The organism is Sphingomonas sp., from assembly GCF_965200135.1.
GTDB lineage: Bacteria > Pseudomonadota > Alphaproteobacteria > Sphingomonadales > Sphingomonadaceae > Sphingomonas.
Genome location: NZ_CBDATK010000006.1, coordinates 54,369 through 165,918 on the forward strand (window position 1 = coordinate 54,369; position 111,550 = coordinate 165,918).

The 111,550-nt window shown below is 68.8% G+C and carries 108 protein-coding genes, 1 tRNA gene and 2 pseudogenes (2 of these 111 only partly in view); 65 read left to right on the forward strand and 46 right to left on the reverse strand.

Translation table 11 applies throughout. The features are described 5' to 3' along the window. The 4 genes in view from zwf to ACOFKS_RS04905 are tightly spaced (at most 9 nt apart) and all read right to left on the reverse strand, a layout consistent with a single transcriptional unit that may run on beyond the window. A protein-coding gene (gene zwf / locus ACOFKS_RS04890; RefSeq protein WP_419808126.1) for a glucose-6-phosphate dehydrogenase crosses the window boundary here: on the reverse strand, nt 1-626 show its start. It extends 838 nt beyond the left edge of the window; 626 of the gene's 1,464 nt are visible here — the first part of the coding sequence; its start codon is at nt 624-626; the stop codon falls past the left edge of the window. Nucleotides 627-635: 9 nt separating this feature from the next. Continuing rightward, the gene (gene argC, locus ACOFKS_RS04895; RefSeq protein WP_419808127.1) at nt 636-1,550 is read right to left on the reverse strand and encodes an N-acetyl-gamma-glutamyl-phosphate reductase; all 915 of its coding nucleotides are present in this window, start codon (nt 1,548-1,550) and stop codon (nt 636-638) included. Further along, nucleotides 1,547-1,927, reverse strand: a complete 381-nt coding sequence (locus ACOFKS_RS04900) for an SH3 domain-containing protein (protein WP_419808128.1) — start codon at nt 1,925-1,927, stop codon at nt 1,547-1,549. The genes argC and ACOFKS_RS04900 overlap by 4 nt, the downstream gene beginning before the upstream one ends. Next, a complete protein-coding gene (locus ACOFKS_RS04905) occupies nt 1,866-2,207 on the reverse strand; it encodes a MarR family transcriptional regulator (protein ID WP_419808129.1) in 342 nt (113 codons plus the stop codon). The genes ACOFKS_RS04900 and ACOFKS_RS04905 overlap by 62 nt, the downstream gene beginning before the upstream one ends. 194 nt (nt 2,208-2,401) lie before the next feature. Between ACOFKS_RS04905 and secG the strand changes: the two genes are divergently transcribed. Together secG and ACOFKS_RS04915 are read left to right on the forward strand one after the other, a co-directional pair. Then, the gene (gene secG / locus ACOFKS_RS04910; protein WP_419808130.1) at nt 2,402-2,791 is read left to right on the forward strand and encodes a preprotein translocase subunit SecG; all 390 of its coding nucleotides are present in this window, start codon (nt 2,402-2,404) and stop codon (nt 2,789-2,791) included. A gap of 85 nt (nt 2,792-2,876) precedes the next feature. Beyond that, entirely contained in the window at nt 2,877-4,511 is a 1,635-nt protein-coding gene (locus ACOFKS_RS04915) for a CTP synthase (RefSeq protein WP_419808131.1), read from the forward strand. Between the two features lie 3 nt (nt 4,512-4,514). Here ACOFKS_RS04915 and ACOFKS_RS04920 read toward each other — a convergent pair whose 3' ends face one another. Beyond that, a complete protein-coding gene (locus ACOFKS_RS04920) occupies nt 4,515-5,090 on the reverse strand; it encodes a hypothetical protein (protein WP_419808132.1) in 576 nt (191 codons plus the stop codon). Nucleotides 5,091-5,152: 62 nt separating this feature from the next. Next, nucleotides 5,153-5,425, reverse strand: coding sequence for an Hsp20 family protein (locus ACOFKS_RS04925; protein ID WP_419808133.1), 273 nt, complete (start codon nt 5,423-5,425; stop codon nt 5,153-5,155). 752 nt (nt 5,426-6,177) lie between these two features. On the opposite strand from ACOFKS_RS04925, the gene ACOFKS_RS04930 reads away from it, so the two are divergent. The 6 genes from ACOFKS_RS04930 to ACOFKS_RS04955 all read left to right on the forward strand — a co-directional run bounded on the left by ACOFKS_RS04930 (nt 6,178) and on the right by ACOFKS_RS04955 (nt 14,502). After that, nucleotides 6,178-7,428 (forward strand): lipoprotein-releasing ABC transporter permease subunit, encoded by a 1,251-nt coding sequence (locus ACOFKS_RS04930; RefSeq protein ID WP_419808134.1) that lies wholly within the window; start codon nt 6,178-6,180, stop codon nt 7,426-7,428. Further along, nucleotides 7,421-8,095 (forward strand): ABC transporter ATP-binding protein, encoded by a 675-nt coding sequence (locus ACOFKS_RS04935; protein ID WP_419808135.1) that lies wholly within the window; start codon nt 7,421-7,423, stop codon nt 8,093-8,095. Before ACOFKS_RS04930 ends, ACOFKS_RS04935 begins: the two co-directional genes overlap by 8 nt. Before the next feature lie 148 nt (nt 8,096-8,243). After that, nucleotides 8,244-8,771, forward strand: coding sequence for a hypothetical protein (locus ACOFKS_RS04940; RefSeq protein WP_419808136.1), 528 nt, complete (start codon nt 8,244-8,246; stop codon nt 8,769-8,771). 84 nt (nt 8,772-8,855) lie between these two features. Next, entirely contained in the window at nt 8,856-9,335 is a 480-nt protein-coding gene (locus ACOFKS_RS04945) for a glutathione peroxidase (RefSeq protein ID WP_419808137.1), read from the forward strand. A gap of 66 nt (nt 9,336-9,401) precedes the next feature. Further along, on the forward strand, nt 9,402-12,893 hold the full coding sequence (gene dnaE / locus ACOFKS_RS04950) for a DNA polymerase III subunit alpha (RefSeq protein ID WP_419808709.1): 3,492 nt from the start codon (nt 9,402-9,404) through the stop codon (nt 12,891-12,893). 16 nt (nt 12,894-12,909) lie between these two features. Continuing rightward, nucleotides 12,910-14,502: a long-chain fatty acid--CoA ligase gene (locus ACOFKS_RS04955; protein WP_419808138.1), complete on the forward strand. Its 1,593-nt coding sequence runs from the start codon at nt 12,910-12,912 to the stop codon at nt 14,500-14,502. A 48-nt stretch (nt 14,503-14,550) separates the two neighbouring features. Here the strand turns inward: ACOFKS_RS04955 and ACOFKS_RS04960 are convergent, their stop codons facing one another. Both ACOFKS_RS04960 and ACOFKS_RS04965 read right to left on the reverse strand, forming a co-directional pair. Further along, entirely contained in the window at nt 14,551-14,709 is a 159-nt protein-coding gene (locus ACOFKS_RS04960; RefSeq protein WP_419808139.1) for a hypothetical protein, read from the reverse strand. Between the two features lie 49 nt (nt 14,710-14,758). Then, entirely contained in the window at nt 14,759-15,844 is a 1,086-nt protein-coding gene (locus ACOFKS_RS04965) for a PA0069 family radical SAM protein (RefSeq protein WP_419808140.1), read from the reverse strand. 48 nt (nt 15,845-15,892) lie between these two features. On the opposite strand from ACOFKS_RS04965, the gene ACOFKS_RS04970 reads away from it, so the two are divergent. After that, nucleotides 15,893-16,240: a VOC family protein gene (locus ACOFKS_RS04970; protein ID WP_419808141.1), complete on the forward strand. Its 348-nt coding sequence runs from the start codon at nt 15,893-15,895 to the stop codon at nt 16,238-16,240. On the opposite strand, the gene ACOFKS_RS04975 is transcribed toward ACOFKS_RS04970, so the two are convergent. The 4 genes from ACOFKS_RS04975 to ACOFKS_RS04990 all read right to left on the reverse strand — a co-directional run bounded on the left by ACOFKS_RS04975 (nt 16,237) and on the right by ACOFKS_RS04990 (nt 19,795). Then, complete coding sequence (locus ACOFKS_RS04975; RefSeq protein ID WP_419808142.1) at nt 16,237-16,566, reverse strand: PilZ domain-containing protein; 330 nt, start codon at nt 16,564-16,566, stop codon at nt 16,237-16,239. The two genes, ACOFKS_RS04970 and ACOFKS_RS04975, sit on opposite strands and share 4 nt — an antisense overlap. Nucleotides 16,567-16,736: 170 nt before the next feature. Then, nucleotides 16,737-17,264, reverse strand: a complete 528-nt coding sequence (gene moaB / locus ACOFKS_RS04980) for a molybdenum cofactor biosynthesis protein B (protein WP_419808143.1) — start codon at nt 17,262-17,264, stop codon at nt 16,737-16,739. A gap of 57 nt (nt 17,265-17,321) precedes the next feature. Further along, nucleotides 17,322-19,094: a transglycosylase SLT domain-containing protein gene (locus ACOFKS_RS04985; protein ID WP_419808144.1), complete on the reverse strand. Its 1,773-nt coding sequence runs from the start codon at nt 19,092-19,094 to the stop codon at nt 17,322-17,324. Further along, nucleotides 19,091-19,795, reverse strand: coding sequence for a uracil-DNA glycosylase family protein (locus tag ACOFKS_RS04990; protein ID WP_419808145.1), 705 nt, complete (start codon nt 19,793-19,795; stop codon nt 19,091-19,093). The genes ACOFKS_RS04985 and ACOFKS_RS04990 overlap by 4 nt, the downstream gene beginning before the upstream one ends. 110 nt (nt 19,796-19,905) lie before the next feature. Between ACOFKS_RS04990 and ACOFKS_RS04995 the strand changes: the two genes are divergently transcribed. From ACOFKS_RS04995 to ACOFKS_RS05015, 5 genes are all read left to right on the forward strand, one after another. Beyond that, entirely contained in the window at nt 19,906-21,567 is a 1,662-nt protein-coding gene (locus tag ACOFKS_RS04995) for an electron transfer flavoprotein-ubiquinone oxidoreductase (protein WP_419808146.1), read from the forward strand. A gap of 224 nt (nt 21,568-21,791) precedes the next feature. Then, nucleotides 21,792-22,670: a 4-(cytidine 5'-diphospho)-2-C-methyl-D-erythritol kinase gene (locus ACOFKS_RS05000; RefSeq protein WP_419808147.1), complete on the forward strand. Its 879-nt coding sequence runs from the start codon at nt 21,792-21,794 to the stop codon at nt 22,668-22,670. A 147-nt stretch (nt 22,671-22,817) separates the two neighbouring features. After that, a complete protein-coding gene (gene recA, locus ACOFKS_RS05005) occupies nt 22,818-23,891 on the forward strand; it encodes a recombinase RecA (protein WP_419808148.1) in 1,074 nt (357 codons plus the stop codon). 153 nt (nt 23,892-24,044) lie between these two features. Continuing rightward, nucleotides 24,045-24,869, forward strand: coding sequence for a class I SAM-dependent methyltransferase (locus ACOFKS_RS05010; protein WP_419808149.1), 825 nt, complete (start codon nt 24,045-24,047; stop codon nt 24,867-24,869). 97 nt (nt 24,870-24,966) lie between these two features. Then, nucleotides 24,967-25,590 (forward strand): glutathione S-transferase family protein, encoded by a 624-nt coding sequence (locus ACOFKS_RS05015; RefSeq protein WP_419808150.1) that lies wholly within the window; start codon nt 24,967-24,969, stop codon nt 25,588-25,590. Between the two features lie 6 nt (nt 25,591-25,596). On the opposite strand, the gene ACOFKS_RS05020 is transcribed toward ACOFKS_RS05015, so the two are convergent. Further along, nucleotides 25,597-26,919, reverse strand: a complete 1,323-nt coding sequence (locus ACOFKS_RS05020; protein WP_419808151.1) for a dicarboxylate/amino acid:cation symporter — start codon at nt 26,917-26,919, stop codon at nt 25,597-25,599. Nucleotides 26,920-26,994: 75 nt separating this feature from the next. On the opposite strand from ACOFKS_RS05020, the gene ACOFKS_RS05025 reads away from it, so the two are divergent. From ACOFKS_RS05025 to alaS, 3 genes are read left to right on the forward strand one after another with little or no spacing between them, the layout of a single operon-like run. Further along, on the forward strand, nt 26,995-28,239 hold the full coding sequence (locus tag ACOFKS_RS05025) for a M24 family metallopeptidase (protein WP_419808152.1): 1,245 nt from the start codon (nt 26,995-26,997) through the stop codon (nt 28,237-28,239). Then, nucleotides 28,236-29,153, forward strand: a complete 918-nt coding sequence (locus tag ACOFKS_RS05030; protein ID WP_419808153.1) for a diacylglycerol/lipid kinase family protein — start codon at nt 28,236-28,238, stop codon at nt 29,151-29,153. Before ACOFKS_RS05025 ends, ACOFKS_RS05030 begins: the two co-directional genes overlap by 4 nt. A 9-nt stretch (nt 29,154-29,162) precedes the next feature. Further along, the gene (gene alaS / locus ACOFKS_RS05035; protein WP_419808154.1) at nt 29,163-31,814 is read left to right on the forward strand and encodes an alanine--tRNA ligase; all 2,652 of its coding nucleotides are present in this window, start codon (nt 29,163-29,165) and stop codon (nt 31,812-31,814) included. Between the two features lie 2 nt (nt 31,815-31,816). Here the strand turns inward: alaS and ACOFKS_RS05040 are convergent, their stop codons facing one another. The 4 genes from ACOFKS_RS05040 to ACOFKS_RS05055 all read right to left on the reverse strand — a co-directional run bounded on the left by ACOFKS_RS05040 (nt 31,817) and on the right by ACOFKS_RS05055 (nt 36,169). Beyond that, nucleotides 31,817-32,428, reverse strand: coding sequence for a hypothetical protein (locus ACOFKS_RS05040; RefSeq protein WP_419808155.1), 612 nt, complete (start codon nt 32,426-32,428; stop codon nt 31,817-31,819). Then, nucleotides 32,428-34,194 (reverse strand): cation:proton antiporter, encoded by a 1,767-nt coding sequence (locus ACOFKS_RS05045; protein ID WP_419808156.1) that lies wholly within the window; start codon nt 34,192-34,194, stop codon nt 32,428-32,430. Before ACOFKS_RS05045 ends, ACOFKS_RS05040 begins: the two co-directional genes overlap by 1 nt. 167 nt (nt 34,195-34,361) lie before the next feature. Then, entirely contained in the window at nt 34,362-34,868 is a 507-nt protein-coding gene (locus ACOFKS_RS05050; protein WP_419808157.1) for a hypothetical protein, read from the reverse strand. Between the two features lie 80 nt (nt 34,869-34,948). Continuing rightward, complete coding sequence (locus ACOFKS_RS05055; RefSeq protein WP_419808158.1) at nt 34,949-36,169, reverse strand: NADP-dependent isocitrate dehydrogenase; 1,221 nt, start codon at nt 36,167-36,169, stop codon at nt 34,949-34,951. A gap of 256 nt (nt 36,170-36,425) precedes the next feature. Here ACOFKS_RS05055 and ACOFKS_RS05060 point away from each other — a divergent pair, with 256 nt between their 5' ends. Next, the gene (locus tag ACOFKS_RS05060; protein WP_419808159.1) at nt 36,426-37,154 is read left to right on the forward strand and encodes a phosphatidylserine decarboxylase; all 729 of its coding nucleotides are present in this window, start codon (nt 36,426-36,428) and stop codon (nt 37,152-37,154) included. Between the two features lie 129 nt (nt 37,155-37,283). Then, nucleotides 37,284-38,084, forward strand: coding sequence for a CDP-alcohol phosphatidyltransferase family protein (locus ACOFKS_RS05065; protein ID WP_419808160.1), 801 nt, complete (start codon nt 37,284-37,286; stop codon nt 38,082-38,084). On the opposite strand, the gene ACOFKS_RS05070 is transcribed toward ACOFKS_RS05065, so the two are convergent. Continuing rightward, nucleotides 38,029-38,259 (reverse strand): hypothetical protein, encoded by a 231-nt coding sequence (locus ACOFKS_RS05070; RefSeq protein ID WP_419808161.1) that lies wholly within the window; start codon nt 38,257-38,259, stop codon nt 38,029-38,031. The two genes, ACOFKS_RS05065 and ACOFKS_RS05070, sit on opposite strands and share 56 nt — an antisense overlap. Before the next feature lie 311 nt (nt 38,260-38,570). Here ACOFKS_RS05070 and rpsB point away from each other — a divergent pair, with 311 nt between their 5' ends. The 12 genes and pseudogenes from rpsB (at nt 38,571) to fabZ (ending at nt 52,363) form a co-directional block, all read left to right on the forward strand. Continuing rightward, complete coding sequence (rpsB, locus tag ACOFKS_RS05075) at nt 38,571-39,428, forward strand: 30S ribosomal protein S2 (RefSeq protein ID WP_419808162.1); 858 nt, start codon at nt 38,571-38,573, stop codon at nt 39,426-39,428. Nucleotides 39,429-39,520: 92 nt separating this feature from the next. Further along, nucleotides 39,521-40,471 carry a translation elongation factor Ts gene (gene tsf, locus ACOFKS_RS05080; RefSeq protein ID WP_419808163.1) on the forward strand — a complete coding sequence of 317 codons (951 nt, stop codon included), beginning with the start codon at nt 39,521-39,523 and terminating at the stop codon, nt 40,469-40,471. A 165-nt stretch (nt 40,472-40,636) separates the two neighbouring features. After that, nucleotides 40,637-43,018: pseudogene (locus ACOFKS_RS05085) on the forward strand (TonB-dependent receptor). An 81-nt stretch (nt 43,019-43,099) separates the two neighbouring features. Further along, nucleotides 43,100-43,876 (forward strand): UMP kinase, encoded by a 777-nt coding sequence (gene pyrH, locus ACOFKS_RS05090; RefSeq protein WP_419808164.1) that lies wholly within the window; start codon nt 43,100-43,102, stop codon nt 43,874-43,876. Beyond that, a complete protein-coding gene (frr, locus tag ACOFKS_RS05095; protein WP_419808165.1) occupies nt 43,876-44,433 on the forward strand; it encodes a ribosome recycling factor in 558 nt (185 codons plus the stop codon). The genes pyrH and frr overlap by 1 nt, the downstream gene beginning before the upstream one ends. Before the next feature lie 29 nt (nt 44,434-44,462). Next, nucleotides 44,463-45,179 carry an isoprenyl transferase gene (locus tag ACOFKS_RS05100; protein WP_419808166.1) on the forward strand — a complete coding sequence of 239 codons (717 nt, stop codon included), beginning with the start codon at nt 44,463-44,465 and terminating at the stop codon, nt 45,177-45,179. Beyond that, the gene (locus ACOFKS_RS05105; protein WP_419808167.1) at nt 45,176-46,018 is read left to right on the forward strand and encodes a phosphatidate cytidylyltransferase; all 843 of its coding nucleotides are present in this window, start codon (nt 45,176-45,178) and stop codon (nt 46,016-46,018) included. The genes ACOFKS_RS05100 and ACOFKS_RS05105 overlap by 4 nt, the downstream gene beginning before the upstream one ends. Then, complete coding sequence (locus ACOFKS_RS05110) at nt 46,015-47,169, forward strand: 1-deoxy-D-xylulose-5-phosphate reductoisomerase (protein WP_419808168.1); 1,155 nt, start codon at nt 46,015-46,017, stop codon at nt 47,167-47,169. The genes ACOFKS_RS05105 and ACOFKS_RS05110 overlap by 4 nt, the downstream gene beginning before the upstream one ends. Then, entirely contained in the window at nt 47,166-48,290 is a 1,125-nt protein-coding gene (locus tag ACOFKS_RS05115) for a M50 family metallopeptidase (RefSeq protein ID WP_419808169.1), read from the forward strand. The genes ACOFKS_RS05110 and ACOFKS_RS05115 overlap by 4 nt, the downstream gene beginning before the upstream one ends. A gap of 148 nt (nt 48,291-48,438) precedes the next feature. Then, nucleotides 48,439-51,177, forward strand: a complete 2,739-nt coding sequence (gene bamA, locus ACOFKS_RS05120; protein ID WP_419808710.1) for an outer membrane protein assembly factor BamA — start codon at nt 48,439-48,441, stop codon at nt 51,175-51,177. Then, entirely contained in the window at nt 51,177-51,845 is a 669-nt protein-coding gene (locus ACOFKS_RS05125) for an OmpH family outer membrane protein (protein ID WP_419808170.1), read from the forward strand. The genes bamA and ACOFKS_RS05125 overlap by 1 nt, the downstream gene beginning before the upstream one ends. 29 nt (nt 51,846-51,874) lie before the next feature. Continuing rightward, nucleotides 51,875-52,363, forward strand: a complete 489-nt coding sequence (fabZ, locus tag ACOFKS_RS05130) for a 3-hydroxyacyl-ACP dehydratase FabZ (RefSeq protein WP_419808711.1) — start codon at nt 51,875-51,877, stop codon at nt 52,361-52,363. On the opposite strand, the gene ACOFKS_RS05135 is transcribed toward fabZ, so the two are convergent. Further along, the gene (locus ACOFKS_RS05135) at nt 52,329-52,751 is read right to left on the reverse strand and encodes a hypothetical protein (protein WP_419808171.1); all 423 of its coding nucleotides are present in this window, start codon (nt 52,749-52,751) and stop codon (nt 52,329-52,331) included. The two genes, fabZ and ACOFKS_RS05135, sit on opposite strands and share 35 nt — an antisense overlap. A 134-nt stretch (nt 52,752-52,885) precedes the next feature. Between ACOFKS_RS05135 and rpmE the strand changes: the two genes are divergently transcribed. Together rpmE and ACOFKS_RS05145 are read left to right on the forward strand one after the other, a co-directional pair. Further along, nucleotides 52,886-53,119: a 50S ribosomal protein L31 gene (rpmE, locus tag ACOFKS_RS05140; protein ID WP_419808172.1), complete on the forward strand. Its 234-nt coding sequence runs from the start codon at nt 52,886-52,888 to the stop codon at nt 53,117-53,119. A gap of 83 nt (nt 53,120-53,202) precedes the next feature. Then, on the forward strand, nt 53,203-53,514 hold the full coding sequence (locus ACOFKS_RS05145) for a PilZ domain-containing protein (RefSeq protein WP_419808173.1): 312 nt from the start codon (nt 53,203-53,205) through the stop codon (nt 53,512-53,514). Between the two features lie 407 nt (nt 53,515-53,921). On the opposite strand, the gene ACOFKS_RS05150 is transcribed toward ACOFKS_RS05145, so the two are convergent. The 5 genes from ACOFKS_RS05150 to ACOFKS_RS05170 all read right to left on the reverse strand — a co-directional run bounded on the left by ACOFKS_RS05150 (nt 53,922) and on the right by ACOFKS_RS05170 (nt 59,293). Further along, the gene (locus ACOFKS_RS05150; protein WP_419808174.1) at nt 53,922-54,476 is read right to left on the reverse strand and encodes a DUF4337 family protein; all 555 of its coding nucleotides are present in this window, start codon (nt 54,474-54,476) and stop codon (nt 53,922-53,924) included. 4 nt (nt 54,477-54,480) lie between these two features. Then, on the reverse strand, nt 54,481-55,212 hold the full coding sequence (locus tag ACOFKS_RS05155) for an AcvB/VirJ family lysyl-phosphatidylglycerol hydrolase (protein WP_419808175.1): 732 nt from the start codon (nt 55,210-55,212) through the stop codon (nt 54,481-54,483). 166 nt (nt 55,213-55,378) lie between these two features. Then, nucleotides 55,379-58,021 (reverse strand): bifunctional lysylphosphatidylglycerol flippase/synthetase MprF, encoded by a 2,643-nt coding sequence (gene mprF, locus ACOFKS_RS05160; protein WP_419808176.1) that lies wholly within the window; start codon nt 58,019-58,021, stop codon nt 55,379-55,381. Then, on the reverse strand, nt 58,014-58,439 hold the full coding sequence (locus ACOFKS_RS05165) for a DUF2147 domain-containing protein (RefSeq protein ID WP_419808177.1): 426 nt from the start codon (nt 58,437-58,439) through the stop codon (nt 58,014-58,016). Before ACOFKS_RS05165 ends, mprF begins: the two co-directional genes overlap by 8 nt. Nucleotides 58,440-58,516: 77 nt before the next feature. After that, complete coding sequence (locus ACOFKS_RS05170; RefSeq protein WP_419808178.1) at nt 58,517-59,293, reverse strand: AcvB/VirJ family lysyl-phosphatidylglycerol hydrolase; 777 nt, start codon at nt 59,291-59,293, stop codon at nt 58,517-58,519. A gap of 122 nt (nt 59,294-59,415) precedes the next feature. On the opposite strand from ACOFKS_RS05170, the gene ACOFKS_RS05175 reads away from it, so the two are divergent. Genes ACOFKS_RS05175 through ACOFKS_RS05185 form a run of 3 tightly spaced genes read left to right on the forward strand, consistent with a single transcriptional unit; the run spans nt 59,416 to nt 62,030 of the window. Next, nucleotides 59,416-59,949 carry a DUF1003 domain-containing protein gene (locus ACOFKS_RS05175; protein WP_419808179.1) on the forward strand — a complete coding sequence of 178 codons (534 nt, stop codon included), beginning with the start codon at nt 59,416-59,418 and terminating at the stop codon, nt 59,947-59,949. Nucleotides 59,950-59,959: 10 nt separating this feature from the next. Further along, on the forward strand, nt 59,960-60,646 hold the full coding sequence (locus ACOFKS_RS05180; protein WP_419808180.1) for a winged helix-turn-helix domain-containing protein: 687 nt from the start codon (nt 59,960-59,962) through the stop codon (nt 60,644-60,646). Nucleotides 60,647-60,656: 10 nt separating this feature from the next. Next, a complete protein-coding gene (locus tag ACOFKS_RS05185) occupies nt 60,657-62,030 on the forward strand; it encodes an ATP-binding protein (protein WP_419808181.1) in 1,374 nt (457 codons plus the stop codon). A 157-nt stretch (nt 62,031-62,187) separates the two neighbouring features. Here ACOFKS_RS05185 and ACOFKS_RS05190 read toward each other — a convergent pair. Continuing rightward, a pseudogene (locus ACOFKS_RS05190) lies at nt 62,188-62,493 on the reverse strand (efflux RND transporter permease subunit); the annotation flags it as partial. 248 nt (nt 62,494-62,741) lie between these two features. Here ACOFKS_RS05190 and ACOFKS_RS05195 point away from each other — a divergent pair. Both ACOFKS_RS05195 and ACOFKS_RS05200 read left to right on the forward strand, forming a co-directional pair. Next, the gene (locus ACOFKS_RS05195; RefSeq protein ID WP_419808182.1) at nt 62,742-63,173 is read left to right on the forward strand and encodes a hypothetical protein; all 432 of its coding nucleotides are present in this window, start codon (nt 62,742-62,744) and stop codon (nt 63,171-63,173) included. A gap of 210 nt (nt 63,174-63,383) precedes the next feature. Beyond that, the gene (locus tag ACOFKS_RS05200; RefSeq protein WP_419808183.1) at nt 63,384-64,580 is read left to right on the forward strand and encodes an FAD-dependent oxidoreductase; all 1,197 of its coding nucleotides are present in this window, start codon (nt 63,384-63,386) and stop codon (nt 64,578-64,580) included. A gap of 133 nt (nt 64,581-64,713) precedes the next feature. Here ACOFKS_RS05200 and ACOFKS_RS05205 read toward each other — a convergent pair whose 3' ends face one another. Further along, nucleotides 64,714-65,160 carry an SDR family NAD(P)-dependent oxidoreductase gene (locus tag ACOFKS_RS05205; protein WP_419808184.1) on the reverse strand — a complete coding sequence of 149 codons (447 nt, stop codon included), beginning with the start codon at nt 65,158-65,160 and terminating at the stop codon, nt 64,714-64,716. Between the two features lie 13 nt (nt 65,161-65,173). Here ACOFKS_RS05205 and ACOFKS_RS05210 point away from each other — a divergent pair, with 13 nt between their 5' ends. After that, nucleotides 65,174-66,331 carry a TolC family protein gene (locus ACOFKS_RS05210; RefSeq protein ID WP_419808185.1) on the forward strand — a complete coding sequence of 386 codons (1,158 nt, stop codon included), beginning with the start codon at nt 65,174-65,176 and terminating at the stop codon, nt 66,329-66,331. Between the two features lie 5 nt (nt 66,332-66,336). Beyond that, the gene (locus ACOFKS_RS05215) at nt 66,337-67,128 is read left to right on the forward strand and encodes a TetR/AcrR family transcriptional regulator (protein WP_419808186.1); all 792 of its coding nucleotides are present in this window, start codon (nt 66,337-66,339) and stop codon (nt 67,126-67,128) included. A 166-nt stretch (nt 67,129-67,294) separates the two neighbouring features. On the opposite strand, the gene ACOFKS_RS05220 is transcribed toward ACOFKS_RS05215, so the two are convergent. Further along, nucleotides 67,295-67,384, reverse strand: a tRNA-Ser gene (locus ACOFKS_RS05220). A gap of 97 nt (nt 67,385-67,481) precedes the next feature. On the opposite strand from ACOFKS_RS05220, the gene ACOFKS_RS05225 reads away from it, so the two are divergent. The 9 genes from ACOFKS_RS05225 (at nt 67,482) to mazG (ending at nt 75,597) form a co-directional block, all read left to right on the forward strand. Beyond that, entirely contained in the window at nt 67,482-68,504 is a 1,023-nt protein-coding gene (locus ACOFKS_RS05225) for a lytic murein transglycosylase (protein WP_419808187.1), read from the forward strand. After that, complete coding sequence (locus tag ACOFKS_RS05230) at nt 68,488-68,934, forward strand: septal ring lytic transglycosylase RlpA family protein (RefSeq protein ID WP_419808188.1); 447 nt, start codon at nt 68,488-68,490, stop codon at nt 68,932-68,934. The genes ACOFKS_RS05225 and ACOFKS_RS05230 overlap by 17 nt, the downstream gene beginning before the upstream one ends. Beyond that, entirely contained in the window at nt 68,931-70,097 is a 1,167-nt protein-coding gene (locus tag ACOFKS_RS05235) for a D-alanyl-D-alanine carboxypeptidase family protein (protein ID WP_419808189.1), read from the forward strand. The genes ACOFKS_RS05230 and ACOFKS_RS05235 overlap by 4 nt, the downstream gene beginning before the upstream one ends. Before the next feature lie 4 nt (nt 70,098-70,101). After that, nucleotides 70,102-71,061 carry a DNA polymerase III subunit delta' gene (locus ACOFKS_RS05240; RefSeq protein WP_419808190.1) on the forward strand — a complete coding sequence of 320 codons (960 nt, stop codon included), beginning with the start codon at nt 70,102-70,104 and terminating at the stop codon, nt 71,059-71,061. Between the two features lie 53 nt (nt 71,062-71,114). Beyond that, a complete protein-coding gene (gene metG, locus ACOFKS_RS05245; protein WP_419808191.1) occupies nt 71,115-72,662 on the forward strand; it encodes a methionine--tRNA ligase in 1,548 nt (515 codons plus the stop codon). Further along, on the forward strand, nt 72,662-73,441 hold the full coding sequence (locus ACOFKS_RS05250; RefSeq protein WP_419808192.1) for a TatD family hydrolase: 780 nt from the start codon (nt 72,662-72,664) through the stop codon (nt 73,439-73,441). Before metG ends, ACOFKS_RS05250 begins: the two co-directional genes overlap by 1 nt. Continuing rightward, nucleotides 73,438-74,202: an MBL fold metallo-hydrolase gene (locus ACOFKS_RS05255; RefSeq protein ID WP_419808193.1), complete on the forward strand. Its 765-nt coding sequence runs from the start codon at nt 73,438-73,440 to the stop codon at nt 74,200-74,202. Before ACOFKS_RS05250 ends, ACOFKS_RS05255 begins: the two co-directional genes overlap by 4 nt. Then, on the forward strand, nt 74,199-74,810 hold the full coding sequence (locus tag ACOFKS_RS05260; RefSeq protein ID WP_419808194.1) for a retropepsin-like aspartic protease family protein: 612 nt from the start codon (nt 74,199-74,201) through the stop codon (nt 74,808-74,810). Before ACOFKS_RS05255 ends, ACOFKS_RS05260 begins: the two co-directional genes overlap by 4 nt. 79 nt (nt 74,811-74,889) lie before the next feature. After that, the gene (gene mazG / locus ACOFKS_RS05265) at nt 74,890-75,597 is read left to right on the forward strand and encodes a nucleoside triphosphate pyrophosphohydrolase (RefSeq protein ID WP_419808195.1); all 708 of its coding nucleotides are present in this window, start codon (nt 74,890-74,892) and stop codon (nt 75,595-75,597) included. Here the strand turns inward: mazG and hflX are convergent. The 7 genes from hflX to dusB all read right to left on the reverse strand — a co-directional run bounded on the left by hflX (nt 75,578) and on the right by dusB (nt 84,606). After that, a complete protein-coding gene (gene hflX / locus ACOFKS_RS05270; RefSeq protein ID WP_419808196.1) occupies nt 75,578-76,885 on the reverse strand; it encodes a GTPase HflX in 1,308 nt (435 codons plus the stop codon). The genes mazG and hflX overlap by 20 nt on opposite strands. After that, nucleotides 76,882-77,376: an RNA chaperone Hfq gene (gene hfq / locus ACOFKS_RS05275; RefSeq protein ID WP_419808197.1), complete on the reverse strand. Its 495-nt coding sequence runs from the start codon at nt 77,374-77,376 to the stop codon at nt 76,882-76,884. Before hfq ends, hflX begins: the two co-directional genes overlap by 4 nt. A gap of 116 nt (nt 77,377-77,492) precedes the next feature. Then, nucleotides 77,493-78,863: a sigma-54-dependent transcriptional regulator gene (locus tag ACOFKS_RS05280; protein WP_419808198.1), complete on the reverse strand. Its 1,371-nt coding sequence runs from the start codon at nt 78,861-78,863 to the stop codon at nt 77,493-77,495. Nucleotides 78,864-78,867: 4 nt separating this feature from the next. Further along, the gene (locus ACOFKS_RS05285; protein ID WP_419808199.1) at nt 78,868-81,051 is read right to left on the reverse strand and encodes an ATP-binding protein; all 2,184 of its coding nucleotides are present in this window, start codon (nt 81,049-81,051) and stop codon (nt 78,868-78,870) included. Nucleotides 81,052-81,117: 66 nt separating this feature from the next. After that, nucleotides 81,118-82,539, reverse strand: a complete 1,422-nt coding sequence (ntrC, locus tag ACOFKS_RS05290) for a nitrogen regulation protein NR(I) (RefSeq protein WP_419808200.1) — start codon at nt 82,537-82,539, stop codon at nt 81,118-81,120. After that, entirely contained in the window at nt 82,536-83,600 is a 1,065-nt protein-coding gene (locus tag ACOFKS_RS05295) for a two-component system sensor histidine kinase NtrB (RefSeq protein WP_419808201.1), read from the reverse strand. The genes ntrC and ACOFKS_RS05295 overlap by 4 nt, the downstream gene beginning before the upstream one ends. Continuing rightward, a complete protein-coding gene (gene dusB / locus ACOFKS_RS05300; RefSeq protein ID WP_419808202.1) occupies nt 83,590-84,606 on the reverse strand; it encodes a tRNA dihydrouridine synthase DusB in 1,017 nt (338 codons plus the stop codon). Before dusB ends, ACOFKS_RS05295 begins: the two co-directional genes overlap by 11 nt. Nucleotides 84,607-84,689: 83 nt before the next feature. On the opposite strand from dusB, the gene ACOFKS_RS05305 reads away from it, so the two are divergent. Genes ACOFKS_RS05305 through ACOFKS_RS05320 form a run of 4 tightly spaced genes read left to right on the forward strand, consistent with a single transcriptional unit; the run spans nt 84,690 to nt 87,359 of the window. Continuing rightward, entirely contained in the window at nt 84,690-85,829 is a 1,140-nt protein-coding gene (locus tag ACOFKS_RS05305; protein ID WP_419808203.1) for a bifunctional 2-C-methyl-D-erythritol 4-phosphate cytidylyltransferase/2-C-methyl-D-erythritol 2,4-cyclodiphosphate synthase, read from the forward strand. After that, complete coding sequence (locus ACOFKS_RS05310) at nt 85,826-86,326, forward strand: hypothetical protein (protein ID WP_419808204.1); 501 nt, start codon at nt 85,826-85,828, stop codon at nt 86,324-86,326. Before ACOFKS_RS05305 ends, ACOFKS_RS05310 begins: the two co-directional genes overlap by 4 nt. Next, a complete protein-coding gene (locus ACOFKS_RS05315; RefSeq protein WP_419808205.1) occupies nt 86,308-86,841 on the forward strand; it encodes a hypothetical protein in 534 nt (177 codons plus the stop codon). The genes ACOFKS_RS05310 and ACOFKS_RS05315 overlap by 19 nt, the downstream gene beginning before the upstream one ends. After that, nucleotides 86,841-87,359 (forward strand): CinA family protein, encoded by a 519-nt coding sequence (locus tag ACOFKS_RS05320; RefSeq protein WP_419808206.1) that lies wholly within the window; start codon nt 86,841-86,843, stop codon nt 87,357-87,359. The genes ACOFKS_RS05315 and ACOFKS_RS05320 overlap by 1 nt, the downstream gene beginning before the upstream one ends. Here ACOFKS_RS05320 and ACOFKS_RS05325 read toward each other — a convergent pair. Together ACOFKS_RS05325 and lipA are read right to left on the reverse strand one after the other, a co-directional pair. Further along, the gene (locus ACOFKS_RS05325) at nt 87,302-87,781 is read right to left on the reverse strand and encodes a type II toxin-antitoxin system RatA family toxin (protein ID WP_419808207.1); all 480 of its coding nucleotides are present in this window, start codon (nt 87,779-87,781) and stop codon (nt 87,302-87,304) included. The genes ACOFKS_RS05320 and ACOFKS_RS05325 overlap by 58 nt on opposite strands. After that, nucleotides 87,774-88,706, reverse strand: coding sequence for a lipoyl synthase (gene lipA / locus ACOFKS_RS05330; protein ID WP_419808208.1), 933 nt, complete (start codon nt 88,704-88,706; stop codon nt 87,774-87,776). Before lipA ends, ACOFKS_RS05325 begins: the two co-directional genes overlap by 8 nt. Before the next feature lie 53 nt (nt 88,707-88,759). On the opposite strand from lipA, the gene ACOFKS_RS05335 reads away from it, so the two are divergent. Beyond that, complete coding sequence (locus ACOFKS_RS05335) at nt 88,760-89,389, forward strand: carbonic anhydrase (RefSeq protein WP_419808209.1); 630 nt, start codon at nt 88,760-88,762, stop codon at nt 89,387-89,389. A gap of 112 nt (nt 89,390-89,501) precedes the next feature. Here the strand turns inward: ACOFKS_RS05335 and ACOFKS_RS05340 are convergent, their stop codons facing one another. Continuing rightward, nucleotides 89,502-90,881 (reverse strand): APC family permease, encoded by a 1,380-nt coding sequence (locus ACOFKS_RS05340; RefSeq protein WP_419808210.1) that lies wholly within the window; start codon nt 90,879-90,881, stop codon nt 89,502-89,504. A gap of 79 nt (nt 90,882-90,960) precedes the next feature. On the opposite strand from ACOFKS_RS05340, the gene ACOFKS_RS05345 reads away from it, so the two are divergent. Next, on the forward strand, nt 90,961-91,623 hold the full coding sequence (locus ACOFKS_RS05345; protein WP_419808211.1) for a glycoside hydrolase family 11 protein: 663 nt from the start codon (nt 90,961-90,963) through the stop codon (nt 91,621-91,623). A gap of 17 nt (nt 91,624-91,640) precedes the next feature. Here ACOFKS_RS05345 and aspS read toward each other — a convergent pair whose 3' ends face one another. Further along, a complete protein-coding gene (aspS, locus tag ACOFKS_RS05350) occupies nt 91,641-93,461 on the reverse strand; it encodes an aspartate--tRNA ligase (protein ID WP_419808212.1) in 1,821 nt (606 codons plus the stop codon). A gap of 254 nt (nt 93,462-93,715) precedes the next feature. Between aspS and ACOFKS_RS05355 the strand changes: the two genes are divergently transcribed. From ACOFKS_RS05355 to ACOFKS_RS05365, 3 genes are read left to right on the forward strand one after another with little or no spacing between them, the layout of a single operon-like run. Continuing rightward, the gene (locus ACOFKS_RS05355; protein ID WP_419808213.1) at nt 93,716-94,165 is read left to right on the forward strand and encodes a hypothetical protein; all 450 of its coding nucleotides are present in this window, start codon (nt 93,716-93,718) and stop codon (nt 94,163-94,165) included. Between the two features lie 56 nt (nt 94,166-94,221). Continuing rightward, nucleotides 94,222-95,409 carry a ribonuclease D gene (rnd, locus tag ACOFKS_RS05360; protein ID WP_419808214.1) on the forward strand — a complete coding sequence of 396 codons (1,188 nt, stop codon included), beginning with the start codon at nt 94,222-94,224 and terminating at the stop codon, nt 95,407-95,409. Next, complete coding sequence (locus ACOFKS_RS05365; RefSeq protein WP_419808215.1) at nt 95,406-95,657, forward strand: I78 family peptidase inhibitor; 252 nt, start codon at nt 95,406-95,408, stop codon at nt 95,655-95,657. The genes rnd and ACOFKS_RS05365 overlap by 4 nt, the downstream gene beginning before the upstream one ends. 20 nt (nt 95,658-95,677) lie before the next feature. On the opposite strand, the gene ACOFKS_RS05370 is transcribed toward ACOFKS_RS05365, so the two are convergent. From ACOFKS_RS05370 to ACOFKS_RS05385, 4 genes are read right to left on the reverse strand one after another with little or no spacing between them, the layout of a single operon-like run. Next, nucleotides 95,678-97,174, reverse strand: coding sequence for a Ppx/GppA family phosphatase (locus tag ACOFKS_RS05370; protein WP_419808216.1), 1,497 nt, complete (start codon nt 97,172-97,174; stop codon nt 95,678-95,680). After that, on the reverse strand, nt 97,171-99,336 hold the full coding sequence (locus ACOFKS_RS05375; RefSeq protein ID WP_419808217.1) for an RNA degradosome polyphosphate kinase: 2,166 nt from the start codon (nt 99,334-99,336) through the stop codon (nt 97,171-97,173). Before ACOFKS_RS05375 ends, ACOFKS_RS05370 begins: the two co-directional genes overlap by 4 nt. Beyond that, nucleotides 99,333-99,962 carry an HdaA/DnaA family protein gene (locus tag ACOFKS_RS05380; protein WP_419808218.1) on the reverse strand — a complete coding sequence of 210 codons (630 nt, stop codon included), beginning with the start codon at nt 99,960-99,962 and terminating at the stop codon, nt 99,333-99,335. The genes ACOFKS_RS05375 and ACOFKS_RS05380 overlap by 4 nt, the downstream gene beginning before the upstream one ends. Nucleotides 99,963-99,969: 7 nt before the next feature. Further along, a complete protein-coding gene (locus ACOFKS_RS05385) occupies nt 99,970-101,196 on the reverse strand; it encodes a heavy-metal-associated domain-containing protein (protein WP_419808712.1) in 1,227 nt (408 codons plus the stop codon). 66 nt (nt 101,197-101,262) lie between these two features. Here ACOFKS_RS05385 and purM point away from each other — a divergent pair, with 66 nt between their 5' ends. The 4 genes from purM (at nt 101,263) to ACOFKS_RS05405 (ending at nt 103,888) form a co-directional block, all read left to right on the forward strand. After that, nucleotides 101,263-102,354: a phosphoribosylformylglycinamidine cyclo-ligase gene (purM, locus tag ACOFKS_RS05390; RefSeq protein WP_419808219.1), complete on the forward strand. Its 1,092-nt coding sequence runs from the start codon at nt 101,263-101,265 to the stop codon at nt 102,352-102,354. 81 nt (nt 102,355-102,435) lie between these two features. Next, on the forward strand, nt 102,436-102,945 hold the full coding sequence (purN, locus tag ACOFKS_RS05395; protein WP_419808713.1) for a phosphoribosylglycinamide formyltransferase: 510 nt from the start codon (nt 102,436-102,438) through the stop codon (nt 102,943-102,945). Further along, a complete protein-coding gene (locus ACOFKS_RS05400) occupies nt 102,942-103,319 on the forward strand; it encodes an MmcQ/YjbR family DNA-binding protein (RefSeq protein ID WP_419808220.1) in 378 nt (125 codons plus the stop codon). Before purN ends, ACOFKS_RS05400 begins: the two co-directional genes overlap by 4 nt. Then, a complete protein-coding gene (locus ACOFKS_RS05405) occupies nt 103,316-103,888 on the forward strand; it encodes a hypothetical protein (RefSeq protein ID WP_419808221.1) in 573 nt (190 codons plus the stop codon). The genes ACOFKS_RS05400 and ACOFKS_RS05405 overlap by 4 nt, the downstream gene beginning before the upstream one ends. 24 nt (nt 103,889-103,912) lie before the next feature. Here the strand turns inward: ACOFKS_RS05405 and ACOFKS_RS05410 are convergent, their stop codons facing one another. The 4 genes from ACOFKS_RS05410 to ACOFKS_RS05425 all read right to left on the reverse strand — a co-directional run bounded on the left by ACOFKS_RS05410 (nt 103,913) and on the right by ACOFKS_RS05425 (nt 106,939). Then, nucleotides 103,913-104,455, reverse strand: coding sequence for a GNAT family N-acetyltransferase (locus tag ACOFKS_RS05410; RefSeq protein WP_419808222.1), 543 nt, complete (start codon nt 104,453-104,455; stop codon nt 103,913-103,915). Next, complete coding sequence (gene ndk, locus ACOFKS_RS05415) at nt 104,448-104,870, reverse strand: nucleoside-diphosphate kinase (RefSeq protein WP_419808223.1); 423 nt, start codon at nt 104,868-104,870, stop codon at nt 104,448-104,450. The genes ACOFKS_RS05410 and ndk overlap by 8 nt, the downstream gene beginning before the upstream one ends. A 131-nt stretch (nt 104,871-105,001) precedes the next feature. Beyond that, a complete protein-coding gene (locus tag ACOFKS_RS05420) occupies nt 105,002-105,460 on the reverse strand; it encodes a DNA polymerase III subunit chi (protein ID WP_419808224.1) in 459 nt (152 codons plus the stop codon). A gap of 24 nt (nt 105,461-105,484) precedes the next feature. Continuing rightward, nucleotides 105,485-106,939 (reverse strand): leucyl aminopeptidase, encoded by a 1,455-nt coding sequence (locus tag ACOFKS_RS05425; protein WP_419808225.1) that lies wholly within the window; start codon nt 106,937-106,939, stop codon nt 105,485-105,487. A gap of 144 nt (nt 106,940-107,083) precedes the next feature. Here ACOFKS_RS05425 and ACOFKS_RS05430 point away from each other — a divergent pair, with 144 nt between their 5' ends. From ACOFKS_RS05430 to pdxA, 3 genes are all read left to right on the forward strand, one after another. Beyond that, complete coding sequence (locus tag ACOFKS_RS05430) at nt 107,084-109,321, forward strand: LPS-assembly protein LptD (protein WP_419808226.1); 2,238 nt, start codon at nt 107,084-107,086, stop codon at nt 109,319-109,321. Nucleotides 109,322-109,391: 70 nt separating this feature from the next. Next, the gene (locus ACOFKS_RS05435; protein ID WP_419808227.1) at nt 109,392-110,750 is read left to right on the forward strand and encodes a peptidylprolyl isomerase; all 1,359 of its coding nucleotides are present in this window, start codon (nt 109,392-109,394) and stop codon (nt 110,748-110,750) included. A 4-nt stretch (nt 110,751-110,754) separates the two neighbouring features. After that, nucleotides 110,755-111,550, forward strand: partial view of a 4-hydroxythreonine-4-phosphate dehydrogenase PdxA gene (gene pdxA / locus ACOFKS_RS05440; protein ID WP_419808228.1) — the 5' portion only. The gene runs 191 nt beyond the window's last position; only the first 796 of its 987 coding nucleotides appear in the window; the start codon lies at nt 110,755-110,757; its stop codon lies off the right edge, out of view.

Below are 111,550 nucleotides of genomic sequence, written 5' to 3' on the forward strand. Positions count from 1 at the left end.
ATCTGGACGTTGTCGATCCCGCGCGCGTTCCACACCGGCTCGAAGAACGAGTTGCCGAAGCGCAGCGCCAGGATGTTCTGCACCGTCTCCTTGCCGAGATAATGATCGATGCGGAAAATGCGGTCCTCGGTGAAACCGATCGCGACCGTGTCGTTGATCTCCTTGGACGAGGCGAGGTCGTAGCCGAGCGGCTTTTCCAGCCCGATCCTGACCGTCTCACCCGCCAGCCCGACCTTCTCGAGTCCCTTCACCGCCGGCTCGAACAGCGACGGCGCGGTCGAGAGGTAGATGGCGAGCTTGCCCGACACGTCACCGACCTTCTCCGCCAGCGCCGGAAAGGCATCCGGGTTCGACAGGTCGGTCGCCTGATAGCTCAGCCGCTCCAGGAACGCGGCGATCGCGCTTTCGTCCTTGCGATCGTCGGGCAGGAACTTGTCGAGCGCCTTTTTCGCGAAGTCGCGGAAACCGGCGTCGTCGTAATCCGATCGCGCGGCACCGATGATCTGAAGCTTTTCGGGCAACAGCTTGTCGGCGTGGAGGTTGTAAAGCGACGGCAGCAGCATCCGCTGTGCCAGGTCGCCCGTCGCTCCGAACAGGAGCAGCTTGCCGACGGGATCGCGCTGCATCGTGGGCTCCTAGACGGTGAGGCCGGCGAGCGGATCGAGCCCGGCCATGAGGTTGAGGTTCTGGACCGCGGCACCGGCGGCGCCCTTGCCCAGATTGTCGAACGTGGCGATCAGCCGAGCCTGACCGGCGGCCGCGTTGCCCAGCACGCGCAACGTCACACGGTCGCTGCCGGCATTCTCCTCGATCCGGACCAGCGCCGGTGCGTCGTCGGCGACGGTGAGGAGCGGCGCGCCGTCGTACGCCGCGGCGATCGCCTCGCGCATCGCCGCCAGCGACGGGCGGCCGGGCATCGCGTGCAGCGACAGCCCGACCTCCGCCAGCATGCCGCGATAGACGTTGGCGACCGCGGGCAGGAACACCGGCGGCTGGGTCAGCCCGGCATGATCGCGCATCTCCGGCAGATGCTTGTGATTCAGCGACAGCCCGTAGGCGCGATAGCCGGTCGCGGCGGCACCGCCCTCGAACTCGGCGATCATCGCCTTGCCGCCGCCGGAATATCCCGACGCGCCCGAATAGCTCAGCGGCCAGTCGGCGGGGATCAACCCGGCGCGGACCAGCGGCGCCACGAGCAGCAGGAAGCCGGTCGGCCAGCAGCCGGGGTTCGACACGCGGTCAGCCCCCGTCACGTCGAACCCCAGCTCGGGCAGGCCATAGGTCCAGCCGGGTGCGGTCCGGAAGGCGCTGGAGGCATCGATCACGCGCGTATCGCCGCGGATCAACCCCACCGCCTCGCGTGCGGCATCGTCGGGCAGGCACAGGATCGCGATGTCCGCGTCGTTGAGCGCCTCGGCCCGCGCGCCCGCGTCCTTGCGCCGTGCCTCGTCGATCTCGATCAGCGTCAGGTCGTCGCGCGTCGCTAGCCGGTCGCGAATTTCCAGCCCGGTGGTGCCCGCCGCCCCGTCGATGAAAACCGCTACGGTCATGCGAGCCCCAGCGCCGTGCGGTCGCAATAACCGACCAGTCCCAGCCCTGGCGCGATGCCCCAGGCGCTGTTCCCCGCCAACTCCAGCAGCTCGAACGTGTCCTTGACGGCGAGATCGGCCAGATGCTCACCGCCTGCCGCCTTACTGAGAAGCGGCGTCGCCCGGCTGACATGACAGATCATCGCCTGTGCGTAATGCGGCGCGAACACCTGTTCCGCCAGCCGCACATCGGCCAGATCGCCACGCACCGCATGACGCAGGGGGTCGAGCTTCGCCGACGGGCCGGTCAGCGCGAACTGCCTGCGCGCGCGCGGTTCAGGCGGCGGCGTGCTGGACCGGGGCGTGTCCGAAGAGCGCGGGCCGCTGCTCGCCTTCACCGATGAAATGCCCGAACTCTTCAAGAAAATCCGCCCCCTTGGGTGTCCGCGCGACGAAGATGTTGCGCTTGTCGCTATCGTCGCGTTGCCGGCGCAGATAGCCGAGCGTCCCCAGCCTGTTCAAGGCGCGCGTGACGACCGGCTTCGATACGTTGAGCGCATGCGCCAGACCGCGCACCGTATGAGGCCCAGGATCGAGATAGACGACCATCAGCAGCGCCATCTGCCGATTGGTCAGATCGGGTTCGCCCGATCGGACATAGTCGACCAGGGTCGTCATCCAGCTCGACAGGGTAGGGGCGATACTTGCCACGCCGTGAGGTGTCCGATCCATCCGTTGCGCTGCCATAACGCCTTGGCGGAAGGCTGGTTTCCCGGCGGGTCGGAATAAGCGCCCGGCCTGTCCGGTTGATCGGTCGGGCACCTGCGCCTATGTCGCGCGCCATTCGTGCATCTCCTTCAAGGCGTCCGCCAGTGTTCCAATTCCTGCTCGTCATCCATGCGATCATCGCCGCCGTGCTGGTGACGGTGATCCTGATGCAGCGTTCGGAGGGCGGTGGTCTGGGCATGGGCGGCAGCCCTTCGGGGCTGATGAGCGCACGCGGCGCCGCCGATTTCCTGACGCGGATGACCGCGATCACCGCGACGCTGTTCGTCGGCCTGTCGATCGTCCTGGCGGTGACCGCCGCGACTCGCCGCAACCAGACGATCGACACGTCGCTGGCCCGCCGCGCCGCCGCGACCGCACCGGTCACGCCGCAGACGGCGCCCGCCATCGACCCCGGCGCACCGCCCGCCGCCGCGCCGAATACCGCCTCGCCCGCATCGCCTCCGGCGAACGGGCAGGTGCCGTTCGGCCAGTAACCCACAGCTTTCGTCGCAACGTGGCGCCCGCCGGACCGGCGGGTGCTTGCCGCGCGCGTCCAATACCGGTTAGGCGAATCTTCCCATGGCCCGCTTCATCTTCATCACCGGCGGCGTGGTGTCTTCGCTCGGCAAGGGCCTCATGGCCGCCTCGCTCGCCGCGCTGCTTCAGGCGCGCGGCTACCGCGTCCGCATCCGCAAGTTCGACCCGTATCTCAACGTCGATCCGGGCACGATGAGCCCGTATCAACACGGCGAGGTCTACGTCACCGACGACGGGGCGGAGACCGATCTCGACCTCGGCCATTACGAGCGCTTCACCGGCGTCGCGTCGCGCCAGTCGGACAACATCACCTCGGGCCGCATCTACAAGACGATCATCGAGCGCGAGCGGCGCGGCGACTATCTGGGCGCGACGGTTCAGGTGATCCCGCATGTCACCGACGAGATCAAGGCATTCGCCCGCGCCGAGACCGACGACCTCGACTTCCTGCTGTGCGAGATCGGCGGCACGGTCGGCGACATCGAATCGCTGCCGTTCATCGAGGCGATCCGCCAGCTCAAGAACGAGGCGGGTCGCGGCAACGCGGTGTCGATCCACGTCACGCTGGTGCCCTACATTTCCGCCGCCGGCGAGCTGAAGACCAAACCGACCCAGCATTCGGTGCGCGAGATCGCCGCGCTGGGCGTCTCGCCCGACGTGCTGGTGTGCCGATGCGAGCACCCGCTGCCCGCGTCCGACCGCGCCAAGATCGCGCTGTTCTGCAACGTGCCTGCGTCCGCCGTCATCCCGGCGCTCGACGCGAAGAGCATCTATGCGGTGCCGCTGCAATATCATGCCGAGGGGCTGGACGAAGAGGTGCTGCGCGCCTTCGGCATCGAGCCGGAGGGCAAGCCGGACCTGACGCGCTGGGTGGAGATCGTCGATCGCCTGACCAATCCCGAGGGCGAGGTGACGGTGGGCGTGGTCGGCAAATATGTCGGGCTGCAGGACGCCTACAAGTCGCTGAACGAGGCGTTGGTCCATGGCGGCATCGCCAACCGCGTGAAGGTCAACATCCGCTGGATCGACGCCGAACTGTTCGAGGGCGAGCAGACCGCCGTCGCCGCCGCGTTGGAACCCTGCCACGCGATCCTGGTCCCCGGCGCGTTCGGTGAGCGCGGCGCGGAGGGCAAGATCGCCAGCGTCCGCTTCGCCCGCGAGCGCGACGTGCCCTATTTCGGCATCTGCTTCGGGATGCAGATGGCCTGTATCGAGGGTGCCCGCGATCTCGCCGGGATCGAGGCCGCAAGTTCGACCGAGTTCGGCCCGACGCCCGAGCCCGTCGTCGGCCTCATCACCGAATGGATGGGCCGCGAGGGGCTGGAAAAGCGCGAGGCCGAAGGCGACCTCGGCGGCACGATGCGACTGGGTGCGTATGAGGCGCGGCTCGACGGCAACTCGATCGTGTCGTCGATCTACGGCGCCACCGCGATCGCCGAGCGCCACCGCCATCGCTACGAAGTCAACACCGGCTATCGCGAGGCGCTGGAACGGGGCGGGCTGGTATTCTCGGGCATGTCGCCAGACGGCACGCTGCCGGAGATCGTCGAGCGACCTGACCACCCCTGGTTCGTCGGCGTCCAGTTCCACCCGGAGCTGAAGAGCAAGCCCTTCGACCCACACCCGCTGTTCGCGAGCTTCATCGCCGCCGCGGTGAAGCAGAGCCGGCTGGTGTGACGATCAGGGCAGCTCGAACCCGCAGCTGTTCAGATCGCAGCGTAATTTCACCGGCCAGCTGAAGCGCTGGGCGCTGCCATCGAAATTGCGCGCGGACCCGGTGATATGCGCCGAATAGGCGGGGAAGACCCGCATCCAGCGTCGGCCGTCAGGGTCGACCGCGTGCGGGTCGTTCTCTGACAGCGCGGCGATCATCTTCGGCATGTACATTTCGTTCAGCACCAGGGTCAGTTCGCGCGCCTCACCCGGTTTGATGAGGCCGACCGAGGCGCGCACGTCGAGCGGCTCTTCCAGGCGACCGCTGTCGGTCCGCAGAATGAAGCTGCTCTCCTGAAGCACCCCGGCGCGCGTGCCGTCGTTGACGACCAGCAGCCGAAGCGTGTTGTCTACCGTGTCGACCGGGGTCGCGCGGATCTCCGAGAACGCGCCACGCCAGAGCGCGAGCAGCGTCGGCGCCGCGTGCTCCGTCACGGTAATCAAAGCGGTCAGCAGAGCGAGCGTCGTGCCACTGACGACGGCGAACCGGCCCCAGCCCTGAACCGTGTTGCAGCGCAGGCATTTCGTCGCCGCCGCCGGCATCGGCTCACGGCACGCACGACAAGGCTTTTGATCTGCTGGCGTGTCCACGCTTACCCCCCACGTCAGCCTTCCACGGTTCCGGCCGGCCGACAAGCGGGCAGAGAAAAGGCGCCCCGGCCGGTCGGCCGAGGCCCCCCCTCAGCCGCACTCAACCACGCTTCCTGCACCAGCACGAAGTCGGCAAGTTCGAAGCGGCGCTCGATCGAGCGGTGGGCGATGCCGGTGTGCAGAAAGTCGCCCTGCAAGCTCTTGTCGTCCTTGCGGCCGGCGACCAGCAGGTCCTGCTGCGCGGTGATCTCGACCTCCTCACGGGTGAACCCGGCCACCGTGAGCATGCTGCGATAGCGGTCCTCGGCGACGCGCTCGAGAGCGCAGGACGATACCGAGGTGGCTTTCGCACTGGTCTCGATCAGTTCGAAATCGATGGTCGAGCGACGAAAGGGGTCAGGTCCAGACGCATGTAACAATGCCTCGTGTGAGCGAGTCGATGAAAGAGGGTCGCCCGCCGCGGCGCGGCCCCGAAGGCACCATGCTGAGCCGAAAAATGGTGAGAGTTGATTTAGGAGTTAGAGGTGGGTTTCGACCTGCTACCTTTTTCCTCCGCCGGGAACCGGGGGAGGTGGCGCGCGGCGAAGCCGCGTGACGGAGGGAGCAAGGACGCTGGCGGAACGTCGCCGCGGCAAAGCCGCGTCGTGACGTCGGACGGGTCGGCTGATGCCGCCCGCCGGCCGGTCGCGGCGCTGCCCTCGGCTTCACCTCCGAATCGGCGCGGACGTCGCCGCGCCTGCGCCCCAACGCAAACGCCCGGGCCTTTCGACCCGGGCGTCCTGCGTGACGATCGCTCGTCAGCCCCCGATTTTTGCTCCCGCCCGCACGCTTCGTCGAAGCGGGGCAGAAGGCTGTTTCCCCGAACCACGGCCGTTGCCTGTGTCTCGAACGCCACGATCGCTATGTCGACCATCGCGGTTTGTCACTGGTCCACAGCAATGCTCCGACACGATTGGCGCGGGTCTGTGGCACCGGTGCAACAGAGGTCGTCGTCGTCCGATGGTTGCCCGCCCCTCGATCCGCCCCTAGATCGCGCGTCATGCTCCTGTCTCGCTACGAACGGATGATCGCCCGGCGCTATCTGCTGCCGGGCAAGGGAGAGCGGTTCATCGTCCTCGTCGCGGGCTTCAGCCTGGGCGCGGTGATGCTGGGGGTCGCGGCGCTGGTGATCGTGATGAGCGTGATGAACGGCTTCCGCGCCGAGCTGTTCGACAAGATCGTCGGGTTGAACGGCCATGCCGTGATCCAGGGTGAGGGCGGTCGCCTGCCCGATTGGCGCGCCATCGCCGACCAGGCGCGCCGCACCCCCGGCGTAACCCAAGCCTTGCCGCTGATCGAACAGCCGCTCGCCGCCACCTACAACGGCCGCGCGGAGGCGGTGCTGGTGCGTGGGATGCGGGTGGAGGACATCCGCGCCAACCCGTCGCTGCGCGGCAAGGTCGTCGCCGGCAGCTTCGACGGCATCACCGCCGGCAGCGGCCGGATCGCGATCGGCAGCCGGTTGGCCGAGTCGCTCGGCGCCGCCCCCGGCTCGCAGATTTCGCTCTTCAACCCGCTGGGCCAGAGCACGCCGATGGGCACCGTGCCCCGGATCGTCAGCTATTCGGTCGGCGCGATCTTCGAAGTCGGCGTCTACGATTTCGACAAGGCCTATGTCGTCATGCCGATCGAGGACGCACAGACGCTGCTCCTGATGGGCGACGAGGCGGGGATGATCGAGGTCCAGACCGACGATCCCGACCGCGTCGACGAGATCCTCTCGCCGCTCGTCCCCCACCTCGGCGGCCGGGCGGTGATCGCCGACTGGAAGTCGATGAACGCGCAGCTGTTCGACGCGCTCAAGGTCGAGCGCGTGGCGATGTTCACCGTGCTGTGCATCATCATCCTCGTCGCGGCCTTCAACATCGCCTCCTCGCTCATCATGCTCGTCCGCGCCAAAACCCGCGACATCGCGATCCTGCGGACGATGGGGGCGGGCAGGGGGGCGATGCTGCGGATCTTCATGGCGGTAGGCACGTCGATCGGGGTGATCGGGACGCTCGCGGGGCTGCTGCTCGGCTTCGGGTTTCTCTCGATCCGCCAGTCGGTGGTGAACCTGGTCGAGCGGATCACCGGCCAGAACATGTGGGACCCGCAGATCCGCTACCTGACCGAACTCCCGTCGAAGCCCGACCCGGTCGAGATCGTGCTGATCGTCACCATGTCGTTGCTCTTCAGCTTCCTGGCGACGCTGTATCCGGCGTGGAAGGCCGCGAACACCGACCCGGTGCAGGTGCTCCGCTATGAATGACGTCGTCCTGCGGACCACCGGCCTCGCCCGCTCGTTTACGCAGGGTGGCGAGACGATCGAAGTATTGCGCGGTGTCGACCTCGCCGTCGCACCGGGGGAGATCGTCGCGCTGCTCGGGGCGTCCGGCTCCGGCAAGTCGACGCTGCTCCAGGCGGTCGGGCTGCTGGAGGGCGGGTTCGAGGGCTCGATCCGCATCGCCGGCGAGGAGGCCGCCCAACTTTCGGCGGCGCAGCGCACGGACCTGCGCCGCGACCGGCTCGGCTTCGTCTATCAGTTCCATCACCTGCTCGCCGACTTCACCGCGATCGAGAATATCGTCCTGCCGCAGCTGATCGCGGGCCGCACCCGCGCGCAGGCGGACGAGCGCGCGCGGGACCTGTTGACCGCGCTCGGCCTCGGCCACCGATTGCAACACCGCCCGTCCAAGCTGTCCGGCGGCGAACAGCAGCGCGTCGCGGTCGCCCGCGCGCTCGCCAACGCGCCCGCGCTGGTGCTCGCCGACGAGCCGACCGGCAACCTCGACGAGCACACCGCCGACATCGTCCTCGCCGAGTTCCTGCGCCTCGTCCGCGACGAAGGCTCCGCCGCGCTGGTCGCGACCCACAACGAACGGCTGGCGGCGAAGATGGACCGGGTCGTCAGGTTGCACGAGGGGCGGCTGGCTTAGCTTTTTTGCCACCGCTCGACCGACATGCGACCGGACCGCGCCGCGCGCATTGCCCGACCTTGGCGACGGACCTACACTTCGGCCATCAGGACAAGCGGCCGCACTGTATCGCGGCAAGCGGATCACCTCTGGGGGGAGGAGTCGTGTCATGGCATCGAACACGGGCATTATCTTTGGACAGATCAGGGACCAAGGCGCCGGTGTAGCGGGATGCGATGTCCAGCTGAACTTCGTCTACGGTGACGCCAGCATGGGACCGATCGGGGTCGGATCGAGCGGCGACGTGAACGGCAATGTATCGGGTTGGGTCAAGGGCACGACCAACAAGGATGGCAAGTTCGTGCTCGCCTTCAACTGGAGCGGCGTCGATATTGCGAAGGTAGCGGAAGGTCGCGCCACCGCCAGCCTTTACGTCGTCAAATGGGGCGAGAATTTCTCGCACCGATCGTTCAACACCCGCACGACGCTGTTCCTCGGGTTGGACCTGAAGAAGCTTATCCAGGTCGGCTACACCGATCCAACCGCTTCCGCGACGGACTTCACCAATGCCGCGAAGGATTTCTACGCTTCATACCGCGACATGTTGCCCGCGCACGGCGTGTTCCCGACGATCATGCCCTTCTCGACGGAGGTATGGGGGCTGATCGGCAAGGTGTCGGCCAGCTTGCCGGCCTGATCCGCTTGCACGGCGCGACGGCCTGATCCATCGTCGCCGGCGATCACCGGGCACGAAGCGCCCGCCGCCGCGACGAGAGAGCCGATGACACCGATCACCGACATGGACGTCCGCGCCGCCGACGGCGGGCAGGTCAGCCTCGACACCTGGCGCGGCAAGGTGCTGCTGATCGTCAACACCGCCTCCAAATGCGGTTTCACCCCACAATATGAGGGGCTTGAAGACCTGCACCGGCATTATGGCGACCGCGGGTTCGAGGTGCTGGGCTTTCCCTGCAACCAGTTCGGCGCGCAGGAGCCGGGCGACGCGGCGGAGATCGCCAATTTCTGCTCGACCGTGTTCGACGTGACGTTCCCGATGTTCGCCAAGATCGACGTCAACGGCGCCGCCGCCGATCCGCTGTTCCAGCGGCTGAAGGAGCAGGCGCCGGGCGTCCTCGGCTCGCGCGGGATCAAGTGGAATTTCACCAAATTCCTGATCGACCGCGACGGTCAGGCGGTGCGCCGCTACGCCCCGACGGTGAAGCCCGAGGCGCTGACAGCGGACATCGAGGCGCTGCTGTAGTCAGGCAAAGCTGTGGACAAGCGGATTCGCGGCGTTCCCTAATCCTGCGGCGTTCCCCATAACGGTCTGATGCACGCCGGCTTCGTCCCCCTACGCATCTTCTCGTCATATACGATGCTGGACGGCGCGATCGAGCCGAAGGATATCGCCGCTCACGCCGCGAAGCTCGGCTTTCCCGCCGCGGCGCTGACCGATCGTAACGGGCTCTACGCCGCGATGGCCTATTCGGACGCCGCGCGAAAGAAAGGGGTGCAGCCCGTCATCGGCGCGATGCTCGCCGTCGCACGGCCCGACATGCCCGAGGGTGCGTCGCCCGTGCTCGATTGGCTGGCGCTCTACGCACAGAACGAGGACGGGTATCAGGCGCTCTGCGCGCTGGTCAGCGAGGCGCATCTCGAGCGCCCGATCGAACAGCCCGCGCATGTCCGGTTCGAGGCGCTGGCGGATCGCACCGCTGGGCTGCTCGCGCTGACGGCCGGTGGGGAGGGCGCGGTCGCGCGGCTGCTCGCCGAGGATCAGCCCGCGCGCGCCGCCGCCTATCTCGATCGGTTGCAGGCGCTGTTTCCCGAGCGGCTCTATATCGAACTCGTCCGCCGCGACGATCCGATCGAGACGGCCGCGGAAGAGGCGCTGATCGACCTCGCCTACGCCCGCGAGCTGCCACTGGTCGCGACCAATCCCGCCTGCTTCGCGGAGGGCGCGTTCGGCGACGCGCACGACGCCATGCTGTGCATCGCCAGCTCCTCCTATGTCGAAAGCGAGGATCGCCCGCGCAGCTGCCCGCACGCCTGGCTGAAGCCGGCGGCGGTAATGGCGGAGCTGTTCGCCGATCTGCCGGAAGCGATCGCCAACACGCTGATCGTCGCGCAACGCTGTGCCGTCGCCGCGCCCGCGCGCAAGCCGATCCTGCCGACGCTGGCGGGCGATCTGGCGGGCGAGGCCGAGCTACTGCGCGTCGACTCGCGCGCCGGGCTGGAGGCGCGACTGACGCGGATCGAGGCGCTGGGTCACGGCGGCGACGGCGATTGGCGCCAACCCTATCGCGACCGGCTGGAGTTCGAGCTCGACGTCATCATCCAGATGGGCTTTCCCGGCTATTTCCTGATCGTCGCGGACTTCATCAAATGGGCGAAGGATCAGGGTATTCCGGTCGGCCCCGGCCGCGGCTCGGGTGCGGGCTCGGTGGTCGCCTGGTCGCTGACGATCACCGACCTTGACCCGCTCGGTCTGGGGCTGCTGTTCGAGCGGTTCCTCAATCCCGAACGTGTGTCGATGCCCGACTTCGACATCGATTTCTGCGAAACCCGGCGCGGCGAGGTGATCCGCTACGTGCAGGGCAAATACGGTCGCGATCAGGTCGCGCAGATCATCACCTTCGGTAAGCTCAAGGCACGCGCGGTGCTCAAGGACACCGGGCGCGTGTTGCAGATGAGCTATGGCCAGGTCGACCGGCTGGCGAAGCTGGTGCCCAACCACCCGACCGATCCATGGACACTCGACCGCGCGCTCAACGGCGTGCCCGAGCTGGCGCGCGAATACAGCAACGACAACGGCGTTCGCCGGCTGCTCGACCTCGCGATGAAGCTGGAGGGCCTGCCACGCCATGCCTCCACCCACGCCGCCGGTGTCGTGATCGGCGACCGCCCGCTCGCCGAGCTGGTGCCGCTCTATCGCGACCCGCGCTCGGACATGCCCGTCACGCAGTTCGACATGAAATATGTCGAGGGCGCCGGGCTGGTGAAGTTCGACTTCCTCGGGCTGAAGACGCTGTCGGTGCTGCAAAAGGCGGTGCAGCTGCTCGCCGCGCGCGACATCACGATCGATCTCGACGCGCTGACTTGGGACGATCCGGCGGTCTACAAATTGCTCCAGCGCGGCGATACGGTGGGCGTGTTCCAGCTGGAATCGGAGGGCATGCGCCGGACGCTCAGCGCCGTCCGGCCGTCCAACTTCGGCGACATCATCGCGCTGGTCTCGCTCTACCGCCCAGGCCCGATGGACAACATCCCGAGCTTCGGCCGCCGCAAGCAGGGGCAGGAGCCGATCAGCTTCCCGCACCGGTTGCTCGAACCGATCCTTGCGGAAACCTATGGCATCTTCGTCTATCAGGAACAGGTGATGCAGGCGGCACAGGTGCTCGCCGGCTTCAGCCTGGGCGGCGCCGACCTGCTGCGCCGCGCAATGGGCAAGAAGGTGAAGGCTGAGATGGACGCGCAGCGCGCCGGCTTCGTCGAGGGCTGCGCGACGGTCAACGGCATCAAGCCGGCCGAGGCGAACGCGCTGTTCGACCTGATCGACAAGTTCGCCGGCTATGGCTTCAACAAGTCGCACGCCGCCGCCTATGCGCTGCTCGCCTATCAGACCGCGTGGCTGAAGGCGCATCACCCCGCCGAGTTCTACGCCGCGTCGATGTGCTACGACATGGCGCTGACCGACAAGCTCGGGCTCTTCGTGGAGGACGCCCGCCGGCTCGGCGTCGCGGTGCTGCCGCCCTGCATCGAGCGCAGCGGTGCCGAGTTCGGGGTCGAGCCCGCAGACGATGGCCATGCCGTCCGCTATGCGCTAGGTGCGCTCAAGTCGGTGGGGGAGGGCGCGATGGACCGCCTGACCGCCGAGCGCACCGCCAACGGCCGCTTCGCCAGCCTCGACGACCTCGCCGCCCGCGTCGACCCGCGCCTGCTCAACAAGCGCCAGCTGGAGACGCTCGCCGCCGCCGGTGCCTTCGACACGATCGACGCCAACCGCGCCGGCGTCCACGCGGTCGCCGAGACGGTGCTCGCCACCGCCGCCCGGCTGCACGAGAGCCGCAACAGCGGGCAGGGCGGGCTGTTCGGTGCCGCCGAGATCGCCGGCGATACGATCGCGCTTCCCACCGGCGTGCGCTGGAGCCTGGCGGACCGCATGGCGCAGGAAAAGGAGGCGTTCGGCTTCTACTTCTCCGCGCACCCCGTCGACCGTCACGCCCATCTCGCGCGGATGTATGGCGTGCGCGCCTATGCCCGGCTCGGGGAATTGCGGATACCCGATGACGGCACGCGCGCGGGCGCGACGATGGCCGTGCTGGTAGAGGACGCACGCTGGCGCACGTCCGCGCGCGGCAAGCGCTACATGATGGCGACGCTGTCCGACGCATCGGGGCAGTTCGTCGCGACCTGTTTCGACGATGCCGTCGCCAAGGATCTGGAGACGGGCGCGGCGAACGGCGGCTGCGGGCTGGTCACCGTGGAGCTGGACCGCCGGCCCGGCGAGGAGGCGCCGCGCGTCACCGTCAAGCGCGTCCAGCCGTTCGAGGCGCTCGCCGCCGCCGCGCGTTTCGCGGTCGAGCTGACGATCGACGATCCGGGCGTGTTCCCCGCGCTAGCGGCGCTGCTCGCCGACCATCGCGGGGCGCGTGGCGAGCTGCGCGCGCGCGTCGTCACGCCCGATGGTGAGGCGCGGCTGCTGCTCGGCCGCGACTTCCTGCTCGATGCGGAGCTTGCCGGGCGATTGGAGCTGTTGCACGGTATCGCCGCCGTCGAGTTCAAGCAGGCCGAAACGCGCCTGCAACTCGTCGGCTGATCGAAGAGGAAACGCGATGTACGGCACCATGCAGGACTTCGAGCTGCGGGTGCCACGACTGCTCGACCATGCCGCGCGCGAGCATGGCGGCCGTGAGATCGTCAGCCGCTGGGCCGATGGCACCGAGACGCGCGGCGACTGGGCCGGGATCGCACGCGATGCGAGGAAGCTGGCGCAAGCGCTTGAACGGCTTGGGCTCAAGCCGGGCGACCGGGTCGGCACGCTGGCGATGAACCACGCCCACCACCTCGCCGCCTGGTACGGCGCGATCGGGATGGGCGGAGTGATCCACACCATCAATCCGCGGCTGTTCGACGACCAGCTCGTCTATATCGCCAATCACGCCGAGGACCGCGTCCTGCTGTACGATCGGCAGTTCCAGCCGATCGTCGATCGCCTGCGCGACCGCTGGACCACGATCGAGCATTATGTCGTCATGGACGGGGAGGGGGAGGGCAGCTTCCGCGCGCTGATCGACGCCGAAGCCGGCGACTATGCCTGGGTCGAGGGTGCCGAGCGCGAGCCGTGCATGCTGTGCTACACCAGCGGCACGACGGGCGATCCCAAGGGCGTGCTCTACACGCACCGCTCGTCGGTCATCCATGCGTTGGCCGGCATTCAGCCCGCGATACTCAACTTCTCGCCGCGCGCGGTCGTGCTGCCGATCGTGCCGATGTTCCATGCCGCCGCGTGGGGTATGCCGTTCGCGGGCGCGGCGGCGGGGGCGAAGTTCGTCTTTTCCGCCAGCAACGACGCCGCCGTGCTGTGCGAGCTGATGAACCGCGAGCGGGTCACGCATTCCGCGGGCGTGCCGACCGTGTGGCTGGCGATGTTCGGCCATATCGACGCCACCGGCGAGTCGCCGCGCTATCTGGAGCAGGCGACGATCGGCGGTTCCGCCGCGCCGCGCGCGATGATCGAACGGATCATGGGCATGGGGGTGGAGGTCAAGCATCTCTGGGGCATGACGGAGACGTCACCGATCGGCACCGCCGGCACACCGCCGCCGGACTGGGCGGCGATGAGCATGGACGAGAAGCTCGATCTGGTCGGCAAGCAGGGTCAGGCGCCGTTCGGGATCGAGCTGCGCGTGGTCGACGACGAGGGTGTCGAACAGCCGCGCGACGGGGTCAGCTCGGGGCGGCTCCAGGTGCGCGGGCCATGGGTGGTGCAGCGCTATTTCAAGGCCGACGCGGATGCCGTCGATGCGGACGGCTGGTTCGACACCGGCGACGTGTCGGTCATGCACCCCGACGGCACGATGCAGATCACCGATCGCGCGAAGGACGTCATCAAGTCGGGCGGCGAGTGGATCAGCTCGGTCGAGCTGGAGAATGCCGCGATCGGCTGCGCCGGGGTCGCGGAGGCGGCGGCGATCGGCATCGCCCACCCGCGGTGGGACGAGCGCCCGCTGTTGCTGGTGGTTCGCAAGCCCGGCAGCGACGTGACCGACTCGGCGGTGCGCGACCATTTGTCGAAACACGTCGCCAAATGGTGGCTGCCCGACGCGATCGTCTTCGTCGACTCGCTGCCGCACACGGCGACCGGCAAGCTGCTGAAGACGGCTCTCCGCGAGCAGTTCAAAGACTATCGGCTCGAAGCTGCCTAACCGTAGACGTTGGTGACGCCTCGCAAGGCGAAGCGTCACCCGCCGCCATCAACCCTTCTGGTCGCCTGTCCCTTCGGTGTCGCCCTTCTGCTTGTCGCCGGCGTTGTCGCCATAGCCGGCCCCTGACGGGGTCGTCGTCGGGCCGGTGCCCTGGCCGCCCTGATCGCCGCTCTTGCTCGCGCTGTCGTCGTCATGCTTGTCGGTCATGTCACTCTCCTGTCGTTGCGAGCGTCAAACGATCCGCGTCGGATCGGGTTCAACCGAACAGGTCGCCCTGCGGCCCACGCGGCGCGCGGAACAGGTCGCAGCGGAGCTGCACCCGCTCGTTGCTCACGCCATGGCGCCGGCAGGCCCGATGAAAGCGCGTGCGGAGCAGGTCCGCCCACGGCCCGCTGCCCTGCATTCGCGTGAAGAAGGCCGGATCGTTGTCGCGACCGCCATGCTGATCTGCGCGCAGCGACCGGATGATGCTCATCACCTTGCCCGCACGATCGGGAAAATGCTCGTTCAGCCAGGCGCGGAATAGCGGCGCCACTTCGTGCGGCAGCCGCACGGGAATGTAGAAACAGCCGCGCGCACCCGCCGCCGCGGCGCGTTCGATCAGATTCTCCAGCTCGTGATCGGTGATCGCCGGGATCACCGGCGCGATCGAGACGAACACCGGCACCCCGGCGTCCGCCAGTCGGCGCACCGCCGCCAGCCGCCGTTCGGGCGCCGGCGCGCGCGGCTCCACCGTCATCGCGATACGCGGGTCGAGCGAGGTCACCGACACCGCCACCACCGCCAGCCCCTTCGCCGCCATCGGCCCGAGCAGGTCCAGGTCGCGAACGACCCGGTCGGACTTGGTGGTGATCGAGACGGGATGATCGGTCTCGCTCAGCACCCCCAGCACCGACCGGGTAATGCGCCACTCCGCATCGATCGGTTGGTAGGGATCGGTGTTGGTCCCCATCGCGATCGGCCGGACGGCATAGCCCGGCTTGGCGAGTTCCGCCCGTAACAGCGCGGCGGCGATCGGCTTGGCGAACAGGCGACTCTCGAAATCCAGTCCCGGCGACAGGTCGAGATAGGCATGCGTCGGCCGCGCGAAACAATAGATGCAACCGTGTTCGCAGCCTCGATAGGCGTTGATCGAGCGGTCGAACGGCACATCCGGCGAGGTGTTGCGCGTCAGGATTGTTCGCGGCGTTTCCACCGTCACCGTGGTACGAAGCGGCGGCAGCGCGCCGTCGATCATCCCCTGCGAGTCGAGCCAATCCCCATCCGCCTCCCGCCTAGGCAGGCCGAACCGGCCGCTCTCGGCGTTCAGCGTAGCACCTCGAACGGCACGGGTCTTGACCATGCAGGAATTCTATGGCCTGAATGCGAACAGATCAAGAACGGAAACGACATGGCTAGATTGAATTATCTGGAACTGCCCGTCGGCGACATTGCGGCAGCAAAGTCGTTCTACACGGATTCGTTCGGTTGGCGCTTTACCGATTACGGGCCCGGCTACGCGGCCACGACGACCGGCGATACCGATATCGGCCTCAGTGGTGACGCGGCGGAGCACACAACATATCTGCTGCCGGTGATCGAAGTCGACGATCTGGAGGATGCTCTTGCCGCGGTCGAACGTGCCGGGGGTGCCATCACGGCATCAATTTTCGCGTTCCCCGGCGGCAGGCGCTTTCACTTTCGCGACCCCGCCGGACATGAACTCGCGGCGATGCAGCCGGACGGCCCGTCAGCCTAGGCAGCGCCCGGCAGCAGCGAGCGCATCAGCCCCTGACTGATCGGCGCGGCGAAGCGGCAGCCCGCGGCGGCATCGCGCGCCCATGCCACCGATGCGACGATTGGCGGTGCGCCCGGCAGCCGGACCCATAGCCGCTCGCCGACCGCCAGCACGCCCGCGTCACGAAGCCGGCACCCGAACGAGGAGATATCGTCCAGCACCGCCGCGAACGGCTCCTCCGTCTCGCCACCAGCGGTGAGGCGCACGCATTCCACCATGTGTCGTGCCTCGTGCCGCTGCTCGACCAGCGCCGCCTCGCGCCGGTTGAACATTACCCGCGTCGCCATGTTCACGCCCTCCCCGGCGCTTTGACCCGCGAGAAGCTAACCTGCTGCAACCTGCAGCGCAGATGAACGGATCGTCAGAAAGGCACGGCGACACGGCGGACGGTTCACTCGTGGCGACGAGATGAACATTTCCAGCAGTTTAGCCGGTAATCTTGAGATGGATCAGCGGCTCAGCGCTCCGTCAGCCGCGGCATCAGCTCGACGAAGTTGCACGGGCGGTGGCGGCTGTCGAGCTGGTCCCTCAGTATGCCGTCCCATCCGTCCTTCACCGCGCCCGTCGAGCCCGGCAGCGCGAACAGATAGGTGCCGCGCGCGACCCCGGCGCAGGCGCGCGACTGGACCGTCGAGGTGCCGATCGTCGCGAAACTGAGCCAGCGGAAAAGTTCGCCGAAGCCGGGGATCTCCTTTTCCCACACCCGCGCGTAGGCTTCCGGCGTCACGTCGCGTCCCGTCACCCCGGTGCCGCCGGTCGAGATGACGCAGTCCACCTGCGGATCGTCGATCCACCGCTCCAGCCGCGCGACGATCACGTCGGCATCGTCACGTTCGATCGCGCGGTCGGCGAGCACATGCCCCGCCTCGCTCAGCCGTGCGACCAGCGTGTCGCCGGAGCGATCGTCGGCGGGACCTCGCGTGTCGGACACGGTCAGCACCGCGATGCGGACGGGGCGGAAGGGCAGGGTGGGGTCGATCGGCATACCGATCCTTTGCGGTCGTCCTTCGCAGCATGTCCACCCCGACGGCCGGGTTCGGTATCAGTTCGTGCCCGACGGCCCCGCCGGCACGCCCGCCACCGCCGGCCGCGCCGCGATCCGCACGCCGGTCGCCCCCGGCAGTCCCGGAAAGCGCGGCCACATCCCCTGCGCAAGCGCGGCCCGGCTCGACGACGTCGCCCGCCCGGTCTGCGCCTCGTAGATCCAATAGTTCCTGAGCACGGTCAGCACATAGCCGCGCGTCTCCCAATAGGGGATGCTCTCGATGTACAACAGCGGATCGCCGCCGTCTCGCACCAGCGCGTTCCACTCGCCGACCGGCCGCGCACCGGCATTGTAGGCGGCGATGACCTTGGGCAGCAGTCCCCCGGTCGTCGCGGTCATGTCGCGCAGCCTTTCCAGGTGGCGCTGGCCGACGTCCATGTTGGTCGACGGGCGGGTGAGCGCGGCGCGATCGACGCTCGGCAATCCCCGCTCGCGCGCGAAGTCGGTCGCGGCGGCGGGCATGATCTGCATCAGGCCATAGGCACCGGCCGGGCTGACGATGCGCGACCGGAACCCCGACTCCTGCAACGTGTGCGCCAGCACCAGCGGCCGATCGACGCGCCAGCCGCTGTCCGGCCGCCAGCTTGGCGTCGGAAAGCGCGCCTCGGGCGCGGCGGTGACCCCGGCGGGGCAGTTGTGCGCCAGCCACACCGTCGTCGCGGGCAGGTCCAGCGCCTCCGCCAGCCGCACCAGCGCGGCGAACTCCGCCGGCGCGCCGATCCGCGCCTGCTGGCGGATGACCTTGTCGGCCAGCTCGGTCTCGCCCAGCTCGACCAGCGCCGCCGCGACGCGGACGTTGGGGCGGTTCTCCAGCACCGGCCAGTCGGCGGGGACCAGCCCACCCGTCGGCCGCGCCGCCTGCCGGACGCCGAGCGCCTGCCGCGCGAGTTGCCCGTAGAAGCTCTCGCTCCATTGCGCCGCGGTCTTCAGCCGCGCCTCGACGCGATCCGGCCGCCCGCCCGCCATGTCCGCGCGCGCCGCCCAGTACAGCGCCGCCGCGCGCAGATCGACATCGCCCGCGCGCGTTGCGACGCCCTCGAACCCCGCCGATGCGGTCGTAAAGTCGTTCTGACGCCATGCCGCCAGCGCCCCGGTCCAGCGCGCCTGCACCGCCCAGTCGCCGGCACCCTCGGCGCCGAGCGCCGCCAACCGTCGCGCGTCGGCGTCGCGCCCGGCGTGGTAGTACATCCAGGCGATTCGCGCCTGCCACTCGGCCGTCGCCTCCGGCGTCAGCCCCTCGGTCGCCAGCAACAGCGCCTCCGCGCCGGCGCCGTCGTCCGTCTTGACGAAGGGCTGCATCCCACCGGCCAGCGCCGCCGCGACCTCGTCGTTGCGCGTCGTCCGCACCCGCACCCGGACCGGCGCGCCGTCCTGCCAGATCAGCGTCCGCGCCACCGGCAGCGGCGGCAGATCGACCGCACCGCGCGCCCGCGCCAGCCGCGCCAGCGCGTCGGCCTGCGGCAGTTCGGGCGCCTCGTTGAGCAAATGGACCAGCGGCGCCAGCTCGACGCGCGGACTCCCACGAGCGGTGAACATCTCCGCGCGCACGATCGCGTGCAGCGGGCCGGGCCGCATCGCGGCAAGCCCCAGCTCCGCGTCCTGCCAGCGCCCTTCGCGGATCGCGGCGAGCACGGCGCGATAGCCCTCTCGCTGCCCGGCATCGAGCAGGCTCGGCACCCCGACCCGCGCGGGCGCGGATCGGGCCTCGGCGACCGGCTCCGCCGCCGCCATCGGGGTCGCCGCCGCGAGGAGAACGAGCATCGGTATCATGACAATCCCATCAGCAATTGCAGGTCGCGCCATGCGTCCGCCTTTTGCGCCGGCCGCTCCAGCAGCAGGCGCGGGTGGAAGGTCGCGACCGTCCGCGTCGCTCCGTCGCCGTGGTCGATGGCGTGCGGCGTGCCCCGCGCGGCGGTCACCTGCCTGTCCAGTATCGCCCGCGCCGCGCCGTCGCCCATCAGCAGCAGCCGTTCGGGCGCGAGCAGCCCGACATGGTGCCGCGCCAGCCGATGCAGCTCCACCTGCACCTCGCCTGGCATCCTGCCGCCCAGCGGTCGCTTCGCGCACACCGCCGCCAGATGCACCGCCTCGCGCGTCAGCCCGATCGCGGCCAGCATCCGGTCGAACAGCCGCCCCGCGTCGCCGCTCAGCAGGCAATCGCGATCGTCGCGGTCGGGACAGTCGACCAGCACCATCAGCGTCGCATCGAGCGGCCCCGACGCCGCGATCGACACCCCGCGCCAGCTGGCCTCGGGCGCCGCGTCGCCGCCGCGCCACGCCAGGAACTCGGCCAGCGTCGCGGGCAAGCTCGCGGGGTCGGGCGCGACCGGCGCAGCCGCCGCCACCGGCGCGACCTTCGCCAGCCAGTCGCGGGGGCTATCGTCGACCACCACGTCGACCCCGGCCTCGCGCCACCAGTCGAGCGTGCTCGCCGCTGCCGCTTGCCAGTCCCCCAGATGCTCCACACCCACATCTGCTCCGTGCGGCGGCATTGACGGGGCCGTCAACTTGCTTGATCGGCTTTGTCGTCAAGACGTTGCGCGGCCGCGCCCGGATGCGGGACCCGCAGGAGAGCGAGAGAATGACTGAACGCGAGTCGATGCCCTATGACGTGGTGATCGTCGGCGCCGGCCCCGCCGGGCTGAGCGCCGCGATCCGCCTCAAGCAGCTGGCCGGGGAACAGGGCCGCGAGCTGTCGGTCTGCGTGCTCGAAAAGGGCTCGGAGGTCGGCGCGCACATCCTGTCGGGCGCGGTGATCGACCCCAGCGGGCTCGACAAGCTGATCCCCGACTGGCGCGACACCGACTGTCCGCTCGCCGAGACGCCGGTGACGCAGAACCACCACTGGGTGCTGACCCGCAGGAAGAAGTTCAACCTCCCGCATCTGTGGACGCCGCCGTTCCTCCGCAACAAGGGCACCTACACCTGCTCGCTCGGCAACCTCTGCCGCTGGCTGGCCGGCCGCGCCGAGGCGCTGGGGGTGGAGATCTTCCCCGGCTTCGCGGCGGCGGAGATCCTGTTCGACGAGCAGGGGCGCGTGAAGGGCGTCGCGACCGGCGACATGGGCGTCGCGCGCGACGGCACGCACAAGCCGGACTATACGCCGGGGCTGGAGATCCACGCCAAATACACTTTCTTCGCGGAGGGCGTGCGCGGCCACCTGACCAAGGAGGTGATCCGCACCTTCGACCTCGCCGCCGACGCGCAGCCGCAGGTCTATGGCCTCGGCATCAAGGAATTGTGGGACATCGACCCGGCAAAGCACGAGCCGGGCAAGGTCGTCCACACTCAGGGCTGGCCGCTGACCGAGACCGAAGGGTCGAACGGCGGCGGCTGGATCTATCATCAGGCGAATGGGCAGGTCAGCCTCGGCTTCGTCACCTGGCTCAACTATTCCAACCCACATCTCTCGCCGTTCCACGAGATGCAGCGCTGGAAGACGCATCCGGCGATCGCCGACCTGCTGGCGGGCGCCAAGCGCGTTTCCTACGGCGCGCGCGCGATCAACGACGGCGGGTTGCAGTCGATCCCGAAGCTGGTCTTCCCCGGCGGGGCGTTGATCGGGTGTTCGGCGGGGTTCCTCAACGTGCCCCGGATCAAGGGCACGCACGGCGCGATGCTGAGCGCGATGATGGCCGCCGAGGCCGCGTTCGAGGCGATCGGCGCCGAGCGCGAGCACGACGAGCTGACCGCCTATCCGACGGCGTTCGAGCGGTCCGACCTGAAGAAGGAGCTGTCGGTCGTCCGCAACGTCGTGCCGCTGGTCAAGAAGTTCGGCGACTTCGTCGGCTCGGGCATCGCCGGGATCGCGATGTGGACCGAGCATCTCGGTATCAGATGGCCGCTGACGATGCACCATCATCCCGACAACGAGAGCCTGTGGCGCAAGGATCTGGTGGCGCCGATCGACTATCCGAAGCCCGACGGCAAGCTGACGTTCGACCGGCTGTCGAGCGTGTTCCTGTCGAACACCAACCACGAGGAGGACCAGCCGGTCCACCTGACGCTGCGCGATCCCGACATCCCGGTGGCATACAACCTGCCGATGTATGACGGCCCGTCGCAGCGTTACTGCCCGGCCGGCGTCTACGAGTTCGTCGGCGTCGAGGAGGGCAATCCGAAGTTCGTCATCAACGCGCAAAACTGCGTCCACTGCAAGACCTGCGACATCAAGGACCCGTTGCAGAACATCAACTGGGTGGTGCCGGAGGGAGGCGGCGGCCCGAACTATCCGAATATGTAGCGCGCGGCGCGGCAGCCGGCCACGCCCGGCTGACTCGCGCAAGCGCGGCCGGCGGGTGGCTCGGCCAACCCGTCCGACGTCACGACGCGGCTTCGCCGCGGCGCCGATCCCCCGCCGTCATCCCCGCGCAAGTGGGGACCCATCTCGGACGGCTTTGTCGAAACAGGCGGCGCATGTGGCGCCGACGCGGGAGTTGGGTCCCCGCCTTCGCGGGGATGACGAAAATGAAGACCATCACCGAACCCGCCCCCGCCAAGATCAACCTCGCGCTCCACCTCCGCCGCAAGCGCCCCGACGGCTATCACGACCTCGAAACCCTGTTCGCCTTCGCCCGCGACGGCGACGTCCTCACGGTGACCGAGGCGGCACAGGACAGCCTCACCATCACCGGCCCGTTCGCCGCCGCGCTGCTTTCCTCGCCACTTCAGGGGACAGAGCCGGGCGCAGCGAGGTCGGGAGAGGGTCCCTCCGACAATCTCGTCACCCGCGCCCGCGACGCCTTCCGCGCCTCCTTCGCCACCCCACCCGTGGCGATCACGCTGGAAAAGAACCTCCCCATCGCGTCCGGCATCGGCGGCGGCTCCGCCGATGCCGCCGCCACGCTGCGCGCGCTTGCCCGGCTTCAGGACATCCCCGTCACCGACCCCCGCCTCCACACTATCGCCGCCGCGCTCGGCGCCGACGCCCCCGCCTGCCTGCTCGGCCGGCCCAGCTTCGCCACCGGGCGTGGCGACGACCTCGCCCCGCTGCCCGCGCTCGGCGATCTCCCCCTGTTGCTCGTCAACCCGCGCGTGCCGCTGTCCACCGCCGCGATGTTCGCCGCCTGGGACGGCATCGACCACGGCCCGCTCGCGTCCGAAGGCACCACGCTCGATCGCGCCAGGGCAGGGCACAACGACTTCACCGCCCCCGCCATCGCCGCCGCTCCGGTCGTCGCCGAGGTGCTGGCGCTGCTGGACGGGGCCCCCTGCTGCACCCTTGCGCGCCTGTCCGGCTCCGGCGCGACCTGTTTCGGCCTGTTCGCCGATGACGACGCCCGCGACTCGGCGGCAATGGCAGCGCGTGAGCAGGGCTGGTGGGTCCTCGCGACCCGAGCAATTTAGCCGTCACCGCGGCCTTGAGCCGCGATCTCGCTTCTTCTTCATGCCTGCAAACGAATGTTCTTCTATTGTTCCCATGGAACAAAGCTGATACACTGCTCCGCACAGCGTTGAACCGGGCGGGTAGATGCCCTAGCGAGGAGCCCTCGAATGGCCGCCAATCTGAAAGTGATCGACAACAGCATGGCTACGGCAACCGCTGACCGGCAAAAGGCGCTCGACGCCGCACTGGCCCAGATCGACCGCGCGTTCGGCAAGGGCTCCGCGATGAAGCTCGGTGCCAAGGAGACGATGCAGGTCGAGACGATCTCGACCGGGTCGCTCGGGCTCGACATCGCGCTGGGCGTCGGCGGCCTCCCGCGCGGTCGCGTGATCGAGGTCTATGGCCCCGAATCGTCGGGCAAGACGACGCTCGCGCTCCACGTCATCGCCGAGGCGCAGAAGGGTGGCGGCACCGCCGCCTTCGTCGATGCCGAGCACGCGCTCGATCCGGTCTATGCCAAGAAGCTGGGCGTCAACATCGACGAGCTGATCGTGTCGCAGCCCGATACCGGCGAACAGGCGCTGGAGATCGTCGACACGCTGGTCCGTTCCAACGCGATCGACGTGCTGGTGGTCGACTCGGTCGCAGCACTGGTGCCGCGTGCGGAGATCGAGGGCGAGATGGGCGACAGCCATGTCGGCCTCCAGGCGCGCCTGATGTCGCAGTCGCTCCGCAAGCTGACCGGCTCGATCAGCCGCTCGCGCTGCATGGTGATCTTCATCAACCAGCTCCGCATGAAGATCGGTGTGATGTACGGCAATCCGGAGACGACGACCGGCGGCAACGCGCTCAAATTCTACGCCTCGGTCCGCCTCGACATCCGCCGCACCGGCCAGATCAAGGACCGCGACGACATCGTCGGCAACGCGACGCGCGTGAAGGTCGTCAAGAACAAGGTTGCGCCGCCGTTCAAGCAGGTCGAGTTCGACATCATGTACGGCGAGGGCATCTCCAAGATCGGCGAGATTTTGGACCTTGGCGTCAAGGCCGGGCTGGTCGAGAAGTCGGGTGCCTGGTTCTCCTACGACTCGGTTCGGATCGGTCAGGGACGTGAAAACGCCAAGACCTTCCTGCGCGAGCACCCGGAAATGTCCGAGCGCCTGGAAAAGGCGATCCGCGCCCGCACCGATCAGGTCGCCGAGGGCCTGATGACGGGTCCCGATGCGGATGACGACGCCTGAAGGACGGGGCGGTTCGACGATGATCTCCGCCGACGCTCGTCAGGTAACAGCAAGGGCCCGCCGGCAACGGTGGGCCTTTCGCGTTCCGGAACCCCGCTTTTGCGGACGACGTGGTGTAAGGCTCTTGAAATTCCGCGCCGGTGGCACTCCGGCATGACTACCGGCCCCGACTGGTCCGGCATCGTCGGCGATACCTGGGCGGCGGAGTGGCGTCGCACCGACCGCAGCTTCGCGGGGCTGGCCCCGCACCTCGACGCTGCCATCCTCACCCATGCCCCTGCCCACGGTCGCATCCTCGACATCGGCTGTGGTGCCGGGGCCACCATCCTCGCGCTCGCCCGGGCGCGACCCGACCTCGACTTCACTGGGGTCGACCTCTCGGCGACCCTCGTCGCCACCGCCCGCGAACGCGCCGGTGCCCTCCGCGCCACCTTCGTCGTCGGCGCCGTCGAGCGGGTCGCGGCCGACCTCGCCCCGATCGACCTCTTCGTCTCGCGTCACGGGGTCATGTTCTTCGACGATCCGGTCGCGGCGTTGACGGCGCTCCATGCGGCCGCAAGGCCCGGCGCCCGCCTCGTCTTCTCCTGCTTCCGCGCGGCGTCGGAGAACGCCTGGGCCACCGAGATCGCGACCGCCGTTCGCGGCGGGCCGGCACCGGCGCCGACCGGCTACGTGCCCGGCCCCTTCGGCTTCGCCGATCCCACGTTCACCGCCGCGACGTTGCGCCGGGCGGGCTGGACCCCCGATGCACCCGCCGCGATCGACTTCACCTACCGGGCCGGGGAGGGCGACGACCCCGTCGCCGATGCGCTCGACTTCTTCGGCCGCATCGGCCCCGCCGCCCCGCTGCTGCGCGCCGCCTCACCCGAGGAGCGCGCGCCGATGCTGGCTCGGCTCCACAAAGTGCTGGCGGCCCGCGCTACCGCGACGGCGGTCGACTTTCCCGCCGCCACCTGGCTCTGGTCGGCTCGTGCCTAGTCGACGCACCCAAAGGCTGTCCTGTCCGACACGTCCGTGCGACACCGTCCTGTCGGGCAGATAGCGCTCGATCCTCAGATCAGTATCGGAGCCGCCCATGATCGTCGTCCACCACCTCGAAAACTCCCGCTCGCAACGGGTGCTGTGGATGCTGGAGGAACTCGGTCTCCCCTATGAAATCCGCCGGTATGAGCGGAACAAGAAGACCATGCTCGCGCCGCCAGAACTGCGCGCCGTCCATCCGCTCGGCAAGTCGCCGGTGATCGAGGATGACGGCCGGATCGTCGCCGAGACGGGTGCGATCGTCGAGTATCTGGTCGAAAAGGCGGACGGCCGTCTCGGCCCGCCGCCGCACCGCGACGACGCGCTGCGCTATCGCTTTTGGCTTCATTACGCCGAGGGCTCGATGATGCCGCCGCTGCTGCTCAAGCTGGTGCTCGCGCGCATCCCGTTGTTCGGCAAGGCGGCGCTCAAGCGCATCCAGCCGATGATCGACGTCCACCTCGACTATGTCGAATCCGAACTCGCGCGCCGCCCCTGGTTCGCCGGCGACCAGCTCACCGCCGCCGACGTGATGATGAGCTTCCCGCTCGAAGCCGCGCGCAGCCGCGCCGGGCTCGACGCGAGCCGTCCCGCGACGATCGCCTGGCTCGACAAGGTCCACGCCCGTCCCGCCTACCGGACCGCGCTGGCGAAGGGCGGACCCTACGCCTACGCCTGACGCGGTTCAGGCATTCCCCGGCCGGTCGAGCACCTCGAACGCGTCGGGCCGGGGCCGGGCGGTCGTCCCGGACGGGGCGGCCGGCGTCGTGATCGCCGCGGGGTCGGGCCGGTCGAGCACGCCTTCCCACTTCGCCACCACAGCCGTCGCGACCGCGTTGCCCACGACGTTGGTCCCGGTCCGCCCCATGTCGAGGAACTGGTCAACCGCCAGGATCAGCACCAGCCCGCCCTCCGGCAGCCCGAACTGCGCCATCGTCCCCGCGATCACCACCAGCGACGCACGCGGCACCGCCGCCATCCCCTTGGACGTGAGCATCAGCGTCAGCAGCATCGCGAGCTGCTGTCCGAACGACAGGTCGATGCCGTACAGCTGCGCGATGAAGATCGACGCGAACGTCATGTACATCATCGATCCGTCCAGATTGAACGAATAGCCGAGCGGCAGCACGAAGCTGGCGATCCGCGGCGGCACCCCGAACCGGTCGAGCGCCTCCAGCGTACGGGGATAGGCAGCCTCCGACGACGCGGTCGAAAAGGCGAGCAGGATCGGATCGCGGATATAGCCGAACAGCGTCCCCACGCGCGGCCCGATCACCAGAAACCCGGCGAACAGCAGCGTCAGCCAGAGCAGCCCGAGCCCCAGATAGAAGCTGCCGATGAACTTGCCGAACGTCCACAGGATGCCCAGCCCGTTCGCCGCGATCGCCTTGGTCATCGCCGCGAACACCGCCAGCGGCGACACCCGCATGACATAGTTGGTGACGACCAGCATCACCTCGACCAGCGCGTCGACGCCCTTGACGATCGGCTGCGCCTTCTCGCCGACCGCCGTCACCGCGACCCCGAAGAAGACGGAGAAGATCACGATCTGCAGCATGGTCGTGTTCGCCATCGCCTCGAAGATCGACTTGGGCACCATCTCGGTAATGGTGGTGAACACGTCGACATGCTTGGCGTCGATGCCCGAGCTGCCGACCGCACGCGACAGGTCCAGCCCGGAATTGACCCCCGGCTGCAGCACGTTGACCAGCACCATGCCGAGCACCAGCGACACGACGGTCGCGCCGACGAACCAGGTGATCGTCTTCGCCCCGACCCGTCCCAGCGACGCGGTGTCGCCCATATGGACGATGCCCGCCACCAGCGTCCCGAACACCAGCGGCGCCACGATCATCTTGATCAGGCGCAGGAAGATGTCGGTCACCATCTTGAACCACTTGTTCGCCTCGGTGATCGCCTCCGCCGACAGCGTCGCGTGCATCACCGCGCCGACGACGATGCCGAGGACCAGCCCGACCATGATGTAGAGGGTCAGCCGTTTGGCCATGCACATGCTCCGTTGAACCTGTCGGCAAACCAAGGGGATTGCGATGACGCGGTCAAGCGCCGTATCGCCGGGCAGATGGACCGACGTCACTTCCTGCGCGCCGGCGTGGCCCTGCCGCTGCTCGCCTCGTCCGGCCTGTTGCGAGCCGCGGCGCCGGATCTGTCGGCGCTGTCGGACCTGACGACCGGCGCCCGCCCGATCGACGCCGCCGAGCGCGGCCGCCGGCTCGCCCGCGCGCAGGCACTGATGAAGCAGGCCGGGATCGGCGCGGTCGTCGTTGAGCCCGGCTCGTCGATGATCTATTTCACCGGCGTCCGCTGGGGCCGCAGCGAGCGTCCGACGCTCGCGGTGCTGCCGGTCGAGGGCGAGCCGTGCATCGTCACCCCCTTCTTCGAGGCGCCCTCGATCCGCGAGAGCCTGGCGATCCCCGCCGATGTCCGGGTGTGGCAGGAGGATCAGAACCCGTTCGCCCTCGTCGCCGGCTTCCTGCGCGACCGCCGCCTCGCCGGGCGGCCAGTGGCGGTCGAGGAGACGCTCCGCTTCTTCATCAGCGACGGTTTGGGCCAAGCGCTGGGCCGGCCGACCGTGTCCGCCAACCCCGTCGTGCGCGGCTGCCGGATGGTGAAGACCCCCGCCGAGATCGCGCTGATGCAGGTCGCGACCGACGTCACGATCGCCGCCTATCGCTGGACCTTGCCCCGCGTCGAGGCGGGCATGACCGGCACCGACATCGGCGCGCTGATGAACGCCGCTACCATAAAGCTCGGTGGCGACCCCGAGTTCGCGCTGGTCCTGATCGGCGAGGCCGCCGCCTATCCGCACGGGTCGAAGGAGGTGCATCGGGTGGGGTCGGGACAGGTCGTGCTGATGGATTGCGGATGCACCGTGCAGGGCTATCAGTCCGACGTGTCGCGCACCTTCGTCTTCGGCACCGCGACGCGCGAGCAGCGCACCGTCTGGGATCGGGTCGCAAAGGGCCAGCAGGTCGCGTTCGCCGCCGCGCAGGTCGGGGTGCCGGCGGGTGCCGTCGACGACGCTGTGCGGCGCTTTTACACCGGTCTCGGCTATGGCCCCGACTACAGGCTGCCCGGCCTGTCGCACCGCACCGGCCACGGCATCGGCCTCGACGGGCACGAGCCGGTCAATCTGGTGCGTGGCGAGACGACGCCGCTGGCGCCGGGCATGTGCTTTTCCGACGAGCCGGGGCTGTATCTGCCCGGCCGGTTCGGCGTGCGGCTGGAGGATTGTTTCCACATGACCTCTCAAGGCCCGCGCTGGTTCAGCACGCCACCCCGCTCGCTGGACGCGCCGCTCGGATGAGCGAGGCTGTCCCGGTCCTAGTCAACGGCGGCGGCGGCACCGCCAAGGCGCGCGGCGACGCCCTGCGTGGCGACATCGAGGTGGCGTTCGCGGCGTCGGGCGTCGCGATCGACCTCCGTCTGCTCGACGGCTGCGACATCGCGGCGGCGGTGGGCGAGCTGTCGGATCGGCAGCTCGTCGTGGTCGGCGGCGGCGACGGCACGCTGGGCTGTGCCGCGCAAGCGCTGGTCGACGGGGCCAAGGGGAAGGGAGGCGCGACGCTCGGCATCCTGCCGCTCGGCACCCGCAATCATCTGGCGCTCGAACTCGGCATCCCCGCCGATCTCGCCGCCGCCGCCACGCTGATCGCCGGCGGCACGACGCGGCGGATCGACCTCGCGCGCGTCAACGGCCACGCCTTCATCAACAACGCCTCGGTCGGATTCTACCCGCAGTTGGTGCGCGAGCGGGAGGGCATCAGCCTGCCCAAGAAGCTCGCCGCGATCCCCGCCACCGCGCGGGCGCTCGGCCGGATGCGTCATCATCGCCTGCGGCTAACGCGGTCCGGCGAGGAGAGCGAGGTCGTCACGCCGATGCTGTTCGTCGGCAACAATCGCTACACGCTCGACGCCGGGCACCTCGGCGAACGCGCGGCGCTCGATGGTGGCGTGCTGTCGATCTATGCGGTCGCCTCGCGCCGACGCCTCGCGCTGATCGGGTTCGCGTTGCGGATGCTCGTGGGCCGCGCGGACCCGGACAAGGACTTCGCCGCGATCGGGGAGGCGGCCAAGCTGACCGTGACGGGCCGATCCCACCACCTCGACATCGCGCTGGACGGCGAGGTGATGCGGATGGCGATGCCGCTGGCGTTCACGATCGAGCCGGGGGCGCTCACCGTCGTGGCACCGCTTGAGGGCGAACCCGCTTCCGCCTAAGTCGCGCCCATGACCTCGACCAACGACATCCGCCGCGGGTTCCTCGACTATTTCGGGCGGCACGGCCACCGCATCGTGCCCAGCGCACCGCTGGTGCCGCAGAACGATCCGACGCTGATGTTCGTCAACGCCGGGATGGTGCCGTTCAAGAACGTCTTCACCGGACTGGAATCACGACCCTATTCGACCGCGACGTCGTCGCAGAAGTGCGTCCGCGCCGGCGGCAAGCACAACGACCTCGACAATGTCGGCTATACCGCGCGCCACCATACGTTCTTCGAAATGCTCGGCAATTTCTCGTTCGGCGACTATTTCAAGGAACAGGCGATCGTCCATGCCTGGACGTTGCTGACCAAGGAGTGGGGGCTGCCGGCGGATCGGCTGACCGCGACCGTCTATCATACCGACGACGAGGCGTTCGACCTGTGGCGCAAGATCGCCGACTTGCCCGAGGAGCGGATCATCCGCATCGCGACCAAGGACAATTTCTGGGCGATGGGGGACAGCGGTCCGTGCGGGCCCTGTTCGGAGATCTTCTACGACCATGGCGACCATATTCCGGGTGGGCCGCCGGGATCGCCGGACGAGGACGGCGATCGCTTCGTCGAGATCTGGAACCTCGTCTTCATGCAATACGAGCAGGAGGCGAACGAGATCACGGGCGAGCTGCCCAAGAAATCGATCGACACCGGCATGGGGCTGGAACGTGTTGCGGCGGTGATGCAGGGCGTCACCGACAATTACGATACCGACACGTTCAAGGCGCTGATCGCCGCGTCGGGCGAGCTGACCCGCACCGCGACGACGGGCGACAATCAGGCGAGCCACCGCGTGATCGCCGACCACCTCCGCACGTCGGGCTTCCTGGTCGCCGACGGGGTGCTGCCGGCGAACGAGGGCAGGGGCTATGTCCTCCGCCGGATCATGCGCCGCGCGATGCGCCACGCGCACCTGCTGGGCGCCGCCGAGCCGCTGATGTGGCGGCTGGTCCCCGCGCTGGTGGCGGAGATGGGCGCCGCCTATCCCGAGCTGCTCCGCGCGCAGCCGCTGATCGAGGCGACGTTGCAGCAGGAGGAGACCCGGTTTCGGCAAACGCTCGATCGCGGGCTGAAGCTGCTCGACGAGGCGACCGCCGGGATCGCCGCGGGCGGGACGCTGGCGGGCGAGACGGCGTTCCGGCTCTACGACACCTTCGGCTTTCCCTACGACCTGACCGAGGACGCGCTGCGGACGCAGGGCTTGCAGGTCGATCGCGCCGGCTTCGACGCGGCGATGGCCGAACAGAAACGCGCCGCGCGGGCGGCGTGGAAGGGCTCGGGCGCGAAGGCGTCGGACGAGCTGTGGTTCGACATCGCCGAGGAGCATGGCGGCACCGAGTTCACCGGCTATGCCGCCGATACGGGCGAAGGCCAGGTGCTGGCTCTCGTCAAGGACGGCGCGCGCGTGGAGCGGGCGGGCTCGGGCGACACCGTGTCGGTGATCGTCAACCAGACCCCGTTTTACGCCGAGAGCGGCGGCCAGGTCGGCGACGCCGGCGCGATCACCACCGACACCGGCATGACCGCGCGCGTGACCGAGACCGCCAAGCAACTCGGCCGGCTGTTCGTGCATCAGGCGACGATGGAGGCGGGCGAGATCGCGGTCGGCGATACCGTCCGGCTGGCCATCGATCGCGAACGGCGCGGGCGCATCCGCGCGAACCACTCCGCCACGCACCTGCTGCACGCGGCGTTGCGCGATCGGCTCGGCAAGCATGTCGCGCAGAAGGGGTCGCTGGTCGCGCCCGACCGGCTGCGCTTCGACGTCTCCCACCCGGTCGCGATGACGCCCGCCGAACTCGCTCAGGCCGAGGCCGACGTCAACGCGCAGATCCGCGGCAACGGCGCGGTGACGACGCGACTGATGACCCCGGACGATGCGATCGCGATGGGCGCGATGGCGCTGTTCGGCGAGAAATACGGTGACGAGGTCCGTGTCGTCGGCATGGGCGAGGCGGCGGACGGCACCTATTCGGTCGAACTGTGCGGCGGCACCCATGTCGCAGCACTGGGCGACATCGGCCTGTTCAAGGTCGTCGGCGAGGGCGCGGTCGGATCGGGCGTCCGTCGGGTCGAGGCGCTGACCGGCGAGGCGGCGCGCGCCTATCTCTCCGCGCGCGACGACAAGCTGCGCGAGGCGGCGGCGGCGCTGCGGACGACACCCGACGAGGTGCCCGCGCGGGTCGCGGCGCTCATCGACGACCGCCGGCGGCTGGAGCGCGAACTGGCCGACGCAAAGAAGGCGCTGGCGAGCGGTGGCGCCGGCGGTGCGGCGCAAGAGGCGGAACAGGTCGCCGGTGTCGGCTTCGTCGGTCAGGTGCTCGACGGCTTCGAGGCGAAGGGGTTGCGCGGCGCGATCGACGAGGCGCGGCAGCGGATCGGATCGGGCGTGGCGGCGATCGTCGCCGTCAACGAGGGCCGTGCCTCGATTGCGGTAGGCGTGACCGAGGACCTGCTCGACCGCTTCAACGCCGTGGATCTGTTGCGTCAGGCCGTCTCGGTGCTCGGCGGACAGGGCGGTGGCGGTCGGCCCGACATGGCGCAGGGCGGCGGGCCGGACGGCGCGAAGGCGGCGGACGCGGTGGCGGCGATCAAGGCGGCTTTGGCGTCGTCCTCGGCCTGATCTTACTCTGCCCCGTGGTCGAGCCGCCCGCTTGCCAGCGCCGTCAGCTCGACCGCGACGTTCGCGGCCAGCGCCTCTGCCCGGTGCCTGTCGAGCGTCGGCGTCAGGCTCTCGCGCAGCTGCGTGAGGACGGCAGACCGTCCGCTCCGATAGGCAGCGTCGGGCACATGGGCGTATTCGGCTCTGATGCCGCGTGCATAGAAGTCGTAGAGCCGCGCGCTGCCGGTCCACAGGATCGCCAGGTCCGCCTCCAGCAGCGTCCGTGTGACCGGGTCGGTGTCGAGGTCGTGGCGCTTGGTGGCGAGGATCATCCTGACGACCTCGTTCCGTTCCGACCCGCTCAGCCAGTCGCTCGCGATCGCGGCGGACGCTTCCTCGTTGTCGCCGCGCCGCGCATCGTAGACGATGTCGTGGAACAGCGTCGCCAGCACTAGCAAGCGTCTCTCGCTCGCCGGATGCTCCGCCCGCGTCACTGCCCGCAGCATCAGCGCGTGGTGGACCAGACCGTGCCAGCGACGCGACGGAGATCCGAGTTCGGCCAGCACGTAATCGCGCAACCGCGACGGCGCCGGGACCAGATCGAAATAAGGACCGAACAGGCGTTCGCCGCGCATCAGCCGACTTCTTCGCGCCGTCCTCGCATCCGCCGGATGCGTGGTTCGCGATCGAGCGCGGCGGCGTCCTGGATCGCGCGGCGGAGTTGGTCGCGCTTTTCATGGATCGAGGCGATCACCGGTCCCATCGCGACGCCCAGATCGACCAGCACCGCTTCCGACAGCTGCAACGAACTCTCCAGCGTCTCGGGCACCGCGTCGGTGACGCCGGCGCGGTAAAGCTCGGCCGCGTGCCCCGGATCGCGGGCGCGCGCGATCAGCGTCAGCGACGGCGCCGACTGGCGCACCTGGCGCGCGAGGCGGACCGACAGCGCGGGATCGTCCATCGTCAGCACCAGCGCGTCCGCCGCTTCGAGATGCAGGCGCTCGACCAGGTCGCCGCGCACCACGTCGCCATAGAGCACCGCGAAGCCGTCGCGCCGGCCAGACGCGACGCAGTCGACGTCGGCGTCGACCGCCACGAAGAGCCGGTCGTGCGCGCGCAGCATCTCGGCGACCATCCGACCAACCCGGCCGAACCCGATGATGACGGTGCCCGGTCCCTCCGCCGGCACGTCGATTTCCGGCAGCGGTGCGTTGCGCCCCTCAAATCGCTTCATCGCGACCTGACCGACCTTCACCAGCAGCGGCGTCATCGTCATGCCCACCGCGGTGACGGTCTGCCAGAACGACGCATCGGCCTGCGTCACCAGACCGGCGGCGACCGCGACACCGAGCACGATCAGCGTCGTCTCGCCGGGACTTCCCAGCAAAAGCGCCGCCTCGGCCGCCACGCTCCAGGTCTCGCCACGCCAGCGCAGCAGCACGGCGGTGAAGATCGCCTTGACTGCGACCACCGCCGCCAGCGCGCCGATCACCAGCGGCCATTGCGCGAGCAGCCGCGCCGGATCGAGGCCCATCCCGACGGTGATCAGGAAGACGCCCAGCGCCAGACCCTGGAACGGCTTGACGATCGACTCGACCTCGTGCCCGTAGGCCGTCTCGGCGATCAGCAGCCCCGCCAGCAGCGCGCCGACGATCGGCGACAATCCGACCGCGGCAGTCGCCAGGCTGGCGACGATCGCGACCAGCAGCGAGGCGGCGAGGAACAGCTCGGGGCTCTTGGTCCGCGCCGCCTGCGAGAACAGGCGCGGCAGGACGACGCGCCCGGCCCCGAACATCACCACCACCGTCAGCAGTCCCAGCACCGCCGTCCGCCCGATGCTGTCGAGGCCGCCACCCGCCATCGCGCCGAGCGCGAACACGATCGGGACCAGCGCCAGATCCTGGAACAGCAGTAGCGGAAAGGCGCTACGGCCGAGCGGCCCGCTGGTGCCGGTGATCGGCAGCACCAGCGCGGTCGACGACAGCGCGATCGCCATCGCCAGCGCGACCGCGACCGGCAGCGTCTGACCGCTTACGAGCAGGCCGGCACCGATCGCCAGCGCCGACAGCAGCAACTGGATGCCGCCGGTCCCGAACACCGCACCGCGCATGCCCCACAGCCGTTTGAACGACAGCTCCAGCCCGATCGAGAACAGCAGCAGCACGATGCCGATCTCCGCCACCGGCTGCATCGCGGCGGGATCGGTGATGGTGACATGGTAAAGCCAGGGGAACCTGGCGATCAGCGTGCCGAGCCCGCCGGGGCCGACAGCGACACCGACCAGAATGAACCCGATTACCGGGCTGATCCGGAACCGCGCGAACGCCGGTATCACCAGTCCGGCCGCTCCGAGCACGACCAGCGCGTCGCTTATTGCGTTGCCGCTGAGATCACCTGCCATGGTCGACCGCTAGAGTGTCGAGTGGCGACCTGTCACTACCCAATCACCGTGCGCGTCCGCGCAGGACCGACTTACCTCGATGCTCGCGATACCGCGGCGACCTGCCTCCGCGTCCTGCCGCCGGGGGTCCGCCGAGAACGCATCCCCGGCCCGGTGCCGGGACCTCCTCAGCGACGGCGAGTGGCGCGACGCGTCGGGGTTGGGGCCGGTGACGCAGGCTGCTGCGCCGCGGCGGCCTGCGTCACGGCCGCGTCGAGTTGCGCGGCGGTCAGCCCGATCACCGGACCGTTCAGCCCCGGACCGACACCTGCTGCCGGCAGCTTCACCTCGCCCTTCGCGGTCGCAAGAGTCACGTACTGGCTGTCCATTGCCTTGATCGTACCGACGGGTGTCCCGGCCGCGCCGTAGACCGTAGCGCCGACCGTGGGCGGCACCGGCGTCGCGGCGGGCGCAGGGGCGGCCGCCGGATCGGTGGTCGGAGCGGCGGCGTCGGTGCTGGGCGTCGTGCCCGCGGGTGCCGCCATCGGTGTGCCCGAAGGCGTCGGCGTCGGAGTACCCATCGGCGTCTGGGTCGACGGGGAGGTCTGCGTAGACGGAGCAGGAGCGGTCTGTGCCAGCGCCGCCGATGCCGCGAGGATCAGTGTACCGGTGGTAAAAAGGGGAACGAAGCGCATGATGTGGTACTCCCGTGATTGTTTCGGGTAACCAACAACATCGGCACGCCGGCGTTCCCCTTTTGCCATCAGTCTATCGCTCAGGCCCAGCCGTCCATCGCTTTTTCGAGGTTAAGGCGGACGGCCTCGAAGAACTGCTCGGTGGTCATCCAGGGCTGGTCGGGACCGATCAGGATGGCGAGATCCTTGGTCATCGCGCCCTGCTCCACCGTCTCGATGCAGACCCGCTCCAACGTCTCGGCGAAGCGCGTCACGTCGGGCGTGCCGTCGAACTTGCCGCGATACTTAAGCCCGCCGGTCCACGCGAAGATCGACGCGATCGGGTTGGTCGAGGTGGCCTTGCCCTGCTGATGCTGGCGGTAATGGCGGGTGACGGTGCCGTGCGCCGCCTCCGCCTCGATCGTCTTGCCGTCGGGCGTCATCAGCACCGAGGTCATCAGCCCCAGCGAGCCGAAGCCCTGCGCGACTTGATCCGACTGGACGTCGCCGTCATAGTTCTTGCACGCCCAAACGAACTCGCCGCTCCACTTGAGCGCGCTGGCAACCATGTCGTCGATCAGGCGGTGCTCGTAGACGATGTTCTTCGCCTTGAAATCGGCGGCGAACTCCGCCTCGTACACCTCGGCGAACAGGTCCTTGAAGCGGCCGTCATAAGCCTTGAGGATCGTGTTCTTCGTCGACAGGTACACCGGCCAGCCGCGGCCCAGCCCGTAGTTGAGCGAGGCGCGCGCGAAGTCGCGGATCGAATCGTCCAGATTGTACATCCCCATCGCGACACCCGACGAAGGAAACTGGAACACCTCGCGGTCGATGACCTGACCGTCGTCGCCCTCGAACACCATGCGGAGCTTGCCGGGGCCGGGGACCAGGAAGTCGGTCGCGCGATACTGGTCGCCGAAGGCATGGCGACCGACTACGATCGGGTGCGTCCAGCCGGGGATCAGGCGCGGCACGTTGCGGATCACGATCGGCTCGCGGAAGATCGTCCCGCCCAGGATGTTGCGGATCGTGCCGTTGGGCGACTTCCACATCCGCTTGAGGCTGAACTCCTCGACCCGCTGCTCGTCCGGCGTGATCGTCGCGCACTTCACCGCGACGCCGTATTTCTGGGTCGCGCGCGCGCTGTCGACGGTGACCTTGTCGTCGGTGGCGTCGCGATGTTCGATGCCGAGGTCGTAATAGTCGAGCTGGATGTCGAGATACGGCTTGATCAGGCGCTCGCGGATCCACTCCCAGATGATCCGCGTCATCTCGTCGCCGTCGATCTCCACGACCGGCGTCTTCACCTGAATCTTGGCCATGCTCTACTTCCTTTGAAGGGTTGCGGGGCGTCTACGGATTTGGGGTGGGGCAATCAAGGCGAGCGCGGCGGGCCGGAAGTTCACGATCTTCACGGAACGTCGGCGCAGGATTTCCTTGGCGGCGTGCAGCGGCGGCGGTCGGCGAGCGGCGGCGATCAACATCCGGTCGGCATGACGGACGCGCCGCCCCGTCGGACGAGGCCGAGGAGGGACGGCACCGATTGTCTTGTGCCGGTGCTGGCGATAGGACGAGCCGATGGCATCGTTAGACAAGCCGCCGGTGGCGACCACCACCGTCAAGTGGCGTTTCCCCGCCGTCCATTCCGAGGGCTACAAGTTCGTCGCGATCTCGGCCGGGATCACCTTGCTGCTGACGATCGTCTGGAACGTGCTGTTCTGGCCGATGGTCGGGGTGACGATCTGGGTCGCGGCGTTCTTCCGCGACCCGATCCGCACGACGCCGCAGGGAGCCGGGCTGATCGTCGCGCCCGCCGACGGCCTCATCACGATGATCGAGCGGGTGCCGGTGCCGCGCGAGCTGGACGGGCCGAACGGCCTGTCGGAAGGGCCGCTGACGCGCGTGTCGATCTTCATGTCGGTGTTCGACGTCCACATCAATCGCACCCCGATCGCCGGCACGGTTCGCCAAGTCGTCTATGTCGCCGGCAAGTTCCTCAACGCCGACCTCGACAAGGCGTCGGAGGAGAACGAGCGGCAGTATTTCGTTGTCGAGGGGCATGACGGTCGGCGGGTCGGCTTCACCCAGATCGCCGGGCTGGTGGCGCGCCGCATCCTCGGCTTCGTCAAGGCGGGCGACATCGTCGCGGGCGGGCAGCGGATCGGGCTGATCCGGTTCGGCAGCCGGGTCGACGTGTTCCTGCCGGAGGATTGCGTCTGCCAGGTCGCGCTGGGGCAGCGGAGCATCGCGGGCGAGACGGTGTTGGCGCGGGTCGGCGGGACGGCCGTGACGGGCGTGGCGCAGTGAAGACGCGTTGCGATCGAGGCATTTCCAGCCATCGGCGCCGTGTAGGCGTGCGCCCATCGTCCAGGCGCAGCCGGGACGGCCATCTTGCAAGCCGGATTTCCGCCGCCGCGGCGATGACGACGTAGGACGATGGCCTTTCCACCACCTTCGGGTCGCCGTCTGCCACGGGGCATTCCGTTGCGCGCGGTCGTCCCCAACGTCATCACCGCGCTGGCGTTATGCTCCGGCCTGTCCGGCGTCCGCTTCGCGATCGGGTGGGAGTGGGAGCGGGCGGTGATGATGATCGTCGTCGCGGCCGTGCTCGACGGGCTGGACGGCCGGGTCGCGCGGATGCTGCGCGGCGAGAGCCGGTTTGGGGCGGAACTTGATTCGCTCTCGGACGCGATTTCGTTCGGCGTGTCGCCGGCGCTGGTGCTCTACCTGTGGTCGTTGACCGGGATGCCGCGGGTGGGGTGGATCGCCGCGCTGATGCTGGCGGTGTTCTGTGCGTTGCGGCTCGCGCGGTTCAACGCGCAGATCGACGCCGACGAGCAACCCCATAAATCCGCCGGTTTCCTGACAGGCGTGCCCGCGCCCGCCGGGGCCGGGCTGGCGCTGCTGCCGTTGATCGCTTGGTTGTGGAGCGGCGAGCCCGTGCTGCGCTCCTATTGGCTGATCGCGCCATGGGTAGCGTTCGTGGCTACATTGATGGTGTCCAGCGTCGCCACCTATAGCTGGAAGTCGTTCCGCCTGCGCCGCACCGTCCGGTTCGAGGCGATCGCCGCGGCGGTGGTGCTGTCGGCGGCGCTGGTCTCCGCACCGTGGCCGACCCTCACCATCGTCGCGAGCCTCTATCTGTTGTCGATACCGTTCAGCATCTTCGGCTATGCGCGGGTCAGGCGGCGCGCAGCCGCCGCTCCGTCGGCACCGACGCCGTCGCCCAGCGCCTGACGGCGATACGGCGCTCGGCCTTCGCCAGGGCCAGCAGCGGCTGAAAGGGCTGCTCTGGCTGACCGGCGGCCAGCCGCGCGATCCGTTGCCACTGCGGCGCCACCGTCGACCACATCGACGCGATCGCCAGCGCCATCGCGCCCATGAATACCACCGTTGCCGTCAATGCCATCATTGCTCGCCTCCACCGCGCGAACGCTCTCTGTCGAGGGCGTTAACCATCCACTTATCCACAGGTTCCGATCCGCCTGTGGAAAACCGTTATCGAACAGCCACCTAGCAACCTGCATTGCTGGGGTGGCCACCGACGTATCTGCTTCGCACCCTCTATGTTCCACTCACGTTCTCATCGTCAAGCCTTGCGGGAAAATAATTCCGCGACTATGTGGCGCGCCTCTAACCCCGCATGGGAAGCAACATAGCCCGGTGTCTCCGCTCGCGGGGATCATCCGCTTCCCAGAGGCTCAACCGGAAGGATCTATCCCTATGGCGGCACCTGTCGTCTCCATGCAGCAGCTCATCGAAACGGGCGCGCACTTCGGCCACCAGACGCATCGCTGGAATCCGAAGATGAAACCCTACATCTTCGGCGACCGCAACGGCGTCCACATCCTCGACCTCTCGCAGACCGTGCCGCTGTTCGCGCGCGCGCTCGAGTTCGTCAGCTCCACGGTAGCCGGCGGCGGCAAGGTCCTGTTCGTCGGCACCAAGCGCCAGGCGCAGGAGCCCGTCCGCGACGCCGCGCAGCGCTCCGGCCAGCATTTCGTCAATCACCGCTGGCTGGGCGGCATGCTCACCAACTGGAAGACGATCTCCAACTCGATCCGCCGCATGAAGACGCTGGAAGAGCAGCTGGCGGGCGACACGGTGGGCCTGACCAAGAAGGAAGTGCTGCAGCTGACGCGCGAGCGCGACAAGCTGGAGATGTCGCTGGGCGGTATCCGCGACATGGGCGGCATTCCCGAGGTCATGTTCGTGATCGACGCCAACAAGGAAGAGCTGGCGATCAAGGAAGCCAACACGCTGGGCATCCCGGTGGTGGCGATCCTCGATTCCAACGTCTCGCCCGACGGCATCGCGTTCCCGGTGCCGGCGAACGACGACGCCAGCCGCGCCATCCGCCTGTATTGCGAGGCGATCGCCATCGCCGCGACGCGCGGCGGGCAGGAGCAGCAGCAGCGGTCGGGCCGCGACATGGGGGCGATGGAGCAGCCGCCCGCCGAGGAGGCGCTGAGCGCGCCGGCCGAGACGGCGCCGGTCGATCCTGCCGCCGAGCTGGGCACCGATCCCACGCCGGTCGATGCCGCCGTGGCCGCGGAGGAGGGTGCGCAGGCGACCGCCTGACCCTATCTGTCGCATTGATTTCACACGGGTGGGGCAGGGCCGGACGGCTCCGCTCCGCCCGTGTTCACGTTTCCGACTAGAGGATATTCGATATGGCCGACATTACGGCTTCGATGGTCAAGGACCTGCGCGAGAAGAGCGGCGCGGGCATGATGGATTGCAAGAAGGCGCTGAGCGAGACCGGCGGCGACATCGACGCCGCGATGGACTGGCTGCGCACCAAGGGGCTGGCGGCCGCGCAGAAGAAGTCGAGCCGCACCGCGGCCGAGGGGCTGGTCGGCGTCGCCGTGGCCGGCACGCGTGGGGCGGCGGTCGAGGTCAATTCGGAGACCGACTTCGTCGCCAAGAACCAGCAGTTCCAGGATTTCGTCCGCGAGGTAACCCAGATCGCGCTGGCGACCGGCGGTGATGTCGAGGCGCTGAAGGCGGAGGCGATGCCGTCGGGCACGACCGTCGCCGAAGTGCTGACCAACAACGTCGCCACGATCGGCGAGAATCAGTCGCTTCGCCGCGCGAAGTCGCTGGAAGTGAGCAAGGGCGCGGTGGTCAGCTATGTCCACAATCAGCAGTCGCCGGGGCTGGGCAAGATCGGCGTGCTGGTCGCGCTCGAGAGCGACGCGCCCGAGGGCGTTCTGCAGGACCTGGGCAAGCAGCTGGCGATGCACATCGCCGCCGCCTTTCCCAAGGCGCTGAACGAGGCGGACCTGGACGAGGCCGAGATCGAGCGCGAGCGCGCGATCGCGACCGAAAAGGCGGCCGACAGCGGCAAGCCCGCCGACATCATCGCCAAGATGGTCGAGGGCGGCATCGCCAAGTACCGCAAGGAGCACGCGCTGGTCAGCCAGCTGTTCGTGATGGACGGCAAGACCAAGATCAGCGACGTCGTCGCCAAGGCGGGCAAGGACGCCGGCGCGACGATCGTGCTCAAGGACTATGTCCGCTTCCAGCTTGGCGAGGGCATCGAGCGCGAGCAGAGCGACTTCGCCGCCGAGGTCGCCGCCGCGAGCGGCGTGCCGCAGAAGGACCCGCAGCCGACCGCGTGAGGTCCGCCGCCGGCAGCTGAACAGGGGGCGCTTTCCACCCGGAAAGCGCCCCTTTTCGTGTCCGGGCCGATCGTTCGCGGCGGCCGCCACAACTTCGTAACCGATCCGTCACCGCATTGACCCTTGCCCTGCCTAGGGCCCCCTTCGATCAAAGGGGAAAAGATCATGCTGACCAAGTTCGCGCTGCTCGCCGGCGTCGCCGCCGCGGGCCTGTCGATGCCGGCCTTCGCGCAGGAGGTGCTGCCCGCCGCCACCGCCGCTCCCGTCGAACAGACCGCGACCGATCAGACTGCGACCGACCAGCCGGTGCCAGACGCCAGCGGCGACGTCGTCGTGCTCGGCTTCGGCCAGAGCCGGCAGGTGCAGACCGTGACCGCGCTCGATCTGGAGCGGCTGACCCCCGGCACCTCGCCGTTGAAGGCGATCGCCAAGCTGCCCGGCGTCAATTTCCAGTCGTCGGATGCGTTCGGCGCCTATGAATGGTCGACGCGCATCAGCTTGCGCGGGTTCAACCAGAACCAGCTCGGCTTCACGCTCGATGGCGTGCCGCTGGGTGACATGAGCTACGGCAACGTCAACGGCCTGCACATCAGCCGCGCCAGCATCTCCGAAAACCTCGCCAGCACCACCGTCGCGCAGGGCGCCGGCTCGCTCGGCACCGCGTCGACCAGCAACCTGGGCGGCACGATCCAGTTCGTCAGCCGCGCGCCGTCGGACACCGCCGACCTGGTCGCATCGGGCACCTATGGCAGCGACGATACGATCCGCGCGTTCGTGCGCGCGGAGAGCGGCGATATCGGCGCCGGGCTGAAGGGCTATGTCAGCTATGGCTACCTGACCACCGACAAGTGGAAGGGCTATGGCAGCCAGCGCCAGCATCAGGTCAACGCCAGGGTAATGGAGGACCTTGGCGAGCGCGGCAGCATTACCGCCTTCGTCAATTTCTCCGACCGGCGCGAGGTCGACTATCAGGACCTCAGCTACGACATCATCCGCCGGCGCGGGCTGAACAACGACAATATCGGCGACAACTTCCCGCTCGCGGTCCAGATCGCGCAGGTCTACGCCAACCAGAACGCACGCGCCGCCAGCGCCACCGCCGCGCTGCCCTATCCGACGGCGGGGCTGGCGTTTCCGGCCGGGATCGGCACGGTCGACGACGTCTATTACGACGCGGCCGGCGTGCGTCGCGACTGGTTGGGCGGCGTGACGGTGGACGCGCGGCTGACGCCCGAGCTGTCGCTGCTGTCGACCACCTATTACCACCACAACAAGGGCCAGGGGTCGTGGATCACGCCCTATGTCGCGACCCCGGTGGGCGCGCCGAACGTCGACGGCACGCCGATCGCCAGCCCCGCGCCGCTCTCCTTCCGCACCACCGAATATTCGATCGATCGCGGCGGCAACCTGACGCGGCTGACGCTGGAGACCGGCGCCAACCGGCTGGAGGTCGGCGGCTGGTACGAGAGCAACAGCTTCAACCAGGCGCGTCGCTTCTACGGCATCGCGAACGGGACGACGTCGAACCGCCGCGCGATCGACTTCCAGTCCAACCCGTTCTTCACCCAGTGGGACGGCAAATACGACACCGAGACGCTGCAATATTTCGTCGCCGACACGCTGCATCTCGGCGCGCTGACGCTGAACGGCGGATGGAAAGGGATGCGCGTCCGCAACCAGGCCAATCTGCTGACCGGCACGCTGGTCAACGGCGGCATCGAGGCGCGGGACTGGTTCCTGCCGCAGGTCGGCGCGGTGCTCGGCCTGGGCCAGTGACTGGAGGTCTTCGCCAGCTACACGGAGAACATGCGCGCCTTCGTGTCGTCGGCCACCACCGGCCCGTTCGCGACGACGCAGGCCGGGTTCGACGCGATCCGCTCGACGCTGAAGCCGGAGACCTCGCGCACCGTCGAGGGCGGCGCCCGGCTGCGTGCCGGTGGGCTGCAGCTTTCGGCGGTCGGCTATTATGTCGACTTCTCCAACCGCCTGCTGACCTTCTCGAACGGCGCGGGGATCGTCGGCAACCCGCCGACGCTCAACAATGCCGGCGACGTCGAGAGCTATGGCGCCGAGCTGTCCGCCTTCTATCGCATCATGGGGTCGGTCAGCGCGTTCGCCAGCTATTCCTACAACCACGCGACCTATCAGGACGACGTCCGCAACGCGGCGGGCACCGTGCTGACCGCGACGCGCGGCCGCACCGTCGTCGATACGCCCGAGCACATGGCCAAGGGCGAGCTGGTCTATGACGACAGCCATTTCGTCGCGCGCGCCGGCGCGGACTATATGTCGCGGCGCTACTTCAGCTACCTGAACGATCAGTCGGTCGGCAGCCGCCTGCTGGTCGATGCCAGCATCGGCTATCGCTTCGGCGAGGGGCTCGGCTTCTTTCACGGGTTCGCGATTGAGGGCAGCGTCACCAACCTGACGGACAAGCGCTACATCTCGACGATCGGTTCGAACGGCTACACCGCCAGCGGCGACAACCAGACGCTGCTCGCGGGTGCGCCACGGCAGTGGTTCGTGACGCTGCGCCGGGGCTTCTGATCGCGCCGGCAGCGGCGGTGGGCGAGGGAGATTTGGTGCAGACCGTTGCCCTTGGGGCGAAGCCTGTATAGCCACCGCCGCATGTCGGATCGCCGTTTCAACCGTATCCTCCTGAAGCTGTCGGGCGAGGTCCTGATGGGCGGAGCCGCCCAAGGTTCCGGCGATCCGCAGGATCGTGGGAAAGGCGGCGGAGGGGAGGGTGGCCTGGCGATCGACCCCGCCGTCACCGCGCGCGTCGCGCAGGAGATCGCCGACGTGCGGGCGCAGGGCTATCAGCTCTGCATCGTCGTCGGCGGCGGCAACATCTTTCGCGGGCTGTCGGCGGCGGCGAAGGGCTTCGAGCGCGCGACCGCCGATTACATGGGCATGCTCGCGACGGTGATGAACGCGCTCGCGGTGCAGAACGCGCTGGAGCAGATCGGCGTCGAGACGCGGGTGCAGTCGGCGATCCCGATGGCGGCGGTGTGCGAGCCGTTCATCCGCCGCCGCGCCGAGCGCCATCTGGAAAAGGGCCGCGTCGTGATCTTCGCCGCCGGGGTCGGCTCGCCGTTCTTCACCACCGATTCGGGCGCGGCGCTGCGCGCGGCGGAGATGAAGTGCGATGCCCTGTTTAAGGGCACCAGCGTCGACGGCGTCTACGACGCCGACCCGAAGCAGGTCGCGACCGCGAAGCGTTACGACACGGTGACCTACGACCGTGTCCTCGCGGACAATCTGAAGGTCATGGATGCCAGCGCGATCGCGCTGTGCCGAGACAACAACATCCCGATCGTCGTCTTCAACATCCGCGAGCACGGCAATTTCGCCGCGGTGCTGGCGGGGGATGGCGTGTCGACGATTGTGAAGGGAGAGAGCTGATGCCCGCCTATGACAAGGCCGATCTGGAGCGCCGCATGACCGGCGCGGTCGAGGCGCTGAAGAGCGACCTCGGTGGCCTGCGGACGGGTCGCGCGTCGACCGCGCTGCTCGATCCGGTGACGGTCGAGGTCTATGGCAGCCACATGCCGCTCAATCAGGTGGCGACGGTGTCCGTGCCCGAGCCGCGGATGCTGTCGGTGCAGGTGTGGGACAAGACGAACGTCGGCCCGGTCGAAAAGGCGATCCGCTCGGCGGGGCTGGGGCTCAACCCGATCAACGACGGCAACAATCTGCGCCTGCCGATCCCCGACCTGACCGAGGAGCGGCGCAAGGAACTGGCCAAGCTGGCGGGGTCCTATTCCGAAAAGGCCAAGATCGCGGTCCGCAACGTCCGGCGCGACGGCATGGACGCACTCAAGACCGACGAGAAGAAGAACGTCTTCGGCGAGGACGAGCGCAAGCGCCACGAGACCGAGCTGCAGAAGCTCACCGACAAGACGGTCGCGGACATCGACACGGTGGCGAATGCCAAGGAAAAGGAAATCCTGGGCAAGTGACGGACGTCGCGTCCTCCAGGGATCGCTAGGTGGCGACCGCGCTCGCCCCCCGGCCCGATCCCGAGCTGATCCCCCGCCATGTCGCCATCATCATGGACGGCAACGGCCGCTGGGCGAAGCAGCGGCATCTGCCGCGCCTCGCCGGGCACAAGGCGGGGGTGGAGGCGGTGCGGCGCGTGACGCGCGCGGCGCGGGCGATGGGGATCGAGGCGCTGACGCTGTACGCGTTCAGCAGCGAGAACTGGCGGCGGCCCGAGAGCGAGGTCAGCGACCTGATGGGCCTGTTGCGCCTGTTCATCCGCGCCGACCTGGCCGAGCTGGTACGCGAGAACGTGCGGTTGCGGATCATCGGCGACTATCGCCGTTTCGCGCCCGATCTGGTGGCGATGGTCGACGACGCGGTGGCGCGGACGGCGCGCAACACCGGGCCGATCCTGGCGATCGCGCTCAACTACGGCGCGCAGGCGGAGCTGGCGGCGGTGGCGCGGCGGCTGGCGGAGCGCCTGCCGCCCGAACAGATCGACGAGGCGGCGATCGAGGCCGAGCTGGAGACGCGCGAGCTGCCGCCGCTGGACCTGCTGATCCGCTCGTCGGGCGAGCAGCGGCTGTCGAACTTCCTGTTGTGGCAGGCGGCCTATGCCGAGCTGCTGTTCGTCGACACGCTGTGGCCCGACTTCGACGAGGCGGCGCTGCGTGACGCGGTGGACGCCTTCGGACGGCGGCAGCGGCGCTACGGCGGACTGTGACGGCGGCGAAATCCGACCTGCCGGTCCGCGCCGCGGTCGGTGCCGCGCTGATCGTCGTCGCGCTGGCGGCGCTGTGGCTGGGCGGGTTCGCGTTCTGGCTGCTGCTCGCGCTGGCGGGGGTGCTGATGATGGGCGAGTGGGCCGATCTCCACCGCGCCCCGGCGCGCGCCAAACGACTGGCGCAGTTCGCGCTGTTCGTGCCGCTGGTGACGATGGCGCCGGCGTGGATCATCGGTGAGACGCGCGACTTCTTCACGCTCGGGCTGCTCGCGGGCGCGGCGTTCTTCGTGGTCATCGTCACGCGGCTGCCCCGGCTGGGGCTGGGCGTCCTCTATGCCGGCGTGCCGGTGCTGGGTCTGATCGTGATCCGGCGGCAGATCGGCGTCCTGCCGGTCGACGGGCATCGTTTCGTCGAGGGGCTGGTCTATGCGAGCTGGGCGCTGGCGCTGGTGTGGATGACCGACATCGGCGCGTATTTCAGCGGTCGTGCGATCGGCGGGCCGAAGCTGTGGCCGTCGGTCAGCCCCAACAAGACCTGGGCCGGGCTGATCGGCGGGGTGGCGGCGGCGAGCCTGTTCGGTGGCGCGATGCATGTCTTCGCCGGACTGCCGTTGCGGCTGACGCTCGCGACGCCGGCGCTGGCGGTGCTGGCGCAGGGCGGCGACCTGTACGAGAGCGCGCTCAAGCGGCGCGCCGGGGTCAAGGATTCGGGCACGCTGCTGCCCGGTCATGGCGGCGTCATGGACCGGCTCGACGGGCTGGTCCCGGTCGCGCCCCTCGCCGCCGTGCTGGTCGTGCTGCCGAGCATCCTGCGCTACGTCCACGCGCAGTTCGGATGAGGAGCGTCACCGTTCTCGGCGCGACCGGCTCGGTCGGCACCTCGACGCTCGACCTGGTCGAGCGCGAGCCGGAGCGGTTCAGTGTCCGCGCGCTGACCGCGAACCGCGACGTCGAGGGACTCGCCGCCGCCGCGCGGCGAACCCGCGCCGAGCTGGCGGTGGTCGCCGACGAGAGCTGCCTGCCCGCGCTGCGCGAGGCACTTGCCGGCACCTCGACCCGCGTCGCGGGCGGACGCGACGCGCTGATCGAGGCGGCGGCGGGGGCCGACTGGACGATGGCGGCGATCGTCGGCTGCGCGGGGCTGGAGCCGGTGATGGCGGCGATCGCGGGCGGCGGCACGGTGGTGCTCGCCAACAAGGAGCCGCTGGTGTCGGCGGGCGAGCTGGTCCTCGCGGCCGCGCGCGCGTCCGGCGCGACGCTGTTGCCGGCCGACAGCGAGCACAACGCGATCTTCCAATGCTTCGACTTCGACCGCCCCGACCGCGTCCGCCGCATCGTCCTGACCGGCAGCGGCGGGCCGTTCCGCGACTGGTCGTATGACGCCATGCGCGGCGTCACGCCCGATCAGGCGGTCGCGCACCCCAACTGGTCGATGGGCGCGAAGATCTCCGTCGACAGCGCCACCATGTTCAACAAGGGGCTGGAGCTGATCGAGGCGGCGCGGCTGTTCCCGGTGCCGCACGACCGGATCGAGGTGGTGATCCACCGCCAGTCGGTGATCCACAGCCTGGTCGATTATGTCGACGGCTCGATGCTGGCGCAGCTCGGCGCGTCCGACATGCGCGTGCCGATCGCGCATACGCTCGCCTGGCCCGATCGGATGGCGACGCCGATGCCCCCGCTCGATCTGGTGGCGCTCGGGCGGCTCGATTTCGAGGCACCCGACGAAACGCGCTTTCCGGCGCTGCGGCTGGCGCGTGAGGCGCTGACCGCGGGCGGGGCGCGACCCGCGATCCTCAACGCCGCCAACGAGGTGGCGGTGGCGGCGTTCCTGGCGGGGCGGATCGGCTTTCTTGAAATCGCCGCAATCGTCGCCGATACGCTCGATCGCTACGACCCGCCCGCGCCGGTGACGCTCGACGCGGTGCTCGCCGTCGATGCGGCGGCGAGGGTCCGAACGGTCGAGCGCATGAAGGATGGCGTGGCTTGATCGAATCCCCCGGCCTGCTGCTGACGATCGTGGCGTTCCTCGCCGTCATCGGGCCGCTCGTCTTCGTCCATGAGATGGGCCATTACTGGGCGGCGCGGGCGTGCGGGGTGAAGATCGACGCCTTTTCTATCGGCATGGGGCGAGAGATCGCGGGCTGGACCGACCGGCGGGGCACGCGGTGGAAGCTCGCCTGGCTGCCGATCGGCGGCTATGTCCGCTTCGCCGGCGACATGAACGCGGTCAGCCAGCCGACCGCCGAATGGCTGGCGCTGCCGGCGGCCGAGCGACAGCGGACGTTCCAGGCCAAGCCGGTGTGGCAGCGCGCGTTCATCGTCGCGGCGGGGCCGGCGGTGAACTTCGTCGCGGCGCTGCTGATCCTCGCCGGCTTTGCGATGGCCTATGGCGAGATGCGGATCGCGCCGGTGGTGGATCAGGTGCAGGCGGGCAGCGCGGCGCAGGCGGCGGGCCTGGCGCCGGGCGATCGCATCGTTGCGGTCGACGGCACGGCTGTCTCGCGCTTCGACGACATCGGCCGCGCGGTGATGCTGCGCGGCGGCGAGCGGCTGCGGATCGACTACGACCGCGCCGGACAACGGCAGAGCACGACGGCGCTGGTCCGCGCGGTCGAGGAGAAGGACGAGTTCGGCAACAAGACGCCGATCGGTCGGCTTGGGATCATCGCTTCACGCACGGAGGTGACGCCCGTCCCGTGGTACGATGCGCCCGGCGTCGCGGTGCGGCAGGTCGGCGTGGTCGTGTCGATGACGGTCACCGCTTTAAAGCGCGTCGTCACCGGCCGCACGCCGCTGTCGGTGCTGCACGGCCCGGTCGGCACCGCGAAGATGGCGGGCGAGCAGTTGACCGTGGGATGGACGCAATTCGTATTCTTCGTGGCGCTGGTCTCCATCAATCTCGGGTTCATCAACCTGCTGCCAGTCCCGATGCTGGATGGCGGCCACCTGTTCTTCTACGCGATCGAGGCGGTGCGGCGGCGGCCGGTGCGGCCGGAGGCGATGGAATGGGCGTATCGCGGCGGGCTGGCGGCGCTGCTCGCGCTGATGGTGCTGGTGACGTTCAACGATCTGGGGGCGGTCGGCGTGTGGCAGCGGCTGTTCGGCTGAGCCTCCTGATCGGCCGGGTTGATCGAAATTACGGGATAGGGCAGGGGCGCGCGTGGGCGCGACAGGGTTGGTTTCTCGCGGGTTGGGGTTTGTAGTGGTAGTTTCGAAGCTCTGTTCGCGTCGTTCCCGGTCGCTCGGCATCCTGTTGATGGGCAGCACGGTGCTCGCCAGCGTTCCGGCGATGGCGCTCGCCCAAGGTGGACGTCCGCCGCAGCGTGGCCGGGGTGGCCCGCCGCCCGGCGCGCGTCCCGGCGGTGTCGCTCCCAATGCCCGTGCGGAGGCGCTGCCCGCGCCGCAGCCCGCCGCCGCGGCCGCCGTCACCGATCCCAACGCGAAGATCATCAAGACGCTGCGGGTCGAAGGCTCGCAACGGATCGAGCCGGAGACGGTGCTCTCCTACACCCGCCTCCGCATCGGCGTGCCGTACACCGCCGAGACGCTGGATCAGGCGCTGAAGGACCTGCAAGCGTCCGATCTGTTCGCCGACTTCTCGATCTCCGGCGTCGAGAGCGGCGACATCGTGCTCCGCGTGCGCGAGAACCCGATCATCAACCGCGTGATCTTCGAAGGCAATCGCGCGATCAAGACCGACAAGATCACCAAGGAGGTGAAGCTCGCGCCGCGGCAGATCTTCACCCGCTCCGCCGTCCGCCAGGACGTGGCACGGATCATCGAGCTCTATCGCCGCCAGGGCCGCTTCGCCGCGGTGGTCGAGCCCAAGATGGTCAACCTCGACCAGAACCGCGTCGACGTCGTGTTCGAGGTGACGGAGGGATCGAAGTCCAAGGTCCGCCAGATCAACATCATCGGCAACACCGTCTTTTCCGACGACACGCTGCGTGGTCAGATGGCGACCAAGCAGGCACGCCTGTTCCGTCTGCTGTCGTCGGGCACCAGCTACGACCAGGACCGGCTCAACTACGACCAGCAGAAGCTGCGCCAGTTCTACCTGACCAACGGCTATGCCGATTTCCGCGTCGTCTCCGCCGTCGCCGAGCTGACGCCGGACAAGAAGGACTTCATCATCACCTATGTGGTGGAGGAGGGGCAGCGCTACAAATTCGGCGACGTCACCGTCGACAGCGAGATTCGCGATTTCGACAATACCCGCCTCGCCTCGACGCTGCCGGTCAAGAAGGGCGACTGGTACAACGCCAAGCAGGTCGAGGATTCGATCGATCAGCTGAGCGAGGCGGCCGGCCTGTTCGGCTATGCCTTCACCGACGTCAGTCCGGACTATACGCCGGATCGCGAACACCTGACAATGACGATCAACTTCCACATCGCACAGGCGCAGCGCACCTATGTGGAACGCGTCGAGATCAACGGCAACACGCAGACGCAGGACAAGGTGGTCCGCCGCGAAGTCCGGCTGGCGGAGGGCGACGCCTTCAACAGCTTCCAGGTCAAGCGCTCGCAGGATCGCATCAACTCGCTCGGCTATTTCCAGGACAAGTTCGAGATCAAGCAGACGCCGGGGTCCGCACCGGACCGCGTCGTGCTGGAGGCGAACCTCGAGGAGAAGTCGACCGGCGAGCTGCAGCTGTCGGCGGGCTATTCCAGCCTGGAGAAGTTCATCATCCAGGCGAACATCACCCAGCGCAACTTCCGCGGCAAGGGCCAGGAGCTGCGCGCCGGCGTCAATTACTCCAGCTACTCGAAGTCGATCGAACTCGGCTTCACCGAACCGTATCTGTTCGACCGCAACATCGCGGTCGGCGTCGACCTGTTCCGGCGCGACTACAATGCGTTCAACTTCGTCGGCACGCAGCGCCAGACCACCTATTCGCAGGTATCGACCGGGTTTCAAATCCGCGCGGGCGTCCCGCTGACCGAATATTGGTCGCTGTCGGGACGGTACGGACTATCCTATGACGAGGTCGGGCTGGACCGGTCGAGCTACTTCACCAACGGTCAGTGCGATCCGCTCAAGGCGGGCCGCTATCTTTGCGAGGCGCTGGGCAACCGCTACACCTCGTCGGTCGGCTTCTCGATCATCAACGACAGCCTCAACAGTCGCCTGCGTCCGTCGGCCGGGTCGCGTTACACCTTCGGTCTCGACTTCGCCGGGCTGGGTGGCGACGTTCGCTATGTCCGCGCGCAGACCAACTTCGCGAAATACCAGAACCTCGGCAGCGGCTTCATCGGCTCGATCAATGCCGAGGGCGGCTGGATTCGGTCGTTGGAGCGGAGCCGGGGCCTCGGCGTCGACCGGGTCCGCATCACCGACCGCTTCTACCTCGGCGAGCCGCAGTTCCGCGGCTTCGACATCCGCGGCGTCGGACCGCGCGTCCAGCGCGTGCCCTACACCACCAATGCGTCCGGCGCGCAGATCCTGGAGACGAACCGCGATCAGATCGTCGACGACTCGCTCGGCGGCCGCGCCTATTATCTGGCGCGGCTCGAGATCGAGCTGCCGCTCGGCTCGGGCGCGCGCGAACTGGGACTGCGGCCCTCGGTCTATCTGCAGGCGGGCAGCCTGTTCGGGATCACCCGGCCACAGCCCACGGCGGTGTTCCCGGTCGTGAACGGGGTAGTCCAGCCGCTCATCACGCCGATCCTCACGACCGACGGCCAGCCGCTCTACATCGTGCCGGCTGCCGACACGACCAATGCGGGGCTGCTGACCACCTGTCCGACCGGCTTCTCGTCGACGCTGGGCGGCGCGTGTACGGGCACCTCGGTCAACACCACCTATGCCAGCACCACCAGCCCGTTCCTGGAGCGGTTCCTCGGCAGCTCCGCGACGCCGCGCGTGTCGATCGGCGTCGGGGTCAACTGGAACTCGCCCTTCGGCCCCTTGCGGATCGACGTCGCCAAGGCGCTGCTCTCCCAACCCGGCGACGACCGGAAGCTCATCACCTTCAACGTAGGAACCCAGTTCTGATGACCAAGCTCGCCAAGCTCATGCTCGCCGGCGCTCTCGCCGTGCCCGCCGCTCTCACCGTCACCCCCGCGCAGGCGCAGGTCGGCGGCATCGCCGTCGCCGACGTGCAGGGCGCGATCGCCAACACCAAGGCGTGGCAGGCCGCGCGCACGCAGATCCAGGCCACCTACGCCACCCAGCTGAGCCAGGCCGAGACGCGCAGCCGCGCGATCCAGGCCGAGCTGCAGCCGCTGGTGACGCAGTTCCAGGCCGCGCAGAACACGCCGAACCCCAACCAGCAGGCGCTCGCCACCCAGTATCAGGCGATCCAGGCCAAGCAGCAGGCCGGACAGGCTGAGATCGGCCGCATCACCGCGCCGGCCGAGCGCGCGCAGGCCTATGCGATCGAACAGATCCAGGGCCATCTGCAGGAAGCGGTCCAGGCCGTCGTCCGTGCGAAGAACGTCAGCCTGCTCGTGTCGCCGCAGGCGGTGCTGTTCGCGCAGCCGACCGCCGACGTGACCCCGGCGATCACGACCGAGCTCGACCGCGTCGTTCCGACCGTCGGCACCACGCCGCCCGCCGGCTGGCAGCCGGGCCGTCAGGGCGCCGCCGCCGGTGCCCCGGCCGCAGCGGGGACGACGCCCGCACCCGCGACGACCCCACGCCGGAACACCGGCGGCCGGTGATCGAGCCGCGGAACCGGTCGGGCGAGAACATGGCGGGGGAGGGCGCACCCGCCCCCGACCGGGTCATGCCGGACACGCTCGATATCGGGCGGGTCATGGCGGCGCTGCCGCACCGTTATCCCATGCTCCTCGTCGATCGCGTCGAGGAGCTGGTCCGTGACGAGCGCATCGTCGCGGTCAAGGCGGTGACGATCAACGAGCAGTTCTTCCAGGGCCATTTCCCCGGTCGCCCGATCATGCCCGGCGTTCTTCAGGTCGAGGCGCTGGCGCAGGCGGCGGGCGTGCTCGCGGTCGAAAGCCTCGGCCTCGCCGGGTCGGGCAAGCTGGTCTATTTCATGTCGATCGACGGCGTGAAGTTCCGCAAGCCGGTCGAACCCGGTGTCCTGCTGCGTCTGGAGGTCCGCTTTCTCCACAAGCGATCGCGGGTCTGCAAGTTCGCCGGTCGTGCCATGCTCGACGGCGAGGTCGCTACCGAATGCGAATTCACCGCGATGATCGCAGACCCGCCGGCGAGCTGACGGCCGCTGACGGCTGAACGCTGCGGGGCGCAGGTGGCGGACCTTCGGTCGATACCGGTGGGGGTAGCGGCGCACCCGCCAGCGTGATCGTCGGCGGCTGGACAGGCGCGGGTCTGGTCGCATGGTGGTTCGGCCCGTGCCCCGCCATCGCCGGCGAGGCCGACGCGACCAGCGCCGCCGCTGCCAACGCAGACGTTACCGGCACCCGATAGCTGACGCACACCTCCGTCTCGTCACAGCGGCGCAGCAGCGCCAGACGCTCGGCGTCGGTCCAGTCGGTGATGTCGTGGACCTGCTGTTTGCACATTCGGCAAAAGCTGCCCTCCATCACGGCGGACAGGTTCGCCTGATAGGGACAGGGACGACGGAAGGACGGCAGGAACGGCATGGGAAACCTCCGAACTAAGGAAGATATATCATCACGTTTCTGGCACGGCAAGAGGTTGTCGGGGCGCGCGACCTCTGCTAGGCGCGCGCCTTCTCTTCGGGCTGGTCGGAACCAGCCGTTCCAGGAGCTTACCCATGAAGGCCGAAATCCACCCCGACTATCACACCATCAAGGTGCAGATGACCGACGGCTCCGTGTTCGAGACGCGCTCCACCTGGGGCAAGGAAGGCGACACGATGACGCTCGACATCGATCCGCTGGCGCATCCGGCGTGGACCGGCGGCCGTGGCTCGATGCTCGATACCGGCGGGCAGGTCGCGCGCTTCAACAAGCGCTTCGGTGGCGGGCTGACGCTGAAGGGTCGCTGAAGCCGTGGGCGGTGTTCCGCAGCTCTTCGGAGCAGGCAAACACCGCTAACGAGGCGTTTACCATCGGCGCGTAGGCTCACGCCATGTTCGCTGCCGAATTCGAACCCGCCATGATGACAAGCCGGCGTCGCGCACCCCGCGCGCCGGTGTCGCTCGATGCCAAACTCGGTCGCGGAGGACTCGGCCGCGCGTTGTGCAAGGTGATCGACCTGTCGATGCATGGCGCGCGGCTCCAGACCTATTCGCCGATGAAGAAGGGCAGCGCGATCTGGCTGACCCTGCCCGGCTGCGCGCCCGTGTCGGCGGACGTGACCTGGGCGGACGACTTCGTGGCGGGCTGCCGGTTCCATACCGCACTCAGCGCGGAGCGGTTCGGAGAGCTGGCGATCCCCTGACGACGCCGCCCGCTGCGCGTCGGACAGGGTGTCCGTCGTGATTGTGCTGATCAACGGCGAATTCTGCGGGCTCTTGGCTTTGCCGGTCTCGCTCGATATCCCGAAGTAGAAAATGTGCTTTTGACAGGCGCTATAGTCTCAGCGCGCAGCCACGGTCGCCGCGCTTGCCACCAGAGAGGCTGAGCTTTGTACGGGCAAGGCGTCCATCCAGCTGACCGCGCCGTTGTAGGTTTGCCGCTGCCAGGCTGAGTAATCAAGTAACCGCGCCCGCTGCAATGTAGGACAACAGTGGGAAGCCGCCCGGCAGCTACTGGGCGCTGAGCAAACGTAAGCGGCCCTTCGTTCAGGCGGCGGAAGAAAGAGCGTGACCGGCTGCTGGTGGTGAAAAGCGGCCGGTCTGCTTAAACTTAGCCGAGCACGCCCGACAGCACGGCCGGGTGGAATGCCCAACCCATAAAGCCGCACAGTCCTAGAAACACGGCGCCCGCCGCGAAGCTCCAGCCGGCGATCAGCAGTGCGAAAGTGTCGACCAGCGCGGCCATCGCCGCCAGCGAAATCGCCGTGGAGCCCAGGGCTTCGGCGGCGTCGAACTGGTCGTCGTGCACGTTCAACGCTTCATACGCCGCTGCGAAATCCTTCGCCTGCCGAGCCAGAGCGGGCGCTTCGACACGGTATTTGGCGATGTCGCTGTCCAGCGGCCTCAGCGCGGCGGCGGCGCGCGGACCGGTGGCGATCGCTGCGATCTCCAGCCGCGCCGTCTCGGCAACACGCAGCTTGGTCTTGTCCGCCTGATACTCTCCCCATCGGTCGACGGCGTCCGCCTGCGCCTGCTGCATCGCCTGGACGATGTTGCCGTCCTTGATGTTGCACAGCCCCGCCCACACGGCGAGCGCCATCACCGTGACCGCGACGCGGCGGTTCAGCCGGCGGTCCTTGGCTTCCGCGCTCATCTCCAGCTCCATCAGCTCAACTCCCTATGGACCCGGCGGCGGTCGCGTCGATCACGCGCAGGATGGTGGTGGTTACCAGATGGTCGTCGTTCTGGAGGAAGTGACCCCCGGGGAGCACCACGCGACGCGCCGCGCCGCCGGCGAGACCGGGGCATAGGCTGTCCGTCTCCTTCATGCCCTGGATGCAGAGCACCGACGTCCACCCGACGGTGCGCAGCGCAGCCGCGGGGGCGGCGTCGGGCGTGCCGCGATAGGCGAAGCCGAGCGGATCGGCACGGAAGTAGACGGCGCGCCCTGGCACCACCAACACCGCGGCGAGGACACGCGATCTCAGGTCCGCCGGCAACGCCGGCAGCGCGGTCGCGATCATGTCGGCGCCGAAGGACTGACCGATCAGCACGACCTTGGGGGCGCGCGTCCGGGCAAGCGTCTCCCGCGCGCCCTGTGCGACGATCGCCTCGACCTCTGCCCGCGTCCGGTGGTGGCCGAACAGCGTGGGCGAGTTGAGGCCGAGCACCGGAATGCCGCTTTTCGCCAAGGCCGCGGCGACGCGCGGGCCGATGCCGAAGCGCAGGCCCATGTCGCCTGACAGGTACAGCGCGGCGAACGGTCGGCGCGGGCCCGTCGCCGCGAACTCCGAGACGGGGTCGCTGCGAAGGAACCCCGCGGCGAGAAACAGCGCACCGGCAACGAGGCCGACGAGCGCGGCGGCGACGGTGGCGAACCTGAGCGCGCGGGCGTGCCTCATCCCATCGGTCCCGTACGATACCAGCGGCGGATCGCCGGAAGTCGGGCCAGATCGCAGCCGCAAAGGCGGCACCGCGCCGTCTCGATCCCGCGCGGGTCGACGGTGATCGCGGTCGGCTTGTGCCGCTTGGGCGGCTCGCGGCGAGGGAGGCGGGGCCGCATCGCGCCTACGCCGGCTCGGCGCATGACAGCGGCAGCGCAACGTCCTGGCATGCCGTGCGGGCGGTCGGGATCGACCCGAACCGCCGCTCGACGGTGCGGCGAGGCTTGCCGATCAGCCGCGACAGATCGCGGAGCGCCTGGATCAGCCCGATCCCCTGCGGCCCCGCGATGTAGCGCGGCTCCCAATCGGGCGCGAACTTGTCCTTGTAGGTGCGCAGGCCCTTGAAGCCGTAGAGCCGCTCGCCGTTGCGGAACACGAAGGCTCCCGCCTTCGCCCATGCCGGCGCCAGCCGCCGCCCCTCGATACCGGACAGCGGCGCCATGCCAAGCGAGAAGCGCCGGTAACCGCGCGCCGCCGCCCAGCGGATCAGGTTGGCGAATAGGAAGTCCATCGTCCCCGCCGGCGCCGCCTCGCGATGACGCATCAGGTCGACCGACGCCTCGCGCCCGTTCGCGGTCAGCCACAGGTTGGCGAAGGCGACGATACGGTCGTCGATCGTGACGATGCCGATGTCGAACTGGCCGACATAATTGGGGCTGAATGCGCCGAGGCTGAACCCTTTTTCCGAGCTGCGCCTGAAGCGCAGCCACTCGTCGGACACCGCTGCCAGCTCGGGCAGGATTACCGGCACGGCGTCGGCGGGCACCAATCGGAACGTCGCGCCCTTGTTCGCCGCCGCCTTTTCCGAGCGACGCACCGCGCGCAGGCGCGGCGTGTCGAGCGCGAAGCCGGGCAGGTCGACGATCGCCTCCTCGCCGAACTTGATGATGTTCAGCCCCAGGTCGATCGCCAGCGCGACCGCCGCCGGCGAGATTTCGTAGAGCATCAGCCGTCCCTGCGCGCAGTCCGACAGGTCGCGCAGCCGCCATAGCAGGTCGCCCCATGCCGCCCGCGGGCCGACCGGATCGCCCATCACGATCCAGCTCGCACCCCTGACCTGATACATCACGAACGCGTCCCCGGCCTCGGACACCAGGAACCTCTTGTCGCCGGTCAGCGCCAGCATCGCCTCCGTGCGGTCTGCCCCCGCCAGGATCGGGCGGATCGCGTCCAGATCGGGCGCGCTCGCCGCCGGTTCGGCACGGACCGCCGCCGGCGACATCAGCCGCCACACCGCGACGCCCGCGAGCAGCACGGTGGTGGCGAGCAGCGCGCGCAGGAAGCGTGGCGCATCGCCCTGGACGGAGAACCGCCACCACAGGTCGGCGGAATAGTCGACGTGGCGCTCCGCGAAGAAGCCGATCCACGCCGCCGCCCCGGCGACGGTGCCGATCGACGCCAGCGTCGCCGGGCTGAAGATCGGGCCGGTCAGCGCCGTCCGCCGGTAAAAGGCGGGCCGGGTCCATTGCAACAGCGCGGCGACGGCCAGACACACCGCCGCCTCCTCGTAATCCACCCCCTTGGTCAGCGAAAACAGCGCGCCCAGGATCAGCAGTGCGCGCGTCGCCACCATGGCGCCGTCCAGCCGGCGGTAGAGAAAGGGTGACATCAGCAGCAGCGCCGTGCCGACCAGGCTGGCCGCAACGTGACTCGCCTCCACGAACGGCAACGGCAGGACGGACGTCAGCGCGCCGATCCTCGCCTTCAGCGCGGGCAGCGACCCGGACACCAGCAGCATCGCGCCGCTGAGGAACGTCGTCGCGGCGAGCACCGGCGGCGCCACCGCCACCGCCACCACCCGCGCATCGACCAGCAGCCCGAACGCGACGCGGCGCCTGACGCCCTCGTGCCAGGCGAGTATCGCCAGGCTGACGGCGAGCGGCAGCAGGTAGTAGATCAGCCGGTAGGCGATCAGCGCCGCGAACAGCGCCGTGCGGTCGACCGGCACCACCGCCATCACCACCGCCTCGAACACGCCCAGCCCGCCGGGGACGTGCGTCACCACCGTGGCGACGATCGCCAACGCATAACCGAGTACGAAGACGGGCAGCATCGCGGGCGTCGCGGCGGGGATGAGCACGAACAGCGCCGCGCTGGCGAGCGCGATGTCGGCGACCGCAATCGCGACCTGCGCGATCGCCTGACCGGCGCGCGGCAGCGGGACGGCGGTGCCGAGGAGCGACACCGGGCGCCTAGCGGTGCCGCACGCCACCACCAGCAGCGCTGCGAGCATCAGGATCGCGGCGCCGGCGACCTGCAAGGTCGCCGGGTCCATCGTTCGGCCGGCGATCGTCAGCGGTATTTGATGGGTAAGCAGCGCCGCGCCGGTGACGGTGACGACACCCGCCCAGAAGGTCGCGCTGGCGACGCCGACCACGCGCGCGATATCGAGGGCGTCCAGCCCCGCCGCCGAGTAGACGCGATAGCGCGCCGAACCGCCGGTCAACAGCGCCAGGCCCAGATTGTGGCTGAGCGTATAGCTGGTGAACGACGCCAACGCGGCGGTACGCCACGGCAGCGGGCGTCCGATCACCCTGAGCGCCAACACGTCGTAAAGCGTCAGCACCAGATAGCTGCCCGCCGTCAGCGCCAGCGCCAGCCCGATCTGCGTCATCGACAAGGCGTGTACCGCCGCGCGGACCTGGCCAAAGCGCAGCTCGTGCGTCAGCCGGGTCAGCGCGCCGAAGCCGAGCGCGACGAGCGCCAGCGCCGCCGCCGCTCCCAGCCAGCGGCGATGCCGCCGGGCGAGGGATGCGAGGTCAGGCACCGGGCAGGCGCTCGATTCGATTCCACACCTGCGACTTGCAGATCAGGCCGCCCAGGATGCAGCCGCTGATCTTCAGGCTGGCCGGCGACAGCTGCTGGATGGTAGAGGCGAAATGTCGTCCCTTGTCGGGTACGAAGACGGTGCCGGACCATGCCCCCGGCCCGTCACCGCCATAGTCCTGCAGCAGCTCGGTGCCGAGCAGATCGGCGACGCCGCCGTCGCGCGCGTCCTCCTTCGCCTGCCGGCTCCCCCACACCACCCAGCCACACAGCTTGGCGCCGCACGGACCGGTCCGCACCACCACGCTGTTGTGCGGATTGACCCAGAGCCCCTCTGGAATCGTCATCGCGGGGGCGGCGGACACGGATGCCGCCACCGCCGTCATCATTAGCGCGGCAAGCGCGCCGGTCTTGAACATGGTCGTCCTCCCTTGTTGCGGTCGCGCCCTTACGGGGGGCGAAATGGCCCCCGCCCCAGCGGCGCATGAACTTTTCGTCATGCGAGGGCGGGCGCCGGCCGGGCCAACCGCCGCAGCAGCGTCGCAGTGACCAGCGCCGCGTCGTGATGGAGGTAATGGTCACCGGGCAGCACGGCGCGCGTCACGTTCGGCTGCTTCCAGCCGGGGCAGAGGCTGTCGTCCTCCTCTGCGCCGGAGACGCAGAGCACGGGCACCCAGTCCAGCCGTCGCGCCGCCGGCAGCGCGGGGCCGTCGTCGCCGATGTCGAACGCACCACCCGGCGTCGCGCGGCGCAGCATCGTCTGCCCCGGCACCACCAGCGCCACCAGCGCCACCCTGGCCCGCCATGCCGCGGGCAGCGCGCCCACGCCGGCAAGCAGCGCGTTGGCGCCGAACGACTGGCCGATCAGCACGACCCGCCGGGCGCCGGGGATCGCAAGCGCGCGCGCGGTCGCCTCCCGCACCAGCGCGTCGATCTCCGCGGGCGTGCGTCGATAGGCGAACGCGGCGAGCGAGTTGACCCCGATCACGGGCATGCCGGCGCGCGCCAGCCGGTCGGTAATGCCTACGGCCATGCCCGTGTTCAGACCCATGTCGCCCGACATGAACACCGCGACGGTGCCGTTCCGGGGCGCCGCGCCGGCGGCTGTATAGGCCCGCCAGATCGGCCCGGACGGGTAGCCTAGATGCCGCGCATAGACCCCCAGCGCCAGACCGACCGCCAGCAGCGCGGCGACGATACCGGCACCGATGCGCCGGCGTTGCTCACGACGGGGTGGGGTGGTGTTCGTCGATAGTTTCTGGAGCCTGCTCACCGCGTCGCTGTGCCGGACCCGACGCTGCGACGGCGTGGCGGAAACATTAGCGATTGTTCATGCCGTGCTCAGTCGCCGAACGGGCACCGGCGGGCATCGCGGCGCCGAAAGGAGACGCGCTGATGACCGGTGATCCCGCGCAGACACTCGCCGAGCGCCTGATCGGCAGCTCCCACGCGTTGCTCGACACGGAGCAGCGCCACGTGCTCGCCAAGATCGAGGAACGCCGCCCGCTGTCGCGCGACGCGGCCGACGTGGCTGACGAGACCGCTACCTGGGCCAATCGGCTGTCCGACCGCGTCGCCGCGGTCGGCGGTTCGTGGCGCTTCATCATCGGCTTTTCGGTGGTGCTGTTCGGCTGGATGCTGCTCAACAGCGACGTGCTGTCGCATTGGGGGCTGGCATTCGACCCCTATCCGTACATCTTCCTCAACCTGATGCTCTCGACGCTCGCTGCGGTACAGGCGCCGATCATCATGATGAGCCAGAACCGTCAGGCATCGAAGGACCGGCTGGCGGCCAGCTTGGACTATGAGGTCAACCTGCGGACCGAGCTGGAGATGCTGCGCCTGCACGAAAAGATCGACATGCTGGTCGCCGACAAGCTGGACGAAGTGCTCGCCGCGGTACGCGACGTGCCGGCGGCGACACGCTAGCGGAGGAAATATGGGGCATCGCATTCTGCTGATCGAGGACGACGCGGCGACCGCCGGCTATCTGGCCAAAGGGCTGGGCGAGGAGGGCTTCTTGGTCGATTCCGCCGGTACCGGGCGTGACGGCCTGTTCCATGCTACCGACATGGGGTACGACTGCATCGTTCTGGACCGCATGCTGCCGGGTATCGACGGCATGGGAGTGCTATCGGCGATGCGCGCCGCCGGCATCGAGACGCCGGTCATCATCCTGTCCGCGCTCGGCTCGCCCGAGGATCGCGTGAAGGGGCTGACGGGCGGGGCGGATGACTACCTCGTCAAGCCGTTCGCCTTCGCCGAGCTGCTGGCGCGCGTGCGCCTGCTGATCGGGCGCGGCGGCGCCAAGGTGCCGGTGGCGACCGCGCTGCGCTGCGACGACCTGGAGATGGATCTACTCGCCCGGCGCGTGCAGCGCGACGGCCGCACGATCGAGCTGCAACCGCGCGAGTTTCGCCTGCTGGAGTTCCTGCTGCGTCATGCCGAACAGGTGGTCACACGCACCATGCTGCTCGAAGGCGTGTGGGACTATCATTTCGATCCGGGCAGCAACGTCATCGACGTCCATCTGAGCCGGCTGCGCCGCAAGGTTGACGACGGGCATGCCCGGCCGTTGCTGCACACCATCCGCGGCGTCGGCTATCGACTGGGGGTCAAGCCGTGAGCGACCGGGCGTGACCTGGCGATCGACCACATTGCGCGTCGCGCTGCTCGTCTTCCTGCTGCAGGTCGCGGCGGGCGTCGCGCTGCTGCTGGTGCTCGACCTGAAGGTGCAGAACGGCGTGCGCGCGGCGGCGGCGCTGCAGGCGAACACCATGCGCGACGACCTGCTCGCGACCTATGGCGAGGGCGGTCTGTCGGGGCTGGTCAGTGCGGTCAGGACGCGGTCGCTGACCGCGATCACGCCGGGCGCGGTGCTGCTGGTGACCGACGCCGCCGGCCGGCCGCTCGCCGGTGACCTGCCGGCTTGGCCCGCCGGCCTTCCCACCAAGCCGGAAGCTCGGCAGGTCAGCGTCTACCGCACCGGCCGCGTCGCGCCCGAGATGATGTGGGTGCGCGCCACCGTCCTGCCCGGTGGCGGTCGCCTGCTCACGGGCGGCGTGGTGGAGGGGGCCGGCAAGGTGCTCCACTCGTTCGAGCGTGCCGCGATGCTATGCCTCGTTCTCGCGATCGCGTTCGCCGCGCTTGCCGCGTCGCTGTCGGCGCGGATGATCGTCGGCCGGCTCGACCGCACGGTGGAGACGTTGCGCGCGGCGCGGTCGGGCGACCTGTCGCGCCGCGTCGCGCCCGACCCGTCGGGCGACGCGTTCGCGATGCTGGTGGCCGAGGTCAACCGGACGCTGGAGCGGGTGGATCTGCTGGTCGGCGAGCTGAAGATCGCGACCGACGGGCTTGCCCACGACCTGAAGTCACCGCTCACCCGGCTCCGTTCGGCCTTGGAGAGCGCGGCACGTCGGGCGATCGAGCCGGACGAGGCGGCGATCATCGAGCGGGCGCTGGTGGAGAACGATCGGGTGCTGGGCATCGTCGGGACGGCGTTGCAGATCAGTCGCGCCGAAGCCGGCATCGGTCGCGAGCACTTCGCGGTCATCGACCTGGCGGACGAACTGCGCGGGATCGCGGAAATATACGGCCCGGTCGTCGAGGAGCATGGGCGCGACCTGGTGATCCTAGCGTCGGGCCCAGCGATGCTGTCCGTGCACCGCGAACTGCTGGGGCAGGCGTTGGGCAATCTGATCGACAATTCGCTGAAATACGGCACCGGCACCATCACACTGGAACTGGCGCGCGTCGACGGGCGCGCGAAGATCACGGTTACCGACCGTGGCGCCGGTATCGAAGCGTCGCAACGCGGGCAGGCGCTCACCCGTTTCGGCCGACTGGATCAGGCGCGCGGCCTGCCTGGTGCCGGACTGGGATTGCCGCTGGCTGCCGCCGTCGCCAGCCTGCATGGCGGATCCATCGAACTTACCGATGCCGAGCCCGGCCTGTCCGTAATTCTATTGCTTCCCGACCTCCGCGGCAGGACTTCAGCGCTTCTCGATTAGACGAGGTCGGTCAACCAAGACTTCACAGTGCTCGATCAAGTCGCGGTCTGCCGTTTGCCGCCGGCAGGAATCGCCACCTTGATAGATCGCGGCCCTTTGCCAGACCGGTCTGATCCTACGCCGTGCACTCCGCACCGGAATCGCCCCGGACTCAGCACCCTCGGAAGGCGAGCGGCACGCCGGTGAACACGATCGCGGCATCGCGCACGCTGAGCAGCGCACCGTAGAGCAACAAAAGGATCAGCGCGAAGCACGCGGGCACGACCAGCGCGAGCCGGTCGCGCGCCGACGCGAGATTTTCGAATGCGCCACCCCATTCGAGATAGGTGCCGGCCGGCAAGCGGACCTCGCGACCGATCGCTCCTTGCGCGTCGGCGACGACACTCGATACATCCCGGCCGCGAACGTTGGCCTGCACCACGACGCGGCGCTTGCCGTTCTCGCGGCTGATCTGGTCCTCGCCAACCGAAGGGCGCCCGTCGAGACCACCGCTCAACGACCTTCGACAGCAAGCTCGGCGCGCCCCGAACCGCTCGTCGAGCCAGATGAACCAAGGTCCGGCTCTGCGACATGGCGAGTTGCCCATGACTGTCTGCAACTGGGTCAAAGCAGCTTTTCGGCTTCTCGGAGCAGTGGCATGTCTGGAGGATGTCCGTCCGGGTTCCCTCCGTCGCACACGACTACGCTCCCCCCGGATCTAGGATTGTCCGGGTGGAACGGATGTCGCCAGCCTTTATCAAGTACCATCTTGACGATGGCCGGGTACTGCACCGGTTTACACGTCCTGAGCCTCACGCCCATCCGCACGATCATCCCTGGTCGTTCGAGACAATTATTCTGTCGGGCGGGTACGTCGAAGAGGTCTTCACATTTCGTCCGGACGGCGGTTGGGAAAGCGGGCTCATCGAGCGTCCAGAGGGTTCGCATTTTCGGATCGAAGCGAGCCACATACACCGCATTGTGGCCCTGCCGCACGGAGAGAGCTGGACAATAGTTCGGGCTGGTCCGCACGAACGCAAGACCCTGTTCTGGCGTTTCGGCGACACGGTGCAACGCCGAGCCTGGAATGTCAGGCGTTGGAGCAACTACCGCGCGCCCATGATCCGCAGTGACCGCCAGCTTCGGTTCGATAGCGGCTGGTGAGAGTAACAGTCCTGCTAACCTGAACAAACGTCCGTCTCCGGGAACGCCTCGGCGGTTCTGACAGCCGAGAGTGGGTCGCAGCAGTCACGCACCAGCTACCAAGATGCATTGTCGAACGCGGCGCCATCTTCCGTGATCCAGAGACATCGGTTTGCCGGTTGCCATTGCTAGTATTTGGCGGGCGGGGCGGCCAGCGCTAGTCCCGCACCGATGGCCAAGTTCGATATCGCTGTGGCGGGTTGCGGACCCGGCGGACTCGCTGCTGCGCTGTTGCTTCACCGCGACGGCCATCGCGTGCGGTTGTATGAGCGGTTCGACAAGCCGCAGCCGATTGGCTCCGGACTAATGATCCAGCCGACCGGACGCGCGGTGCTACGCGAGCTTGGTCTTGACGGACAGGTCGCAGATCGTAGCGCGCGGATCGAGCGGCTGTTCGGGCGGGCAGCAGGCCGCACCGTACTGGACGTGCGCTATGCGGCACTGGCAAGCGGTAACGCCTTTGGCCTGGGCACTCACCGTGCCGCGCTATTCGACATCCTCTTCCGGGCGGTGCGCGCAGCGGGCATTCCGATCGAGACCGGTCGCACGGTGACGGGAAGCGAGATGGACGGTTCCGGTAGGCGGCTGCGGTTCGCCGACGGTAGCGAGGATGGGCCGTTCGACCTCATCGTCGATGCGCTGGGTACTCGCTCGCCGCTCGCGCCGCCGACCGGCAGGCCGCTAGCCTATGGCGCGTTGTGGACGAGCCTCGACTGGCCCGCTGCCGGACCGTTCGACGGCGCGGCGCTGGAGCAACGCTATCGCCGCGCCAGCGTCATGGCCGGAGTCCTGCCGCTCGGTCGACCGACGCCGGGTCGACCATCACAGGCCGCCTTTTTCTGGTCGCTGCGCGCGGACCGACTTGAGCGCTGGCAGGCGCAGGGGCTCGACGCTTGGAAAGTTGAAGTCGCCGACCTGTGGCCCGCGACCCGACCGCTGCTCGACCAGATCGTCGCGCCCGAGCAATTGACCTTCGCCCGTTATGCGCATCGCACGCTGGCCATGCCGATCGCCCCGGCCCTGGTCCATCTCGGTGACGCCTGGCATTCGGCTAGTCCGCAGCTTGGTCAGGGCGCAAACATGGCGCTGCTTGATGCCTATGCGCTCGCGCTCGCGCTCCGGCGGTCCGGCGAGATTCCAACCGCGCTTGCCGCCTTCCAACGGCTACGTGGCCGTCACGTCCGGCTTTACCAATCGGCAAGCGCGATGTTCACGCCGGTCTACCAGTCGGACGGTCGGATACTACCGATCTTGCGCGACCGGCTGGTCGGGCCGATCTCCAGATGCTGGCCGGCGAAGCGTATCCTGGCGCAAATGGTAAGCGGGCTGATCGGGGACCCCCTGACGCCGCTGGGGCTGGTCGCGTGACGGGATGCTGCAGACCAAAACCCCGGGTAGATTGACGAGCCAGCTGCGAGATGAACGGGCGTCCGATTACGGCGAGCGGCAAGGGCGACCTGAATGGCCGAAAGTGGGTCAAAGCTGACAGACCGCCGAAAGGCTAAGCCTCGCTTGTCCGATAGCGCATCGCGACGTCCCGGCGCGACAGGTTCGGGGCCATCGCCAATCGGGCCGCGGTCATCGCCTCCCACTGGGCGACATCGGCGAGCGGCGGAATCGTTACCGCCTCGCGGCGGTCGAACCCGATCAACGCGGCGTCGACCAGGTCGTCGACCGACATCACCATCTCCTGCGGGAAGGCATCGATGTCCTTGCCCGATCGCGCCCAGATTTCGGTCCGTGTCGCGCCTGGCAGCACGGCCTGGACGTAGACGCCCTTGTCCTTCAGCCTCGCGGCGAGCGACAGGCTGAGATTGAGAACATAGGCCTTCGACCCGCTGTACACGCCGTCGAACTGTTCGGGCAGGAGGGCGAGGACCGAGCCGATGGTGACGATGGCCCCGCGCCCGCGCCCCGCAAACGCCCTGGCGGCGGCGCCCGCGAGCATCGTCGCGGCGGTGATGTTGAGCGCGATCAGCCGCGCGACGTTGGCGTCGTCGCGCGACAATACGATCGGCCGCCTCACCCGAGCGGTCGGCACGCCGCGCGGCTACACCGAATATGCGATCGGCACGCAGGCGTCGTGGGAGCTCGACCTGTTCGGCGGCCTGCGCCGCGGACGCGAGGCGGCGCGCGACGATCTGGCCGCGAGCGAGGCGAGCGCGGGCGCGGTCGCGGTGGCGGTAGCCGCCGAGACCGCGGACGCCTATCTGACGCTGCGCGCGTTCCAGGCACGGCTTGGGGTGGCGCGCGATCAGGAGGCGAACGAGAAGCTGCTGGTGAGCCTCGTTCGCCAGCGCTTCGATCAGGGCATTGCCGCCGAGCGCGAGCTCAACCGGACCACCGCCGAGCTCGTTGGCGTGCGTGCCGCGATGGCGCCGTTGCGCGCCGCGATTGAGGCACAGCTCAACCGCCTCGACGTGCTGGTCGGCGATGCGCCGGGCAGCAATCGCGCGTCGCTGGTCGAGGCACGCCCCGTGCCCGTCGCGCCTGTACCCGCCGGCAGCGCAGCGCCCGACCTGCTCCGCCGCCGCCCCGACGTCATCGCCGCCGAACGCCGGCTCGCCGCGAGCAATGCTCGGATCGGCGTCGCGGTTGCGGACTATTATCCGCATGTGTCGCTCTCGGGCCTGTTCGGGGTCGCGAGCCTTGGCACCAGCACCCTGTTCACCGGGGGCGCGGTGCAGGCATCGGGCGGGGCGGGGCTGCGCTGGCGGCTGTTCGACTTCGGTCGCGTCGATGCCGAGGTCGCGGGCGCCCGCGGTCGCCACGCCGAGGCGCTTGCCGCGTGGCGCGGATCGGTGCTCGCCGCTGCCGAGGATGTCGAGACGGCGCTCGCCCGGCTCGGCGAGGCGCATGCCGAGCGCGCGAACCTGGAACGACAGGTCGCCGCGCTCGACCGCGCCCGAACGCAGGCGCGGGATGCCTATGCCGGCGGGGTGACCGGCCTGATCGACGTCACCGACGCCAATCGCGAGCTGCTCGCCGCCTCCGATCGGCTTGCCACGGTCCGCGCCGAGGAAGCGCGCAGCGCGGTTGCCGCGTACCGGGCGCTGGGTGGTGGCTGGCAGGCGGCGAACGTTCCGGCTCTTGCATCTGTCGCGGTAGACCACAGGTAACGCCGATGCGCTACGATAGCGAACACAAGGCGCACACGCGCGATCGGGTTCTCAAGGCGGCCGCCGCTGCGATCCGCGAGGACGGGCCCGACCGGGTCGGCGTCGCCGCGATCATGAAGCGGGCGGGCCTGACTCACGGCGGCTTCTACGCGCATTTCGGATCGAAGGACGACCTGCTGAGCGAAGCCGTCGGCTATATGTTCAAGGATCGTTACGACGCATTCTTCGCGGATATCGACATGGTCGAACCGCACGCCGGTCTACAGCGGCTGGTCGACTATTATCTTTCGATGCGACACCGCGACGCGCGCGAATGGTCCGTGCGACGTGTCGTGCCGCTGTTGGGCATCCGGGTGTCGGTGGCGATACCGCCATGTATATCGCAGAAGCCAAACGGCAGATGCAGAGTTGGTCAACGGATCGCGTATCCGTTATCGTATCCTAGTACGAAAAAGGAGGGAAGGCGTGGCCAAGGAAATCGACAACCGGCCGACGCCGGAGACGGACAAGCCGGAGTGATCGCGCTTGTGCTAGTCATGCTTGCTATGACACCTAGCCGGGCCACGCCCAGGGAAGGAGCTACGGCTACCAACCCGAAGACTGGCGAGCGGATTGTCCTCCGCGATGGTCTCTGGCGACCAATCCTCGGGCCTGGCCCACACACGCTTGTTATCTCAGACGGTAGCGCGATGACGCGGATGGAGTACCAATCCGGTCCAGCATGTGAGCGTGCCCGTGATACGGTCGACCGACAGCTTAGACCGCGTTCCGTCAAAGCCTTCTGCATCCCGCACTAGCCACGCGTTTGCAAACTACATAATCGCCTAGAAAAGGTTGGTTTGGCTGATGCAACCTGTCGCATTCTAACGCAAACTAATGCAAAGCATGATGGTGGGCAGAAGGATGAATAAAATCACCGTTCGGGAAATTATTAAGCAATCTCAATAGCTTCCCTAAGGTAATTGGCGGACAGGGTGGGATTCGAACCCACGGTGGGCTTCCACCCACGGCGGTTTTCAAGACCGCTGCCTTAAACCACTCGGCCACCTGTCCTCGCACGCCTGCGATAGAGCCGTCGCGCCCATCGGTGCAAGCACCGCGACGAGGTGGGTTCCCGGTGCGACGTGCGCGTGCCACTAGTCCGCGCATGATGGCGTGGATCAGAGCGGGGGCGGCGGCGGCGCTGCTGACGATGGCGGGCGGTGCGGCGGCACAGGACGACGGGGCCGCGTTCCAGGCGTATCTCGGCACGTTGCGGGCGCAGGCGGTCGCCGCCGGGGTTCGACCCGATACCGTCGACGCGGTGCTGCCGACGCTGACGCTGGACCCGCAGGTGATCCGCAACGATCGTGCGCAACCGGCACCGGTCAGCAGCACCAGCTTTTCTCCCTTCGCGCCGTATCGCGTCCAGCACGTCAACGCCGCGTTGATCGCGGGTGGCCGCCGGGTCTGGGTGGCGCAGCGCCCGCGCCTCGCCGCCGTCGAGCGGCAGACCGGCGTTCCCGAGTCGATCACCGTCGCGATCTGGGGCCACGAGACCTCCTACGGCGCCGTCACCGGCCGCTACGACCTGCTCCGCAGCCTCGCGACGCTGGCGTTCGAGGGGCGTCGCCGCGCGCTGTTCGAGGGCGAGTTCGTCGCCGCGCTCAAGATGATGGACGGGGGCGTCCCGCGCGAGAAGATGCGCGGCAGCTGGGCGGGCGCGTTCGGCGGGCCGCAGTTCCTGCCGTCGGTCTATCTCCGCCTCGCCCGCGACGGCGACGGCGACGGGTTCGCCGACGTCTGGACCAGCGACGCCGACACGCTCGCCTCGATCGGCAATTATCTCCAGGACGCGGGGTGGCGCGCCGGTCAGCCGTGGGGCGTCGCGGTCGGCGTACCGCCGCAGTTCGACCGGTCGAGCTTCCGCACCCGCCTCGTCGCGCCGCGCTGCCCGCGCGTGTTCGTGCGCCATTCGGGCTGGCGCACCATGGCGGAGTGGCGCGCGGCCGGGCTGGTGCCGCAGGCGGGCGGCTGGCCCGCCGACGACGTGCTCGCGACGCTGATCGAGCCGGACGGGGCGGGGGCGACCGGCTATCTGCTGACCGGCAACTACCGGGCGATCCTCGATTACAATTGCTCGAATTTCTACGCGCTATCGGTCGGGCTGCTCGCGGATGCGGTGGCGCAGTAGCGTTGTCGCGGCGACTTTGGTCGTCGCCGCCTGCAGCGGCGGCGAGCGACCGCGCGTCGACGGCCGCTATGCCGCGACGGGCATCGCCAGCTGGTATGGTGCGGCCTTCGCCGGCCGCCGCACCGCTTCGGGCGAGCGCTTCGATCCCCGTGCGATGACCGCCGCGCACCGGACGCTGCCCTTCGGCACGCTGGTCGAGGTCACGGCGCTCGCCACCGGCCGCGCGCTGGTCGTCCGCATCAACGATCGCGGTCCCGGTCGGGGCGACCGCCTGATCGACCTGTCGCAAGCCGCCGCCCGGCGACTCGGCATCGACCGTGAACCCAGCCGTGTCAGTGTGCGAACGCTGCAACGCGGACGTGACGCGGCCCCGGCGGGTGGTTATGACCGGCCGACACGTCACCTACGCCAACATCCGGATCCGCAATGACACGGTACATCGCCGCCCCGCTCGCCGCCTCGCTGCTCGTCGCCCCCACCCAGGCGGCCGCCCCGCAGTTCTCCGGCGCCGCCCCGATCGCCTATATGGAGGACCTGTCGACCGGCGCGGTCCTGTTCGCCCGCGACGCCGATCGCCGCATGCCGCCGGCGTCGATGGCCAAGATGATGACCGTCTATGTCGCCTTCGACATGATCAAGCGTGGCCAGCTGAAGCTTGACCAGACCTACCCGGTGCGGCCGGAAACCTGGCGGAAATGGCATGGTCCGGCAGCGGGTTCGACGATGTTCCTCTCAGTCGATGAGAACGTCAGCGTCGACAATCTGCTCAAGGGGATCGTCACGCTCTCGGGCAACGACGCTTGCGTCGTGCTCGCGGAGGGCATCTCCGGCACCGAACAATCCTTCACCGATCGCATGAACGAGACGGCGAAGCGGCTCGGCCTTGCCAACAGCCACTTCGGCACCTCCAACGGCTGGCCCGACAACGGCGTCACCTATGTCACCGCCCGCGATCTCGCCAATCTCGCGGCGGCAACAATCCGAGACTTTCCAGACCTTTACAAGCGGTTCTACTCACTGCGTGAGTTCACCTGGGGCAAGACGCTGGGTGCCGGTGCCGACATCACCCAGGCCAACCGCGACCCGCTGCTGGGCCGCGTCGCCGGCGCCGATGGGCTCAAGACCGGCCACACCGACGAGGCGGGCTACGGGTTCACCGGTTCGGCGGAGCAGGGCGGGCGGCGGCTGGTGATGGTCGTCGCGGGGCTCAACAGCTTCAACCAGCGGATCGAGGAGTCGGTCAGCTTCATGGATTGGGGCTTTCGCGCCTGGCAGGCCCGCCCGATCGTCGCCGCCAACCGCCATGTCGCCGATGCCGAGGTCCAGCTCGGCGACGCGGGCACCGTCGGCCTGACCACGCCCAAGGTCCTGTCGGTCGCGCTGCCGAGTGGCGCTACCCCGGTGCTGCAGGCGCGCATCGTTTATGACGGGCCCATCAAGGCCCCGATCGCCAAGGGCGCGCACGTCGCCGACCTGGTCGTGACCAGCGCCGGCCTCCCCGAACAGCGGCTGCCGCTGGTGGCGGAGAACGCGGTCGGGGAGGCGGGCTTCTTCCGCCGGGCTTGGTCGGGACTGACCGGCCTGTTCGGCTGACGTCGTGACGTCGATCGTCGGCAACGCGGCCGCACAAGCGGCGTTCGCGAGCGCGCTGGCCGAGGATAGTCTGCACCACGCCTGGCTGATCGCGGGGCCGGAAGGGGTGGGCAAGGGCAGCTTCGCGCGGTCGGCCGGCGCGCGGCTGGTCGGTGGCGGCACGCAACGCGACGACCTGATCGCCGCGCGCGCACACCCGGACTTCAAGGTCGTGGAACGAGAGGTCTGGGGGAAGACCGACACGCTGGTGCCCTATGACGAGCGCAAGGAGGGCGACGCCCCGGCACGCAGCATTCGCGTCGCGCAGGTCCGCTGGCTGCGCAACGAGCTGACGACCCGACCGTCGCTCGGCGAACGACGGGCGGTCATCATCGACGCGGTCGACGATCTTGAGGCGTCCGGCGCCAATGCGTTGCTCAAGAGCCTGGAGGAGCCGCCGCTGGGCACGATCTTCCTGCTCGTCAGCCACGCGCCAGGGCGGCTGCTGCCGACGATCCGGTCGCGCTGCCGCCTGCTCCGGTTCGGATTGTTGAACGACGAGGAGGTCGCGACGGTGGTCAGCCGCGAGCAATCGGACCTGTCCCCGGCCGAACTCTCCGCCCTGGTCGCGGCGGGGGAGGGCGCACCGGGGCGGGCGCTGCGCTTCGCCGGTCTCGACGTGCACGGCCTCGACGCGGCGATCGCGGCGATCGCGGGGGACGGGGACGTCGACAATGCGAGGCGCAGTGCTCTGGCGCGTTCGCTGGCGGGCAAGTCGGCATCCCCCCGCTACGAGGCATTCCTGGAGCGGGTGCCTGCCTTCATCGCGCGCGAGGCGCGGCGCCGAAGCGGGCCCACACTCGCGGCCACGCTGGACGCTCATGGCCGCGCGCGCGACCTGGCGGGGGCGTCGCTCGGCATGAGCCTAGATCCGCAAGCGACGGTCTGGGAAATGGCAAGGCTGCTCGCCGGGTTGCCGCGCTAGGCGTGGCGCGATGGGGGTGACGCGCGTGCGCCGGCTCTGCTAATCGCGACGATATGGCCGACCCATTCTACATCACCACGGCGATCCACTACCCCAACGGCCGGCCGCATATCGGCCACGCTTATGAAATGGTCGCCGCCGACGCGATCGCGCGGTTTCAGCGGCAGGCGGGACGCGACGTACGGTTCCTGACCGGCACCGACGAACACGGCCTCAAGATGACGCAGGCCGCACGCGACCGCGGCATTCCGACGCGCGCGTTCGCCGATGAAATGTCCCTGCATTTCAGCCGCATGGCTGACAGATTTGAGATCTCGTACGATCGCTTCATCCGCACCGTCGACACCGATCACTATGCCGCCAGCCAGGCGATCTGGCAGCGGATGGCGGACGCGGGCGACCTTTATCTGGATCGATACGAGGGCTGGTACTCGGTCCGCGACGAGGCCTTTTATGCGGCGGACGAGCTGACGGGGGAGGGCGACCAACGCCTGTCACCGCAAGGCACGCCGGTGGAGTGGACGGCCGAGGAGACATGGTTCTTCCGTTTGTCCAAATACCAGCAGCCGCTGCTCGATTTCTATGCCGCCAATCCCGACTTCATCCGCCCGGAAAGCCGTCGCAACGAGGTGCTGCGCTTCGTCGAGGGCGGGCTGTCCGACCTGTCGGTGTCGCGCACCAGCTTTGATTGGGGCGTGCCGGTGCCGGGTAGCCCCGGCCATGTGATGTACGTGTGGGTCGACGCGCTGACCAATTACCTGACCGGGACCGGCTGGCCGGGCGAGGCGACGGAGAACCGGTTCTGGCCGGCCGACCTGCACCTTATCGGCAAGGACATCGTCCGCTTCCATGCGGTCTATTGGCCGGCGTTCCTGATGTCGGCGCAGGTCGCGTTGCCGAAGACGGTGTTCGGGCACGGCTTTCTGCTCACGCGCGGCGAGAAGATGTCGAAGTCGGTCGGCAACGTCGTCGATCCGATGGCCTTGGCCGACGCCTTCGGTGTGGATGCGCTACGCTATTTCTTCCTGCGCGAAGTGAGCTTCGGTCAAGACGGCAGCTACTCGCCCGAAGCGATCGTCACGCGGGTCAATGCCGAGCTGGCGAACAGTTTCGGAAATCTCGCGCAGCGGACATTGTCGTTCATTGCCAAGAACTTGGAGGGCGCTCTTCCTGCGACCGGCAAGGCCGCCGATGCCGATGGCATTCTGATCGAGGAGGTCGTCTTGGCGTGCGCGGGGCTGCGGACCGCGTTCGACGACCTGATGCTCTCGCAAGGCGTCGAAGCATGGTTGCGAGGGGTTTACGCCTGCAACCAGTATATCGATGCGGAGGCACCTTGGGCGTTGCGGACGACCGATCCCGAGCGAATGCATGCGGTGCTCGGCACGTTGCTGCGCGCGATCCGGATGCTGGCGATCGTGATCCTGCCGGTGGTGCCCGAGGCGGCGGGCAAGGTGCTCGACCAACTCGGCGCGAGCGAGCGAGACCATGCGGCGGTTGACGACGACGGCTGGCTGGCGCGGACGGCGGCGAGCGGGTTCCGGATCGCCGCGCCAACGCCGGTACTCCCGCGGCTCGAAATGCCTGTCGATCCCGCCTGATGCTCGCCGACAGCCATTGCCACCTGAATTACAAGGGTCTGGTCGAGGAGCAGGCGGCGGTGCTGGCGCGGGCGCGGGCGCGCGGCGTCACCGCGATGCTTAACATCGCGACGCGCGAAAGCGAGTGGGACGCGGTGCTCGCCACCGCCGAGCGCGAACCCGACGTCTGGGCCACGGTCGGCATCCACCCGCATGAGGCCGATCAGCATCCGCATGTCGACACTGCCAAGCTGGTCGAGCGGGCACGTCACTCCCGCGTCGTCGGGATCGGCGAGAGCGGGCTGGACTATTATTACGACCATTCCGATCGCGCTCGCCAGCAGGCGAGCTTCCGTGCGCATATCGGTGCCGCGCGTGAAGCGGGCGTTCCGTTGATCGTCCATACGCGCGACGCGGAGGACGATACCTACGCGATCATGGCCGACGAGATGGGGAAGGGCGCCTACACCGCTGTGATCCACTGTTTCACCGGCACGGGAGCTTTCGCCGACAAGGCATTGGAATTGGGCTTCTTCATTTCCATTTCGGGGATCGTGACGTTCAAGAGCGCGCGTGATCTTCAGGAAACGGCGGCGCGGCTGCCGATCGATCGGCTGCTGATCGAGACCGATGCGCCGTTTCTCGCCCCCGTGCCGCATCGCGGCAAGCCGGGCGAGCCGGCGTTCGTCGCCGACACGGCCGCTTTCCTGGCGACCCTGCGCGGCGAACCGGTCGAGCACATTACCCGACGGACGGCCGGGAACTTCCATGCGCTTTTCGCCAAGACGGTCGCCGCGTGAAGGCGCGCATCCTCGGGTCGGGAACGTCGTCGGGGGTGCCACGCCTGGGCAACGATTGGGGTGCCTGCGATCCGGCCGAGCCACGTAATCGACGCACGCGTGCCTCGGTGCTGGTCGAGCACGACGGGGTCCGCGTGCTCGTGGATACCAGTCCGGACATGCGCGAGCAGTTGCTCGCCGCCGATGTCGCGACGGTGGACGCGATCATCTGGACACACGATCACGCCGATCATCTGCACGGGATCGACGATGTCCGTCAGATCTACCATGCGACCGGTCGACCCGTCCGCGGTATGGCGCGCGCGGGCACGCTGGACGTCATCAGGCGCCGCTTCGCCTATGCCTTTGTCGGGCGGGACGGCTATCCGGCGACGATTGCCGCCGAGGTCCTGCAAGACATGGTGCGGATCGGCGGTTTGACGATACGGACGGCGGATCAGCCGCACGGCAGCATCACGTCGACAGGTCTACGCTTCGAAGCTGATGGCAAGTCGATCGGCTATGCGACTGATTTTCATGCGATGACGGCGGCCATGCGGTCGCTGTATACCGGGCTCGACACCTGGATCGTCGACGCGCTGCGACACGCGCCTCATCCGACCCATCCCACGGTGGCGGCGGTGCTCGGCTGGGTCGCGGAATTGACGCCGGCACGGACCGCGCTGATCCACATGGACCACTCGATGGATTACCGCACGGAGGCGGCGCTGCTGCCCGCCGGCGTCGAGCCCGGCTATGACGGTCTGGAGTTGGTGCCATGAACGACGGGTTCGGTCCGAACGCCTGGATCTATCTGGTCCTGCTGATCCTGCCGATCTCCGCCCTGATCGGGCGGCGGGTGCCAGTTCTTCGGATGGTGACCATGCTCGCGACCTGGGGCGCGTTGTTCGTCGTGCTCGCCTTCGTCGTCGCGCAGCGCGAGCGCTTCGATCCGTACCTGGCACGCTTCACGAGCATGCTTCATCTGTCGCAACAAGAGGTGATCGGCAGCGAGGTGCGGATCAGGATGAGCGCGGATGGGCATTTCTGGGCGGATGCGACGATCGGTGGCGTGTCACGGCGGATGCTGGTCGACAGCGGCGCGACGATCACCGCCTTGTCGAGCGGAACCGCGGCGGCTGCGGGTATTAGGCCCGAGAAGCCGCTGTTCCCGGTGCTGATCCAGACGGCGAACGGGCAGATCTCTGCGCAGACTGCGGCAGTGCCGGAGCTGAAGCTCGGCACCGTCGTCGCTCGAGATTTGCCGGTCGTGGTTGCGCCGGCGTTCGGCGACACGGACGTGCTAGGGATGAATTTTTTGTCAAAGCTGAAGTCATGGCGGGTCGAGGGGCAAACGCTCGTCCTAGAGCCTCACCATCCCCAGAGTTAAACATAATGTGTATTATCGCTCTTTGGCTTTGACTGAAATAGTGTCCCCTTCGTCTCCCATCGATCGTCTGGTCGCGATCATGGCGCGACTGCGCGACCCGACCTCCGGGTGCGAGTGGGATCAGGCGCAAAGCTGGTCGACCATCGCTCCTTATACCATCGAGGAAGCCTATGAAGTGGCCGATGCGATCGCGCGTAACGACACGGCCGATCTAAAGGACGAACTCGGCGATTTACTGCTTCAAGTCGTGTTTCACAGCCGGATTGCCGAGGAAACCAAAGCCTTTACCCTGACCGACGTCGCATCCGGCATCGCCGACAAGATGGAGCGGCGCCACCCTCATATCTTCGCCGGGGCCGACAAGCTCGACTGGGAGGCGAGCAAAGCCGATGAGCGACGTGCCAAGGGCGTGGGTGGTGCGTTGGACGGCGTCGCGCTCGGTCTGCCGGCATTGCTGCGCGCGGAAAAGCTGCAAAAGCGCGCGGCGCGGGTCGGGTTCGACTGGCCAGATGCCAGCGGCCCACGGGCGAAGATCGATGAGGAACTCGAAGAGGTGGAAACAGCGACGGGGGATGCGGTGGCGGAGGAGGTCGGCGATCTACTCCTCGCCGTCGTCAATTGGGCACGTCACCTCGGCGTCGACGCAGAGGGCGCTTTGCGGGTGGCGAACCGGAAGTTCGAGCGGCGGTTCGGCGCTATGGAAGCCCAGGCTGGTGACGTCTTTTCGACGCTTTCGCTCGATGAGAAAGAAGCGCTGTGGCAGGCGGTCAAGCGCCGCGACGGGTGAACCGGTCATAGTCCGACGGTGACAGCCGTACGTCATAAGCCGTAACGTCCTCTCCCTGCTCCTGCGTCAACACCTCGCCATGGGCGTGAAGCCACGCCGCACCGGCGCCGTCGCTGTCCGGCAGGACGACACGGTAGCGGCGATGGCCGGCGGTCAGGTCGCCTGCGATGCGGCGGGTGAGTTCCCCCACCCCTTCCCCGTTCAGCGCCGAGATCGCCACCACGTCGGTACGGCGCGCCGCGTCGGCGAGGAGCGCGTCACGGCGGCGGGTGTCGAGCAGGTCGAGCTTGTTCCACGCTTCGATCCGCGGTGCTTCGGGAGCGACGCCGATCTCCGCCAGCACCGCCTCCACGTCGGTGCGCTGAGCCTCCGCGTCCGGGTGAGCGACGTCGCGGACATGAATGAGCATGTCGGCCGCGACCACTTCTTCCAGCGTCGCCTTGAATGCGGCGACGAGTTGGGTCGGGAGATCGGAAACGAAGCCGACCGTGTCGGACAGGATCGCCTTGTCGAGACCGGGCAGCGAGATCTGCCGCAGCGTCGGGTCGAGCGTCGCAAAGAGCAGGTTTTCCGCCATGACGTCAGCGCCGGTCAGGTGATTGAAAAGCGTCGACTTTCCCGCGTTGGTATAGCCTACCAGCGCGATCACCGGCCACGGCGCGCGCTGACGGCGATCTCGATGCAACCCGCGGGTGCGGCTGACCTGTTCCAGCTCGCGCTTGAGCCGCGCCATGCGATCGCGGATCAGGCGGCGGTCGGCCTCGATCTGTGTTTCGCCGGGCCCGCCGAGAAAGCCGAAGCCGCCACGCTGGCGCTCGAGGTGAGTCCAGCTGCGGACCAAGCGTCCGGCCTGATAGTCGAGATGCGCGAGTTCCACCTGCAAGCGGCCCTCGGCGGTCGCGGCACGTTCGCCGAAGATCTCCAGGATCAACCCCGTGCGGTCGATCACCTTCGCTTCCAGCGTGGTCTCCAGATTGCGCTGCTGCACCGGCGTCAGGCCGGCGTCGAAGACGACCAGCTGCGCGTCCTCCTGTCGCACGCGGATCGCCAGTTCGTCGGCCTGCCCGCTACCGATCAGCGTCGCCGGGCGCGGCTGGCGGACCTTGAGCGCGATCTTGTCGGCGACGACGAGGCCGATCGCAGCCGCGAGGCCGGCGGTCTCGTCAAGCCGCGCCGCGGCATCGCGCGTGGCGTCACCTCGATCGGGCAACACGATCAGCGCGCGCGCACCCCGCGCGAAGTCGTCACGATCGCGGTCGAAGCCACCGCCTTGCACAGTCGAGCTCAATCCGACTCGTCCTCGGGCTCGACGCTCTCTTCGGCGAGGTTGAGCGGCCGCGCCGGCTGGATGGTCGACACGGCATGCTTGTAGACCAGCTGCGCCATGCCCTCGCGGGTCAGCAGCATGCAGAACAGGTCAAAGCCGGCGATATAGCCCTGCAGCATGACGCCGTTGATGAGGAACATCGTCACGCTCTCGTCGGAGCGCTTGACCGCGTTGAGGAAAACGTCCTGCAACAACGGCTTACGCCCGGTTTCTCCCGTCGCGCCGACGATTGCGTCGAGGTCGATCGGCCCGGCGGGCATGATCGTGGAGATGGCGTGCTTGTAGATCAGCTGCGACTGGCCGTCGCGGCGAAGCAGGACGGAGAAATTGTCGAACCAGGTGACGATGCCCTGGAGCTTGACGCCCTTGACCAGGAACATGGTGACCGGCGTCTTGGTCTTGCGCACGCCGTTGAGGAAGAGGTCCTGCAGCGAGCCTTGCTTGTCGGCCATCTTGTGTGCCTTTCGTCATTGGCGGGGTCGTGCCCCGCGGCGCGCCGGTGCCCGGCGTCGGATTGCCCCCGCTCGATCGGGGAAGCGGGCGGTTTAGGCCGGTCCGGGGTCCGGGTCTATTCCTCTCTCGTCTCCGCGATACCGAGCAGCTTCAGCTTCCGGTGCAGCGCGGAACGCTCCATGCCGATGAAGCTCGCCGTGCGCGAAATGTTCCCTGAAAAGCGCCGGATCTGGACGCGGAGATATTCGCGCTCGAAAGTCTCGCGTGCCTCGCGCAAGGGTGCGCCCATCATAGCCCCCGCGCCTGCCCCCCCACCGTCGTCGCCAAGCACCTCCGCGGGGAGCAAATCCAGGTCGATCCGTCCGATGCGATCCCCCGGCGCCAGGATGATGGTGCGTTCGATGACGTTGCGAAGCTGGCGAACGTTGCCCGGCCAGTCATAGGATTGCAGCACGACCATGGCGTCGGACGCAACCTCCGGCGTCGGCACGCGGCGATCGTTGGCGTAGTGGGCGGTGAAATGCTGGACGAGCGCCGGGATGTCCTCGCGGCGCTCGGCGAGCGAAGGGATCGCGACCGGTACGACGTTGAGGCGGTAATAGAGGTCCTCGCGGAAGCGTCCCTCGGCGATCTCGTCGGTCAGGGTGCGAGAGGTGGCGGACACGACGCGGACATCGACCTTTACGACGCGGGTGCCGCCGACGCGGGTGAAGCTCTGGTCGGTGAGGACGCGCAGGATACGGGCCTGCGTCGTGACGGGCATGTCGGCGATTTCGTCGAGGAACAGCGTGCCGCCATGTGCCTGTTCGAGCAGGCCGGGGCGGACGACGTCGCCGCTCTCCTCCACCCCGAACAGTTCTTCCTCGACCCGCTCCGGCGTCATGCGGGCGGCGGAGACGATGACGAATGGCGCATCGGTACGCTGGCTCCAATTGTGGAGCAGCCGCGCGGCTACTTCCTTGCCGACGCCGGCCGGGCCGGTGACGAGGACGCGGCTGCCGGTGGCGGCAACGCGCTTCAGGGTGGCACGGACGCCGTTGATCGCGCCGGAGCTGCCGGTCAGGTCGACATCGCGCCCGGCCGTGGCGCGTAGCGACGCGACTTCGCGGCGAAGTCGCTCGGTTTCGGTCGCGCGGGCGACCATCAGCAGCAGACGCTCGGCCTCGAACGGCTTTTCGATGAAGTCCGCGGCGCCCCGGCGGATCGCGGCGACGGCGGTGTCGAGGTTGCCGTGACCGGAGATGACCAGCACCGGCACCGTCGGATCGCGGCGCTTGATCTCGTCGAGCAGTTCGAGACCGCCGAGCCGCGAGCCGTGGAGCCAGACGTCGAGCAACACCAGCGACGGGCGGCGCGCGGCGATCGCCTCCAGCGTGTCGTCGCTGTTGGCGGCGCTTCTCGTGTCGTAGCCTTCGTCTTCCAGCACGCCGGCGACCAGTTCGCGAATGTCCTGTTCGTCGTCGACCACGAGGATATCGAGCGCCATGGTGTCAGGTCCGTATCGGCATGAGTTGGGCGAGCTGTTCCTCGCCGGAAGGGCTGGCGGGGTCGGCGCCGTCGTGGAGTGCGGCAAGCGCGGCGACATCGAAGGACAGCGTGACGACGGTGCCGCCACCGCGACCGTCGGACAGCGTCATGGTGCCGATATGCTCCTCGACGATCTTCTTGACGATCGCGAGCCCCAGGCCGGTGCCGCGCGCGCGGGTGGTGACATAGGGCTCGACGATGCGATCGCGGTCGGCGGGTAGGCCGGTGCCGTTGTCGGAGACTTCGATAATCACTCGGGCCGCGGCCGCCCGAAGCGTCAGGGCTACTTCCCCCTCCCCTCGTCCGGTCGCCTCGATCGCCTCGGCGGCGTTCTTGACGAGGTTGGTGAGCGCCTGGCCGATCTGACGACGGTCGCAGACCAGGTGCGGCTCGGGGTCGGGGGTCGAGAGCATGAAGCGGATGCCTGGATGCGCGACCTCGTGCAGGAACAGCGTCTGGCGCGCGATGTCGGCGAGCGGCTCGTCGCGGAACATCGGTTTCGGCATGCGCGCGAAGGAGGAGAACTCGTCGACCATCCGGCGCAGGTCGCCGACCTGACGCACGATGGTATCGGTCAGGCGCGCGAAGGTAGTGTCGTCGGGATCGACCTTGGCGCCATAGCGGCGCTGGAGCCGTTCGGCGGCGAGCTGGATGGGGGTGAGCGGGTTCTTGATCTCGTGCGCGATGCGGCGCGCGACGTCGGCCCAGGCGGCGCGACGCTGATCCAGCTGTTGCTGGGTGATATCGTCGAAGGTGAGGATGTTGCCCGCAGCACCGCGCGCGATCCGGACGGCCAGCGTCCGGGGCTCCCCCTCCCCCACCTGAACGATCGCCTCGCGCTGACCGTCGCGTAGCAGTAGGTCGAGTGCGGGCGCGATCTCGATCAGCGGGCGGCCGACGAGCGCGTCGATCCCGAGCAGGCGTGCCGCCGAGCTGTTGGCGATGGTGATCCGCCGCTCCGCATCGCTGGCGACGACGCCGGCGGAAACCCCGGCCATCACCGCCTCGATCAGCGCGCGGCGGCTTTCCAGCGCACTGTTCTGCTCCTGCAATCGCCCTGTCATCTGGTTGAAGGCGCGGCCGAGCGTGCCGATCTCGTCGCGCTCCTTGGTTTCGTGAACGCGGGCGGCGAGGTCGCCGTCGGCGACGCTCCGCGCCGCGCCGACCAGCTCGTCGATCGGTCGGATCAGGCGGTCGGCGACGCGCAGCGCGATCCAGACCGCGATGCCGACGATGAGCAGCCCGATGAGCAGGAGGCCGGCGTTGAAGCGAAGCTGGAGTGCGCGCGAACGGGTCTGCAACGCCTGGAAATCACGGGTGATCGCGTCACTACGCCGCAGTTGCTCGGCCAGCTTTCCCTCGAATATTCGAGAGCCGAACAGATAGCTGCGGCGACCGTAATCGAGACGGACCAGCATGCCGATCCGATCGGCTTGTTGCACGAGTACGTAGGGCTTACCCGCGTCCAGCTCCCGCATCATCTTTGGGGTGACGACGTTAACGAGCGGTCGCAGATACGGATTGACGACGGCGAGCGGCGCACGGTCCGACGCGCTGACGATCATCCCTTCAGACATTTCCCGCTGCAAGACCTGAAACGACAGGTATCGCGCGAAGTACGGGTCCTCGATCGGGGTCGTATGGAGCTGATCGGCGATGTCTATCGTCATTGCGCGCATCTGCGCCGCGATGTCATCGACTTCGCGCTGATAGTTGCCACGCACCAGCTCGCGGGTGTTACCCAGCATCGCCTGTGCCTGTGAGGACGACCAGAACGCCGCGCCGTATTGAAACAGCAACGACGCCGCGATCGTCACCAGGATCATCGGGACCGCCGCCGCCATCGAGAACAGCGCGACGAGGCGAACGTGGAGCTCCCCGTTTCCCCCCGATGGCGAGCGGGCGGCGCGGCGGCGCGCGATGCTGCGGCCGATCAGGACGAGGACGACCGAACCGGCGATCAGGTTGCCGACCAGCAGCAATGCGATCAACAACGGATTGTAAGGCGTAGCCGAGCTGCCCTGCCGCATCACCAGGATGTAGCTGACGGAGCCGACCGCGATGAGAAGGGCGACCAGCAGCGCGCGCAGCACCGGCATCAGCGTCGGTGGAGAGGAACGCTCCTCCCGACCGACTTCAGCGAGCACCGACAACGCCATTGCCCCATCGCTACAGCCTCAACTGTTGCAAGGAAAGCACATATTACGAATCCGTTAACCCGCCGCGTCGCTCCTGGCGGCGATTCCAAGTGCGTCCAGGCGCTTCTTCAGCGTGTTGCGGTTGAGGCCGATCGCACGGGCGGCGCGAAGCTGATTGCCGCCATGACGGGTCAGCGCCGCCTCAATCAACGGGCGTTCCACCTCAGTAATGATACGGTCGTAGAGCGTGCCGTCGTCGAGCGCGCCGGGGCGCTCGCGGGCGATCTTCTCGATCAGCGCGCGGACGGCGGCGGCGAAGTCCTCGCCCCTGCCCTCGACCTCGCGCGGCTCGCCCAGCATCGCGCGCACCGCGTCGGCATCGATCACCTCGTCGCGGGCGAGGACGGCGAGGCGCCGCATCAGGTTCTCAAGCTCGCGGACGTTGCCGGGCCAGTCATAGGCGACCAGCGCCGCGATGGCGTCGGCGGCGAGCTGACGTCGCGGCAGGCCCTGCGCGACCGCTTGTTCCAGGAAGTGACGGGACAGGAGCGGGACGTCCTCGCGTCGCTCGCGCAGCGGCGGCAGGCGCACGGGCACGACGTTGAGGCGGTAGAACAGGTCTTCGCGAAAGGCACCGCTCGCGACCTGTTGCCCCAGATCGCGATTGGTGGCGGCGATGATCCGCACGTCGGTGCGGATGGCGCGGGCACCGCCGACGGTGGTGAACTCGCCTTGTTGAAGGACGCGCAACAGCCGGGTCTGCGCCTCGATCGGCATGTCGCCGATCTCGTCGAGGAACAGCGTACCGCCGCCGGCCTGCTCGAACCGCCCGGCGGTACGCTGCGTCGCGCCGGTGAAGGCACCGCGCTCGTGCCCGAACAGCTCCGCCTCGATCAGCTCGCGCGGGATCGCGGCCATGTTGATCGCGACGAAGGGCTCGGCGCGGCGAGGGCCGAGATCGTGGATGGCGCGGGCCACCAGCTCCTTGCCCGTGCCCGACTCGCCCGACACCAGCACCGTCAGGTCGTTGGCGACGACACGGGCGATGACGCGATAGACGTCCTGCATCGACGGCGAGCGGCCGATCAGCGGCAGGCTGGGGTCGTCGTCGGTCGCCATGGCGTCGGCGGTCGTGCCGCGCCGTGCGACCGCGCCGGCGACCGCGCGGGTCAGGTTGTCGAGGTCGAAGGGCTTGGGCAGGTACTCGTACGCACCCGCCTCCGTCGCGCGCACGGCGGTGGTGAGCGTATTGCGGGCGGAGAGGACGATCACCGGCAGTTCGGGGTGGCGGTCGGTCACCTCTGCGAGATGATCGAGCCCGTCGCCATCGGGGAGAACGACGTCGGTGACGAGGACGTCGGGCGCCCGGATCGCAAGCGCGCGGCGGGCCGCCTCAAGCGTATCGACCGCCTCCACTTCGTGACCGGCGCGGCGCAGCGCCTGAACGATGACCGTGCGGATCGCGGCGTCGTCCTCGATCAGCAGGACGCGGCTCACGCCGTCGCTCTCGGTAACAGCAGGCGCAGGACGGTGCGCTCGGGCGTGCCCTCGCGCCCATATTGAACGATGCCGCCCATGTCGCGCATCAGCTTGTCGACCAGGGCCAGTCCCAGCCCCTGCCCCTCCGGACGGCCCGACACGAACGGGTCGAACAGGTGGTCGGCGATGTCGGCAGGCGCGCCGGGACCGTTGTCGATGACGCAGATCTCGATCGGCAACGGCAGGCGCGGGCGATCCGGGCCGGCACTGACCGCCATGCCGTGGCGGTAGGCGGTGGTGAGGATCAGGCGCGGTTCCATGACGTCACGCACCGCCTCGCGCGCATTCTTGAGCAGGTTGAGGAGGATTTGGGTCAGCGCGTCGCCGTTGATGAGCGCCGCCGGCAGCGAGGGGTCGAACCGCTCCTCGATCGGCACGCCCGCCGCGAATCCGGCCGCCGCCAGGCTGCGGACATGCGCGAGCAACGGATAGATGTTGCCGGCGCTGGTCGGCAGCGGGCGAGTGTCGCCGAAATCCTGCATGCGATCGATCAGCGCGGCGATGCGGTCCACCTCGGTGACGATCAGCTGGGGCAACTCGCCCCCGGTCTCGGCGGCGCCGATCAGTTGTGCGGCGCCGCGAATGCCGCTCAGCGGGTTTTTGATTTCATGCGCGAGCATCGCCGCCGCGCCGACAGCGGCCCGCGCGCCGGCGTCCCGATCCGCGGAATGGCCCAGCCGGCGCGACGCGGCGACGGGGTGGAGCGTGACCAGCCGCCAGCCCGGTCGGTCGGGCAATTGCGCCTCCAGAAAGTCGACACGCAGCTTGTGGCCGCGGGCCGTCACGATCTCCGTATCGTATGCGGCGAAGCCGTGGCCGTCGTGCACCTCGCCATGCGTCGGCGACGGCATGACGGCCGCGAACGGCTGGCCCGCCATCTGCCGTTCGGACGTGTTGAGCAGCTGTTCGGCGAGCGCGTTGGCCTGCGCGACGCGCTGTTGCGGATCGACCAGCATCGCCGCCACCGGCAGCGCCGCGAACAGTTCGTGCGCGGCGGGAGCGCCGGGATCAGGCGGCAAGCTGACGACGATCCGGCTCGGCCTCGCGATGGGGTGCGTAAAACTCGGCGAGCATCGCGCGGACGCGGTTCGGGTCCGGTTCCTGGTTGGCCGCGTGGCGGAACTCCGCCGAGCCGGGCAAACCCTTGGTGTACCAGCCGATATGTTTGCGGGCCATGTTGACGCCGGTGACGGTGCCGTAATGCTCCAGCATCGCCTCATAGTGGGACGCGATCGTCCGGTATTGCTCGTCGAGCGACGGATCGGGCAAATGACGGCCGCTGCGGAGACCCTCCATCACCTGCCCGAGCAGCCACGGGCGGCCATAGCTGCCGCGACCGATCATGACGCCGTCGGCGCCGGACTGATCCAGGGCGGCTTCGGCGTCCTCGACCGAGCAGATGTCGCCGTTGACGATCACCGGCACCGCCACCGCATCCTTGACGCGGCGAACGAAGCCCCAGTCGGCGTCGCCCTTGTACATCTGATTGCGGGTGCGGCCGTGGACGGTAATCATCTGGGCGCCCAGATCCTGCGCGATGTGCGCGAGTTCGGGGGCGTTGAGGCTGTCGTGGCACCAGCCCATCCGCATCTTCAGCGTGACCGGCACCGACACCGCCGCGACCACGCCCCGAACGATCGCGGCGGCGAGCTTCAGGTCGCGCATCAGCGCCGAACCGGCGTCGCCGCTGGTCACCTTGCGGACGGGGCAGCCCATGTTGATGTCGATGATCGCCGCGCCGCGATCCTCCGCCAGCCGCGCGGCCTCTCCCATCTCGTAGGGTGTACAGCCGACGAGCTGCATCGATACCGGCTCTTCCGACGGGTCCCAGGCGAGCTTCTGGAGCGACTGGCGCGTCTCGCGGATCGCGGCCTGACTGGCTATCATCTCCGTGACGTTCAGTCCGGAGCCATAGCGGCGGACGAGCGTGCGGAACGGCAGGTCGGTGACACCGGTCATCGGCGCCAGGATCACCGGCGTCTCGATGCGGACCGAGCCGATCTGGAGGGGAGCGAGGGAGCGCATTCGGATTGCCTGAAAAACGGGCAGTATCTAGGCGCGGCGGCGTGGGCTGGCAAGGCGCGCGGTCAGCGACTAGCGCTGGCGTCATGACCACCGCGCTCATCGTCGCCGCCGGATCGGGCAGTCGCGCAGGCGGTGCGCTGCCCAAGCAATTCCAGCCGGTCGCGGGGCGGCCGATGCTTCGACATGCGGTGGAAGCGTTCCGACACAACCCGGCGATCGATGCCGTGGTCGTCGTCGTCGCCGTGGGACAGGAGGACTTCGCCCGCGAGGCGGTGGACGACGTCCGGCTGGTGATCGGGGGAGCGACGCGGCGGGAGTCGGTGGCGAACGGGCTGAAGGCGGTGGAGACCGCTCGGGTGCTGGTCCACGACGCGGCGAGGCCGTTCGTGCCGGCGGCGGTGATCGATCGTGTGCTGGCGGCGCTCGACGACGCGCCGGGGGTCACGCCGGTGCTGCCGGTCGCCGATACGCTGGTGCGCGGCGAGGCGCTTCTCGGCGAGGTCGTGCCCCGCGACGGCGTGTGGCGGGTGCAAACACCGCAGGGCTTCGACACGGCGACGCTTCGGCGCGCCCATGCGGCGTGGGACGACAGTGCCGAGGCGAGCGACGATGCGCAGATGGTGCGGCGGCTTGGCTTGCCGGTAGCGTTGGTGCAGGGCGATCCGATGCTGGACAAGGTGACGCAACCGCAGGACTTCGCCGCCGCCGAAGCGCGCGCCGGGTGGGAGTGGCGCAGCGCCACCGGCTTCGACGTGCATCGGTTGGAAGCGGGCGAGGAATTGTGGCTGGGCGGCGTGCTGGTGCCGCACGATCGCGGGCTGTCGGGGCATTCGGACGCGGACGTGGCGCTGCATGCGCTGACCGACGCGCTGCTCGGCACGATCGCGGCGGGGGATATCGGCACGCACTTTCCGCCGAGCGATCCGCAATGGAAGGGCGCGGCGTCGCACCGGTTCCTGACCCACGCCGCCGAGCTGATCGCGGCCAAGGGCGGGCAGATCGCGTTCGTCGACCTGACGATCATCTGCGAGGCGCCGAAGATCGGGCCGCACCGGGCGGGGATGCAGGCACGGATCGCCGCGCTGCTCGGCCTTTCGCCCGAGCGGGTGAGCATCAAGGCGACGACGACCGAGCGGCTGGGCTTCACCGGTCGTGGCGAGGGCATCGCGGCACAGGCATCCGCGACGGTGCGGTTGCCCGGCTGGACGGGAGCGACGGCATGAGGGTAGCGGCGATCGTCGCGATCGGGGCGATGATGGGGGCGACCGCAGCGCAGAGCGCCACGCCGCGATGCGTTCCGCCCGCCGAGCTTGAGGCGCTGGCGGTCGTGCTGCTGCCCGATGCCGTGCAGGCGGTCGGTCTCAAATGCGCGACCTCGCTGCCCGCGACAGCGACGCTCCGCAGCGGGCTGACGCCGCTGGTGACGCGCTGGCGTGAGGAGGCGCCGGCCGCGATGGCGGGCGCCGCGGCGGCGATCTCACGGTTCGGCAGCGCCAAGATCAGCGCGGCGGACGCGCCGGCGATGCTGACGATGATGCGGGGGATGATGATCGACGAGATGATCGATGACGTCTCACCCGCGACCTGCGCCAAGGTTGAGCGCGCGGTCACGCTCGCCGCCCCCCTGCCCGCGCGCAACGTCGCCGGGTTGTTCGTCATGGCGGCCCAGCTTGGCGGCCGAAGCACCCGCGGGATCGAGCTTTGCCCCGAACCGCGCTGAACGCGACCGCCATCGCCGCGTTGATGCTGGCGACCGCTGCCGCGCCGGCGCAGCAGCCGTGTCTGTCGCCGCCCGAGGCCGAGTCGCTCGCCGCCGTCGCGCTGCCCGAGATCATGCGGCAGACCGGCACCGTTTGCGCCGCGCAGCTGGCCGCTGCCAGCCCGTTGCGGCGACGGCCGAACCCGCTGCTGCAACGTTATCAGGCCGAAGCCGACCGCGCCTGGCCGGCGGCGCGCGCGGCGATCGTCAAGCTCAGCAACCCGACGGCCGAGGCGCTGCTCGGCTCAGACTATGCCCGCCCGCTGCTCGCCTCGCTGGTCGCGCCGCTGATCGTCGGGCGGATCAACCCGCGCGATTGCCCCACGATCGACCGGCTGGTCACGCTGTTGGAGCCGCTGCCGCCGCGCAATACGGCGGGCGTGATCGTCGCGGCGCTGCGTTATGCCAAGCGGGCGCAGCCGGGCGACCGCAACCCCGTCGCCGCGCTGCCGTTGTGCCTGGCGGAGGCGCGCTGATGGACACGATCCTGCCGCCCGAGCTGGTCGAGGCGGCGCGCAAGGTGATCGCGGCGAACCGCGCGGCGGGGCGGCGCATCGCGGTCGCCGAGAGCTGCACCGGTGGGCTGGTGTCCGCCGCGCTGACCGAGCTGCCCGGCGCGTCCGACGTGTTCGAGGCGGGCTATGTCACCTATTCCAACGAGGCCAAGGGGCACATGCTCAAGGTCAGCTCCGACGTGCTGGAGACGTTCGGGGCGGTCTCGATCGCGACCGCCTGGGCGATGGCGCAAGCGGCGTTGACCAAGAGCGACGCCGATGTCGCGGTGGCGATCACCGGGGTCGCCGGGCCGGACGGCGGCTCGGCGCGGAAGCCGGTCGGCACCGTCGTCTTCGCCCGCGCGATCCGGGGACAGGACCCCGCCGACATCCATGCCGACCGCAAGGAGTTCGGCGATCGCGGGCGCGGCGGGATCAGGCTTCAGGCGGCGCTGTGCGCGCTGGAACTGCTGATGCCGACGGCGCCTAACCCGTCGTAGAGCTGCCCCGCGCGCGTCTCGAACGCGCCGATCATCTTGCGCAGCGCGACGCCGAAGACCTGCCCCGCCAGCATCTCGAATACCCGGTTCTTGAACGCGAAGTCGACCGTGAAGTCGACGGCGCAGCCCCCCTGCCCCTCCGGCCGGAACACCCAGTCGTTACGGAGGTGCTTGAGCGGACCGTCGACGTAATCGACGTGGATGCGGGTCGGCCGCTCCTTTTCGACGCGGCTGGTGAAGGTCTCGCGCAAGCCCTTGAAGCCGACGATCATGTCGGCCAGCGTTTCGGTCGGGCCGTCTTGCCGCACGCGCATGGCGCTGACCCAGGGCAGGAACTCCGGATAGCGTCGGACGTCGGCGACCAGGTCGTACATCTGCTCCGGGGTGTAGGGCAGATGGCGGGTTTCGTGATGGCTAGGCATGGATCGGGGCACGCGAAAGCTTCGCCTCGCGCGCCGCCCTCATCTTCGCGAAGTCGTCGCCGGCATGGTAGCTGGACCGCGTCAGTGGGCTGGCCGCGACCAGCAGGAAGCCCTTTGCACGCGCGATCGCGGCATAGGCGTCGAACGCCTTGGGCGACACGAACTCGGCGACCTTGGCGTGGCGCGGCGTCGGCTGGAGATACTGGCCCATGGTCAGGAAATCGATGTCGGCGGAGCGCATGTCGTCCATCACCTGATGCACCTCCAGCCGCTCCTCGCCGAGCCCGGTCATCACGCCCGACTTGGTGAAGATCGACGGGTCGTGGCGCTTGACGCTCTCCAGCAGCCGCAGCGAGGCGTAATAGCGCGCACCGGGGCGGATCGTGGGATACAGGCGGGGCACGGTTTCCAGATTGTGGTTGTAGACGTCGGGGCGCGCCTCGACGATCGACTCGACCGCAGCCTGTGCCTTGTTGCGGAAGTCGGGCGTCAGGATCTCGATCGTCGTGGTCGGCGTGTTGCGGCGCAGCGCCTGGATCACCTCGACGAACTGCGACGCGCCGCCGTCGGGCAGGTCGTCGCGATCGACCGAGGTCACCACGATGTGGCTGAGGCCGAGCTCGGCGGCGGCGACCGCGACATGCTCGGGCTCCAGCGCGTCGACGGCGCGAGGCATCCCGGTCTTGACGTTGCAGAACGCGCAGGCGCGGGTGCAGGTGTCGCCCAGGATCATCACCGTCGCGTGCTTCTTGGTCCAGCACTCGCCGATGTTGGGGCAAGCGGCCTCCTCGCACACGGTGGCGAGGCCGAGGCGACGCATCAGCTTGCGCGTCTCGCCGACGCCGACGGAGGTGGGCGCCTTGACGCGGATCCAGTCGGGCTTGCGCTGGCGGGCCGGAGCGGCCAGCGGGAGAGGCTCGGTCATGACGGCGCAGATAGCGACTGCGCCGCCGCGAAACAACGCGAAGAGGGCATTGCGTGACGCACTTCAGCAATCTGGTCGACGGCTATTACCGGTTTCGCGGCAACGAATGGCTTGCCGAGCGGGAGCGCTGGCAGGAGCTGGCGAGCGGCCAATCGCCCAAAGTGATGGTGATCGCCTGCTCCGACAGCCGGGTCGAGCCCGCGACGATTTTCGGCAGCCGGCCGGGCGAGGTGTTCGTCGTCCGCAACGTCGCCAATCTGGTGCCGCCGTTCGAACCCGACGGCGGGCGGCACGGCGTGTCGGCGGCACTGGAGTTCGCGGTCACCAAACTGGACGTGGAAGAGATCGTGGTCCTGGGACATGGCGCGTGCGGCGGCGTCAGCGCGGCGCTGACGCGCAGCCTGGCGGGGGCCGAGGAGGGCGAAGGCGGGTTCGTCGCCAACTGGATCTCGCTGCTCGACGAGGCGCGCGAGCGGGTAGTGGCCGCGCACGGCACCGGCGCGGACGGGCAGCGCGCGCTGGAACAGGCTTGCGTCGAGGTGTCGATCGCCAACCTGATGACCTTTCCCTTCGTGCGCGAGCGGGTCGAGGCGGGGACGCTGGCGATCCACGGCGCGGTATTCGCGATCGCCGACGGCAAGCTGCGCGTGCTGGGTGCGGACGGGCGGTTCGAGGCGGCGTGAGTTGCTGAACGTCACGATCCTCGCGGGAACCGCGCTTACGTAGAGATCGGGCGCCGGCGTGGCGGGTACAGCATGCGTCCCGTAGCGTGTCGCGGCGGGCGTGTAAGATAGGCTATTCGGGAACGTGGACCGTCCACGCGCCCCGGCGGCGGAGCACCAGCCGGTAATAGGCTGCGGCGACCGCGATCTGGAGCGCGGTGGCGATCAGCGCGGGGCGGCCGGTCGCCACGTCCAGCCAGTTCGTCCAGACGACGTACCCGAGCGCCGCGATCGTGATGAGCGGCGCCAGCGGATAGAGCGGCATCCGGTAGCGCCCGTGCGCGCTGCTGCCGCGTCGTCGCCCGATCATCGCGGCGACCGCGATGCCGGCATAGATCGCGATCAGGCCGGTGCCGCTCCACACCTCCAGCAGCGCCTTGTCGATGAAGCACAGCGCCATGCCGACGCCGCCCAGCAGCAGCGTCGCCAGCCAGGGCGAGCCGAAGCGGGGGTGGATCGCCGTCAGCCAGCCGTCGATCGGGCGTCCCCAACTATTGTCGCGCCCGGTGCCGTAGAAGAAGCGCGCGCAGGCGAGCACCCAGGCGATGATCGCGTTGACGATGGCGAGCGCGACGCCGACCGCGACCCACTTGGCGAGGCCGCTGCCGCCCGCCTCCGCGACGAACGCGCCGAACGGATTGTCGCCGGCGAAGGTCGCCGCGAGATCGGGCGCGGCGGTGAGCAGGGCTAGCAGCGGCAAGCCTTCGAGCGCCAGCGTCACGACCAGCGCCAGCATGATCGCGCGCGTGATGCGCGCCGATGCGTCGTGCATCTCCTCGCCGAAATAGACGGCGGCGCCATAGCCGTTGAGCGCGAAGATCGCGATCGAGGTGGCGACGCCGATCGACGCGGCGCTGACCGGCTGAAGCGCGGCGCCCGCGACGGGATGGCTGAGGAACGCCAGCGGCGAGCGGACCGCGTCGCCGAAGCCGAGCCATGCGACGATTACCAGCGTCACCACCTCCAGCAGGAGGAAGCAGCCGGTGATCGCGGCGTTGAGGCGGATGTCGAACAGCCCGACGACGGTGCACGCGGCGACCACCGCAAGCGCGACGGGCAACTGCGGCAGGCCGGGGATGACGACGGAGAGCACGTCGCTGATGCCGAGGCCGGCGACCGGCAGGAAGATCAGGTTGTTGAACACGTTGACGCCGAGCATCACGAACCCCGCGAACGGCCCCAGCGTCTGCGCCACCATGACATACTCGCCGCCCGCGACCGGCCACGCGGACGACAGCTCAGCATAGATGAAGGCGGTCGCGACGCAGACGATCGCGGCGATGACGAACGCCCAGATCGCGCCGGTGCCGGCGGCGGCCAGCATGTCGGGGACGAAGACGAACACCGACGAGGCGGGAGTGGTGACGGAGAGCGTGAGGAAAAGCACGCCGAGGAGGCCGAGGGAGCGGGTGAGCGGCCCGGGCGCGACGGGTCGGAGTTGGTCGTCCGGCATGGCCGATCTTTGGCAGGGCTGGACGAAACGGGCCAGACCCGTGCGTGAAACGCGCGACCTATGCTGCTAGGGGTGTGTCATGCTGTCGATCACACGCGCCGCCGTCACCTTGGCCGTCGGCATGGTCGTGGGCGCGGACTCCGAGACCATCTGCACCAACGCGACCGGGACGCGAGGCGGGAGCTTCCACACCTTCTGGCGTGATAGCGGATCGGGCTGCATGACGTTGCGGCCTGCCGGGGGTTATAGCGTGATTTGGCGGCTCGGCGCACGTGGCAACATGGTTGCGGGTCGCGGCTGGACCACGGGCTCGCCCGATCGCGTCGTGCACTACGAGGCGAACGTGTTCGAGCCGGGTGCCAACGGTTACCTGTCGTTTTATGGCTGGTCGAAAAATCCCTTGGTGGAATATTATGTGGTCGAGAGCTGGGGCGACTTCGTGCCACCGGGCGCGTGTGCCGCGCCGCTCGGGACGATCACCAGCGACGCCGGAACCTATCGCGTATACCGCACGCGCCGAGTCGATCAGCCGTCGATCGCCGGCACCGCGACCTTCGACCAATATTGGAGCGTTCGGACCTCCCGCCGTGCACCGCAGAGCAACCATACCATCACCTTCGCCAATCACGTCGCGGGCTGGCGCAGGCTAGGTCTTCGGCTCGGCACGCTGGACTATCAGGTGCTGGCTACCGAAGGCTATGGCAGCGCGGGGCGATCGGATATCCGAATGACGAACCGCTAGCGGCAGTTCCCGAGCCGCTACGCTGCGCCCGGCGCAACCGCCCCGGCCACGTCCTTCCGTTCCACCGTCGATTGCAGGTTCAATTCCTTGAGCTGCTTGGCCGAGACGAAGCTGGGCGCGCCCATCATCAGGTCTTCGGCCTTTTGCGTCATCGGGAAGGTGATGACCTCGCGGATGTTGGGTTCGTCGGCAAGCAGCATGACCATGCGGTCGATGCCGGGCGCGGAGCCGCCGTGCGGCGGGGCGCCGAACTTGAAGGCGTTGATCATGCCGGCGAACTCGCGATCGACGTCCGCGCGCGTGTAGCCGGCGATCTCGAACGCCTTGTACATGATCTCCGGCCGGTGATTCCGGATCGCGCCGGACGACAGCTCGATGCCGTTGCAGACGATGTCGTACTGATAGGCGAGGATATCGAGCGGGTCCTTGGTCTCCAGCGCCTCCAGCTCGCCCTGCGGCATCGAGAAGGGGTTGTGGCTGAAGTCGACCTTCTTCGCGTCATCGTCATATTCGAACATCGGGAAGTCGACGATCCAGCAGAACTCGAAGCGCTTGGGGTCGATCAGGCCGAGCTGCTCGCCGACGCGGGTGCGGGCGAGACCGGCGAGCTTGGCGGCCTTTGCGGCAGGACCGGCGGCGAAGAACAGGCCGTCGTCGGGGCCGAGGCCGAGCGCGTCGGCCATCGCGTTCATCCCTTCTTCGCCATGGTTCTTGGCGATCGGACCGCCCCACTCGCCGGCCTTGCGCGTGGCATAGCCGAGTCCGGCGAACCCCTCCGCCTGTGCCCAGGCGTTCATGTCGTCGAAGAACTTGCGGCTCTTGTCCGCCGTGCCCGGCGCGGGGATGGCGCGGACGACGTCGCCGGCCTCGACGATCGACGCGAACCGCCCGAAACCAGAGGCTTGGAAGCGGTCGCTGACATCGGTGATGAGGATCGGGTTGCGAAGATCGGGCTTGTCGTTGCCGTATTTCAGCATCGATTCGCGATACGGGATGCGCCGGAAGGGCAGCGCCGAGACCTGACGCCTCTTGCCCTGCCAGTCGGCGAACTCCTCGAACAGGCCGTGCAGCACCGGCTCGATCGCGGCGAAGACGTCCTCCTGCGTGACGAAGCTCATCTCGAAGTCGAGCTGGTAGAACTCGCCGGGCGAGCGGTCGGCGCGGGCGTCTTCGTCGCGGAAGCAGGGTGCGATCTGGAAATACCGGTCGAAACCGGCGACCATCAGCAGCTGCTTGAACATCTGCGGCGCCTGCGGGAGCGCATAGAACTTGCCGGGGTGGACGCGCGACGGAACGAGATAGTCGCGCGCGCCCTCGGGGCTGGAGGCGGTGAGGATCGGGGTCTGGAACTCGGTGAAGCCGCCCTCGATCATGCGGCGGCGGACGCTGGCGACGACGCTGGCGCGCAGCATGATGTTGGCGTGGAGCCGCTCGCGGCGGAGGTCGAGATAGCGGTAGCGGAGCCGGATCTCTTCCGGATACTCCGCCTCGCCGAAGACGGGAAGCGGCAGCTCCTGCGCGGTGGACTGGACGATCACCTCGGCCGCGACGACCTCGATCGCCCCGGTCGGGAGGTTGGGGTTGGCCTGACCGGCCTCGCGCGCGACGACCTCGCCGGTAACGGTGACGACCGTCTCGACGCGAAGTGAATCGAGGAGGTCGAGCACGGGGCTACCGGCCTTGGCGACGATCTGCGTGATGCCGTGGTGATCGCGCAGATCGATGAACAGCACGCCGCCGTGGTCGCGCTTGCGGTGAATCCAGCCGGAGAGGCGGACCGTGTCGCCGACCGCCGTGGCGTCGAGCGCGGCGCAATTATGGGTGCGATAGGCGTGCATTTTATTGTTCTCGCGAATTGGTGTTCGTCACCCCCGCAAAAGCGCGGCCTATCTCGTGCAGTTGAGCTTGGGCCAGCCTCTGGAGATGGGTCCTCGCGGGCGCGGGGATGACGGATAAGGCGGACATTTGCTTCCCCACCCCTCCCCGGTTTGTCAACCCGCGTCCGCATGCGGGCGGAAGCTGTTCCCTAGCGGTTCCGGGAGGTTTTGCGAGCAGCGCGTTGCGATAGGACGACAGCGACATGGAGAACCATATGATCGTACGTCTTGTCGCCGCCGGCGCCGCAATGATCCTGGCCGGTTGCGAAGCACCGGCGCGGGTCGATAATCAGGCGGCCGCGAACACCGCCACGCCCATCGCGTCTGAGGACCCGAACCGCTTCGAGCAATTCGCGGCTTGCGCGAGTACGATGACCGCGCTGTCGCGGCTCTATTCGTCGTTGGCGACGCAGGAAACCGGCGCCGCGAGGACGGACATGCTGGAACGAGCGCGCGCGCGGGGCGCGGGGTCGGCGGCGTTCCACGATTATGCCGTCACGCAGGCGACGGCCGCGGGGAAGACGGCCGCGGACGTCGACCGCATCCAGCGACAGAAAGACGGCGTCTATGCGACGGCGGTGGATCAGCAGCCGCTCGAGCAATTCGCCCGGATGCTGGCGCGGGACGGAGACGCTTGCAAGGCGCTGTCCGATAGCGCCGTCTGAACCCGCTACCTGCGCGCCCTGTTTGTCAACGCGCGTCCGCCCGCTATGGCTTGCCGATGCACGTTCATCCGCTCGTCACCGACACCGATACGCTCCGCCGGCTGTGCGACCGCTGGTCGCAATGCGACTTCATCACGGTCGATACCGAATTCATGCGCGAGAGCACGTTCTGGCCGATCCTGTGCCTGATCCAGGTCGCGGGCGGCGACGATGCGGCGGCGATCGATCCGATGGCGCCCGGTCTCGACCTGAAGCCGCTGCTGGACCTGATGGTCGAGGACGAGGAGGTGCTGAAGGTCTTTCACGCGGGCGGGCAGGATCTGGAGATCATCTACAACCTGACCGGGCGGACGCCGCACCCGCTGTTCGACACGCAGGTCGCGGCGATGGCGCTGGGGCAAGGCGAGCAGATCGGCTATTCGAACCTGGTCGACAGCTGGCTGGGCGTGCAGATCGACAAGGGCGCGCGCTTCACCGACTGGGCGAAGCGGCCGCTGGAGGCGCGGCAGATCGACTATGCGATCGGTGACGTCACCTATCTGGCGCAGATCTTTCCCAAGATGCTGCAGCGGCTGAAGAAGACCGGGCGCGGCGCGTGGCTGGATCAGGAGATGGAGCGGCTGGCCGATCCATCCAACTATGCCAACGACCCGGATCAGGCATGGCGGCGGGTGCGGGTGCCGAGCCGAAAGCCCGACGTGCTGGGTCGGCTGAAGGCGCTGGCACGGTGGCGCGAACAGGAAGCGGCGGCGAAGGACCTGCCGCGCGGGCGGATCGTCAAGGACGAGACGCTGGCGGACCTCGCCGGCCACCCGCCGCGGCGACAGGCCGACCTGGCGAAGGTCCGCGGGCTGTCAGCGACCTGGGCCGGGAACGATATCGGCGCGCGGCTGATGGCGTCGCTGGAGGACGCGCCGCCGCTGAACGACGACGAGCTGCCGCCGCGCGACGACCGCAAGCCGGGACTGGGCAAGGACGGCGCGCTGGTCGCGGACCTGCTCAAGCTGCTGCTGAAGATCAGGGCGCGGGACATCGACGTCGCGTCGAAGCTGCTGGCCCGGTCGGACGAGCTGGAGGCGCTGGCCGCGGGCGCGCGGAGCGGGCTGCCGATGCTGGAGGGCTGGCGCTACGACCAGTTCGGGCACGAGGCGCTCGACCTGGTCGAGGGACGCGTGGCGTTCGCGGTGGTCGGCGGCAAATTGAAGATGACGCGATCGAACCCCGAGGCGGAGGAAGAAGCATGATGTTCACCCTGCTGCTGTTGGCGGCAGTGCCGCAGGAGCCCGCCGCCGTGTGCGCGGCGCGGCCGGCGGAGGTGCTGGTCGGCGAACGCTATCGCCGGCACGTCCCGTCGCGTGCGAAGCGACTGTCGGGCGCCCGGACCGTACGGGTCGTGCATCCGGGCGAGATGACGACGATGGATTTTCGCGAGGATCGGCTGACGATCCGGGTAGATCATCGGCGGGTGATTACTGCGGTACGGTGCGGGTAGCGCGTCAGGCGCTCAGGCGCTCAGGCGCTCAGGATCGGTAACCTACCCAGCGAAGTCGCCAGAGCGGCGTGGCGGCGTTCCACCGCTTCGCCGTAGAGCGCGCGGTCTTCGGCGGCGAGGTGGAGGGTGACGGTGCCTTCGTCCGCCGACAGCCGCGAGCGCCGCAGCGGACCGGCGAGGCCGCCACTCAGCCGTTGACCGAGCCGCATCGCGAGGCCCCAGGCGGTGGCGCGGTCGCGTTGGCCCTTGCCGGCGAGGCGCTCCAGCGGTGCGGGCACGCCCTGCCCGCCCATGCTGGCGTGAAGCGCTTGCGCCACCTGCGCGCGGCCGGCGGCGTCGATGCCGACCCAATTGCCGTGCAGCGCGACCTCGACACTGCGTTCGGCGCGGAACTCCGGATTGGCGCGCCAGCCCACATCGGCGAGCTGACAGGCGGCGTTGCGTAGCCGCGCGGCGGCCGGCGGGTCGCGATCGAACAGCGGTTGCAGCCAGCGGTCGAGCAAGTCGCCATGTTCGGGGAAGCGGCCCGCCCGCCGGCCCTCGTCACGGGTGGCGACCAACAGCGGGTCCTGCGCGCGGGTAGCGACGTCGAGTTCCTCGAACAGCAGGCCCTCGCGCAGACCGTAGGCCGACACGATCGTGCTGGTGCTGCCGAGCTCGCGCATCAGCAATTGCAGCAGCCCGGCGGCGTCACCCAGCGTTGGGATGCGCCCGGAGGAGAGGCCGGGTGTCGCGCGCAGGCGGCTGCGCGTCGCGCCCTCGATCGTGGCGATCAGCCGCGCGATCGTGGCGGCGTCCATGCAATAACCTTGGATGATCGGCAGCGGATAGCCGGTCAGGTCCATGTCGAGCCGCGCCAGCGCGCGCCACGACCCGCCGACGAGGTAAAAGGGCAATCCCCTGCCCCGCCCGGTCCAGCCCGCCCCGTCGATGGCGCTCGCGACCTTTGCCTCGGCCGACCCGTCTCCGTTCGCGCGTGCGGCGGCGAGGCGCAACACGCCGAAGGGAAAGGAAACGCGCTCGGCGGGCTGACCGTCCTTGACGCGGATCAGCTCCAGGCTGCCGCCGCCCAGATCGCCGACGATGCCGTCGGCCTGCGGAAAGGCGGAGAGCACACCATAGCCGGCGCCGAGCGCCTCCTGCTCCCCGGACAGGATTTCGACCGACAGCCCGACGTCCTCGGCATGGGCGATAAGCTCGGCCCCGTTGGCGGCGTCGCGAACGGCGGCGGTGGCGACGGTGCGGAGCCGCGTCGCCTCCATCTCGCGCGCGAGCCGGGCGAATCGGGCAAGTGCCACGCGGGCGGCGGCCATGGCGCGGGCGTCGATGGCCCCGGTCGCGGCTAGCCCACGGCCGAGGCCGGCGAGGACTTTTTCGTTGAAGAGGATGGCAGGGAGCCGCTCGGGCCCCTGATAGACGACGAGGCGGATCGAGTTGGAACCGATATCGACGATGGCGGTCCGGGGTTCGGCGAGAGGCTTCGATAGTGCGCGGGCGATGGGGGCGATGAGATTCATCGTGCGGGCCGCAGCGACAGCGTGGGCACTTCGCCGCCTTCTTCGGCCGCCGCGCCACGGCCGGACAGCGAGGGGTTGGTCATGAAGTAGCGGTGGAGGTTGAACGGCCGCTCGCCCGGCTGGATGCGGGTATAGTCGCCGTCGGAACCGAGTACCCAGCTCTGTTCGTCGTCGATCAGGTTAGCGACCATGACCTGATCGAGGATCTGTTCGTGGACGGTCGGATTGTCGATCGGCAGCATGTATTCGACTCGCCGGTCAAAGTTGCGCGGCATCCAGTCGGCGGACGAGATGTAGAGGCCGGCGCGGTCGTTGGGCAGCGCCTGGCCGTTGCCGAACGCCCAGATGCGGCTGTGCTCCAGGAAGCGGCCGACGATCGACTTGACCCGGATGCGTTCCGACATGCCGGGCACCTGCGGGCGCAGGCAGCAGATGCCGCGCATGACAAGTTCGATCTCCACCCCCGCGCCGCTCGCCTCGTACAGCTTCTCGATGATCGCGGGGTCGACCAGGCTGTTCATCTTCGCCCAGATCGCCGCCGCGCGTCCGGCACGGGCATGTGCGATCTCCCCATCGATCAGCGCGGTCAGGCGCGGGCGCAGGTCGCGCGGGCTGAGTGCCAGCTTGGTCATGTTCGTCGGCTCGACATAGCCGGTGATGTAGTTGAACATCTGCGCCGCATCGCGCGCCACGGCAGGGTCGGCGGTGAAGAAGCTGAGATCGGTATAGATGCGCGCTGTCACCGGATGATAGTTGCCGGTGCCGAAATGGCAGTAGGTGCGATACCCCTGCCCCTCGCGCCGGACGACCATCGCGCATTTGGCGTGGGTCTTCCAGTCGATGAAGCCGTAGACGACCTGCACGCCGGCGCGTTCCAGCGCGGATGCCCAGGCGAGGTTCTGTTCCTCGTCGAAGCGCGCCTTCAGCTCGACCACGGCGGTGACGCTCTTGCCCGCCTCGGCGGCGGCGATCAGCGCGTTGATGACGGCGGACTGCTTGCCGGCGCGATACAGCGTCTGCTTGATCGCGACGACGTCGGGATCGGCCGCCGCCTGCTTGAGAAAGGCGATCACCACCTCGAATGTCTCGTAGGGGTGATGGACGACGATGTCCTTGGCGCGGATCGCGGCGAAGCAGTCGCCGGCATATTCGCGGATGCGTTCGGGAAAGCGCGGCGTGAAGGGAGGGAACTTCAAGTCCGGACGATCCTGATCGACCAGCAGCTCCAGGTCGGCGAGACCGAGGAGCTGACCCGATTCGGTGACGATCGCCGCCGCCCCGCCGAGTTCCTCCTTCAACACCGCGACGAGGCCGTCGGGGGTGCCCGTCTCCAGCTCCAGCCGGATGACGCGGCCGCGGCGGCGGCGTTTGATCGCGTTCGCGAAGTAGCGGACGAGGTCCTCCGCCTCCTCCTCCAGCTCGATGTCGCTGTCGCGAAGGACGCGGAAACTGGCCGCGCCATGCATCGCGTAGCCGGGGAAGAGCACGGGCGCGAACCGCTTCAGCACCGATTCGATCGCCACGAAACGCGCCGGGATGCCCGGCAGCTGGACGAAGCGCCGGGTCACGGCGGGCAGCATCACCAGCTCGCGGATCGGCTCGCCGTCCGAGTCGCGGACGAGGTCGAAGATCACCGACAGCCCGCGATTGGGGATGAAGGGAAACGGGTGCGCGGGATCGAGCGCCTGCGGGGTCAGCGTCGGGAAGATTTGTTCGCGGAAATGCTCCTCCAGCCAAGCGGCCGCGTCCTCGTCGACCTCGTCGCGGCGCAGCACCATCAGCCCGGCCTCGTCCAGCGCGGTGCGAAGGTCGCCCCAGACGCGTTGCTGGGACGCGAGCAGCCGGTCGGCCTCGGCCGTGATCGCTGTCAGCTGCTGAGCCACGGTCAGGCCGTCGGCGGAGCTGTGATCGACGTCGCGGAGCTGCTGCCCCTTCAGCCCGGCAACGCGGACCATGAAGAACTCGTCGAGGTTCGAGCCGGAGATCGACAGGAAGCGCAGCCGTTCCAGCAGCGGATGCGCCTCGTTGCATGCTTCTTCGAGCACGCGGCGGTTGAAGGCGAGCCATGACAACTCGCGGTTGAAATAGCGCTCGCCGCTCGGCCCGGCGTCGGCGTGATCGTCGGGGTGGGTCAGCCTGGCGAGGTAGGGACGGGCGGTCATGGTTGTTCCGAACGCTTCAGGTCGGCGATCAGCCCAGCCGCCGCGAGCGTGGTGCGGGCGAGCGGGACCGAGAGGCGCTTTCGGGTCTCCAGCACCTCCTGATCCAGCGCATCCACCGCGCGCATGACAGCTACGTGACTCCGCTCCAGGCGGGGCACCAGCCAGTCGACCAGGTCGGCGCGCGCGTCGAGGCCACGCCGCGCGAACTGCGCCTCCAGCAGCGCGTGGACGAGCCGATCGTCGGGGGCGCCGATATCGGCCACGATGCCCGCCGCGAGCCGTGAGCGGAGGTCGGGCAGTGCCACTTCCCACACCGGCGGCGCGGCGTCGGCGACGAGCAGCAGCGGGCGCCGCGCCGCCTGCGCGGCGTTCCAGGCGTGGAACAGCTCTTCCTCGGGCACGCGGTCGGCGTCGTCGATGACGGTGCCACCGCTCTTGATGGCGAAAATGCGGGCCAGCAGGGTGCGGCCGGACTTGCGCGGGCCGGTCAGCAGTGCGGTCATCACCGGCCAGGCGCCCCAGTGATCGAGCAGGTAAGCGGCGCGCTCGTTCGACGGCGTGACGAGGAAGGCGTCCTCGTTCTGGCGCGGCGGCCAGCCGAGCGGGAGGGCGATCTGGCCGCTCATCGTGCGGTCAACCGGTCGGCCGATCGTCCGCCGGCAGGTCGGGCAGCTGCAATTGCGGCGCGCGACGAATGCGAAGCGTGCTGCCCGCGCCGACCACCTGATAGCCCCGCGACTCGAGGCCGGCGCGCAGGGTCGCGGGATCGCCGTCGAACACCACCCGCATCAGCGACACGCCGCCGAGCGCGAGGCTGGTGGTCGACGCGGAGCGGACGCCGTCGATTCCGCGCAATGTCGACTCGATGTTGGCGACCGAGGATGCGGACGGCGAATCGTACTGGACCGTGACGGTGATCCCCTGCCCCGCTACGGCCGGCAGATCGGTGGTGCCGAGGTCCTCGATCAGGTCGCCGACGTCGTCGGTGGGCACCGCGACCGGCTGCGGCGGCGGCGACAATGCCGGGTCGCGGACGAGGACTCCGAGCGTCATGGCGCGCGCGTAGATGGCGTCCATCCGCTTGACCCCCGCATCGAGCAGCGCGGGCACGCCGTCCGACGACCCGACGCGGAGCGAGAAGCCTTCGAGCAGTTCGTTGTCGGGGCCATGGCGCGCCTCGAACGTGCCGATCACCGGTCCGCCCGGCCATTGCCGCGTTAGCCGCACGACCGGGATCAGGATGTCCGATGCGCCATATTGGTCCAGAATCGCGCGCCACCAACCGCGCCCGCGCCGCTCGACCTGACCTTGGCTCAGCAGCAGCGGATCGGGGCCGGTGCCACCGAGACGGACGTAATCGACCGCGCTGTTGCCGGTGCGGAAACGGCTCCACGCTTCCTGCCAGTCGGTGCGCTGTTCGAACACCTGCGCGACGCCGCCCGATTGCTGGACGGGCACGACCAGCATCGGCGACGAGCGGCGCGACAGGTCGGCGATGCCGAGCAGCGCGGAGGTACGCGCCCGGTCGAACAGGATTCCCAGCCGCGCGATGTAGCGGGTCGGACCGATCTGTTCGCTTTCGATCACCACGCCCGAGACGAGCTGGTCGAGCGTGCCGTCGCCGAGCGGCGCGCCGCCGGCGCCGAGCCGCTTCGACAACTGCACCCACGCCTTGCGCTGCGCCAGCCGCCAGCCGCCGTAGCGTGCCTCGTCCGGGGTCTTGCCGGCGACGTCGACGGTGACGCCCGCGACCTCGTAGGACGACGAACTGCCACCGGGCGAGATGCCGTCGAACTGCGCGGCACCGGCGGCGGCAAGCGCAGTGCCGACCAGACCGGCGAGAAGAAGACGGGCGCGCATCATCGGTCCGGCTTTTGGCAAGGCGACGGTGGAAAGGAAAGCGGCAAGCGGCTAGCGAAGCGAACCATGAGCGACGAACCCTACAGCTATGCCCGCGCCGGCGTGTCGATCGCGGCGGGAAATGCGCTGGTGCGCGCGATCGCGCCGCTGGCGAGGGCGACGCGGCGACCGGGCGCCGACGCCGAGCTGGGCGGCTTCGGCGGTGTGTTCGACCTCAAGGCGGCCGGGTTCGTCGATCCCCTGCTGGTGGCGGCAAACGACGGCGTCGGCACCAAGCTGAAGCTGGCGATCGAGTGGGACCGGCACGACGGGGTCGGCGTCGACTTGGTCGCGATGTGCGTCAACGACCTCATCGTCCAGGGCGCGGAGCCGCTGTTATTCCTCGACTATTATGCGACCGGCAAGCTGGACGCCGGCGTCGCCGAGCGGGTGGTCGCCTCAATCGCGGAGGGCTGCCGGCAGGCGGGCTGTGCGCTGATCGGCGGCGAGACGGCCGAGATGCCGGGGATGTACGCGGCCGGCGACTATGATCTGGCGGGTTTCGCGGTGGGCGCGGTCGAGCGCGACGGGCTGTTGACGGGGGCGACGATCGCGCCGGGCGACGTGCTGCTGGGGCTGGCGTCGACGGGGGTGCATTCCAATGGTTTCTCGCTGGTGCGGCGGCTGGCGGCGGACAAGGGCTGGCGGCTGGACCGACCGGCGGTGTTCGACTCCGACCGGCTGCTGATCGACCTGCTGATGGCGCCGACGCGGATCTATGTCGCGAGCCTGTTGCCGCTGCTGCGGGCGGGTCGGATCAAGGGGCTGGCGCATATCACCGGCGGCGGCTTGCTGGAGAACGTGCCGCGCGTGCTGCCCGAGGGGTGCCATGCCGTCGTCGATGCGGATGCGTGGGAACAGCCGCGGCTGATGGCGTGGTTGCAGGCGCAAGGCGCGATCGAGCCGGGGGAGATGGCGCGGACGTTCAACGGCGGCATCGGCATGGTGGTGGTGGTCGCGGCGGCCGAGGCGGACGCGGTCGCCGAGGCGCTCGGCGGGTCGGGTGAGACGGTGCTGCGGATCGGACGGGTGGAGGCTGGCCTCCGGGGGTGCACGGTGCAGGGCTCGGCGGAGACCTGGTCGGCGCGCGAGGACTGGCGCGCGGTTCATCATGGGTGACCTCCCCTCGCCGTCGTGCTCCGGGAACTAGGCGTGGCTGATGTGAAGGTCGCCATCCTGATCTCCGGGCGCGGATCGAACATGCAGGCGCTGGTCGAACAGGCGCGTCACTATGCGGTGGCGCTGGTCGCTTCCGACAAGCCGGATGCGGCGGGGCTGGCGTGGGCGCGAGCGCGTGGCCTGCCGACCTTCGCGTTGTCGCCGAAAGGGATCGGCAAGGTCGCGTACGAGGCGCAGCTGGACGACGCATTGCGCGCGGCTGGCGTGGAGGTGATCGCGCTGGCGGGCTATATGCGGCTGCTGTCCGACGACTTCGTCGCGCGCTGGCGAGAGCGGATCGTCAACATCCACCCGTCGCTGCTGCCGAAGTACAAGGGGCTCGACACCCACGCCCGCGCGATCGCCGCCGGGGACGCGGAGCACGGCTGTTCGGTGCATCTGGTCACCGAGGAACTCGACGCCGGCGCGGTGCTGGCGCAGGCGCGCGTGCCGGTGCTGGCGGACGACACGCCGGAAAGCCTTGCGGCGCGCGTGCTGGTGGAGGAACATCGGCTTTATCCCGCAACGCTGACCGAGTTCGTGACACGATGAGCCCCGATTATCCTGCCGACCTGCAACGCCTGCGCGCGATCGCGCTAGACCTGCCCGAGGCGACCGAGCGCGAGTCGCACGGGTCGCCGGGGTTCCTGATCGAGGGCGGCAGGTTCTTCGCCTATATCTGGCACGACCATCATGGCGACGGCGAGACGGCGGTGATGGTCAAGTGCGCGGATCGCGACGAGCAGGCGATGCTGGTCGAGGCCGACCCCGAAACCTATTATGTGCCGGCCTATCTCGGCTCGTCGGGCTGGGTGGCGATGCGGGTCGGCGCGCCCGACACCGACTGGGACCGGATCGGCGACCGCGTCGCGCACAGTTGGGAGCTGGTCGCGCCGCGCCGGTTGCTGGAGGCGGGCGGGCGATGAGCGAGACGGTCGAGGAAAAGACGCGGCGGCGGCGCTGGTTGAACCTGGCGGAGCTGGTCGCGGTGGCGGGTGTGGTGATCGCGGCGCTGGGATTGTACGTGACCTGGTCCGACAAGCGTCAGGAGACGGCCGAACGGGTGGCCGCGACCACGGCGGGTGCGCGACTGGAGCTGAGCGCGACGGCGGCGGACGATGGCAGGACGCTGCGTCTGACCGACGCCAAGCACGACCTGACCGACGTGACGATCCGCTATCCCAAGGCGCTGGGCATCGGCGTGCAGCGACCCGCGGGCGAGCCGGCGGTCGAGGCCGAACCGTTCCGCGAGGTATTGTTGAAGCTGACCGACGGCGGTGCCGACGAGCGCACCGGGCGGCTGCCGGTGCTCATCACCGCCAGCTATGTCGACGGCGACGCGACGCGGACCGCGAGCGGCATCTATGACGTGGTGTGGCGGACGCGCGGGCGCTTCGCCAAGGGCCGGGCGCTCGACCTGACCGGGCTGCGATTGCGACAGCGGGGCGGCAGCGCCGCGGCGCTGGACGCGGCGTGGGCGCGGGAGAAGCCTTGAGCCGGGTCGAGACGGCCCGACGATCTACAGCGCGAGCGCGTAGATCGGGTCGGTGAAGCGCTGGGTGCCGACCGCGAAAGTACGTTCGCCGACCACCACGAAACCTTGGCGTTCGTAAAAGCGGCGCGCACGTCGGTTGTCCGGATGGACGCCGAGCAGGACACGCGCGTGTCCGCGCGACTTCACCTCGCCTATCGCCGCGTCGAGCAGTGCGGCGCCGAGGCCGGAACCGTGCATCGCCGCCAGCGTGTAGATGCGGCGAAGTTCGGTATCGCCCGGCCGCAGGACCTCGCTGCGGAAATAGGGCGTGGTGAGCACCGCGTAGCCGACCGGCGCATCGGTCCCGGCCGCACCCGCGTAGAACACGGCGGACGCCGGATCGTCGATCCAGCCGGCAAAGACCGCCGCGCCGCTCTTGCCGGTGGCGTGCGCCACCAGGTCGGCGGCCGGGATGATGCCGAAGAACGTCTCCAGCAGCGACGCGCCCGCGACCAGCGACAGCGCGCCCGCGTCGTAGGTCCGCGCCGCGCGGACTGACCAGGCGGGCGTCGTTAGCGGATCAGCCAACGATCTCTTCGGGCTTGAAGAAATAGGCGATCTCGATCGCGGCATTCTCTTCGGAGTCCGAACCATGGACGCTGTTCGCCTCGATCGACTCGGCCAATTCCTTGCGGATCGTGCCGGCGTCGGCGTTGGCGGGGTTGGTCGCACCCATGACGTCGCGATTGCGCTGCACCGCGTTCTCGCCCTCGAGCACCTGCACCACCACCGGGCCGGAGATCATGAAGGAGACGAGGTCGCCGAAGAACGGCCGCTCGCGATGAACGGCGTAGAAGCCCTCCGCCTGCTCCTGCGTCATCGCGATGCGCTTGGCGGCGACGACGCGCAGGCCGGCCTCCTCCAGCATCTTGGTGACGGCACCGGTCAGGTTGCGGCGCGTGGCGTCGGGCTTGATGATCGAAAAGGTACGGGTCGCGGCCATGGCGGTCACGATGCTCCTGCATAACGGTGATGGGAAACTGCGCGCGCCCTAGGCCGCGGTGCGGCTTGACGCAAGCGGCGGAGGCGGAGCTTCGGGCGAGAAAGCCTCCGCGACCATGATCCAGTCCGTCTTCAGGACTGTTCGCCTTTCGCGTTGAGCTGCTCCCAGCGGCCCTGATCGTTATGCTTCCAATAGCGTGGCTGCACCCCCTCGCGCCCCGCCAGCGTCCGCCAGGCCGCGCGCGCTTTCGTAATCCGCTCGTCGTCGAAGAAGTAAAAGGCACGGTCGAAGTCGAGCGCGCCGTCGCGCCAGATGCCGTCGGCGAGCGCGACGTTGCGCGCGCCGTTCGCGGCATCGATGTCATCCGCGAGCAGGATCGGTTGCGCGGCATCGGCGCCTGCCCCGAGTGGCGCGTGCGGCAGGAAGCTGTCGGGTGTGAAGGTCCACAGCTGGCGGTCGAGGCGGGCGCGCTCGGCGTCGTCGCCGACGATGATCAGGAGGCGACCGCCGCCGGCGAGCACCTTCTCGGCGATCTGGGGCAGGACGCGGTCGAGCGGCTGGCGGGTGAGATGGTAGAAGTCGACCTGCATCCCTGCCCCCTCACCCCTACCCGATCAGCCCTCGAAATTGTCGCGCACGAATCGGTCGAGCAGGCGGACGCCATAGCCGGTGGCGCCCTTGTCGTGGTGCGTGCCGGGCTTGTCGCTCCACACCATGCCGGCGATGTCGAGATGCGCCCACTTCACGCCTTCGTCGATGAAGCGCCCGATGAAGTGCGCCGCGGTGATCGAGCCGGCGCCACGCGGACCGACGTTCTTGACGTCGGCGATCGGGCTGTCGATCAGCTTGTCGTAGGTCGGCGAGAGCGGGAAGCGCCACAGCTTGTCGCCGACCGCGCTGCCCGCCGCCTCCAGCTGTTTCGCAAGGTCGTCGTCGTTGGCGAACAGCCCGCCATATTCATGGCCCAGCGCGACGATCATCGCACCGGTCAGCGTCGCGAGGTCGACGACCGTCTTCACGCCGTGGCTTCGCTGCACCCAGGTGACGCAGTCGCACAGCACCAGCCGCCCCTCGGCGTCGGTATTGAGCACCTCGATCGTCTGCCCCGACATCGAGGTCAGCACGTCGCCGGGGCGGATGGCGTTGCCGTCGGGCATGTTCTCGACCAGCCCCATGACGCCGATCACGTTCGCCTTCGACTTGCGCGCGGCGAGTGTCTTCATCGCCCCGGCGACCGCACCCGCGCCGCCCATGTCCCACTTCATGTCCTCCATCCCGGCGGCGGGCTTGATCGAGATGCCGCCGGTGTCGAAGGTCACGCCCTTGCCGACCAGCGCGACGGCGGGCGCGCCCTCGCCTGCTCCGTTCCATTTGAGCGCGAGCACGCGCGCGTCGCGGGCAGACCCCTGGCTGACGCCGAGCAGCGCGCCCATGCCGAGTTCGTGCATCGCCGCCTCGTCGATGACGGTGACTTCGAGGCCGAGGCCATCGACCGACTTCATCACCTGCGCGACGAACGTCTCGGGGTAGAGGATGTTGGGCGGCTCCGACACGAGCTGGCGGGTCAGCGCCATCCCGTCTGTCACCGCCGATTGCGCCCCCCACGCCTGGTCGGTGCCGGCAGGCGCGCCCGCGATCGTCAGCGTGGCCAGCGTCGGCCTGTCCTTGTCGGCGAGCTTCGTGCGATAGACGTCGTGACGCCACGCCCGCTGCGCCGCCGCGCCGGCAAAGGCGGCGACCGCCGCCGGGGTCGCGCCCGCATCGGACAGGTCGACCGTCACGTCGGTCGTGCCGCTGGTCAGCAGCTTCGCGGTGAGCGCGCCGCCGGCCTTGGCCCAGTCGGCGTCGCCGCCCTTGCCCACGCCGAGCAGGATCAGCCGCCGCACCGGCGCGGTGCCCGCGAATACGTCGATGCTGCTGCCGGCATCCCCGGTGAAGCGCGCCGCCGCGGCGGTGGCATCGGCCACCGCGCGGGCATCGCCCAGCGTTGCGGCGGCGAGCCCATCCTTCGCGACCGGCAGGACGGTGACGGCCGCGTCGCTGGCGGTAGCCGTGAAATTGATCTGCATGGGAACCTGGCCTCGACGACATGAAGGATAGCGAGGCTCATCTAGGGTGCGGGTCAGGGGAGGCAAGCGCGCGATTGCGGCGGGGGCCGGGCTGCGATAGGCGCGACGCGAGCGGCAATTCGCCGGAAGGGGTTGAGTATCCTCGTGTTGCGTCACCTCCTGTGGGCGAGTTCGGCCGCGCTGGCGCTCGGCGCCGCGGCACCGGCGCTGGGACAGGATCTTCAGGATCGGGCCGCGGCGCCGCCGCCGCCCGAGGCGCCGGCTGCTTCCGCCGACCCCAAGCAGGTTCAGTTCAGCGCCGACGGGCTGGAATACGACAACAACACCGACGTGGTGACCGCGAACGGGGAGGTGCGGATGACGCGCCAGGGCAACCGGCTGCGCGCCGACAAGGTCGTGTGGGATCGCAAGACCGGCAAGGTGCTGGCGACCGGCAACATCGCGGTGACCAATCCGCAGGGCGACATCGCCTATGGCGATTCGATCGAGCTGACCGACAGCCTGAAGGACGGCGTCGTCGACAACATGCTGGTCGTGTTGGAGCGCGGCGGGCGACTGGCGGCGGCGCAGGGCACGCGGGCGGAGGACGGCACCGTCAACCTCCGCCGGGCGGCCTATACGCCGTGCGCGGTGGTCAACAGCGCGGGCTGTCCGAAAGAGCCGTCGTGGAAGATCACGGCGGTGCGCGTCACCTACCGCCCCGAACGCGAGCGCATCTATTTCGTCGGCGGGCGCTTCCACCTATTCGGGTTGCCGACGGTGCCGCTGCCCAAATTCTCCGCCCCGGTCGGCGGCGAGAGCGACAGCGGCTTCCTGTCGCCCGACATCCGCTTCAAGAACGTCAACGGGCTTGAGATCGTAGCGCCCTATTACTTCCGGCTCGCGCCCAATCGCGGGCTGACGATCACGCCGCATCTCTTCACCGCCGTCCTGCCGATGCTGCAAGCCCAGTACGATGCGCTGGGCACGTCCGGCGCGTTCCGCGTGACCGGCTATGCGACGGAGAGCCGACGCAGCGACGACCTGTCGACGGCGCAGGGCACGGGCACGGAGATGGCCTTTCGCGGCTATCTGGACGGGATCGCGCGCTATCAGCTGACGCCGAACTGGACCGCCAGCGGATCGCTGCGCGTCACCACGGACCGCACCTTCCTGCGACGGTACGACATCTCGCGCGACGACCGGCTCCGTTCGACCGCCACTCTGGAGCACATCGATCGCGACAGCTATTTCGCTGTGACCGGCTGGGCGGTGCAGACGTTGCGCGTCGCCGACAGCCAGGGGGCGCAGCCGATCGCGCTGCCCGAGATCGACTATCGCCGTCGCTTCGTGGGGTTGGCGGGAGGCGTCGCGCAGCTGCAGCTCAATACGCTCGCACTGACCCGGACCGACGGGCAGGATACGCAGCGTGCGTTCGCCAGCCTGCGCTGGGACCTGCGGCGGGTGACGAGCGGCGGACAGGTGCTGACGCTGACCGGCTTCGCGCGTGCCGACGCCTATCACACCCACGACACGCTCGCGACGAGCGTGGTCAGCTATCGCGGGCTGGAGGGGTTCAGCACCCGCGCGATCGGGGCGATAGCGGCCGATCTGAGCTGGCCGCTGATCGGCGCGTTCGGCGGCGGCACACAGCGGGTGACGCCGCGCCTTCAGATCGTCGCCTCTCCCCGGATCGCCAACCTGACGCTGCCCAACGAGGACTCGCGCGCGGTCGATCTGGACGACGCCAACCTGTTCGCGCTCAACCGCTTCCCCGGTTACGACCGGTTCGAGGACACGTCGCGCGCAACCTATGGACTGGAATATGCGGTCGACCTGCCGGGCGTGCGGGTCAACACGGTGGTTGGTCAGAGCTATCGGTTGAGCCGGCGACCGACGATCCTGCCCGACGGCACCGGGTTGTCCGACCGCTTCTCCGACATCGTCGGCAGGACGGAGGTGCGCTTTCGCGACTTCGTATCGGTCACGCATCGCTACCGGCTCGACAAGGACAGCCTGACGTTCCGGCGCAACGAGCTTGATGCGACGATCGGTTCGCGCAGCACCTATGCGCTGATCGGCTACCTGCGCCTGGACCGCAACATCTTCCCTGCGATCGAGGATCTGCAGGATCGCGAGGAGTTGCGGGTAGCGGGTCGCGTGCAGTTCAAGCGTTTCTGGTCGGCCTTCGCGAGCGGTGTCATCGACCTGACCAATCGCGCCGAGGATCCGCTGAGCCTCGCCGACGGATTCGACCCCGTGCGCCATCGCGTCGGTATTCAGTACGAGGACGATTGCCTGCGGCTGGGTGCGACGTGGCGGCGCGACTATCAGGACACCGGCGATGCGCGCGCGGGCAATGCGTTTCTGTTGACGCTGGCGTTCACCAACCTCGGCCGCTAAGCGCGCATTCAGGGTGCGCGCGGCATTGGCCGACGCATGGACGCGCATCGGGCGCGCGGGAGTGGGCCGAGTGTTGAGTGGTTTCGGACGGTTGAAGGCGATCGGGTTGGCGGCGTTGGCGCTCGGTGCGGGAAGCGCGCTCGCGCAGACGGTTCGGGACAACAGCGTGCCCGACAGCGGGCTGGACATCCCCGCCAACCTGCAGATCTTCGGCCGGCTGGACCCCAACGTCCGCAAGCCGACCGCAGTCGTCAACGACACCGTCATCACCGGCACCGACGTCGACCAGCGCATGGGCCTGATCGCGATGTTCAACAATGTGCCGCTGGCGCAGATCACCGCCGAGGAACGGGACCGCCTGCGGTTGCAGATTTTACGGCAGCTCATCGACGAGACGCTGCAGATCCAGGAGGCGAAGACCGCCGAGGTCACCGTCACCCCTGCCGAGATCGACCAGGCGTTCGGTCGCACCGCGCAGCAGAGCTTCCATACGACGGGAGACAAGCTGCCGGCGTTGCTCAAGCAGGCCGGCACGTCCGATCGCTCGCTGCGGCGCGAGATCGAAGCGGAGCTGGCGTGGCAGCGCTACCTGCGTCGGAAGATCTCGCCCTATGTCAACGTCAGCGATCAGGAGGTGGCGGCGATCATTGCCCGTCTGAAAGCGGCGCAGGGTACGCAGGAGTTCAACGTCCACGAGATATGGCTGCGCGCATCGGCGGCCAACGAGCAGCAGGTCTTCGCCAACGCCAAGCAGGTGATCCAGCAACTCAGCGGCGGTGGGGTTACATTCGACGCGGCGGCACGGCAGTTCTCCGATTCGCCGACCAAGAGCGTCGGCGGAGATCTCGGCTGGGTGCGCGCCGCCGTGCTGCCGCCGGAACTCGCCCAGGCCGCGCAGGAGATGCAGGTCGGTCAGGTCGCCGGACCGATCCAGAACTCCGGCGGCTTCTCCATCATGTACCTGTCCGACAAGCGGCAGGTGCTGACCGCCGATCCACGCAATGCAAAGCTCAGCCTGAAACAGCTGACGCTGCGCTTTCCCGCCAACACCAGCCAGGCGGAAGCCACCACCCGCGCGTCGTCGTTCGCGACGGGGCTGAAGGCGATCCAGGGCTGCGGTTCGGTGGAGCGCGTCGCGCAGACGCTGGGCGCGGAAGTGGTCGACAACGACGCGGTCGAGGTGCGGAGCCTGCCGGCGCAGTTGCAGACCATCATGCTGCAGATGCAGGTCGGTCAGGTGACGCCACCTTTCGGGTCGCCGCAGGAAGGCGTGCGGGCGCTGGTGCTGTGCGGTCGCGACGAGGCGCGCACCGCGGAGCTGCCGCAGGCCGAACAGGTGCAGACGCAGCTGGAGCAGACGCGCATCAACCTGCGCGCGCAGCAGAAGCTGCGCGATCTTCGCCGCGATGCGGTGATCGACTATCGCTGAGCCGATGGCGGTGCCGCTCGCCGTATCGATGGGCGATCCCGCCGGCATCGGGCCGGAGATCGCCGCCAAGGCATGGGCAGCGCGCGACGACGAACGGCTGAGCCCCTTTGCGATGATCGGTGATCCGGCGGCACTGCGTGCGGTGTGGGGCGGACCGGTCGAGGTAGTCGCTTCGCTCTCGGACGCCGCCGCCGTGTTCGCTCGTGCCCTGCCGGTGCTGGCCGTCGGCGAGGCCGGGCCGGTACAGCCGGGTGCTCCCACCGAGGCGGGCGCGAGGGCGGCGTTGTTGGCGTTGGCGCGCGCCACTGACCTGGTGCTGGACGGCGCTGCACGCGCGCTGGTGACGGGACCGGTGGCAAAGGCGCAGCTATATGCGATCGGCTTCGATGCGCCGGGGCAGACCGAATATGTGGCGGATCGCTGCGGCATGGCTCGCGCCGACGCGGTGATGATGCTGGCGGGGCCGACGCTGCGAGTGGTGCCGATCACGGGCCATGTGCCGCTCGCCGACGTGCCCCGGCTGCTGACGCGCGGGCTGATCGTGGCGAAGGGGCGGGCGACGGCGGCGGGGCTCGCCCGCGACTTCGGTATCGCCGCGCCCCGGCTCGCCTTCGCTGGGCTCAATCCGCATGCCGGGGAAAGCGGCACCATCGGCGGCGAGGAGATCGCGGCGATGGTGCCGGCGATCGCGACGCTGCGTGATGAGGGCATCGACGCGCACGGGCCGTTCGCGGCGGACACGCTGTTCCACCCACGCGCGCGGGCGCGGTGGGATGCGATCCTGTGTCCGTATCACGACC

Bases quoted from the DNA above. Each gene is read 5' to 3' on its own strand.
- argC (WP_419808127.1), bottom strand. From the start codon at position 1,550: ATGACCGTAGCGGTTTTCATCGACGGGGCGGCGGGCACCACCGGGCTG.
- ACOFKS_RS04905 (WP_419808129.1), bottom strand. From the start codon at position 2,207: ATGACGACCCTGGTCGACTATGTCCGATCGGGCGAACCCGATCTGACC.
- ACOFKS_RS04915 (WP_419808131.1), top strand. From the start codon at position 2,877: ATGGCCCGCTTCATCTTCATCACCGGCGGCGTGGTGTCTTCGCTCGGC.
- ACOFKS_RS04920 (WP_419808132.1), bottom strand. From the start codon at position 5,090: ATGCCGGCGGCGGCGACGAAATGCCTGCGCTGCAACACGGTTCAGGGC.
- ACOFKS_RS04925 (WP_419808133.1), bottom strand. From the start codon at position 5,425: ATGCTCACGGTGGCCGGGTTCACCCGTGAGGAGGTCGAGATCACCGCG.
- ACOFKS_RS04930 (WP_419808134.1), top strand. From the start codon at position 6,178: ATGCTCCTGTCTCGCTACGAACGGATGATCGCCCGGCGCTATCTGCTG.
- ACOFKS_RS04935 (WP_419808135.1), top strand. From the start codon at position 7,421: ATGAATGACGTCGTCCTGCGGACCACCGGCCTCGCCCGCTCGTTTACG.
- ACOFKS_RS04940 (WP_419808136.1), top strand. From the start codon at position 8,244: ATGGCATCGAACACGGGCATTATCTTTGGACAGATCAGGGACCAAGGC.
- ACOFKS_RS04945 (WP_419808137.1), top strand. From the start codon at position 8,856: ATGACACCGATCACCGACATGGACGTCCGCGCCGCCGACGGCGGGCAG.
- ACOFKS_RS04955 (WP_419808138.1), top strand. From the start codon at position 12,910: ATGTACGGCACCATGCAGGACTTCGAGCTGCGGGTGCCACGACTGCTC.
- ACOFKS_RS04960 (WP_419808139.1), bottom strand. From the start codon at position 14,709: ATGACCGACAAGCATGACGACGACAGCGCGAGCAAGAGCGGCGATCAG.
- ACOFKS_RS04965 (WP_419808140.1), bottom strand. From the start codon at position 15,844: ATGGTCAAGACCCGTGCCGTTCGAGGTGCTACGCTGAACGCCGAGAGC.
- ACOFKS_RS04970 (WP_419808141.1), top strand. From the start codon at position 15,893: ATGGCTAGATTGAATTATCTGGAACTGCCCGTCGGCGACATTGCGGCA.
- ACOFKS_RS04975 (WP_419808142.1), bottom strand. From the start codon at position 16,566: ATGGCGACGCGGGTAATGTTCAACCGGCGCGAGGCGGCGCTGGTCGAG.
- moaB (WP_419808143.1), bottom strand. From the start codon at position 17,264: ATGCCGATCGACCCCACCCTGCCCTTCCGCCCCGTCCGCATCGCGGTG.
- ACOFKS_RS04985 (WP_419808144.1), bottom strand. From the start codon at position 19,094: ATGATACCGATGCTCGTTCTCCTCGCGGCGGCGACCCCGATGGCGGCG.
- ACOFKS_RS04995 (WP_419808146.1), top strand. From the start codon at position 19,906: ATGACTGAACGCGAGTCGATGCCCTATGACGTGGTGATCGTCGGCGCC.
- ACOFKS_RS05000 (WP_419808147.1), top strand. From the start codon at position 21,792: ATGAAGACCATCACCGAACCCGCCCCCGCCAAGATCAACCTCGCGCTC.
- recA (WP_419808148.1), top strand. From the start codon at position 22,818: ATGGCCGCCAATCTGAAAGTGATCGACAACAGCATGGCTACGGCAACC.
- ACOFKS_RS05010 (WP_419808149.1), top strand. From the start codon at position 24,045: ATGACTACCGGCCCCGACTGGTCCGGCATCGTCGGCGATACCTGGGCG.
- ACOFKS_RS05015 (WP_419808150.1), top strand. From the start codon at position 24,967: ATGATCGTCGTCCACCACCTCGAAAACTCCCGCTCGCAACGGGTGCTG.
- ACOFKS_RS05020 (WP_419808151.1), bottom strand. From the start codon at position 26,919: ATGGCCAAACGGCTGACCCTCTACATCATGGTCGGGCTGGTCCTCGGC.
- ACOFKS_RS05025 (WP_419808152.1), top strand. From the start codon at position 26,995: ATGGACCGACGTCACTTCCTGCGCGCCGGCGTGGCCCTGCCGCTGCTC.
- ACOFKS_RS05030 (WP_419808153.1), top strand. From the start codon at position 28,236: ATGAGCGAGGCTGTCCCGGTCCTAGTCAACGGCGGCGGCGGCACCGCC.
- alaS (WP_419808154.1), top strand. From the start codon at position 29,163: ATGACCTCGACCAACGACATCCGCCGCGGGTTCCTCGACTATTTCGGG.
- ACOFKS_RS05040 (WP_419808155.1), bottom strand. From the start codon at position 32,428: ATGCGCGGCGAACGCCTGTTCGGTCCTTATTTCGATCTGGTCCCGGCG.
- ACOFKS_RS05045 (WP_419808156.1), bottom strand. From the start codon at position 34,194: ATGGCAGGTGATCTCAGCGGCAACGCAATAAGCGACGCGCTGGTCGTG.
- ACOFKS_RS05050 (WP_419808157.1), bottom strand. From the start codon at position 34,868: ATGCGCTTCGTTCCCCTTTTTACCACCGGTACACTGATCCTCGCGGCA.
- ACOFKS_RS05055 (WP_419808158.1), bottom strand. From the start codon at position 36,169: ATGGCCAAGATTCAGGTGAAGACGCCGGTCGTGGAGATCGACGGCGAC.
- ACOFKS_RS05060 (WP_419808159.1), top strand. From the start codon at position 36,426: ATGGCATCGTTAGACAAGCCGCCGGTGGCGACCACCACCGTCAAGTGG.
- ACOFKS_RS05065 (WP_419808160.1), top strand. From the start codon at position 37,284: ATGGCCTTTCCACCACCTTCGGGTCGCCGTCTGCCACGGGGCATTCCG.
- ACOFKS_RS05070 (WP_419808161.1), bottom strand. From the start codon at position 38,259: ATGATGGCATTGACGGCAACGGTGGTATTCATGGGCGCGATGGCGCTG.
- rpsB (WP_419808162.1), top strand. From the start codon at position 38,571: ATGGCGGCACCTGTCGTCTCCATGCAGCAGCTCATCGAAACGGGCGCG.
- tsf (WP_419808163.1), top strand. From the start codon at position 39,521: ATGGCCGACATTACGGCTTCGATGGTCAAGGACCTGCGCGAGAAGAGC.
- pyrH (WP_419808164.1), top strand. From the start codon at position 43,100: ATGTCGGATCGCCGTTTCAACCGTATCCTCCTGAAGCTGTCGGGCGAG.
- frr (WP_419808165.1), top strand. From the start codon at position 43,876: ATGCCCGCCTATGACAAGGCCGATCTGGAGCGCCGCATGACCGGCGCG.
- ACOFKS_RS05110 (WP_419808168.1), top strand. From the start codon at position 46,015: ATGAGGAGCGTCACCGTTCTCGGCGCGACCGGCTCGGTCGGCACCTCG.
- bamA (WP_419808710.1), top strand. From the start codon at position 48,439: ATGGGCAGCACGGTGCTCGCCAGCGTTCCGGCGATGGCGCTCGCCCAA.
- ACOFKS_RS05125 (WP_419808170.1), top strand. From the start codon at position 51,177: ATGACCAAGCTCGCCAAGCTCATGCTCGCCGGCGCTCTCGCCGTGCCC.
- fabZ (WP_419808711.1), top strand. From the start codon at position 51,875: ATGGCGGGGGAGGGCGCACCCGCCCCCGACCGGGTCATGCCGGACACG.
- ACOFKS_RS05135 (WP_419808171.1), bottom strand. From the start codon at position 52,751: ATGCCGTTCCTGCCGTCCTTCCGTCGTCCCTGTCCCTATCAGGCGAAC.
- rpmE (WP_419808172.1), top strand. From the start codon at position 52,886: ATGAAGGCCGAAATCCACCCCGACTATCACACCATCAAGGTGCAGATG.
- ACOFKS_RS05145 (WP_419808173.1), top strand. From the start codon at position 53,203: ATGTTCGCTGCCGAATTCGAACCCGCCATGATGACAAGCCGGCGTCGC.
- ACOFKS_RS05150 (WP_419808174.1), bottom strand. From the start codon at position 54,476: ATGGAGCTGGAGATGAGCGCGGAAGCCAAGGACCGCCGGCTGAACCGC.
- ACOFKS_RS05155 (WP_419808175.1), bottom strand. From the start codon at position 55,212: ATGAGGCACGCCCGCGCGCTCAGGTTCGCCACCGTCGCCGCCGCGCTC.
- ACOFKS_RS05165 (WP_419808177.1), bottom strand. From the start codon at position 58,439: ATGTTCAAGACCGGCGCGCTTGCCGCGCTAATGATGACGGCGGTGGCG.
- ACOFKS_RS05175 (WP_419808179.1), top strand. From the start codon at position 59,416: ATGACCGGTGATCCCGCGCAGACACTCGCCGAGCGCCTGATCGGCAGC.
- ACOFKS_RS05180 (WP_419808180.1), top strand. From the start codon at position 59,960: ATGGGGCATCGCATTCTGCTGATCGAGGACGACGCGGCGACCGCCGGC.
- ACOFKS_RS05200 (WP_419808183.1), top strand. From the start codon at position 63,384: ATGGCCAAGTTCGATATCGCTGTGGCGGGTTGCGGACCCGGCGGACTC.
- ACOFKS_RS05205 (WP_419808184.1), bottom strand. From the start codon at position 65,160: ATGCTCGCGGGCGCCGCCGCCAGGGCGTTTGCGGGGCGCGGGCGCGGG.
- ACOFKS_RS05210 (WP_419808185.1), top strand. From the start codon at position 65,174: ATGTTGAGCGCGATCAGCCGCGCGACGTTGGCGTCGTCGCGCGACAAT.
- ACOFKS_RS05215 (WP_419808186.1), top strand. From the start codon at position 66,337: ATGCGCTACGATAGCGAACACAAGGCGCACACGCGCGATCGGGTTCTC.
- ACOFKS_RS05225 (WP_419808187.1), top strand. From the start codon at position 67,482: ATGGCGTGGATCAGAGCGGGGGCGGCGGCGGCGCTGCTGACGATGGCG.
- ACOFKS_RS05230 (WP_419808188.1), top strand. From the start codon at position 68,488: ATGCGGTGGCGCAGTAGCGTTGTCGCGGCGACTTTGGTCGTCGCCGCC.
- ACOFKS_RS05235 (WP_419808189.1), top strand. From the start codon at position 68,931: ATGACACGGTACATCGCCGCCCCGCTCGCCGCCTCGCTGCTCGTCGCC.
- metG (WP_419808191.1), top strand. From the start codon at position 71,115: ATGGCCGACCCATTCTACATCACCACGGCGATCCACTACCCCAACGGC.
- ACOFKS_RS05250 (WP_419808192.1), top strand. From the start codon at position 72,662: ATGCTCGCCGACAGCCATTGCCACCTGAATTACAAGGGTCTGGTCGAG.
- ACOFKS_RS05260 (WP_419808194.1), top strand. From the start codon at position 74,199: ATGAACGACGGGTTCGGTCCGAACGCCTGGATCTATCTGGTCCTGCTG.
- mazG (WP_419808195.1), top strand. From the start codon at position 74,890: ATGGCGCGACTGCGCGACCCGACCTCCGGGTGCGAGTGGGATCAGGCG.
- hfq (WP_419808197.1), bottom strand. From the start codon at position 77,376: ATGGCCGACAAGCAAGGCTCGCTGCAGGACCTCTTCCTCAACGGCGTG.
- ACOFKS_RS05280 (WP_419808198.1), bottom strand. From the start codon at position 78,863: ATGGCGCTCGATATCCTCGTGGTCGACGACGAACAGGACATTCGCGAA.
- dusB (WP_419808202.1), bottom strand. From the start codon at position 84,606: ATGCGCTCCCTCGCTCCCCTCCAGATCGGCTCGGTCCGCATCGAGACG.
- ACOFKS_RS05305 (WP_419808203.1), top strand. From the start codon at position 84,690: ATGACCACCGCGCTCATCGTCGCCGCCGGATCGGGCAGTCGCGCAGGC.
- ACOFKS_RS05310 (WP_419808204.1), top strand. From the start codon at position 85,826: ATGAGGGTAGCGGCGATCGTCGCGATCGGGGCGATGATGGGGGCGACC.
- ACOFKS_RS05320 (WP_419808206.1), top strand. From the start codon at position 86,841: ATGGACACGATCCTGCCGCCCGAGCTGGTCGAGGCGGCGCGCAAGGTG.
- ACOFKS_RS05325 (WP_419808207.1), bottom strand. From the start codon at position 87,781: ATGCCTAGCCATCACGAAACCCGCCATCTGCCCTACACCCCGGAGCAG.
- lipA (WP_419808208.1), bottom strand. From the start codon at position 88,706: ATGACCGAGCCTCTCCCGCTGGCCGCTCCGGCCCGCCAGCGCAAGCCC.
- ACOFKS_RS05340 (WP_419808210.1), bottom strand. From the start codon at position 90,881: ATGCCGGACGACCAACTCCGACCCGTCGCGCCCGGGCCGCTCACCCGC.
- ACOFKS_RS05345 (WP_419808211.1), top strand. From the start codon at position 90,961: ATGCTGTCGATCACACGCGCCGCCGTCACCTTGGCCGTCGGCATGGTC.
- aspS (WP_419808212.1), bottom strand. From the start codon at position 93,461: ATGCACGCCTATCGCACCCATAATTGCGCCGCGCTCGACGCCACGGCG.
- ACOFKS_RS05355 (WP_419808213.1), top strand. From the start codon at position 93,716: ATGATCGTACGTCTTGTCGCCGCCGGCGCCGCAATGATCCTGGCCGGT.
- rnd (WP_419808214.1), top strand. From the start codon at position 94,222: ATGCACGTTCATCCGCTCGTCACCGACACCGATACGCTCCGCCGGCTG.
- ACOFKS_RS05365 (WP_419808215.1), top strand. From the start codon at position 95,406: ATGATGTTCACCCTGCTGCTGTTGGCGGCAGTGCCGCAGGAGCCCGCC.
- ACOFKS_RS05370 (WP_419808216.1), bottom strand. From the start codon at position 97,174: ATGAATCTCATCGCCCCCATCGCCCGCGCACTATCGAAGCCTCTCGCC.
- ACOFKS_RS05375 (WP_419808217.1), bottom strand. From the start codon at position 99,336: ATGACCGCCCGTCCCTACCTCGCCAGGCTGACCCACCCCGACGATCAC.
- ACOFKS_RS05380 (WP_419808218.1), bottom strand. From the start codon at position 99,962: ATGAGCGGCCAGATCGCCCTCCCGCTCGGCTGGCCGCCGCGCCAGAAC.
- ACOFKS_RS05385 (WP_419808712.1), bottom strand. From the start codon at position 101,196: ATGCGCGCCCGTCTTCTTCTCGCCGGTCTGGTCGGCACTGCGCTTGCC.
- purM (WP_419808219.1), top strand. From the start codon at position 101,263: ATGAGCGACGAACCCTACAGCTATGCCCGCGCCGGCGTGTCGATCGCG.
- purN (WP_419808713.1), top strand. From the start codon at position 102,436: ATGCAGGCGCTGGTCGAACAGGCGCGTCACTATGCGGTGGCGCTGGTC.
- ACOFKS_RS05400 (WP_419808220.1), top strand. From the start codon at position 102,942: ATGAGCCCCGATTATCCTGCCGACCTGCAACGCCTGCGCGCGATCGCG.
- ACOFKS_RS05405 (WP_419808221.1), top strand. From the start codon at position 103,316: ATGAGCGAGACGGTCGAGGAAAAGACGCGGCGGCGGCGCTGGTTGAAC.
- ndk (WP_419808223.1), bottom strand. From the start codon at position 104,870: ATGGCCGCGACCCGTACCTTTTCGATCATCAAGCCCGACGCCACGCGC.
- ACOFKS_RS05420 (WP_419808224.1), bottom strand. From the start codon at position 105,460: ATGCAGGTCGACTTCTACCATCTCACCCGCCAGCCGCTCGACCGCGTC.
- ACOFKS_RS05425 (WP_419808225.1), bottom strand. From the start codon at position 106,939: ATGCAGATCAATTTCACGGCTACCGCCAGCGACGCGGCCGTCACCGTC.